Raw genomic sequence first — 112465 nt, 5'->3', positions numbered from 1 at the left:
CGCTGCAGCGATACAGCCAGCAGGTCGGCGCGCTGCGGTTGCTCTCGCGCGGCATCAACCCACAGGTAGCCGCGCCGCTGATGGTGACGCGCAAGGACCTGTCCACGCCGGAGGCGCGCGGCGCCACGCTGGCCGCGATGATGCTGCCCTACATGCTGATCCTGTTCGCCTTCCTGGGCAGCATGCAGCTGGTGGTGGACACCACCGCCGGCGAGCGCGAGCGGCAATCGCTCGAGCCGCTGCTGGCGACGCCGGCACGGCGCGGCGCGATCGTCAGCGGCAAGATCGCCGCGGCCTGCAGCGTCGGCGTGGTCGCGCTGCTGCTGACCCTGCTCGGCTTCAAGATCGGCGCCAACCTGGCCGGCGGCATCTCGCGGCAGATGGCGGTGGGCATGCCGGAGATCGGCATGATGCTGCTGATCCTGCTGCCGATGGTGTTCCTGGGCGGCACCCTGCTCACCTGCATCGCCGCCGGAGCCAAGTCGGTGAAGGAAGCGCAGAGCTACACCGGCGCGCTGGTGCTGCTGCCGATGATCCCGACGCTGATCCTGATGGTGAACCCGGTGAAGGACGCGCTGTGGATGTTCGCGGTGCCGTTCCTTGCGCAGAACCAGATGCTGGTGAAGGTGATCCGCGGCGAGGCGATCGCTGCGCAGCAGTGGGCCGTCTACGTGGGTGCGGGCCTGGCGATGGTCGCGGTGCTGTGGTTCGTCGCGGTGCGCCGCTACCACCAGGAGAAGCTGGCGGTCTCGGCCTGAGGCGGACCCGGCCGCGGAAAAGAAAAAGCCCGGCTCCGGCCGGGCTTTTTCGTTGCGTCGCCGCGCTCAGTTCGCGGGCTTGAACTCGATGGTGCGGCGGGTGGTGATCGGCGAGCCGATCGGCTCGAACCGCCAGCGGTCGACCGCCGACAGCGCGGCGCGGTCGAAGGTGCGCGGCGGCGAGGCGCTGACCACGCGCGAGGAGGTCACGGTGCCGTCGGTGCCAACGGTGAACTCCACCTCCACCGAACCGGCGATGCCGCGACGCTGCGCGACCCGCGGGTAGTCCGGCGGCGGCAGGCTGACCGGGCGCAGCGTGTTCGAGACGCGCGGTGCCGGCGGCGGCGCGGCCGGCTGTTCCGCGGGCTGCGGCGCGGGCTGGCTGGCCGCCGGCTGGGTGGTGGCCGTGGCCGGACGCTGCTGCGGGGTGGACGGCGGCGGCGCGGCTTCCTGCGCTGCACGCTCCTCCTCGAGGCGGCGGGCGGCTTCCTGCTGGGCACGCTGCTGGTCGGCCAGGCGCTGGCGCTCCATCTCGGCGCGGCGCTCGGCCTCTTCCTCGGCACGCAACTGCTCGCGCTGCTGGCGCTCGGCGAGCTCGGTGCGGCCGTCGGCGATCGCCTTCTGCAGGCGCGGCAGCGCGGGATGGCGCGGATCGGTCTTCTCGAGCAGCGCGTACAGGCGCTGGGCCTCGTCGAAGTCGTCGCGGCCGATGCTCTGCTCGGTCGCGATCAGGGCGTAGGGCTGCAGGTCGGTCAGCGCGCTCGCCACGGCCGGGTCGTTCGGCTGCTTGTCGCGCAGCGCCAGGTAGTACTCCATGGCGTTGCTGCCGCCCGGGGCGTACAGGCGCTGCTCGCGCAGCGCCGTGCCGGCGGCGTCGCGCAGCTCGTCGGCGCTCATGGCCTCGACCTCGCTGGCGACCGCGGGCTGCTCGGCGGCCTCCGTGGCCGGCGCGGCCTGCTCGGTCCCCGCGGCCGGGGTGTCTGTCTGGTCCTTCTTGCAGCCGGCGAAGGCGCAGGCGACGAGGACGATGGCGGACAGCCGGAACCAGGCCGGCCGCGAGGCATTGGCAGAAAACATCGAAAAGCTCCCCTAGCCGTGCGTGCGCACGTCCGCTTAGGACGCGACATGGCGCCCGATTTGTCAACACCCGACGCCCAGCGGCGGGCCTGGCCGTGGCCCGGTGGCGGGGTTCTGTGACGCAGTTCGCGTTCTCGAGGGCCGGCCCGGGAGCCGCCGGCGGGCGGGTCCTACTTGCCGATGCAGAAGGTGGAGAAGACGTGGCCCAGCAGCGCGTCGGGCAGCACCTTGCCGACCAGCTCCCCGAGCGCGTCGTGGGCCGCGCGCAGGGATTCCGCCGCCAGTTCGACGCTGGCCGGGGCCAGCGCGGCGTGGGCGGCGGCAAGGTCGCCGGCGGCCCGGCGCAGGCCGTCGACATGGCGCGCGCGCGCGCTGAAGGCGTCGTCGGCCCCTGCCCCGTCGCCCAGCACCAGCCCGCGCAGGCGCCGGTGCAGGTCCTCGATCCCTGCACCGGTGCGCGCCGAGACCAGCAGGCTGTCGGCGTCGCCGGGGCCGGGGGTGCCCGCCGGCAGCAGGTCGGCCTTGTTGTGCAGCCACAACACCCGCGGCACGCCGGCCACGGCATCGGCGACCGCGCGCCGGCCGGCGTCGGGGTCGCGCGCGTCGAGCACCACCACCGCGAGGTCGGCGCGCTCGAGCTCGGCGCGCGCGCGGCGCATGCCTTCGCGTTCGATCGCGTCGCCGCCCTCGCGCAGGCCGGCGGTGTCCACCAGGGTGAAGGCGACGCCGTCGCTGTGGATGGACTCGACCAGCAGGTCGCGGGTGGTGCCGGCGATGTCGGTGACGATAGCGCGGTCGCTGCCGGCCAGCGCGTTGAGCAGCGAACTCTTGCCGGCGTTGGGCGGGCCGACGATGACCGCGTGCAGGCCGTCGCGCAGGCGGCGGCCGCGCTCGGCGTCGGCGAGCAACGCATCGAGCTCGCGCGCGATCGCGTCGAGTTCGCCGGCGAGCCGGTCCAGGGCCATCGTCTCCAGCGGTTCGTCGGCGAAGTCGATCGAGGCCTCGAGCTGCACGCGCATCGCGAGCACCGCGTCGGCGATCGCGTCCACCCGCCGCGAGAACGCGCCGTCGAGCGAGCGGCGGGCGGCGCGCGCGGCCTGCGCGTCGCCGGCGGCGATCAGGTCCGCGACCGCCTCGGCCTGGGCCAGGTCGAGCTTGCCGTTGCGGAACGCGCGCTCGCTGAACTCGCCCGGCCGCGCCATGCGCGCACCGAGCGCGACGCAGCGCGCGAGCAGCTGCCGCAGCAGCACCGGGCTGCCGTGCGCCTGCAGTTCCACCACGTCCTCGCCGGTGAAGCTGGCCGGCGCGACGAAGCGAAGCACGAGGCCGTCGTCGATCGCCTCGCCTTCGGCGTCGAGGAAGCGCGCATGCACCGCCTGCCGCGGCGGCGGCGGCTCGCGACCGGTGAGCGCGGCGACGATGCCCGCGCTGCGCCCGCCCGACAGGCGGACGATGCCGACGCCGGCGGCGCCGGCCCCGGTGGCGATCGCGGCGATGGTGTCCGTGTCGTCCACCATCGCCCGGGCTCAGGCCTTCTTCGGCGCCTTGTCGCCGTACTTCTGCAGCATCCACCACTGCTGCACCAGGCCGAGCGCGCCGTTGGTCACCCAGTACAGCACCAGGCCGGCCGGGAAGAACGCGAACATCACGCCCATGGCCACCGGCATGTACTGCATCATCCGGCGCTGCATCGGGTCGGCGATCGGGGTGGGGGTCAGCTTCTGGGTCGCCCACATCACCGCGATGTTGATCGCCGGCAGGATGAAGTACGGGTCTGGCGCGGTCAGGTTCTGGATCCAGCCGATCCACGGCGCGTGGCGCAGTTCGACCGCTTCCAGCAGCGTCCAGTACAGGGCGAGGAACACCGGCATCTGCAGCAGCAGCGGGAGGCAGCCGCCGACCGGGTTGATCTTCTCCTTCTTGTACAGCTCCATCATCGCCATCTGGAACTTCTGCTTGTCGTCCCCGTAGCGTTCCTTGAGCTGTTCGATGCGCGGCTGGAACTTGCGCATCTTCGCCGCCGACTTGTACTGCGCCGCCGACAGCGGATACATCAGCGCCTTGATCAGCACGACCAGGCCGATGATCGCCCAGCCCCAGTTGCCAAAGATCCCGTGCAGGAACGACAGCACCGCGAACAGCAACTCGGCGATCCAGGCCATGACCGCGAAGCTGCTGAAGTCGACCGCGCGCTCCAGGCCCGGCACCTGCTGCGCCTCGATCTGGTCCACCAGCTTCGGCCCGACCCACAGCCGCGCCTCGACCTGGGCGCTTGCGCCGGGCGCGACCTGCACGCCGGGGCCGAGCTCGCGCACCAGTGCCTGCTGCTGGCCGCCGGCGCCGCGGGTGGTGGCCAGCGAGAACGTGCCGGTGTCGCCCGCGGCCGGGATCCAGGCGGTGAAGAAGTGGTGCTGGAGCATCGCGATCCAGCCGCCGGTGACCTGCTTGTTCAAGGGGCCGTCCTCGGCGAAGTCCTCGAACTTGCGCTTGTCGAACTTGTCCGTGGGGCTGTACCAGGCGGCGCCGTGGAAGCTGTACGACTCGGGCTTGGTGAAGCCGGTCTCGATCACCGGCGGCACCCGCACGAGCTGGCGGTAGACGTAGCCCTGCCAGGGCGCGCTGCCCTGGTTGACGACCTGGTCCACCACCTTCACCGCGTACTCGCCGCGGCCGAAGGTCCAGGTGCGGCGGATGGTGACGCCGTCCGGGCCGGTCCATTCGAACGGCACCGACAACGTGTCCTGGCCCTCGCGCAGCGCGTAGTTCCGCTCGCCGCCGACCGGCACGAATGCCGCTTCGTGCGTGGGCGCGGCGCCGGTGCTGCTGACCCAGCCGCTCTGCGCCTGGTAGAAGGTCGCCGCGTCCGCCGAGAACAGGCGGATCGGATCGCTGCCCGCCTCGGTGGTCTGCGGGTAGCCGAGCAGGTCGGCCTGGCGCACGGCGCCGCCGTCCAGCGCCACGCGCAGCACGTCGGTGGTGACGGTGACGGTCGGCGTGGCGGCGGCGGCATCGGCCGCCTGCTCCGTTGGCGTCGCCGACATCGTCGGCGCCGCGGCGGGGACGCTCGGCACCGCGCCCGGCACGAGTTCCGGCACGGCGCCATCGCCTGCGGCCTGCTGGCTGGCGGCGGCAGCCTCCGGGGACGGCGGCGGTGCCACCTGCTCGCGGCTCCAGGCCATGAACAGCAGGGTGGCCACGACGAGCCAGGCGAACAGCAGGAAGGTACGGGTCTGGTTCATTGCTCGGAACTGCTTGGTCAGCCGGCCATTGTGCCGGTCGGGTCAGGGGGCGGCAACGCGCCGGCACGGCGCAGCAATGCCTCGAAGGACGCGCGCAGGGCGGCGTTGTCCAGGGTGCGCGCGGGTGCGCGGGCGACCACCACGTAGGCGCCGGGCGCGAGGCCGGGCCGGAGCTGGCGGAAGCCTTCGCGCAGCTGGCGCTTGATGCGGTTGCGGCCGACGGCGGTCGGATCGACCTTGCGCGAGACCGCCAGGCCCAGGCGCGGCGGTGCGCCGTCGCGCAGCCAGTGCAGGCTCAGTTCGGGCGCGCTGGTCCGCCTGGCGCCGTCGAACACGCGCGCGAAATCCGCGCTCGCCCGGATCCGGGCGGCGCGGGGAAAGGTGTTTCGGGAAGGCATCGGCCGGCGACTGCGGCCGGCGCGGTCAGGCGCAGAGGCGCTTGCGGCCCTTGGCACGACGACGGGCCAGGATCTTGCGGCCGTCGGCGGTCGCCATGCGGGCACGGAAACCGTGGTCGCGCTTGCGCTTGAGGTTGCTGGGCTGGTAGGTGCGCTTGGTGGCCATGGCTGGATTCTGTATCGGGTAACCGACGGAAAAGACTCGGAATGATACGGGGTTCCTGGGATCCGGGTCAATGTGGGGCTGGCGTGCCGGGTCAGTTCGATTGGAGGGAGGGGCCGGGGCGCACCCGCCGTTCGGCGGGCACACCCCGGCCCCATGACCCCTGCGCGGGCGGCTCCCTGGCGCTGGGGAGTGGGGAACAAGCTCACGACCTCGGGGCGGTGGTCCCGGCTGCCGGCTCCACGCTCGCATGGAACATGGTGTTTTTTCACCATGTGCCATTCGAGCGATCTCCCTCCCCTCCTCCGGGACACCGCGAGGTCGTGAGCTGGTTCCCCCCGAAGCCAGCTGCAACGCAAGGGCCGACCAAGGGTCGATCGGGGTGGAGTGCTCCGCATGGAGCCTGCGGAATGCGGAGTGCTCCACCCCGCGACTCAAACGTTGCCGCCCCCGACTTGGGTTGCCATCCCAGTGGTACCCTGCTGCATCCCTTTCGCGCGTTCCGTGTTGCCTGCCAATGCGGGCCGCGCTTTCGTTGGTAGTGCGCCCCATACTGTGTCCATGGATGCCTGGCCCCGTTGTCTCGAACGCCTCGAAGCCGAGTTCCCGGCGGAGGACGTCCATACCTGGCTGAAGCCCCTGCAGGCCAGCCTCCGCGACGACGCCTTCGTCCTGTACGCCCCCAACGCGTTCGTCATGGAAGAAGTGCGCAGCCGCTACCTCGACCGCATCCGCGAACTGCTCTCGCACTTCGCCGGCAGCGACCAGGTGAGCCTCGAGATCGGATCGCTGCGCAAGAAGCCCGCGCCCGCGCCGGCCAGCGTGCCGCCCGCGCGCCCTGCAGCAACAGCCGAGACCTTCCAGGGCCACCTCGACAGCCACTACACCTTCGAGAATTTCGTCGAGGGCCGCAGCAACCAGCTCGGCCGCGCTGCGGCCTGGCAGGCCGCGCAGAAGCCCGGCGACCGCGCGCACAACCCGCTGCTGCTGTACGGCGGCACCGGCCTGGGCAAGACCCACCTGATGTTCGCCGCCGGCAACGCCATGCGCGCCAACAACCCCGGCATGCGCGTGATGTACATGCGCTCGGAGCAGTTCATGAGCGCCTTCACCAAGGCGCTGTACGACAAGACCAGCGGCGGCATGGAAGCGTTCAAGCGCCAGTTCCAGGGCATCGACGCGCTGCTGATCGACGACATCCAGTTCTTCGCCGGCAAGGACCGCACGCAGGAGGAGTTCTTCCACACCTTCAACGCGCTGTTCGACGGCAAGCAGCAGATCATCCTGACCTGCGACCGCTACCCGCGCGAGGTCGACGGCCTCGAGCCGCGGCTGAAGTCGCGCCTGGGCTGGGGCCTGTCGGTGGCGATCGATCCCCCCGACTTCGAGACCCGCGCGCAGATCGTGCTGTCCAAGGCGCGCGAGCGCGGCACCGTGATCCCGGAGGACGTGGCCTTCCTGATCGCCAAGAAGATGCGCTCCAACGTGCGCGACCTCGAGGGCGCGCTGAACACGCTGGCGGCGCGGGCCAACTTCACCGGGCGGGCGATCACCCAGGAGTTCGCCCAGGAGACGCTGCGCGACCTGCTGCGGGCGCAGCAGCACGCGATCGGCATCGCCAATATCCAAAAGGTCGTGGCAGACTACTACGGCCTGCAGATCAAGGACTTGTTGTCGAAACGGCGGACCCGTTCGCTGGCCCGGCCGCGCCAGGTCGCCATGGCGCTGGCCAAGGAGCTGACCGAGCACAGCCTGCCGGAGATCGGCGACGCGTTCGCCGGCCGCGACCACACGACCGTGCTGCATGCCTGCCGCCAGATCAAGCACCTGCTCGAGACGGACGGCAAGCTGCGTGAGGATTGGGACAAGCTGATCCGCAAGCTCAGCGAGTGACCGCTCGGGGGCCGGTGGAGCAGATGGGGGAAAGCTGTGGACAAGTCGCCGGCCGCGGGGCGCCACGAAAGTTGTCCACAACTTGTGCCGCGCTTGCCCGGCCCCGGACCCACAGCCTTACGCGCCAGAAAAGTTACGTTTAATCAACAAGTTATGTGAGTTGTCACCGGATTTCAGCGACACAAGCTCCACCACCGTCCTTGATTTATCCCTCTGTTCAAAGCCTGGGCACGCAAGTCAAACGCTAAGGGGTCCGCATGCGCTTCAGCCTGCAACGCGAAGTCTTCCTGAAACCGCTCGCTCAAGTGGTCAACGTGGTCGAGCGCCGGCAAACCCTGCCCGTGCTGGCCAACCTGCTGGTGCAGGTGCAGGGCGGGTTGCTGTCCCTGACGGGTACCGACCTGGAGGTGGAAATGGTCGCGCGCCAGGCGGTGGACGACGCCCAGGACGGCGAAACCACGATCCCGGCGCGCAAGCTGTTCGAGATCGTCCGTGCCCTGCCCGACGGCAGCAAGGTCACGGTGTCGCAGACCGGCGACAAGGTGACGGTGCAGGCGGGCCGCAGCCGCTTCACCCTGTCGAGCCTGCCCGCCAACGACTTCCCGTCGGTGGACGAGGTGGAGGCCACCGAGCGGGTGCGGGTGCCGGAAGCGGGCCTGAAGGAACTGATCGAGCGCACCGCGTTCGCGATGGCGCAGCAGGACGTCCGCTATTACCTCAACGGCCTGCTGTTCGACCTGCGCGAGGACAGCCTGCGCTGCGTGGCCACCGACGGCCACCGCCTGGCGCTCTGCGAAGCGGGCTTGGAGGCGGGAGCCAACGCCAAGCGCCAGATCATCGTGCCGCGCAAGGGCGTGACCGAGCTGCAGCGCCTGCTGGAAGGCGGCGACCGCGAGCTGGAGCTCGAGGTCGGGCGCAGCCACATCCGCATCAAGCGCGACGACGTCACTTTCACCAGCAAGCTGATCGACGGCCGCTTCCCCGATTACGAGGCGGTGATCCCGATCGGCGCCGACCGCGAGGTCCACGTGGATCGCGAGGTCCTGCGCGCCGCGCTGCAGCGCGCGGCGATCCTGTCCAACGAGAAGTACCGCGGGGTCCGCGTCGAGGTCTCCCCGGGCCAGCTCAAGATCAGCGCGCACAACCCGGAGCAGGAAGAGGCCCAGGAGGAGATCGAGGCCGACACCAAGGTGGACGGGCTCGCCATCGGCTTCAACGTCAACTACCTGCTGGATGCCCTGTCGGCGCTCCGGGAGGAGAACGTGATCCTGCAGCTGCGGGATGCCAACTCCTCCGCCCTCGTGCGGGAAGCGACCAGCGACAAGTGCCGCCACGTGGTGATGCCGCTGCGCCTGTGACCGGGCGAACCGCCACCGGGTTCCACGTGGAACGAGAGCGCCCGGCCTGGTCCGGGCGTTCTGCTTTTGCGGGAGCGCGCCGGTGCGGGTGACCCGCCTCGAATTCCGCAACCTGCGCCGCTTCGAAAGTGGCAGCCTCGCGCCTGCGTCCGGCCTGAACCTGCTCACGGGTGCCAACGGCAGCGGCAAGACCAGCGTGCTCGAGGCCCTGCACCTGATGTCCTACGGACGCAGCTTCCGGGGGCGGGTCCGCGACGGTCTGGTCCGCGCCGGAGCCGAAGCGGTCGAGGTCTTCGTCGAGTGGGAGGAGCACGCCGGCGGCAAGCGCACCCGCCGCGCCGGCCTGCGCCACTCCGGTGGGACCTGGGAAGGGCGGTTGGACGGTGCGGACCTCGGGCAGCTCGGAGATCTGTGCGCAGCCTTGGCGGTGGTGACCTTCGAGCCGGGCAGCCATGCGCTGGTCACGGGGGCCGCGGATCAGCGCCGCCGGTTCATGGACTGGGGCCTGTTCCACGTGGAACCGGAGTTCCTCGGCTGGTGGCGCCAGTACTCGCGGGCGCTCAAGCAACGCAACGCGCTCCTCAAGGCCCGCGGACAGGCGGGACAGCTCGACGCCTGGGAGCGGGAACTCGTGCGGGCCGGGGAACCCCTCACCGCCTACCGCGAGCGCTACCTGGAGCAGCTCGCCCCGTTCCTGCGCGCCGCCGGCGAGGCGTTGCTGCCGGAAGCCGGGAAGTGGAGCCTCCAGTTCCAGCCGGGCTGGCGTCGTGACGACCTGCCGCTGTCGGATGCGCTGTTGCTGGCCCGCGAGCGGGACCTGGCGGCCGGGTTCACGTCGGTCGGCCCGCATCGCGCCGACTGGCGCATCCAGCAATCCGGGATCCCGGGGCGCGACGCGCTGTCCCGCGGGCAGGGCAAGCTGACCGCGCTGGCCGCCCTGCTGGCGCAGGCCGAGTATCTGGCCGCCGCGCTCGGCGAATGGCCGGTGGTGGCGCTGGACGACCTGGCCTCGGAGCTGGACCGGGCCCACCAGGCCATGGTCCTGGAGCGGTTGGCGGGGTACGGAGCGCAGGTCGTGATCACCGGCACCGAACCGCCCCCGGGGCTCCCGGCCGGGCTGCCGGTGCAGATGTTCCACGTGGAACATGGGGCGGTCACGGCAGCTGAAGGAATGCCCTCGCCGCCTGCCTGAGCCGCTCCGTGCGCCGGCCCCGATTGGTATACTTGGAGCATCCATAGCTAATGTGTCCGTTACGCGCGCCCCGCAGGCGCGCGCAGCGCGTCCCGGGGAGCCCGCAAAAGCGCATGTCGCAAGCACACGAGACCGCCATCGAACCCATCGCCGAAGCCGGCAACGGCAACTACGACTCCAGCAGGATCACCGTCCTCCGCGGGCTCGAGGCGGTGCGCAAGCGCCCGGGCATGTACATCGGCGACGTGCACGACGGCACCGGCCTGCACCACATGGTGTTCGAGGTGGTGGACAACGCGATCGACGAAGCGCTCGCCGGCCACGCCGACGACATCGTGGTCAGCATCCACCAGGATGGTTCGGTCTCGGTCAGCGACAACGGCCGCGGCATCCCGGTGGACATCCACAAGGAAGAGGGCGTGTCCGCCGCGCAGGTCATCATGACCCAGCTGCACGCCGGCGGTAAGTTCGACGACAACAGCTACAAGGTCTCCGGCGGCCTGCACGGCGTCGGCGTGTCGGTGGTCAATGCACTCTCGAGCAAGCTCACGCTCGACATCTGGCGCGACGGCTTCCACCACCACCAGGAATACGCGCTGGGCGAGCCGGTGGCGCCGCTGGAGAAGCGCGAGGCTTCCGACAAGCGCGGCACGCTGGTCCGCTTCTGGCCGTCCGAGGAGACCTTCAGCGATACCGAGTTCCATTACGAAGTGCTCGCGCGCCGCCTGCGTGAACTGTCGTTCCTCAACTCCGGCGTGCGCATCACGCTGGTGGACGAGCGCGGCGACGGTCGCCGCGACGTGTTCCAGTACGAGGGCGGCATCGCGTCCTTCGTCGAGCACCTGGCGCAGATGAAGACCCCGCTGCACCCGAACGTGATCTCGGTGAGCGGCGAGGAGAACGGCATCACCGTGGAAGTCGCGATCCAGTGGACCGACTCCTACCAGGAAACGATGTTCTGCTTCACCAACAACATCCCGCAGAAGGATGGCGGCACCCACCTGATCGGGTTCCGCGCCGCACTCACCCGCACGCTCACCAACTACATCGAGCAGAACGGGATCGCGAAGCAGGCCAAGGTCAACCTGTCCGGCGACGACATGCGCGAGGGCATGATCGCGGTGCTGTCGGTGAAGGTGCCCGACCCGAGCTTCTCCAGCCAGACCAAGGAGAAGCTGGTCAGCTCCGAGGTCCGCCCCGTGGTCGAGCACACCTTCGGCGCGCGCCTGGAGGAGTTCCTGCAGGAGCACCCGAACGAAGCCAGGGCCATCACCGGCAAGATCATCGACGCCGCGCGTGCGCGCGAGGCCGCGCGCAAGGCCCGCGACCTGACCCGGCGCAAGGGCGCGCTCGACATCGCCGGCCTGCCCGGCAAGCTCGCCGACTGCCAGGAGAAGGACCCGGCGCTGAGCGAGCTGTTCATCGTCGAGGGCGACTCGGCCGGCGGCTCGGCCAAGCAGGGCCGCAACCGCAAGAACCAGGCGGTGCTGCCGCTGCGCGGCAAGATCCTCAACGTCGAGCGCGCGCGCTTCGACCGCATGCTGTCGTCGGCCGAGGTCGGCACCCTGATCACCGCGCTCGGCACCGGCATCGGCAAGGACGAGTACAACCCCGACAAGCTGCGCTACCACAAGATCATCATCATGACCGACGCGGACGTGGACGGCTCCCACATCCGCACGCTGCTGCTGACCTTCTTCTACCGGCAGATGCCGGAGCTGATCGAGCGCGGCCACGTCTACATCGGCCTGCCGCCGCTGTACAAGGTGAAGCAGGGCAAGAGCGAGCTGTACCTGAAGGACGATGCGGCGCTCAACGCCTACCTCGCCGGCAACGCCGTGGAGGGTGCCTCGCTCATCCCGGCCGAGGGCGAGCCGCCGATCGGCGGCGAGGCGCTGGAGAAGCTGCTGCTGGTCTACGCCAGCGCGCGCGAGGCCATCGCACGCAACGCCTACCGCTTCGACCCGCGCGTGCTCGAGGCGCTGATCGACTTCACCCCGCTGGACTCCGCGCACCTCGAGCAGAACGTGGACGAGCGCCACGAGCTCGACGCGCTGGAGAAGCGCCTCAACCGCGGCGGGCTCGGCAGCCCGCGCTACCGCCTCGAGCTCGAGGCGGCGACGGACACGCGCCCCGCCGCCCTGGTCATCCATCGCCTGCACATGGGCCAGGACATGGTCCAGGTGCTGCCCGTGGCGGCCTTCGAGGGCGGCGAACTGCGCGCGCTGCGCGAGGCCGCGCAGCACCTGCACGGCCTGGTCCGCGACGGCGCGGTGATCGTGCGCGGCAACCGCAGCCAGGAGATCGGCAGCTTCGCCGAGGCCCAGGCCTGGCTGCTCGAGGAAGCCAAGAAGGGTCGCCAGATCCAGCGCTTCAAGGGCCTGGGCGAGATGAACCCGGAGCAACTCTGGGAAACCACGGTCAATCCGGACACCCGCCGCCTGCTGCAGGTCCGGATTGAGGACGCGGTCGCCGCCGACCAGATCTTCAGCTGCCTGATGGGCGACGTGGTCGAACCCCGCCGCGAGTTCATCGAAGACAACGCCCTGAAAGTCGCCAACCTCGACATCTAGACCAGCCCGCGGCCGTCCCTTCTCCCCGCCCGCGGGGAGAAGGTGCCCCCGCAGGGGGCGGATGAGGGGCAAGCTTTACACCCCCTTCGCCCAAATCCCGGTACAAGGGCCTCCTGCCTGAATGGAGTCGGCCCCCCATGAAATCCCTCCTGCTCTCCGCCGCGATCGCACTCGCCCTCGGCGCCTGCGCCACCACCACTTCGCCCACCGGCCGCACCCAGTACGTCGGTGCCGTCTCGCAGGCCGAGCTCAACCAGCTCGGGGCGCAGGCCTACGCCGAACTCAAGGCGCAGAAGCCCCAGAGCCGCGATTCCCGCCAGAACGCCTACGTGCGCTGCGTGGTGAACGACCTGGTCGCCGCGCTGCCGGCCGACTGGCGCCAGCAGGGCTGGGAAACCACGCTGTTCGTGGACGACGACGCCAATGCCTTCGTGCTGCCCGGCGGCAAGGTCGGCGTGTACACCGGCCTGTTCAAGGTCGCGACCAACCAGGACCAGCTGGCCGCGGTCGTCGCGCACGAGATCGGCCACGTGCTCGCCCACCACCACAACGAGCGCATCACCCGCCAGGCCGGCGCCGCCGGCGTGGTGCAACTGCTCGGCGGCCTGCTCGGCTCGCGCTACGGCAGCGGCATCGCCAACGCGGCGGTGCAGGGCGGCAGCATCCTCGCCCAGACCGGTTTCCTGCTACCGGGCTCGCGCACCCAGGAGACCGAGGCCGACGTGGTCGGCCAGCAGCTCATGGCCCGCGCCGGCTTCGACCCGCGCGCCGCCGTGAACCTGTGGGAGAACATGATCGAGGCGGGCGGCAGCCGGCCCCCGGAATGGCTCTCCACGCACCCGGACCCGAACGCCCGGATCGGCGAATTGCGCAGCCGCGCGGCTGGCCTGGTGCCGGTCTACGAGCAGGCGAGGGCCAGCGGCAGCCGCCCGTCGTGTGGCTGAACGACCGTCGCGGAAGATGCGCGATGTAGGGTTTTTCTGATAGCGTGACCGGCTCGACCGGGGCTCGGGCCGCGGCCGGACTGCACATGAACGACGAGGTCGCGCAATGAACACCCCCCGCAAGAGCCTGTCCCTCCGTTGCATCCCGATGGCCCTGGTCGCGGTGATGATGCTCGCGACCGGCGTGCCGGACGCTTTCTCCCAGGACTACGGCGTCGGTCGCCAGAGCATGCGCGCCAAGCGCGATGCCGCCCGCGCCAAGGCCAACGCCGGCAAGGCCGAGCAGCAGGAGCAGCTGTATCCCAAGGCCACCCGCGAGGAGCCCGAGACCAAGGCGACCCGCAACGGGGTCAAGAAGCTGCGCCAGATCCAGGACGCGTTCGAGAAGGAAGACTACGCGACCACCATTTCGCTGGCCGAGAAAGTCGGCGCCGATCCCGACGCCAACGCCTACGAGAAGGCCTTCGCCTGGCTGCTCGCCGGCAACGCCGCCAGCTCCAACGACGACGACGCGAAGGCGGTGACCTTCTTCCAGAACGCGCTCGCCGCCAACGGCCTGGACAACAACAACCACTACACCGTGATGTTCAACCTGGCCGCGGTGCAGTACGGGCTCAACCAGTACGAGCAGGCGCTGGAGACCATCGACCGCTACATCGCCGAGACCGGCACCGACAAGGTCGAGGCGCGCACCCTGCGCGGCGGCCTGCTGATCCAGCTCGAGCGCTACGACGAGGCGGCCAAGCTCTACGAGGAGCAGCTCGCCGCGCACCCGGACGACAAGACCGTGATGATGAACGCCGTGGCCGCGTACCAGCAGGCCGGCCAGGACGACAAGGCGATGGCGCTGCTCGCCGACGCCCAGGCCCGCGGCATGTTCTCCACGCCCAACGAGTACCGCGCGCTGTACGTGAGCTACATCAACTCCGACCGCGACGCCGAGGCGCTCAAGGTGATCGACGACGGCCTGGCCAAGGGCGTCATCCAGCCGAACGCGCAGCTCGCCAAGGACTACATGGTCCTCGGCCAGAAGGCGTACTACGACGGCGACGACGCGCGCGCCATCGAGATGTACAAGCGCGCCGCCCCGATCGCCGACAACGGCGAAGCCGCCCTCAACCTCGCCAAGATCTATTACGAGGCGGGCCGGAAGGCCGAAGCGGCCGCCGCCGCCCAGCAGGCGCTCGACAAGGGCGTGCAGGAACCGGAGCAGGCCCGCAAGCTGCTCGGAGGCGGGTAGGGCGTCCCAGTTCCCGTGCCTGCAGGTTGGTATCGGCCTGAAGGATTGGTATAAGCTTAGAGGTTCCCGCGGCCGAAAACGGCCGCGGGCCGACTTTTCCCGCGGCGCAGGCGCGCCCGGCCACACCCGAGTTTCCCCCGCATGACGCAAGCCGAGCCGACGAGCGAACGCAACAACGATGGCGATGGCGGCCTGAACTGGCCCCGCATCGCCGGCTACACCCTGATGATTGCGGTCCACGCTGCGGCCCTGCTGCTGCTGCTGGCGCCGGTCTCGCCCCCGGGCCAGGAGAAGGCCGAAGAGGACGTCACCCGGGTGGTGATCATCGAGCCGCCGCCGCCGCCGCCCCCGCCGCCGCCGCCGCCGCCCGAGCCGCCGAAGCCGCAGGAGATCAAGCAGCTCGCCCCGCCGCAGCCGGCGCCGCCGATCCCGCCGCCGCCGGAACCGCCGGTGGTGTTCGACGATCCCTCGCCGATGGACACCGCGGCCCCGCCGCCGGCGCCCCCGGCGCCGCCCGCGCCGCAGCCGGACATCGGCGCGAGCCTCGACATCTCCTCGCGCAACATGAACCCCCCGGTCTACCCGCCGGCCGAGCGCCGCCGCGGCATCGAGGGACAGGTCGTGCTGATCATCACCGTGGACGCCAACGGCAACGCCACCGACGTCCAGGTGGAAAGCTCCAGCGGCAACCGCAACCTCGATCGCGCCGCGATCAAGGCGGCCCGCGGCTGGCGCTTCAATCCCGGCAGGACCGGAGGCCGCGCCGTCGGCGGCCGCGTCCGCGTCCCGGTGGACTTCGTCATCCAGTAACGACCGAAACCCATACGGGCGGCGACCTGGTCGCCCGCGTCACCGCTCCACCGCTGTAAACATCCCAAACCACAACATCCAAAGGTAAGCGTCATGCTGCAGGAAACCACTCAAGCCGCCGCTGCGACCGGGGGCAACGCCGCCTCCGCCCTGACGCAGATGGGCATGGACCATCTGCTCCAGGAAATGATGTCCGACCCGGGCGCCTTTGCGGTGTCCTGGGTGGTGCTTCTCACCCTCCTGGTCATGTCCGCGATGTCGGTCTACTGGATCGTCATCAACACGTTCAAGAACATCAGCCTGCGCCGCAGTGCCGACCGCGTGGTCAGCACGTTCTGGGAGACCCCGAACGCGCAGGACGCGATCCGCTACATGGAAGAGCAGCCGCGCAGCGAGCCGTTCTCCAAGATCGCGCTCGACGCCGCCCAGGCCGCCGCGCACCACCAGCGCCATGACGGTTCGCGCCTGGCCGAGTCGCTGAACCGCTCCGAGTTCGTCGACCGCGCCCTGCGCCAGGCCGTGACCCGCGAGTCCATGCGCCTGGAGTCGGGCCTGACCGTGCTGGCCACCGTCGGTTCGACCGCGCCGTTCGTCGGTCTGCTGGGTACGGTGTGGGGCATCTACGGCGCCCTGATCCGCATCGGCGCCACCGGCCAGGCCTCCATCGACGCCGTCGCCGGCCCGGTGGGCGAGGCGCTGATCATGACCGCCCTCGGTCTGTTCACCGCGATCCCGGCGGTGCTGGCGTACAACTTCTTCGTCCGCCTCAACCGCGTCACCTACAACCAGTTCGACACGTTCGCGCACGACCTGCACGACTTCTTCGCCACCGGCTCGCGCGTCGGCGAAGTGGCCAACAAGCGCTAATACGTCGAACAGCACCACGGAGTCAGGCCCATGGCCTTCAGTACCGGTAACGAAGCCGGCGCACCGATGTCGGAGATCAACGTCACGCCCCTCGTGGACGTGATGCTGGTCCTGCTGATCATCTTCATGATCACGGCGCCCCTGATGTCGCACAAGATCAAGGTCGAACTGCCCCAGGCGAACCTCGACCACCGCGACGAATCGGTGCCGCCCGCGCCGCCGATCACCATCACGGTGACCTCGAACGGCACGGTGTACTGGAACGACGTGCCGGTGCCGCCCAACCTGCTCGAGAGCCAGCTCTCGGTCGAGGCGCAGAAGGTCCCGCAGCCGGCGGTGAACATCCGCGGCGACGAGACCACCCGCTACGAGGCGATCAAGCAGGTGGTGGACACCGCGCAGGCCCAGGGCATCCGCAAGGTCGGCTTCGTGGCCACCAAAGTCCGGCCGCGCTGAGGAGTACGCACGATGGCCTTTTCCAGCAATTCCGGCGGTGCCAACTCGGCGATGTGCGACATCAACGTCACGCCCCTCGTGGACGTGATGCTGGTGCTGCTGATCATCTTCATGGTGACCGCGCCGATCCTGTCGTACCCCATCGACATCGACCTGCCGCAGAAGTCGCTCAATCCGCCGGAGAACCGGCGTGATCCGCCGGAGCCGATCGACCTGCGCATCGATTCCGTCGGCCAGGTCTACTGGAACCAGAGCCCGGTTCCGCTGTCGGCGCTGCGCAACATGATGGAAACCGAGGTCCAGCGCGATCCCGGCAACCAGCCGACGCTGCAGATCGACATGGACCTGCAGGCCGAGTACGGCATCCTTGCGCAGGTGCTGGCTTCGGCCCGCAACGCGCAGATGCAGAAGATCGGGTTCGTCAAGAAGTAAACCGCAAGACGCTTACCTACCTTTGTTGAGCCGCCCCTCGAGGGCGGCTTTTTTTTGCCTCACGCGGCGGCGAGGATCCGCAGGTAGGCGCGGACGGTGGCATCGAGGCCGGCGTAGAGCGCCTCGTCGATCACGGCGTGGCCGATGGACACCTCGAGCACCCCCGGGACCGCGGCCAGGAACGCGCCGAGGTTGGCCTGGCTGAGGTCGTGGCCGGCGTTGACCCCGAGCCCGGCGGCCTGGGCCAGGCGCGCGCTCTCGGCGCAGGCCGCGGCCGGGTCGGGCGCGCCGGCCGCGAAGGCCTCGGCGAAGGGCCCGGTGTAGAGCTCGACGCGGTCGGCGCCCACGGCCGCCGCTTCCGCCACGCCGGGGTCGCCCGGGTCCACGAACACGCTGACCCGGCAGCCGAGCGCCTTCAGCGCCGCCACGTGCGGGCGCAGGCGAGCCCCGTCGGCGGCGAAGTCGAAGCCGTGGTCGCTGGTGAGCTGGCCGTCGCCGTCGGGCACCAGGGTGGCCTGGGCCGGCAGGGCCTGCGCGCACAGCGCGTGGAAGCCGGGGTAGCCCTCGCGCGGCGGCGCGAACGGATTGCCCTCGAGGTTGAACTCGACCCCGTACTCGCGGCACAGCGCGGCCAGCGCCAGCACGTCGTCGGCGCGGATGTGGCGCGCGTCCGGACGCGGATGCACGGTGATGCCGTGGGCGCCCGCGTCGAGGCAGGTGCGCGCGGCGCGGACCACGTCCGGGGCCTGGCCGCCGCGCGAGTTGCGCAGCACCGCGACCTTGTTGACGTTGACGCTGAGCACGGTCATCGCGCGCAGTCTAGCGCGCCGCCCCGCGCCCCTACAGCACCGGCGACAGCAGCCGCGCCAGCGCCTCGGGCAGGCGCACCGACCACAGCGGCACCGGCCGGTCCGGGCGCACCCGTGGCGCCGACGCGAAGTCGCCGTTGAACAGCCGCTCCAGGTCGGCCGTCACGCCGGCGTCGCGGAACACCATCGAGACCTCGAAGTTGAGGCTGAAGCTGCGCGAGTCGAAGTTGGCGCTGCCGACGATCGCCAGGTCGTCGTCCACCAGCAGCGCCTTGGTGTGCAGCATGCGCGGCCCGTACTCGTACACGCGCACGCCGGCCGCCAGCAGCTCGTCGAAGTACGAGCGCGCCGCCCAGGTCACCAGCCGCGAGTCGCTGTTGCGCGGCACCAGCACGCGCACGTCGAGCCCGCCGAGCGCGGCCGAGGTCAACGCCATCATCGCCGCCTCGCCGGGCACGAAGTAGGGCGTCGCCAGCCACACGCGCCGGCTGGCGGCATGGATCGCACCGACGTGCAGCCGGTGGATCGCCTCCCAAGGCGAGTCCGGCCCCGAGCCGACCACCTGCGCGGAGATCGGACCCGGGCTTCGCGGCGGCATTGCCCGCACCACCGAGGCGATGAAGTCGCGCTGCCCGGTGGCGTAGGCCCAGTCCTCGACGAACAGCACCTGCAGGCCGCGCACCGCGTCGCCCTCCACGCGCACGTGCAGGTCGCGGTAGGCATCCGCGCGCAGGCGCTCGTTCTGCTCGTCGGTGATGTTGATGCCGCCGGTGAAGCCGACGCGGCCGTCCACCACCACGATCTTGCGGTGCGAGCGCAGGTTGATCCAGGTGCGTTGCCAGATGCGGCCGAACTGCATCGGGTGGAACCAGGCAACCTCGCCGCCCGCGTCGGTGAGCGGCGCGAAGAAATCGCGGGGGATCCCGGCCGACCCGACCGCGTCCAGCAGCAGCCGCACCGCGACCCCGGCACGCGCGCGCTCGGCCAGCGCGTCGCGCAGCGCGGTTCCGGTGCGGTCGGCGGCGTAGATGTAGTACTCCAGGTGCACGTGCTCGCGCGCCGACGCGATCGCCTCCAGCAGCGCGTCGTAGGTGGCACCGCCGTCCACCAGCAGGCGCACGTCGGTGCAGGTGCTGGCGGGCAGGCCGCTGGTCGCCTGCGCCAGCGTCGCCAGTTCGGCCTCGCCGGCGGCCTCGACCTGCTCGTTCGACAGGCTCACCCGCGACCGCCGGCGGCGCAGCCGGTGGCGCCGGATCCGCTGCGGCCCGAACACGATGTAGATGGCCACCCCCAGCACCGGGATCGCGGCCAGCCCGAACAGCCAGCTCAGGGTCGCGACCGGCGGCCGCTTCTGCAGCACGATCCAGCCGCCGAGGCCGACGACGTAGGCGATCCAGGCCACCGCCAGGTAGACCCCGAGGTGGGGAATCGCGACGAACCAGTGCCAGAGATCCTGCAGGGCGTCGAGCATGCGGTTCCGTGGACGCTTTTCCGTGAACGGGTCAGGCGCGGGTCGCGCGACCTGCGACGCCCCAAGGGTAGGCTGTGGCGATGGAAGATGCACCCGTGGACGCGCGCAAGCCGACCGCGCCGATCAAGGGTCGCGGCGCCGCCTCGCGCGTGGCCGGACGCTTCGAGAAGACCGTCGCCACCGGCGAGGACGACGGCTGGGGCTCGGTGTACGCGGACGCGTTCGACGACGACGGCGAACCGAAGGCGCCCCCGCGCACGGTGGTGCGCGAGGAACGCGCGCGCAGCATCATCAGCCGCAACCAGTCGCCGGACGTCGGCTTCAGCCAGTCCATCAATCCGTACCGCGGCTGCGAGCACGGCTGCGTGTACTGCTTCGCACGGCCGTCGCACGCCTACCTGGACCTGTCGCCGGGGCTCGACTTCGAGACCCGGCTCTACGCCAAGCCCAATGCTGCCGAGCGCCTGCGCCACGAGCTGGCCAGGCCGGGTTACGTGCCGAGCCCGATCGCGCTGGGCATCAACACCGACGCCTACCAGCCGATCGAGCGCAAGTACCGGATCACGCGACAGGTGCTGGAGGTGCTGGCGGAGTGCCGGCACCCGGTGCACTTCGTCACCAAGGGCGGCCTGATCGAGCGCGACCTGGACCTGCTGGCGCCGATGGCGCGCGATGGCCTGGTCGAGGTGCACTTCTCGATCACCACGCTCGACAACCACGTCGCCGCGCGCATGGAACCGCGCGCCACCGCGCCGCATGGCAAGCTGCGCGCGATGCGCGCGCTGGCCGACGCCGGGGTGCCGGTCGGGGTGATGGTGGCGCCGGTGGTGCCGATGGTCACCGACCACGAGATGGAACACATCCTCGAGGCCGCGCGCGAACACGGCGCGCGCTCGGCCGGCTACGTGCTGCTGCGCCTGCCGCACGAACTCAAGCAGATCTGGCGCGAGTGGCTGGAACTGCACTACCCCGAACGCGCCGCGCACGTGATGAGCCTGGTCCAGCAGATGCGCGGCGGCAAGGACTACGACAGCGCCTTCGGCACCCGCATGCGCGGCGAAGGCCCCTTCGCGCAACTGCTCAAGCAACGCTTCCGCAAGGCCCGCGCCCGCCTCGGCTACACCGGCCTCCCGCCCCTCGACACCACCAAGTTCGTACCCCCTCGCAAACCGTCCCCCCAACAAGAACTCTTTTAGCCACAGATCCCACAGATTGAAAAGGATTTAAAAGCAATGGTTTCGCAGTGATCGGCACGATCGCCACGAACCAAATCCTTTTTCATCTGTGAAATCTGTGGCGAAAGAAGATCAGCCGAAGGCAGGAAGGAGGGGGCCGCCGAGCCAGAGCCATTGGGAGAGCCAGGCGCTGACGAGGGCGATGACGGTGGTGAGGGGCAGGCCGATGCGCAGGAAGTCGATGAAGCGGTACTGGCCCGGGCCCAGGATCAGCAGGTTGCCGTGGTGCCCGATCGGCGTCAGGAACGCGACCACCGCGCCCAGCGCCGTGCACACCACGAACGGCGTCGGCGGTTGGCCCAGCGAGGCCGCCAGCGAGATCGCGATCGGCCCCAGCAGCACCGTCGTCGCCGAGTCGGACAGGATCTGCGTCAGCAGCGCCGCCGCCGAGAACAGCACCAGCAGCACCGCCAGCAGCGGCCAGCCCTCCACCACCGACAGCAGCCCGCGCGCCAGCAGCGCCGCGGTCCCGGTCTGCTCCATCGCGATGCCGAGCGGGATCACGCCGGCGATCATCACGAAGATGCGCACGTCGATGCCGCGGTAGGCGCGGCCGACGTCCACGCAACGCGTCACCACCATCGCCAGCGCGCCAGCCAGGAACGCCAGCGAGGCCGGCAGGAACTCGGTCACCGCGGCCAGCACGGTCAGGCCCAGGATGGTCAGCGCCAGCGGCGCGCGCACGCGGCTCTTGGCCTCGCCGCTGAACGGCACCAGCATCAGGAAGCCGTGGCTCTTGGCCATGTCGCTGAAGTGCTGCGGCTGGCCCCACAGCACCAGCGCGTCGCCCTCGCGCAGGCGCGCATCGGACAGGCGGTCGGCGACCGGTCCCTCGCGTCGCCACAAGCCCACGATCACCGCGTCGAACTGGCGCGAGAAGTCCAGTTCGCGGATCGAGCGCCCCAGGAATTCGGAGCCCGGCGCCACCACCGCCTGCACCAGCTGCGCGTTCTCGCTCTCCCCCAGCTTGTTGCCGTAGCGCGAGATCGCATTGAGGTCGAGCCCGGCGTCCTCGTGCAGCGACATCAGCTCGTCGGCGGCGGCCTCGACCAGCAGCACGTCGCCGGCCAGCAAGGGACTGTTCGGACCAAGGTCGTCGCGTCGGCGGCCCTCGCGCAGCCAGCCGCGCAGGCGGAAGCTGTCGCCCAGGGCCTTCTGCAGCTCCGCCAGCGGCCGCGTGCTCCAGCGCGAGCCCTCCACCACCAGCAACTCGGTGTGGTACCGCTCCAGGCGCAGGTAGTCCTCCTCGGCGCCGCTGCCGGAGTGGCGCGGGATCAGCCAGCGCGCGAGCTGCATGTAGATGATGCCGACCAGCACCAGCGCGATGCCGATCGGGGTGATCGAGAAGATCCCCAGGCCCTCGCTGCCGGTGCGCTCGATCATGTCGTCGGCCAGCAGGAACGCCGGCGCGCTGACCAGGGTCAGGGTGGTGCCGAGCGAGGCCGCCAGCGACATCGGCATCAGCAGGCGCGAGGCCGCCAGCTTCCGCTCGCGCGCGTAGCGCAGCAGGATCGGCAGCATCATCGCGGTGACCATGACGTGGTGGGTGAACGCCGACAGCGCCGCCACCGCCGGCATCACCACCGCGACCGCGCGCGCCTCGCTGTGGCCGGCGGCGCGCCCGATCCACTGGCCGATGCGCTCGGTGATGCCGGTCGCGGCCAGGCCACCGGAGATCACGAACACCGCCGCCACGATGATCGCCGGCTCGCTGGAGAAGCCGGACAACGCTTCGCCCGGATCCAGCACGCCGGTCACTACCATCGCCAGCAGCAACAGCATCGCGGTGACATCCACGCGCAGCCGTTCGCTGATGAACAGGTAGAGTCCGCCGGCAAGGATCAGCAGGAAGACGATTTGTTGGTAGGCCATCGGCGGCTCGGGGTCCCGGTGGTCATGAACGCGAGCATTGTGCGGCATCCGCCGTGGGCACGGGGAGCGGCCACCCTTCACCCGGCATGCACGAAAGCCGGCCCGCGAACGGGCATACTGCGCCGCAGCACCGCGGACCCCACACCTTGCCAGACGACCAGCGCCAGCAGGATCCCGCCGAGCGGCTCGAACAGTTGTTGCGCCAGCAGGACGTGTTCGCCTACGGGATTTCCCACGACCTGCGCGCGCCGTTGCGCGCGATCGAGACGTTTTCCGCGCTGCTCGCGCGGAACTCGGGCGATCGCCTGGACGAGACCGGCCGCGACCACCTGCAGCGCATCCGTGACGCGGCCGCGCGCATGGGCGGACTCATCGAGCTGCTGCTCGACCTGTCGCGCGTGGACCGCGCCGAGTTCGCGGACGAGCCGGTGGACCTGGGGCTGCTGTTCGGCCTGGCCGCGGCCGAACTGCAGGAGGCCGAGCCGGGGCGCTGCGCCCATGTGGAGATCGCGCCGGACCTGTGGGTGCGCGGCGACGAGCGTCTGCTGCGCCAGCTCGCCACCCAGCTGGTGCGCAACGCCTGGAATTTCTCCGAGGGCGACGTGCGCATCGTGGTGACGGGCGAGCGCGACGGTGGCATGCGCGAAGTGGTCGTGCGCGACCACGGCCGCGGTTTCGACATGCGCTATGCTCGCAAGCTGTTCGAGCCGTTCCAGCGCCTGCACGCGCCCGAGGAAGGCGCCGGCAGCGGCATCGGCCTCGCCATCGCCAGCCGCGTCGCCGAGCGCCACGGCGGCCGCATCCGCGCCGAGTCCGTGCCGGGCGAGGGCAGCACCTTCCGCGTCACCCTGCCGGCGGCCGACGCCCCTGACGAGCACGCAAGCTGATGCACAAGGAAATCCTGCTGGTAGAAGACAATCCGGACGACGTCGAGCTGACCCGGATCGCGTTCGAGGAGGCCAAGGTGGCCAACCGCCTGGTGGTCGCGCGCGATGGCGCCGAGGCGCTGGACTACCTGTTCGCGCGCGGCGAGCACGCCGGGCGCGACCCGAACGACCTGCCCTCGATCGTGCTGCTCGACCTCAACCTGCCCAAGGTGGACGGGCGCGAGGTGCTGCAGGCGATCCGCGAGAACCCGGCCACCCGCAGCCTGCCGGTGGTGGTGCTGACCACCAGCGCCGAGCCGTTCGACGTCGAGGCCAGCTACGCGCTCGGCGTCAACAGCTACATCCAGAAGCCGGTGGACTTCGAGCGCTTCGTCTGGGCGGTCAAGCAGGTCGGCCTCTACTGGCTGGTCCTCAACCACCCGCGCGACAACTAGCCCTCCGCGTGGTAGCGGACGGCTTCCTCGACCTCGCGCTTCGAGCCGAGGAAGACCGGGACGCGCTGGTGCAGGCCGGTGGGCTGGACCTCGAGCATGCGCTGGCGGCCGGTGCTGGCGGCGCCACCCGCCTGCTCGACCAGGAACGCCATCGGGTTGGCCTCGTACATCAGCCGTAGCTTGCCGCCCTTGGGCGCGCACTTGCTGTCCAGCGGATAGCTGAAGATGCCGCCGCGGGTCATGATCCGGTGCACGTCGGCAACCATGCTCGCGACCCAGCGCATGTTGAAGTCCTTGCCGCGCGGACCTTCCTTGCCGGCCAGCAGGTCGCCCACGTAGCGCTGCATCGGCGGTTCCCAGAAGCGCTGGTTCGACATGTTGACCGCGAACTCCTTCGTCTCCTCGGGAATGCGGATGCCGCGCGTGGTCAGGGTGAAGCTGCCGATCTCGCGGTCGAGGGTGAAGGCGTGGGTGCCGTGGCCGACGGTCAGCACCAGGGTGGTCTGCGGGCCGTACACGCAGTAGCCGGCGGCGACCTGCGCGGTGCCCGGCTGCAGGAAGTGCTCGTCGCCCGGCCTGTCCACGCCCTCGGGCGAGCGCAGCACCGAGAAGATGGTGCCGACCGAGACGTTGACGTCGATGTTGGAGGAACCGTCGAGCGGATCGAACAGCAGCAGGTAGTTGCCGCGCGGGTAGACGTCCGGGATCGGCTGCGAGTGGTCCATCTCCTCGGACGCGAGCGCGGCGAGGTGCCCGCCCCAGGCGTTGGCCTCGAGCAGGATCTCGTTGCTGAGCACGTCGAGCTTCTTCTGCGCCTCGCCCTGGATGTTGATGCTGGCGCCCTGGGCGCCGCCGGCATCGCCGAGCACGCCGCCGAGCGCGCCCTTGCCGACGGTGATCGAGATGCGCTTGCAGGCCCGCGCGACGACCTCGATCAGCAGGCGCAGGTCGGGGCCGATGCGACCGGCGCGCTGCTCCTCGATCAGGAAACGGGTCAAGGAGCAGGGCTTGCCGTCGTCGCTGGCGGTCATGGCGCATCCGGTGTGGAAGTGAATGCGCCAATTGTCGCCCACCGCAGGGCGCTTTGCAGCCTCAGGCGGCGGGGCGCAGGCGGCTTGCGGCGACCCGGCGCACCAGCGCCGAGAGGTTGTCGCGGCAGATGCGCAGCATCAGCAGCGGGGCCTGCGGGTCGGCGGCGTTCATCGCGCGCTCGGCGGCTTCCATCGCGTCGGCGACGACCGGAACGTGGTCGGGATCCAGCATCCCGCGCAGGCTGCGCAGGTGCGCGCCCAGCCGGCGTTCGAATTCGGGGTCGCATCCCTGCCCGGCACGGCGCGCCGCCTCGTCGAGGGTCAGTTCGATGCGTTCCAGTTCCAGCAACAGTTCATCGGCGGCGATGTCCATGGCAGTCACTCTGGTGCGCTTGGGTCGCACGGGCTGAGATGGTGGCCGGATGATGGGGCCCGCCGGGTGAAGGCCATGTAGGAGCGGCGCTCGCGCCGCGACCGTAGGAGCCGCCATGGCGGCGAGCTCTTCCCCGGTCGCGGCGCCAGCGCCGCTCCTACACGTCGCCGTCGCTGGCCCAGCCTTCGCCCGTACCGCGGTTGAACACGCGGTCGCCGTCGAGCACGGTGCCGGCCGGCAGCGACGGCTGCTCAGCGAGGCGCGCGTAGATCGGGGCGAAGTCGGGACGGGTCGCCTCGAACAGCTGCTCGAAGCTGTCGATCACGAAGTAGGTCTTCTGGTAGGTGTCGATGCGGTAGCGGGTGCGCATGATCCGCTCGAGGTCGAAGCCGATGCGGTTGGGGGCGTCGCTTTCCAGGCAGTGCACGCTCTCGCCGCTGGACGACACGATGCCGCTGCCGTAGATGCGCAGCCCGCCTTCCTCGCGGATCAGTCCGAACTCGACCGTGTACCAGTACAGCCGGGTGAGGAACTGCAGCGCGTCCGCGCCAATCCCGTGAGCCTTGACCCCGCCGCGCCCGTACGCCTCCATGTAGTCGGCGAACACCGGGTTCATCAGCAGCGGCACGTGGCCGAACAGGTCGTGGAACAGGTCCGGCTCCTCGATGTAGTCCACCTGGTCCGGGCGGCGGATCCACCAGGTCACCGGGAAGCGCCGGTTGGCGAGGTGGTCGAAGAAGTCGAGCTCGGGCAGCAGTCCCTCGACCCCGACCAGGGTCCAGCCGGTGGCCGAGGACAGCACCCGGTTGAGGTCCTCGAAGCGCGGGATCGCGTCCGGGGTCATGCCCATCGCGTCCTGGGCCTCGAGGAAGGCCCGGCTGGCCCGTCCCACCAGCAGTTCGCGCTGGCGGGCGTAGAGCAGGCGCCAGACCGCGTGGTCGTCGGCGGAGTAGCCGTCCCAGGGCTGTTCGACCACGCCGGTGGCGTAGACCGGGACCTTGCCCTTGTCGGTGTGCAGGTTCTCGACGCGTCTCGGCTGGTTCATGGCATTGCCTCCGGGGCCCTCCCCCGACTGTAGCGGCCCGGCGGCGCAACAGGATTGCAAAGTTGCGCGCCAGCCGGCGAATAGCGCAAGATCGTTGCATGAACACGCTGGACAAGACCGATCTGTTGCTCCTTGCAGAGCTCCAGCGCAACGGCCGCCTCACCAACACCGATCTGGCCGAGCGCGTGCACCTGTCGCCGTCGGCCTGCCTGCGCCGGGTGCAGCGGCTGGAGCGCGAGGGCGTGGTGACCGGCTACCGGGCCGAAGTGGATCCCGAGCGGGTCGGGCTGGGCCTGCAGGCGTTCGTGCGCGTGCAGCTGCGCCAGCACGACGCCGCCACGGTGGCGGCCTTCGCCAGCTTCGTGGACGCGTGGGACGAAGTCGTCGCCTGCCATGCGCTCACCGGCGACATGGACTACCTGCTGCACGTGGCGGTGCGCGACCTCGAGCACTTCTCACGCTTCCTGCTCGACCGCCTGCTGGGGCAGGCCGGGGTCGCCGACGTCAATTCCAGCTTCGTGCTGCGCACCGTCAAGGCGATGCGCGGGATGCCGTTGCCGCCGGCCTAGTCGGCCGCGCGCCGGTACACGACCTCGCCGCCCAGCATCGTGGCGTCCACCTCGACGTCGGCGATGCCTGCGGGGTCGATCGCGAAGATGTCCCGTGACAGCACCACGAGGTCGGCGAGCTTGCCGGGCTCGAGCGTGCCCTTGCGCGCTTCCTGGCCCTCGGCGTAGGCCGAGCCCGCGGTGAACGCGCGCACCGCCTCGGCGACGCTGATCTTCTGCTCGGGGACCCAGCCATCGGGATTGGCACCGTCCAGCGTGCGCCGGGTCACCGCTGCGTAGATGCCACGCAGCGGTTCCATCGGCGCCACGAACCAGTCGGAGCCGAAGGCCAGGGTGGCGCCGGCGTCGAGCAGCGAGCGGAAGGCGTAGGTGCCCCTGGCGCGCTCGGGGCCGATGCGCTTCTCGGCCCAGCGGCCGTCGTCGATCGCGTGGTAGGGCTGCATCGAGGCGACCACGCCCTGCGCCTTGAAGCGCGGGATGTCGATCGCGCGCAGGTGCTGCGCGTGCTCGATGCGCAGACGCCGGTCGCGCGGGCCGTTGCGGCGCGCGACGTCGTCGAACATGCCCAGCACCGCGGCATTGGCCTTGTCGCCGATGGCGTGGATGGCGAGCTGCAGGCCCGCGGCATCGGCACCGAGCATGTCGGCGAGCATCGCCGCTTCGTCCACCATCTCGTCGCTGGGCAGGCCGCTGGTCCCGGGCGCATCCAGGTAGGGCTCGAAGAACAGCGCGGTGGTGGAGCCGAGCGAGCCGTCGGCGAAACCCTTGAGGCCGCCGATGCGCAGCATGTCGTTGCCGAACCAGGCGCCGATCCCGGGAGCGGCCAGCCGTTCCCAGCGCGACAGCGGCTGGACCGCGTACACGCGCACGCGCAGGTCGCCGTCCGCGAGCAGCTGCCGGTAGGCGCGCAGCACTTCGGGCGAGGCCGACATGTCCTGCACGCTGGTGACGCCGTTGGCGTTGGCGTACCGAATCGCCGCCACCAGCGCACCGGAGATCTCCGCCGCGTCCGGTGCGGGGATCACCGCGTAGACCGCGTTCATCGCCGCATCCTTGAGCACGCCGGTCGGTTCGCCGTCGGCGTCGCGCACGATGCTGCCGCCGGGCGGGTCCGGGGTGTCGCGGGTGATGCCGGCCAGTTCCAGCGCCAGCGTGTTGGCCAGCGCCATGTGGCCGTCGAGGCGGTTGATGAACACCGGGTTGTCCGGCGTGACCGCGTCGATGAGCTGGCGCGTCGGCAGTTCGGCCGGGTCCCAGAGCTCGTGGTCCCAGTTGCCGTTCAACACCCAGCGGCCCTTGTCGAGCGTGGCGGCGTAGGCGCCGATGCGGTCGCGGAAGATCCCAGGCGAGCCGGCGTCGCGCAGCTGCACCGACGCGAGGCCCTGCCCGCCGTCGAAGAAGTGCACGTGGGCGTCGTTGAAGCCGGGGACGACGCGGCGTCCCTGCAGCTCCATCACCCGGGTGCCGGGGCCGGCCCAGCGGCGCACCTCGTCGTCGCTGCCGACCGCGACGATCTCGTCGCCGACGATCGCCAGCGCCTGCGCCTCGGGCTGTTCGGGGTTTCCGGTCCAGATGCGGCCGCCGACCAGCACGGTGTCGGCGCTGCGGGCGGTGGCGCCTGCCGCCTGCGCGGGCGCGGTCGAGGGAAGCAGCGCGGCGAGCAGGCCGGCCAGCGAGAGGGACAGCAGGGCGCGTGTATTCATGCGCCGAGGATAGCGCGATGCCTGCTAGTGCAGCCGGTCCCGCGGCGGACGGAACGGCAGCACGGTGCCGCGCTCCTCCTGCCCGGGCCGGTTCCAGAGCACCGGCACATCGCGCGGGGAGGGCGGCTCGAACTGCGCGGCATCGCGCGCCCGTTCCGCCGCCAGCTCGCGCTCCAGCTCCTCCTCGATCTCCCAGCTGTAGCGCTTGCGCGGCGGCGCCGGGTCGCTGCGCCGGAACAGCCAGGCCGCGAGCAGGCCGGCCAGCGCGCCGCCGAGGTGGGCCTGCCAGGAGATCCCGGGCTCGCGCGGCAGCACCGTCAGCAGCATGCCGCCGTAGAACATGAAGGCGATCATGCCGGCGGCCACCGCGGGGCGGTCGCGGCGCAGCAGGCCGAGCGCGAACACCAGGAAGCCGAGGCCGTGGGTGAGGCCGCTGGCGCCCAGGTGCAGGCTGCCCGGCTCGCCCAGCAGCCAGGCGCCGAGTCCCGAGCCCAGCCACAGCAACGGAAAGGCGCGAACGGTTGCGCGCGGGTAGACGATGCCCGCCAGCGTGCCCAGCATCAGCAGCGACACCGCGTTGGCGCCGATGTGCGCCGGCGAGCCGTGCAGCAGCGGAGCGCCGAGCAGGCCTTTCAGCCCGGCGAGGCTGAGCGGCGACACCGCCCATGGCCGCCAGTCGAAGGCGTGCTGGGCCGCGAACACCACCAGCAACAGCAACACGAAGGCCAGGCTGGCGTTGAACGCGCGCCAGGCGCGCGCGGCATCCGCGCGGCGCTGGCCGGCGGGGTCGGGCGGAGCGGCATGCGATGGCAGGTCCATGGTCACGACATGGGCGCGCTGTGGACACAAGGCAAGAGCGGCCAGGAGCGATAATGCCGGGATGGACCATCCCAATCCCGTCATCCGCCTCCGCAACCCCTGGCGCTCCGCGCATCCGTGGATCTTCCAGAAGCTGGTGGAGAAGCCGGCGCAGCGCCCGAAGCCCGGCAGCATCGTGGACATCGTCGGCGTGGACGGCGCGTGGGTGGGCCGCGGCTTCTACAACGGCCATTCGCGGATCGCGCTGCGGATCCTGGAGACCGATCCCGACGTGGCCGTGGACCAGTCCTGGTTCGCGCGCCGGATCGCCGCCGCCGTGGCGCTGCGCCGCGACCTGCTGCGCCTGGACGAGGTGAGCAACGCCTGGCGCGTGGTGCACTCGGAGGGCGACGGCCTGTCCGGGCTGGTGGTGGACCGCTACGACGACCTGCTGGTGCTGGAGTTCTTCAGCGCCGGCATGTTCCGCCATCGCGAATGGATCTACGAGGCGCTGCGCGAGCAGTTCCCCGGCTGCCGCTTCCACGCTTCCGCCGACGAGCACGTGCAGAAGCAGGAGTCGTTCGACTTCCGCGGCACCGAACCCGCGGAACCGGCGATCATCACCGAGCACGGCATCCGCTTCCGCGCCGATCCGGCCGGCGCGCACAAGACCGGTTTCTTCGCCGACCAGCGCGACAACCGCGAGTGGCTGTCGCGCCACGTCGCCGGCAAGCGCGTGCTCGACCTGTGCTGCAACACCGGCGGCTTCGGCGTCTACGCCGCGGCGCGCGGTGCGGCCGAGGTCACCGGCATCGACATCGACGAGGCGGTGCTGGAAATCGCGCGCGGCAACGCAAAACTCAATGCGGCGGCCGGCGGCGTCAAGCCGCGCTTCGTGCAGGCCGACATCTTCCCGTGGCTGCGCGACGCCGCCGCGCGCGGCGAGCAGTACGACGTGGTGGTCCTGGACCCGGCCAAGATGACCCGCGACCGCGACCAGGTGATCCCGGCGCTGAAGAAGTACCTCGACATGAACAAGCTCGCGCTCGGCGTGGCCGCGCCGGGCGCGCTGTTCGCCACCTTCTCGTGCACCGGGCTGGTGTCCGAGGACGAGTTCCTCGGAATGCTGCGCCGCGCCGCGTTCTATTCCGGGCGCGAGGTGCAGGTGCTGAAGGTGTCCGGCGCCGGTCCGGACCATCCGTTCCTGGCGCACGTGCCCGAGTCGCGCTACCTCAAGGCGGTGTTCTGCCGGGTGGCCTGAGTCCGGTCGAGCAGCCGCGCGGCGTCGCCGGCGTCCAGGCGCGCGCTGTAGCGCCGGCCCACGCGCCGGCTGATGTAGGTGGACAGGCCCTTGCCGTCGCGCGCCAGCGCCCGCATCCGGGCGACGTGGGCCGGGCCGGGGCAGTCGTGGTCGTAGAGGTAGACCGCGCCGTCCACGAAGCGCACCGCGATGCCGCTGCCTACCATCGCGTACGAGACCACGCCGGAACGGCCGTCGCGGTTGCCGTAGCGGCGGAACTGGGGCTGTGCCTGCTGGCGTGCCGTGGTGGCCATGGGCCTGATGCTAGGACGGCGAAAGTGGCGGTCCGATGATGGCGCGGGTGAATGCGGCGCCGCGATCTCAACCGGTGGGACCCGCGCCGCTACACTGGTCGCATGACTGCCACCGCGCTGCCCGCCGCCATCCTCTTCGCCCTGCTGGTCGTGATCGTGTTGCTGGCGTTGCTGCTGCGACGCCGCCCCGACGCGGCGGTGTCGGCACTGCGTGAACGGCTCGAGGAATCCCTGCGCGAGGAACAGCGGCAGGGACGCCTGGAACTGCACCAGCAGCTCGAAGCGCTGTCGGGCCGTACCGACCAGCGCCTCGACAAGTTGCGCGAGGCGGTGGCCGAGGACGCGCGCAAGGCGCGCCTGGAAGGCGCCGAGGGCCAGCAGCGTTTCGCCGACCAGCTCGGCCAGCGCCTCGCGGAGCTGACCCAGCGCAGCGAGCAGCGCCTCGGCGAGATGCGCACCACGCTCGAGCAGCGCCTGAAGGAACTGCAGGCCGGAAACGAGGCCAGGCTCGAGCAGATGCGCGCGACCGTGGACGAGAAGCTGCAGAGCACGCTGGAGACGCGGCTGGGCGAATCCTTCCGGCTGGTGTCCGAGCGACTCGAGCACGTGCAGCGCGGGCTCGGCGAGATGCAGCAGCTCGCGACCGGCGTCGGCGACCTCAAGCGCGTGCTCGGCAACGTCAAGTCGCGCGGCGTGTTCGGCGAGGTGCAGCTCGCGGGCCTGCTCGAGCAGGTGTTCGCGCCCGACCAGTACGAGTCCAACGTCGCCACCGTGCCCGGCAGCAACGAGCGGGTGGAGTTCGCGGTGCGCTTCCCGGGCTCGGAGGACGACAAGCCGGTGTGGCTGCCGATCGACGCCAAGTTCCCGATCGAGGACTACGAGCGCCTGCTGGCCGCCCAGGAGATCGCCGACCTCGACGCCGCGCGTTCCGCCGGCGACGCGCTGGAGCGGCGCGTCCGCCAGGAGGCGCGGCGCATCTGCGACAAGTACGTGGCCGCGCCGCACACCACCGAGTTCGCGATCCTGTTCCTGCCCACCGAGGGCCTGTACGCGGAAGTGCTGCGGCGCCCCGGGCTGGTGGACGGCCTGCAGCGCGACTGCCGCATCGCGGTGGCCGGCCCGACCACGCTGCTGGCGCTGATGACCAGCTTCCAGATGGGCTTCCGCACGCTTGCGATCCAGAAGCGCTCGAGCGAGGTCTGGCGCACGCTCGGCGCGGTCAAGACCGAGTTCGCCAAGTTCGGCGACGTGCTCGACTCGGTGCAGAAGAAGCTCACCGAGGCCAGCAACAAGATCGAGCAGACCGGGGTGCGCACCCGCGCGATCCAGCGCAAGCTGCGCGAGGTCGAATCACTGCCGGGCGAGGAAGCCGCGAACCTCTTGGGCAACGATTAGCCAGGCGACCTTGTGGGAGCGCGCCTTGCGCGCGATCGCGGCCAAGGGCCGCTCCCACAGGCTGGTCAGTTCCCGCTCGGCAGCACCGGCAGTGCGTCCACCGGGACCGTCGGGTTGTTGATGTCCTCGCGCAGGTAGTCCGGCAGGGACTCGTCCTCGGGCAGCTCGTCGCCGGCGATCTGGTAGTTGCGGCGCTGCAGCCAGGCATCGCGCACCAGCGCGTAGTCGTCGGCCGCGCCCTCGCGCATGCTGTCCACCGCGAACAGCTGGGTGCGCACGTCCACCAGCTGCAGGCCCTGCGCGAACACGCGCACGGTGTCCTCCTCGACCTGGCGCAGCGGCGACAGCGGCGCGTCGCCCATCAGGCCGAACACGTCGCGCACGGTGCGCGGCCCGAACAGCGGCAGCTCGACGTAGCGCGACTGGCGCCAGCCCCACTTGCCCAGGGTCTGGCCGAAGTCCTCGCTGCTGCGCGGCAGCTCGGCCGCGGTGGCCGGATCGAAGATGCCGCCGATGCCCAGCGTGGTGTTGAGCAGGAAGCGCGCGATCGCCTGTCCGGCTTCCTTCGGCTTGCCCTGCAGCAGCGAGTTCAGGGCGTTGACCGGCTGGCCGAGGTTGCTGAAGAAGTTGCGCACGCCCAGGCGCACCGGGCGCGGCACCGCCTCCACGTAGGCATGCGCCAGCGGGGAGGCCACGTAGCGGTCCACCGCGTTGTTGAAGCGGTGCACGCGGCGGTTGAGCGGCTCCCAGGGGTCGTAGCTTTCCGGCAGCTCGGCCGGCGGCGGCAGGCTGGGGTCGGCGACTGGGTCGTAGGGCTGGGTGCCGTAGATGGCGGCGTAGTCGAGTTCGGCCTGGGTGGGCTCGCTCGCCGCGGGCTCCCGCTCGTCGGCTGTCGGCTCGGGAGCGGCGGGCTCGGTCGGCGCCTCGACCGCCACCGAGGCATCGGCCTCCGCGCGCACGGCTTCGCCACCGGCGCAGGCGGCCAGCGACAGGCTCAGCAACAGCAGCGCGATGGCGTGGGGGACCCGTCGCATGGGGGACCAGTGTAAGGGGACGGGCGGGTTTACGCCGAAATCAGCCCGAAAAGGCCAGCGACGGGGCCAGGCGGTAGGCGCCGCGCAGTTCCGCGAGCCCCTCGGGCGCGCCCTCGACCACCGGCGTGCCGCCGGCACGGGCGCCGAGTTCGGCCAGCAACGCGACCCCGGCGCTGTCCACGCTGCTCACCCCGGAGAGGTCGATCCGCTCCACCCCCGCGACCTGCGGCGCGGCCTGCTTCCACAGGCCCGCGACCGCGTCGCGCAGCAACGCCCCCGAGAACCGCAGCACCGCGCCCTCGCGGGCGACGCTGGCCGCCTCAGCGGCCGGCATCGGCGCTGACCTTGCCGCTGGCCAGTTCCTGCGCCACCTGGCGGATGGACTTGTGGGTCAGCTCGTTGTCGAACTGGCGGCGGAAGGTCTGCACGAAGGACACGCCCTCGACCATCACGTCGAACACCTTCCAGGTGCCGCCGGACTTGCGCATCAGGTAGTCCACCGGGATCGGCTCGCCGCCGCGGCGCAGCAGCTCGCTCGAGACCTTGACGCCCAGCCCGCGCGGCAGCGCGGTCTCGGACTTGATGCGGACCTTGAGCTGGGTGTTGAAGTCGAGCAGCGAGGAGCCGTAGCGGCGCATCAGGCTGTCGGCGAGCGCGTCGGCGAACAGCTTGACGTCGGCGGCGGAGGCGCCGCGGCCGTGGCGGCCGAGCACCTGGCGCGCGGCGTAGTCGCGGTCGAAGGTGGCGTCGAACTCGCTGGCGATGAAGCTCTCCAGCGCCGAGCGGTCCTTGCGGAACTCGTCGCGGCGCGCTTCCAGCGTCGACAGGATGCGCTCGCTGTTCTCGAGCACCAGCTTGCTCGGGGTGGCTTCCTGCGCGCCGGCGAATGCCGGCAGCAGCAGCGCGGCCGCGAGCAGCAGCAGGATGGCGAAGGGCTTTCGGATGGTCATGGGGGTCTTCATGGGGGTCACTCTCCTGCGGGGGCGGGCGCGTCCTCGTCGTTGCCGCCGCCGCTGAACATGTACTTGCCGACCATCTGCATCAGGTCCACGGCCGGCGTGGTGTAGGCGATCTCGTCGCCCGGCTGCAGCGGCTCGATGTCACCGCCGGGCTGCAACCCGACGTAGCTTTCGCCGAGCAGGCCGCCGGTGAGGATGCTGGCCGAGGTATCGGACGGCAGGTCCGCGTAGCGGGCATCGATGGCGAGGGTCACGACGGCGTCGAGTTTGACCGGGTCAAGCTGAATGGATTCCACGCTGCCGATGGTCACCCCGCCGATCTTGACCGGGGCGTTCGGGCGCAGCTGGCCGAGGTTGGTGAAGCGCGCCTGCAGCGGGTAGCTGTCGGCGCCGAAGCCGAACTTGCCGTTGCTCGACGCCAGCGCCAGCACCAGCAGCGAGGCCAGCGCCAGCAGCAGGAAGGCACCGACCGCGAATTCAAGGCGTGGACCGCGAATACTCATGTGACGACCTCTTGTAGGAGCGGCGCTCGCGCCGCGACCCGGTTGTTCAGAACAGGAATGCCGAAAGCACGAAATTGAACATCAGCACCAGCAGCGAAGCGTTCACCACCGCGCGCGTCGTGGCCACCGAGGTGCCCTCGATGGTCGGCTCGGCGTGGTAGCCGACGTAACAGGCGACCAGCGCGGCGACGCCGCCGAACACCGCCGCCTTGATGAAGGCGATGACGAAGTCGCCGCGGAAGTCCACCGCGTCCTTCATCACCTGCCAGAAGGCGCCGTCGTCGATGCCGATCACGCGCACCGCCTCGAACCAGCTCGCGCTGATCGCCAGCGAGCAGAAGAACGCGGTCAGCATCGGCACGCAGATCAGTGCCGCCCAGAAGCGCGGCGCCACCGCCTTGGCCACCGGGTCGATCGCCATCAGGCCGAGCGCGTTGATCTGGTCGGTGGCGCGCATCAGGCCCAGCTCGGCCGCGATCGAGGAACCGGCGCGGCCGATGAACAGCAGCGCGGTCAGCACCGGCGCCAGCTCGCGGTACAGGCCGAGCCCGACCAGCGCGCTGATCTGGTTGGCGGCGCCGTAGGTCTGCAGCGCGCGGTAGCCGAGCAGGGTCACCGACAGGCCGACGAAGGCGCCGCCGACGGCGATGATCGGCAGCGAGCGCGCGCCGATCTTGTAGATCTCTCGCACCAGCTCGGCGAAGAAGTCGCGGGTCGGCTTCGACGCGCGCAGCACCGAGAGCGAGAACAGGCCGGCGCGGCCGAGCGAGCGGGTGGCGGCGACGAAGGGCATCAGGCGGCCTCCACGCGGCGGGCGGCGCTGTCGAACGGACGGCTGTCGAACGGAATGGGCCCGTCCGGCTGGCCGTCGAGGAACTGGCGGATCAGCGGGTCGCCGCTGGCCTGCAGCTCCGCCGGCGTGCCGGAGAACACGATGCGGCCGTTGGCGATCACCAGCGCGTGGTCGGCCACCGGCAGGGTCTCGTGCACGTGGTGGCTGACGATGATGCTGGTCATGCCGAGGCTGTCGTTGAGGCGCGAGACCAGGTTCATGATCACGCCGCTGGCGATCGGGTCGAGGCCGGTCAGCGGCTCGTCGTAGATCATCAGCGGCGGGTCCAGCGCCAGCGCGCGCGCCAGCGCCACGCGCCGCGCCATGCCGCCGGACAGCTCGCGCGGATACAGGTCGGCGGCGCTGCGCAGGCCCACGGCGTGCAGCTTCATCTCCACCAGGCGGCGGACCACCGGGTCCGGCAGCGTGGTGTGCGCGCGCAGCGGCAGCGCCACGTTCTCGGCCGCGGTGAGGTCGGTGAGCAGGCCGTTGCCCTGCAGCAGCACCCCGATCGACTTGCGCCGCTCCAGCAGCGCGCGCTGCTTCAGCGGCAGCGGCGCGCCGAGCACCTCGACGCTGCCCGCGGCCGGGCGCAGCTCGCCGGTCAGCGCCGCCAGCAGCGTGGACTTGCCGCTGCCCGACGGCCCCAGGATCGCGACCACGCTGCCGCGCGGCACCTCCAGGTCGATGCCGTCGAGGATCGTGCGGCCGCCGCGCTCCAGGCGCAGGCCGGACAGGCGGACGATGGGGGCGGTGGCGCTCATCCGTCCATTGTCGCAGGAACCGGGCGGGTCGCTGCGGATGCGACGGGGCTGCGGCAAGATGGCGTTAATGTCGCCCGTGAACGACTTCCGGCTCTACCATTCCAACGCGCTCGACGTGCTGGCCGGGCTGTTGGCGGAAGAACTGCGCAAGCCCGCGCCGGGCCAGCCGCTGCTGGCGCCGGACACGGTCCTGATCCCGCAGGTGGCGATGCGGCGTTGGCTGCAGGCCACCCTGGCCGAGCGTCACGGCATCGCCGCGAACCTCGAGTTCCTGGCCCCGGGCGAGTTCGTGGCCCGGGCGCTGGCGGCGAACCCGCCGCGGGACGAGGCGGCCGAGGGCGGCGAACTGGACGCCGCCAGCCTCAAGTGGCACCTCTACGCCGCGCTGCTGGATCCGGCGGTGCGCGCGCACCCGGCGATGGCCCAGCTCGCCGCCTACCTCGACGGCGACGACCCGCTGCGCGCCTGGTCGCTGGCCGGCGAGCTCGCGGCGGTGTTCGAGAAGTACCAGGCCTGGCGCCGCGACTGGCTGCTGCGCTGGGAGGCCGGCGCCGATCCGGACGACCCGCAGGCGATCCTGTGGCGGATCGTCGCTACCGGCCGCAGCCACCGCGCGCGCCGCATCCAGGACTACCTGGCGCGCTTCGGCGGCGAGGGCGACGCGGTCCCGGCCGGGCTGCCGTCGCGGATGTTCGCGTTCGCCACCCTCAACGTCTCGCCCGACGTGCTGCGGGTGATGGCGACGCAGGCCAGGGCCGGCACGCTGCACTTCTACCTGCCGACGCCGACCCGCGCCTACTGGGGCGACCTGCAGTCGCTCGGCGCGCGCCTGCAGGCGGGCGAGGACCCGTTCGGCGGCGAGGATGCGGAGAACCCGCTGCTGCGCGACTGGGGCGCGGCGGGGCGCGACTTCATGGCGTTGCTGGGCAGCTACGAGGTCGTGCATCCGTCGGGCGAGATCGCGGCCTATGCCGATCCGGAAGCCGCGAGCGACCAGCCCGACACGCTGTTGCGGCGGATGCAGGCCGACCTGTTCCACCGCCGCGCGCAGCCGTCGGGCACGCCGCGCAACGAGGTGGATGCGCGCGATCCGAGCCTGCAGTTCCACGCCTGCCACACCCGCCTGCGCGAATTGCAGGTGCTGCACGACCGCCTGCGCGCGCTGCTCGAGGACAATCGCTTCGATCCGCCGCTGCAGCCGCGCGAGATCGCGGTGCTGGCGCCGGACATCGATCCCTACGTGCCGTACCTGGAGTCGGTGTTCGGTGGCCGGGGACGCGGGGATTCGATCCCCTGGGCAATGGCCGACGCCAGCCCGCTCGCCGGCGAGCCGCTGGCCGCTGCCTTCCTGCGCCTGCTCGAGCTGCCGGTGTCGCGCTTCGGCCTCGACGAAATCCTCGAACTGCTCGCCAGCCCGCCGCTGGCCGAGGCCGCCGGGCTCGACGCCGGCGCGTTCGAGCGCCTGCACGGCTGGCTGCGCGAGGCCGGCGCGCGCTGGGGCCTGGATGCCGCGCACCGCGCTCGCCTGGGCGCGCCGGAGGACGACGCCTACACCTGGCAGTTCGCGCTCGACCGGCTGCTGCTCGGTCATGCCAGCGGCGACGAGGCGCTGGTCGCCGGCGACGGTCGCGTGGTCGCGCCGTGGACCGAACTCGAGGGCAGCGCGCTCGATGCGCTCGACACGCTGTTGCGCCTGTTGCGGGTGCTGGCCAGGCACCAGCGCACGCTTGGCGCGGCGCTGCCGCCGGCGCAGTGGCGCGAGCACCTGCTGGGTCTGCTCGATGCGCTGCTGCCGCGGCCGCCGTCGTCGCGCGGCGGCGAACGCGCGCTCGACCGCCTGCGCGCGCTGATCGATGCGTTCGCGAAGGAGGCGGAAGCCGCGGGCTACGAGGACGCGGTGCCCGCCGAGGTCGTGCGCGCGCACTTCGCGCAGGTGCTCGGCGAGGCCGACACGCGCGCGCCGCTACTCACCGGCGGCGTCAGCTTCGCGCGCATGGTGCCGATGCGGCTGCTGCCGTTCCGCGTGATCTGCCTGCTGGGCATGAACGACGGCGAGTTCCCGCGCCGCGACCCGGCGGCCGGACTCAACCGCCTGACTGCGGAGCTGGGCACCGACAAGCGCCGCCACGGCGACCGCTCGACCCGCGACGACGACCGCTACCTGTTCCTGCAGCTGTTCTCCTCGGCGCAGGACGTGTTCTACCTGAGCTGGACCGGTGCCGACCCGCGCGACGGCAGCGCACGCGAGCCCTCCGCCGTCGTCTCCGAACTGCTGTCCGCGGCGGCGGCGTACCACGAGGCGGGGGATGCCGACGCCCTGGTGCTGCGGCATGCGCTGCAGCCGTTTTCGCCGGCCGCCTTCGGCAGCGAGGACACCCGTCATTTCAGTTATGGCGCGCACTGGCATCCGGCCGCGGGGCGTCTGTCGGGCGCACGTTCGCTGCTGGGGCCATGGATCGCCGCGGGCACGAGCTTGCCGGCGCCGGAGGACGAGGCGAACGAACTGTCGCTGGACGTCTTGCGCCGCTTCCTGCTGGCGCCGGCCGAACAGTTCCTGCGCCATCGCCTCGGGCTGCGCCTGGTGGAGCCGGAAGAGGCGGGCGAGGACATCGAGCCGCTGGCCGCGCCGGGCCGCGGGCTGGCGCGCAACCGCCTGCAGCACGCGGTGTTCGAGGCGTTGCTGGCGGGCGAGGACCGCGACGCCATGCAGGCGCGGCTGCGCGCGCGCGGCATGCTGCCCTCGGGCCCGCTCGGCAGTCGCGCCCTGGCCGAGGTACTCGGCGAAGTGCAGCCGTACGCGTCGCGCTTCGCCGACTGGCGCGGCGCCGCGACCGCACCCGCCGATCCGCTGCGGCTGGACGTCGAGATCGACGGCCTGCGCCTGCACGGCCGCATCGGCGGCGTGTGGCCGCAGGGCATCGCGCGGCTGCGCTTCGGCAAGCCGAACGGTCCGTCGGTAATCCGCAACGGCCTCGACTGGCTGCTCGCCTGCGCCGCCGGGGAATCGCTGCCGGTCCATGAGTTCCACGAGGACGACAGCGGCAACATCGGCCCGCACCGGCGCGACGTGCTCGATCCCGCGCAGGCGAAGGACGCACTGCGCGCGCTGCTCGAGCTGCGCGCGAACGGCCTGCGCCAGCCGCTGGTGTTCGCGCCGCGCAGCGGCTGGTGCTACTACAGTGCGGAGAAGCCGGAGCGCGGCATCGAGGCGGCGCGCAAGCAGTGGCGCGGCAGCGACCGGCAGTGGGGCGAGGGCACGGAGCCGGCGTGGGAACTCGCATTGCGAGCGCGCGATCCGTTCGCCGACCGCGACGCCCTGCGCGAGTTCGTGCGCAACACCTGCGCGGTGTTCGCCGCCGTGGACAGCGGCATCGCGCTCGCCCCGCTGCCGGACGAGGACGAGGACGCGATCGCGCGCGCGACCCTGAGCGGGGACGACGACGCGTGAACGCCGAGACCGCCCGCAACCCCTACCTCGACCTGCCGCTGGACGGCGTGCGCCTGATCGAGGCCTCGGCCGGGACCGGCAAGACCTTCACCCTGGCCACGCTGGTCACGCGCCTGGTGGTCGAGCGCGGCCTGCGCGTCGGCCAGGTGCTCGCGGTCACCTTCACCGAGGCGGCCACGCAGGAACTGCGCAAGCGCATCCGCGAACGCCTGCTACTCGCGCTCGCACTGGTGGACGCACCCGACACGGAAGGCGAGGACGCCGAGGCCGCGCTGACCCGCCAGATCCTCCGGGCCCACCGCGAGCGCAGCGGCGAAAGCACCGAAGCGCTGCGCCGCCGCCTGCGCCAGGCCGCGCTCGAGATCGACCTCGCCGCGATCTTCACCATCCACGGCTTCTGCGCCCGCGCGCTGCGCGAGCACGCGCTGGAAAGCGGGCAGGGCTTCGACCCGCCGACGCTGCTAGCCAACGACCGCGAACTGCGCGAAGAACTCGCCGCCGACCTGTGGCGCGCGCACGGCCGCGACGCCGACGGCGCCGACGACCTCGCCGCGCTGTGGAGGGGCGGCCCGCCGGCGCTGGCCGAGGACCTGCGCGCCCTGCTGCGCGAACCGGTGCTGCTCCCGCCCGACGCACCGCTGCCCGACGACCCGATGCCGGCTGTGCTCGCCACCGGCCGCGCGCTCGCCGACGGCTTCCGCGCGCACGGCCCCGGGTTCCTCGCGGTGCTGCTCGATGCACTGGAACGCAAGGTCCTGCACGGCGGCAGCTACAAGGCCGACTGGATCCAGGCGCTGTGGAGCGAACTGGCGGGCTGGTGCGAAGGCGGCGACTACACCGCGCCGCTGGACGAGCGGCTGGGACGCTTCACCGCGCGCGCGATGCAGGAAAAGACCAACAAGGCGCACGCCGGCGGCACCCCGACGTCGCCGCTGTGCGAACTGATCGATGCCTACCTGCAGGCCGTGGCCGACTGCAAGGCCTACACCGCGCGCCGCCGCATCGCCCTGCTGCACCGGATCCGTGACGACGCCCGCGCCCGCCTGGCCTTGCTCAAGCGCCAGCGCCGGCTGCAGACCTACGACGACCTGATCGACGGCGTCGCCGACGCGCTCGACGGCGACCACGCCGAAGCCCTGGTGCGCGGCTTGCGCGCGCAGTACGCGGTGGCGCTGGTGGACGAGTTCCAGGACACCGACGCGCGCCAGTGGAAGATCTTCGAGCGCGTGTTCGGCGGCGGCAGCAGCGGCGACGGGCACGCGCCGGCGCTGTTCCTGATCGGCGACCCCAAGCAGGCGATCTACGGCTTCCGCGGCGGCGACGTCCACACCTACCTGGCCGCGCGCAAGTGCGCGGACGAGGCGCCGCCGCTGGGCCACAACTTCCGCTCGCGTCCCTGCGTGCTCGCGGCGATCGACGCGCTGTACGCGCAGGCGGGCGAGCACGCTTTCGTCGATCCGCGGATCGAATTCCGCAGCGTCGCGCCGGGCGGCAAGCGCCAGGACGGGGACTTCCTGCGCGACGCCGCGCCCGCACCGGCGCTGACGGTGTGGGTCGCGCCGCTGCCGGAGCCCAACGCCAAGGGCGAGATCAAGCCGTACAAGGCCGAGGCCTCGCGCGAGCACTGCACCCACGCCTGCGTGGCCGCGATCCATGCCGTGCTGCGCGAAGGCCGTGCCGGTACCGCCACCATCGAGGGCCGTCCGGTGCAGCCGGGCGACATCGCGGTGCTGGTGCGCACCCACCACGAGGCCACGCGCATCCAGCAGGCGCTGGCCGCCGTCGGCATCCCCGCGGTTGCCGCCGGCAAGCAGAGCCTCTACGCCACCCTCGAGGCGCGCGAACTGCACACGTTGCTGCTGGCGCTGCTGCAGAGCGGCGACGACGGCCGCCTGCGCGCCGCGCTGTCCACGGTGCTGGTCGGCGTGGACGCCGCCGGCATCGCCGCGCTCGACGACAGCGACCACGACTGGCAGGGCAGGGCGCTGGCCTGGCGCGAGCGCCTGCTGCACGGCGGCCTGCTGGCGCTGGTCGGCGACCTGTGCGCGGAGCACGCGCCGCGCCTGCTCGGCCTCACCGACGGCGAGCGCCGCGTCGGCAACTACCTGCAGCTCGCCGAAGCGCTGCAGGAAGCGCAAGCGACGGCACTCGGCCTGCACGGCCTGGTGGACTGGCTCGGCCAGCGCATTGCCGAGGCCGATCCCGACGACGAGACCCAGTTGCTGCGCCTCGAGTCCGACGCGCGCCGCGTGCAGATCGTCACCCTGCACAAGAGCAAGGGCCTCGAGTACCCGCTGGTGTTCCTGCCGTTCGCTGGCATCGGCCGCCCGAACCCCGTGCCCGGCCGGCTGTGCGTCGCGCACCACGAGGACAACCAGCGCCGGCTGCACTGGAAGACCGAGCTCGAAGAGGCCGAGTGGGACCATGCCAGCGAGGCGTGGAAGACCGAGCAATACGCCGAGGAGGCGCGGCTGCTGTACGTCGGCATGACCCGCGCGCGCGACGCGCTGTGGCTGGCCAGCGGCCTGTTCTACAACCACGACGCCACCGCGCTCGGGCCGATGCTGAAGTCGCTTGGAACGCTGGCGGCAATGCCCGGCATCCACGTGGACACGACCTTGCCGCCGCCCGTGCTGCCGCGGCTGCCGCCTGAATCCGACGCCGAGGTCCCGCCCGCCGCGCTCGCCACGCGCGTGCTCTCCGGCGACTGGTGGGTCCACAGCTTCAGCGGCCTGACGCGCACGGCGAGCGGCGACGAGGCCAGCACCGCCGCCACCCTGCCCGTACCCGGCGGCAGGGACGAACCGGTGGTGCCCGAGGACGCGCTGCCCGCGGCGCAGGCCTTCGACTCGCGCTTCGGCGGCACCCGCTTCGGCGTGGCCCTGCATGCCGCGCTGGAACGCGCCGACTTCGCCGCCTGGCGCGCGTGGCTGCCCGGCGACGCCGCGCCCGCCGGCGAGGCCGCGACCATCGCCGACGCACTGCGCGAACAGGGCTACGGCGACGACGTGCTCGACGACGGCATCGCGCTGGTCACCGACCTGGTCGGCCGCACCCTGCGGGTCGCGCTGCCGGAAGGCGTGCAACTCTGCAACGTGCCCGAAGATGCACGCCGCCCGGAAATGGAGTTCCAGTTCTCGCTGAAACCGACGCGCGTGGACGCGCTGCTGCAGCTGCTGCACGCGCACGGCGTGGTGCCCGGCCGCGGCGGCTTCGGCTTCCGCCAGCGGCTCGAGGGCCTGATGACCGGCCTGGTGGACCTGACCTACGTCCACGACGGCCGCTGGTACGTGCTCGACTACAAGTCCAACCGCCTGCCGCACTACGACGCCGAAGGCCTGCGCGAGGCGATGCTGCACAGCGAGTACGACCTGCAGGCGCTGGTCTACACGCTCGCCCTGCACCGCTGGCTGCGCTTCCGCCTGGGCGACGGCTACGACTACGCACGCGACTTCGGCGGCATCCGCTACGTGTTCTGCCGCGGCATCGAACTCGACGCGCGCGGCGACGAAGTTCCCGGCGTGTACCACGCCCGCTTCGCCCCCGACCTCGTCCACGCGCTGGATGCCCTGTTCGCCGGCGAACAAACCCCTCTCCCGCTCGCGGGAGAGGGACAGGTCCGCGCAGCGGACCAGGGTGAGGGCCCGCCATGACCCCGAGCCTCCTCGACTCCCTGGTCCGCGCCGGCACCCTCCGCACCATCGACCACGCGCTGGCCCAAAGCCTCCGCCGCCTCGACCCGGCCACCCCCGACAGCGTGCTCGCCGCCGCCGCGCTGGCCTCGCTCGCCGTCGCCCAGGGCCACGCCGGCTTCGATCCGTCCGCGCCACAGTTGCTGGTGGACGACGGCACCGATCACGACATCCCGTGGCCCGACCCCGACGCCTGGCGCCGCGAGCTCGCCGCGTCCCGCTGGGTGTCCATGCCCGGACCAGACGCCGCCGCCGAACCCACCGATCCCGCCCGCCCGCTGGTGCTCGAAGGCGCGCCCGGCAGCCCCGGCCTGCTCTACCTGCGCCGCTACCGCGAGTACGAGCGCCGCGTCGCCGTCGGCCTGCAGCGCCTGGCCGCGCAACACGTCGCCGGTGGCGGCGTCGACCTGGTCACCGGCGGCCCCGGCACCGGCAAGACCACCACCATCGCGAAGCTGCTCGTGCAGCTGGTCGAACAGGCGCGCGCCGAAGGCCGCCCCGACCCGCGCATCGCCCTGGCCGCGTCCACCGGCCGCGCCGCCGAACGCATGGCCGAGAGCGTGCGCAACGCGCTGCAGTCGCTGGCCGCCGGAGGCACCGACGCCGACGTGATCGAGGCGCTGCCGACCAGCGGCTCCACCCTGCACCGCCTGCTTGGCACCATCCCCGACAGCCCGCGCTTCCGCCACGACGCCGACAATCCGCTGCCGTTCGACGTGGTCGTGGTGGACGAGGCCTCGATGATCGACCTGCCGCTGATGGCCAAGCTGGTGGACGCCGTCCCCGACGGCACCCGCCTGGTCCTCATCGGCGATCCCGACCAGCTGCCCTCGGTCGAAGCCGGCGACGTCCTCAGCGGCATCATCGCCGGCGCAGGTGAGGGGCTCTTCCCAGCCCGCCGCACGCACCTCACCAAGTCCTGGCGCCAGCACGAAGCCCTCGATCTGGCCCCGCTCGCCGCCGCCGTTCGCGAAGGCGACAGCGCCCGTGCGCTCGAACTGCTACGCAGCGGCCAGCTCTCCGGCGTCCACTTCCGCGAAGACCTCGCCGACCCGCTGCAGACGCACCGCGACCACCTGCTCGCCCACTGGCGCGCGCTGGCCGAGGCCGACACCCCCGCGCAGGCGCTACGCCTCGCCTCGCGCCTGCGCCTGCTCACCGCCGTGCGCGATGGCCCGCAGGGCGCGCGCACGCTCAATGCCCGCATCGAAGCCATGCTCGGCGAGGCCGGCACGCACTTCCACGGCCGCCTGCTGCTGATCACCGAGAACAGCTACCGCCACCGCCTCTTCAACGGCGACATCGGCATCTGCCTGCGCGGCGACAACGGCGCGCTCATGGCCTGGTTCCCCGGCGACACGCCCGACACCCCACGCGCCTTCCACCCCGCTGGCCTGCCCCGCCACGACAGCGCGTTCGCCATGACAGTGCACAAGGCGCAGGGGTCGGAGTTCGACGAGGTCTGGCTGCTGCTGCCGCAACACGACAGCCGGGTGCTGTCGAGGGAGCTGATATATACAGGCATCACTCGCGCGCGAAGAAAGTTGCATTTCGCAGGATGGACTAGAGTGGTCAATGCGGCGCTGGGGAGGAACGTAAGTCGTTGCTCTGGATTGGAGCAAAGACTCAAACTCCAAGAGGCCCCACAAATGGTCAGCTAGTCGGAGTATTGGAAGGGGGCGCTCGATGAGTACACAGCGTTATCCGCGTGGATCGGAATGGCGCAAGTGGGATCTCCACGTGCACGCGCCAGGGACCAAGCTTGGCGACCAATACACGCCAAAGGACGGTCGTCCGGACCTTGCGCGCTTCTGTCAAATCATCCATGACTCAGATGTGTCCGTACTGGCCATCACCGACTACTTCTCTTTCGACAGCTACTTCGATGTCCTGGAGACCTACAGAAGAACATATGGGGAGGACGGCAAACTCTTACTCCCCAATTTGGAGGTCAGGCTTCCCGTCGCAGTCAACAGGGCTGACCAGGAAGTCAATCTGCACCTGATTTTTCCGCCTTGGTTAACACGTGATGTGGCCAACAAGTTTTTGGGTCGTCTGAAAACAGAGGAAACAACTGGTCACCGAACAAGAGTGACATGTGCAGACCTTAAGACCCAACAACAATTCCAAAGTGCGACTGTCTCACTGGATAGCATTGAAAGTGCGATCCAGGAGACGTTCGGCAGCCATGCCACGTCACGGGACGTGCGCTGCGAATATGTGCTTGTGGTTGCATCCGCGAAAGGCGACGGTATACGCGCGGGTGGTGCAGGCCTTCATCGAAAGAAGCTTCTGAGCGATGAAATCGACAAGTATGCCGACGCGATCTTTGCTAACGCTGGCTCTCGCCTCTATTTCCTTAACACGGCTCGCCTCGAATCCAGAGAGTCCGTCCCCGCTAAACCCGTCTTCGATGGGAGCGATGCCCATAGCTTCGAGGACCTTAGTGCTGGGCTTGGACAGCAAATCGCAACCGATAGCTGCGTCCGCAACATCACGTGGATCAAAGCCGATCCCACATACATGGGACTTCTCCAAACACTGGCTGAGCCGGCTTCACGTGTGGCGTTGCAAGCAACAAAGCCTGATCGCAAGGAGCCCTACAAGCTAATTTCGAGAGTTAAGTTCTCCGGAGCAGCTGACTTTCCCTCAGAGGTTTTATTCAATCCGAACCTCAATGCAATCATTGGTAGCCGCTCTTCAGGAAAGTCGGCTTTGCTAGCTTTTGTCGCACACGCAGTCGATCCCGACGAGACGATGCGAGTTCAGGCCGAAGCCGCAGGTGTTCACGAGAGTGAGACCGGGCCCGCAGCAGGATTCATATGGAACGATGTATCCCATATCGAGTGTGACGTTGAATGGGCGTCCGGAGACAACACTACAGGCAAGGTGATCTACATCCCCCAGAACGCGCTATACGCTCTTAGCGAACAGCCGGAGGAGATTACAAGGAAGATTACACCAGTGCTTTTCCGAGCCTACCCGGCTCTCAAAACAGCATATGAAAATGCAATCGCAGAAATTGCTTTCGCAAACCAGGCTATTGAGAACGGTGTTGGCACATGGTTCAAATTGGCGGATCGCATTGACATTAATTCGCAAGAGATTAGAGATCTTGGGGATATAAACGCCATTACGGCTGAGCGCGATCGGCTTGATGCTGAAATAGATGAGGTCAAGAGCCGCACGCTGCTTACTGATGAAGAAGTGACCAAGTATCAGGAGATCGCTACTCGCATCAATGATAAGGAGGCACGGGTCCAAGAACTCGCGAGACAGCTTATTCAGCTCACTTCGTACGTCTCTCTCTCCGAAGGAAATAAGGCTGTGCAAATCCTTCCGGGGAAGGTGCAAGCGAAGATCTCAGTCAGGCCTTCTCAGACAGATGTCCCTGATACAGTCTCAGTGCGCATCGATGAGATCAAAGCAGAGGCCCACCGGAAAGTTGTTTCCGAAGTCGAAGGGGTCTTGGTCAGTGTGGCCAGCGCTCTCGAGAATGAGCGCGCTTCGTTGGTCCAAGAGGTTGCCGAAATCCGCCGCATCAACGGCGACCTTATCAAGAGGCATGAGGCAAACGAAGAGCTTTCCGCCCTGGTTCGAAGTCGCAACAGGCAGTTGGCGGTCCTTGATGTAATCGCTAAGAAGGACAAGGAACGGCAGAAACTACTATGTGATCAGCAAATCGCAACTGACAAGATCTCCAGGCACATTCACGATCGCGATGCTGCTATCACTGCTTTGGAGACAGCCTTCAACGAGGAGGAGCGGACGCTAATTGGAATGAGTTTCGGCATTGAGGTGGAAGTGCCTGAAACAGCTGCCGAGCATGCTTCAATAGGAATCAACCAGCGGCACACTAACGAATACATAAGACATAAAGGTGAAAGCGTTTGCTACAAGGAGGCCCAGGCAGATCCGAAGAAGTTCTTGGACGCATTGCGGTCAGGGCATATTCGTCTCAACAAGAACTACGATGCAAATGCGGTAGCTGCGGACGTCTTGGCAGTAACTAAAGAAATTCGCTTCTTTGCAGAGATGGACTCGGATCGAATAGGAGGCTTCATTCGATCTTCTATGACACCTGGTAAGCAAGCTCTGTTCGCCCTTACGCTTATTTTGAACGAGACGGAGGAGCCGTGGCCCCTTCTCATAGACCAGCCAGAGGATGACCTCGACAGCAGATCGATCTACGCCACAATCGTTCCGTACTTGGTGGAGCGGAAGCAGGAACGTCAGATCATTATGGTTAGTCATGACGCAAACCTGGTGATCGGCGCGGACTCGGAAGAGGTCATAGTCGCAAATCGGCACGGGGACGACCGACCCAATAAGGACGAACGAACCTTTGAGTATCTAACTGGATCTTTGGAGTACTCTCAGGAACTCAACTTGAAGAGTCGGACAATTCTTGGCCGCTGCGGTATTCGTGAGCATGCGTGTGAAATCCTTGATGGCGGCGAAGACGCGTTCCGCAAGCGCCGCGAGAAGTACAAAATTTAATGGAACGTTTGTCTCGGGGTACTGTTGGCGTGGGGAAAGGCGAGACATTACCTAGTTGGACTGCGCACTCGCTTCGTGGCACACCACCCATGAATCATCCCCGCCTGGTGGAACCTGAGCGGCGCCTCGAACCCCGCATCCGCCACCAGCGCCGCGACCCGCTCCGGCGGCAGGATCGCCACGTCGCGCGCGTAGTTCCCTCGCATCCGCTCGATCGCTTCGTCGTCTAGCCCGGCGCCCGACATCGTCCGCATCCACAGGCGCAGCATGTCGGGATAATCTGGCGCGTTGGTGTCCCAGGCCAGGTCGGCCCAGGCGAGCATGCCGCCTTTGCGCAGGCGGCGGCCGATGGCGGCGAAGAACGCGGTGCGTTCGGCCGGGTCGAGGATGAACTGCGAGACCAGGAAGCAGGTGGCGCCGTCGAAGGCACCGGTGTCCGGGAGGGTTTCGAGCAGGCCGGCGTGGAACTCGCAACGGTCGGCGAAGCCTTCGCGCTCGGCGCGCTCGCGGCAGGCGGCGACCATGGCGGGCGCAGGGTCGAGCGCGAGGAAGCGCCAGCGCGGGAAGCGCTTGGCCAGGTGCGCGATCTCGGCGCCGGTTCCGGCGCCGACGCACAGCAGGCGGGCGTCTTCGGGCAGGTCGGCGAAGACGGTTTCCAGGAGGAAGTGCAGGCTTTCGCGGATCGGCGCCATGCGCGCCCATTGCGCGTCGTAGCCGGCGGCCTGCTGGTCGAAGAGCTTGTCGAGTTCGTGCTGTTCCATGGACGGATTGTGGCAGGGGAGCGGGCCGGGTCGCCCATCGCGGTAGATTTGCAGGATGACCAGATCAGCCACCCTCGCCTTCCGCTTCGCTCCAACACTCTGGGCCTCGCTCCTCCACCTGGCGTTGATGGCCGGCGCCTTCGTGCTGTTCCTCGGCCGCAAGCCCGGCCGGTTCCGCTCGCAGGCGATCATCGAAGCGATCCCGGGCTTCTACACCCACGTGTTCAACTTCTCGCTGTCCTACCTGCTGTACGCGGGCATCGGTTTCCTGTGGCTGATGATGGGCGTGCCGATGCGCTTCGTGGCCTGGGCCGGCGCCGCGCTGGTCGCGGCCAACGTCGGCTACGAGCTCCTGCTGCCGCTGTTGAACACGCGCGATCCGGTGGACGCCGCCTACGGCATCGCCGGCACGCTGCTGGGTTTCGCATGGCTGTGGATCGTGCGACGCTTCGGCCTCACGCCCATACCCGCACCCGCACGATGACGATCGAGTTCGAAGCCCGCCTCGCGCGCCCGGCGCAGCCGAAGAACGCGAGCTGGACGTTCCTGGTGCTGCCGGCCGAAGCGAGCGCCCAGCTGCCGACGCGCGCGATGGTCGCGGTCGAGGGCACGTTCGCGGGCCAGCCGTTCGAGGCGGTACTCGAGCCCGACGGCGAAGGCAGCCACTGGCTCAAGGTGCCGCGCGCGCTGTGCGAGGCCGCCGGCGCCGAACCCGGCGACACCGTGGCGCTCGCGATCGCACCCGCCGCGAAGGAGCCGGAGCCCAGGGTTCCGCCCGACCTGCGCGACGCACTCAAGGCCAACCCGGCGGCGAAGGCCACCTGGGACGCCACCACCACGGTCGCGCGCCGCGACTGGATCGCGTGGATGACCTCGGGCAAGAAGGCCGAGACGCGCGGCAAGCGCCTGCTGTCGGCGATCGACATGCTCGGCAACGGCAAGAAGCGCGTGTGCTGCTTCGACCGCTCCGGGATGTACGGCGGCAACTTCAGCGCGCCGGAGGCGGCGGACTGACTCAGGCCGACAGGCCGACGTCGCCCTCGACCACGGCCTGGCGCAGGCGCGGCCGCTCGCCCGGCGCCCACAGCGCCACCTCGTGGCGCACGCGGTAGCGCAGCGGTCCGCCGTCCACGCCGGGGCTGCGCGCGATCGGGCGCGGGATGCACACGAACTCGGTGCACATCGTGCTGCCGTCCACGCGCACGACGCCGTAGCCGTGCCCGCCCATGTCCACGAACGCCAGGTGCGGCGCCAGCTCCGGGTTGCTGGCCGCGTGCGCCCTGGCCAGGTCGCCGCTCTCCGCGTATTCGAGTGCCGAGCGCACGCCGTGGTTGAGCAGCAGATTCATGGTCGGCTCCATCCTGCCGTCGGCGCGGTCGGCGATGAACAGCCGCCGCAGCGGATGGTCCTTCCGCCCGTGCTCGTGCGCTTCCTGCATGCCCGGTGAGGTGATCGAGCCACATACGAAGCTGACGCCCATCGGTTCGAACGCGGCCGGCGGCAGCGCCTTCGCCGCGTAGCCGGCCCAGAAGCTGTGGCGGTCGCCCGAGAGCACCGCGAAGCCGGTGATGCCGGCGTCGCGCACGGTGTCCATGATCTCGCCGCGCTCGTGGTAGACGCCGCCCCAGTCGCCGTTGTTCATCACCGCGTAGCCGTCGGTCCACGCCGGCCACTCCGGCGGCAGCATGCCGGCAGGCAGGTGCTGCGGGTCCACGCGCCAGTCCGGCGTGCCGAGCGAACTGCCCCAGATCTTCCACGTCGCGGTGGCCTTGCGCAGGGTGTCCAGGAACCACGACTTCTGCTTCGCGCCGAGCATGGATTGCGGCGGCTGGTCGGCGCGGTAGTTCGGGATGGACCTGTCGCCGAACACGATCTTCTCCGGCGGGTGGCCATCGGCATGCGCGCGCCCGCTGTCCACCTGCATGGACAGCGCCTCGGGGAAGAACGGGTAGGGCACGTGTTCGAACAGCGGGCCGAGCGCGGGATCGTTCGACGGATCCTTGCCGCGGAAGCTGCGCTGGTCGGTGATGATCAGGTCGATGTGCCGGCCCCAGCGCAACGCGCGGTAGGCGATCAGGCTTTCGATCGCTGCGAGGTTGTTGGGCTCGAGGCCGAGGCCGTGGTCGTCGAACTCGGTCACGGGCACGTCGGTGACGGCGGGCGCGTCGAAGGCCGCGAGCTTGCCCGGCGCCACCACGCGCGCGGGCTGGAACTCGAACCAGGCCTGGTTCGCCGCGACCTTGAGCTGCTGCCCGGGCACCTGGCCGTCGCCGGGGAATTCCATCACCGACTGCCACGCCAGCCATGAGAACTCGTGGTTGTCCCAGATCGCCACGAACGGAAAGCGGGCGCGCGCGTCCTGCAGGTCGGGGTCCTGCAAATAGGCGTTGTAGAGCGCGCGGTAGCCGGCCAGCGTGGTCGGCACGGTGAAGCGGTCGCCGGCGACCGGGCGGCCGTGCTCGAACGCGACCGGGAAGGTGATGCGGCGGTCGTAGCGGTGTCCATCCTTGACCTGCCCGGGCGTCTGGATGACCTCGTAGATGAAGTCGCCGAGGTGCAGCACGAAACCGAGCCGCTCGTCGGGCGCCGCGCGCTCGTCCTCGAAGATCATCCTGCGGTACGCGTTCATCGCGCCCTCGGGCAGGCTCTGGCAGCTCACGAAGGCGAAGCGCGCGGGACGCGGGTCGTCGGGCGCCGGCGCCGTCAGCGTGCGGCCGATGCGGCTGCCGTTGCCGTCCTCGTCCACGAAGCGGTACCAGTACTCGCCAGCGGGAGGCAGGTCGCCGACCAGCACCCGGCAGGTCCAGTCGGCCGCGGCCAGCACCGGCGCCGCGGTTGTCGCGATGACCTGGTCGAACTCCGGATCCCGCGCCACCTCCACCAGCAGCGTGGCGCGATCGCGTCCGTCGGCGTAGGGGCGCCGCGTCCACAGCAGCACGCTGTGGTGGTCGGGGTCGCCCGAGGCGACGCCCTGCGGGAACAGGTCGCGGCGTTCGCGCCAGCCGCTGCTCGAGGGTCGCAGCGTCGAACAGCCCCAGGCCAGGGTGGCGCCCATCGCGGCGGCCAGCTTCAGGAACTGGCGGCGGTCCATCGTCGCATGCGGTTCCCCTCGCCGTGGTGGTCCGCGCAACGCTAGTCCCCGGAACAGAAGCCGAGGACGTGCCGGAAGTCCCCATGACCGCAGGCCTTCCGCGGCCGCGCGGCACCGCCGGCATGACCTTCGACCCGCGTCGAAGCCCATTCAGGCAATCACCATCGCCGCACCTGCAGTCGCACCTTCGACCACGCCTTGCCCACAGACGTTCGTTTCCCGTTTCCCGCGGTCGCATCGCCAGGCTGGGTGATCACCACGATGCTGCTGTTCATCGCGGCGTCGGGCGCCTGGCTGTTCTCCCCGTACTTCCCGCTGGAGCTGCTGCGGGCGCTGGACAGCGCTAGCGCCGGCTGGATCGCGCCGACCCTGGCCTTGGCCGTGGTGTTCGGCGCGGTCGAACTGTGGCTGCTGTTCGTCCCCGGGAAGCAGCGGCCCGCGATCCTCGGGTGGCGTGCAGACGCGTTGCCAGCGGCGCTCGCCGCAACGCTCGTGGCGTGGCTGGCGATGCAGGCCTCGGTCGTGCTCGCCTCGCGCCTCGGCGACACGCCGCTCGCCTGGAATCCGGGCTGGGCCGAGGGCGGCCTGCTGCCCGGCGCCTTGATCGCGCAGCTGTTCGGTACCGCACTGCTGGAGGAAACCGTGTTCCGCGCCTGGCTATGGCCGCAGCTCGCCTTGCGGATGGCGCGGCGCTGGCCCGCGCGCCGGGCATGGGCGGTGGCGCTGCTGGTGTCGCAGGGCGCGTTCGCGCTGCTGCACCTGCCAGCGCACATCGCGGCCGGGACGCCGTCGTCGGTGCTGGCTGGCGTGGTGTCCGGACTGTTCCTGACCGGGATCGTGCTCGCCCTGCTGTATGCCGCGACCCGCAACCTGTTCTTCGTGGTGGGCGTGCATGCACTTGGCAATGCGCCCACGCTACTGTTCGAACCGCAAGGGCCGCAGCCCACGCTGGTCCTGCTCGGAGCCTCGATCCTGGTCGCCGCCACGTGGTGGTGGTGGCGACGCTTGCCTGGGAAACAACGACATGCGTCTTGAGAACAAGGTAGCCCTCGTCACCGGCGCCGCGCGTGGAATCGGCGAGGCGATCGCCAGGGCGTTCGCGGCCGAAGGCGCGACGGTCCACGTCACCGACATCGACGAGGCCGGCGCCTCCGTCGTCGCGGCGTCGCTTGGCGATCCGGCGCGCGCCGTGCGCCTGGACGTGCGCGACGAGCAGGCATGGCGCGATGCCACGGAGTCGATCCTGCGCGCCCACGGCAGGCTGGACATCGTCGTCAACAATGCCGGCATCACCGGGTTCGAGGGCGAACCCGTGGCGCACGACCCGGAGAACGCCACGCTCGAGGCCTGGCGCGCGGTCCACGAGACCAACCTGGACGGCGTGTTCCTCGGCTGCAAGTACGCCATCCGCGCCATGCGGAAGACCGGCGCCGGCTCGATCATCAACATCTCCTCGCGCTCGGGCATCGTGGGGATTCCAACGGCGGCCGCCTACGCCTCGAGCAAGGCAGCCGTGCGCAATCACACCAAGAGCGTGGCGCTGTACTGCGCCGGGGAGGGCATGACGGTGCGCTGCAACTCCATCCACCCCGCGGCGGTGCTGACGCCGATGTGGGAGCCGATGCTGGGCACCGGGCCGGAGCGCGAGGCGAACATGGCGATGTTCGTGCAGGACACGCCGCTGCGCCGGTTCGGCACTCCGGAGGAAGTCGCGGCCATCGCCGTGCTGCTGGCCTCCGACGAATCGGCCTACATCACCGGTGCCGAATTCAACGTCGACGGCGGCATCCTGGCCGGTTCCGCGGGCGCCCCTTCGCAGTAGTTCAGTGCGTGCCGGTCCGCTGGCCGGCCGGCTCCGCGTGGCTTTCGGTGTGCGCCGCGCACTTCCACTCGCCGTCCAGCAGCACCCAGGTCGAGGAGTCGACCACGTCCTCCTCGATGACCTCGCCGTCGCGCTGGTACTTCTGGCGCGCGCGATAGGTCGCGATCGCCACGTCGTCGCGCGGCAGCAGCACCTCGAAGTCGGAGAAGGAGAAATCCAGGACGCGGTGCTTCGGGTTCGACGCCATCTTCTCGTAGGTCGGCGGGTCGAAAGACATCGCGCCGTGCGAGCTCGCCATCAGCGCGGTGTCGGTGAGCATCGCCGATGCGACCTGCGGCTTGTCGTCCACCAGCGACTGCCAGAAGGCGCGCTCCAGGCGCTCGATCTCGGCCTTGCGTGCGCTCGTCTTCATCGCGGAATCCTCTCTTCCGAAGGGACCACCGATGGTTCCGGCGCGCCGGTTATCCGCGGATGAATGTTTCCCGTGCGTGAGTGCTGAACAGGCGCCCGCTTCACCGTTCGCATACCGCGTCGTCGCGACGATGACTGCGCCAGCACGGGTGGCTGGCCCCCCACACCAGGAGAGCGCAGAAATGACCGATATCAAGAAGGACCACAGCATTGGCGAGGGCACCGGCGCGGTGGCCGGTGGCGTCACGGGTGCGGCGGTCGGCTCGGTGGCCGGGCCGGTCGGCACCGTCGTCGGCGCGGTGGTCGGCGGCGTGGTCGGCGCCAAGGCCGGCGACGCGATCGCCGAGGCCGTGAACCCGACCGAGTACAACGACTACTTCGAGGCCAACTACCGCAACGTGCCGTACTACTCGAGCGGGCGCGACTGGAGCGACTACCAGCCGGCCTACCAGTACGGCTACGACACCTACGGCACCTACCGCGGCCAGCGCTTCGACGACGTCGAGTCGCAGCTCGAGCGCGACTGGGATGCGAGCCGTGCGCGTTCGCGCCTGGAGTGGGCGGAAGCCCGCGATGCGGTGCGCGACGGCTGGCACCACATCGAGCGCAGGATGCCGGGCGACGCCGACCGCGACGGTCGCTGACCTTGCACGGGCGGCGCGCCTGCCGCCACGGGAGCCATCCATGACGGGCCATCTCAAGAAGGACCACATCCTCGGCGCCGGCAGCGCCGCGCTGGCCGGAGGCGCCGCGGGCGCCGCCATCGGTGCGGTGGTCGCCGGTCCCCCCGGCCTGACCGTCGGCACCGCCGCCGGCGTCGCGCTCGGCGCCGTGCTCGGCCATCGCGCCTCGGAACAGGCCGACCCACGCAGCGATCTCGGGCACTTCGAGCAGATCTACTGGAAGATGCCGTACTACGTGGACGGGCGGGACTGGCACGACTACGCGCCGGCCTACCGCTACGGCCTGCACACCTGGCAGCAGCACCGCGGCCGCGGCATCGCGGCGGTGGAGTCCGAGCTGCAGGGAGGATGGGAGTCCGCGCACCGGTATGGATCGCGGCTCGACTGGCGGCAGGCGCGCCCGGCGGTGGAACACGCCTGGCGGTCGATGGACGAGGCCGAGCGCGAAGGCTGAGCCGCGCGCACGGGTCGTTTGCACATGGAAAACAGGGGCCGAAGCCGGCCCCTGCGGTAGGATGCCGGCTCGCCCCACCGACGAGCCGCACGACATGAGCCAAGCCCCCGGCACCCCCGGCGTGACCCGCGAGCAGGCGGAGGAAGCCATCCGCACCCTGCTGCGCTGGGCCGGCGAGGATCCCGGGCGCGAGGGCCTGCTCGAAACCCCGGCGCGCGTCGCCCGGGCCTACGAGGACTGGTACAGCGGCTACAAGCTGGACCCGGACGACTACCTCGCGCGCACCTTCCAGGAGGTCGCCGGCTACGACGAGCTGATCGTGCTGCGCGACATCGAGTTCGAGTCGCACTGCGAGCACCACATGGCGCCGATCATCGGCAAGGCGCACGTCGGCTACCTGCCCGACGGCAAGGTCGTGGGCATCAGCAAGCTGGCGCGGGTCGTGGACGCGTACGCGCGCCGCTTCCAGGTGCAGGAGAAGATGACCGCGCAGATCGCCGGCTGCATCGAGCGCGTGCTGCAGCCGCGCGGCGTCGGCGTGGTCGTGGTCAGCAGCCACGAGTGCATGACCACCCGCGGCGTGCACAAGCGTGGCGTCAGCATGGTCACCTCGACCATGCTCGGCACCTTCCGCGAGGACGCGCGCACCCGCGCCGAGTTCCTGCAGTTCATCGACGTCGGCCCCGGCCGCTGAGGCATCACGTCCCCATGTCGACATCGCCGGCAAAGTCGCCGGGATGCCGAAGACCCATGACTGCCTGATCGTCGGCGCCGGCCCCGCGGGCCTGGTCGCCGCCACCTACCTCGCGCGCTTCCACCGCGACGTCGTGGTGGTGGATGCCGGCAACAGCCGCGCGCAGTGGATCCCCACGAGCCACAACTGCCCGGGCTTCCCGCTCGGCATCGGCGGCGAGTCGCTGCTGCAGCGGCTGCGCGCGCAGGCGGCGCAGTACGGGGTGGAGCCGGTGCAGGGCAAGGTCGAGAGCCTGCGACGCGACGGCGAAGGCGTCTTCTTGGCCAGCGACGGCGACGGCCGCGTCTGGCGCGCGCGCTGCGTGGTGCTGGCCACCGGCGTGGTGGACATGATGCCGGTGGTCGAGGGCGGCCAGCCGGTGCTCGAGCGCGCGGTCGAGTCGGGAGTGCTGCGCCTGTGCGCGGTGTGCGACGGCTACGAGGCCAGCGACGAATGCATCGGCGTGTTGGCGCCGCCGCAGGAGGCGCTGTCGCACGGCCTGTTCCTGCGCGGCTTCTCGCGCAAGGTCGACGCGATCAGTGCCGGGCCCGGCGAGACCGACGCCGACACCCGGCGCGCCGCGGACGCGGCCGGCGTGCCGCTGCTGCCGGTGCCGGCGCGGCTCGAGTGCGACACCGACGCCTGCACGGTCACCTTCGACGACGGCAGCACGCGCCGCTACGACACGCTGTACCCGGTGCTCGGCAGCGAGGCGCAGTCGCAGCTCGCGCGCGAGCTCGGTGCCGATGTGGACGAGGACGGTGCGCTGCGCACCGATGCCCACCAGCAGACCAGCGTGGACGGCCTGTACGCGATCGGCGACGTGGTCAGCGCGCTCGACCAGATCGCGGTGGCCGTGGGTCACGCCGCGATCGCCGCCACCGCCATCCACAACCGGCTCCCGCGCAGGCTGCGGATGTAGGAGCGGCGCTCGCGCCGCGACCGGGGACAAGAGCTCGCCGCCATGGCGGCTCCCACTGTCGCGGCGCCAGCGCCGCTCCTACACATCTGTCCGGGCATAATTCCGGGCATGCACGCATCCCATCCCGCATCCACCCGCTGCAGCGCCTTTGCCGGGCAGCGCCTGCTCGCCGCCGGCACCCTGCAGCACGTGGCGCTGGCCGCGCGCCAGGCGCTGGACTCCGATCCGGACGTCCAGATCCGCATCTTCGAGGACGCGGGCCAGCATCCGGTCGAGGTCAACCTGGGCGGGACCATGGCCGACCTCGTGCGGCGGCTCGCGGAACTGCCCGACACCATGGACGCGGTGCCGGACCCCGCGGTCGCCTCGGCCGAAGCAACGCCCTCCGACAAGCCGCGCGGGCGCGGCCGTCCAAGGCTCGGCGTGGTCGCGCGCGAGGTGACACTGCTGCCGCGCCACTGGCAATGGCTCAACGCGCAGCCGGGCGGCGCTTCGGTGGCGTTGCGCAAGCTGGTCGAGGCCGCGCGTCGCGACGCCGGCGAGGGCGACCGCCGCCGCGAGGGCCAGGAGGCGACCTACCGCTTCATCCTCGCGATGGCCGGCAATGCACCCGGCTTCGAGGAGGCGGCGCGCGCGCTGTTCGCGGGCGACATCACCCGTTTCGAGGATGCGATCGTCGCGTGGCCGCCGGACATCCGCGAGCACGCGACGATGCTGGCGGCGCGGGCGCTGCGCGATTGAGGTTGTGCGGGTTGTCGCGCTGCGTGGGTCGCGGCGCCAGCGCCGCTCCTACAGCCAGTTCTTCCAGCGCGCGACGACGATTCCGACTGCGGCTATCACGGCCATTCCGGCCACCGTCGCCCAGAAGCCGGCCGAGCCGCTCTCGAACAGCGGCGTGGTGAAGTTCATCCCGAGGGCGCCGACGATCACCGCCATCACCCCCGAGAGCACGGTGACGAAGGTCAGCACGCGCATGGTGGAATTGGTGCGCTGCGCGTTGCGGCTGGCGAACAGCTCGAAGCTGCCGACCACCAGGTCGCGCGCGTTCTCGACCGCGTCCATCGCCCGCTCGAAGCGCTTCTCGAGTGTGCGGAAGGCCGGGATCGGATCCTGCTCGTCGTCGTCGCTGCCGCCCGGGCGGAAGTCGGGACGCGCCAGCGCGCCGTAGACGTGCCGGTGCGGCGCCAGCATCCGCCGCAGCCGCGATGCCGCGCGGCGCAGGCGCGCGAGCTCCGGCAGGCACTCGTGGTACACGCGGCTCGACAGCACCGACACCTCGAGCCGGTCCACCGCCTCCTCGAAGTCCGATACCGCGTGCAGGTAGCTGTCCACCTGCCAGTCCAGCAGCGAGGCGGTGAAGTTCTCCGGGCGCAGGCTGCCCAGGCGGGTTTCGCCGTGCTCGCGCTGGTGCAGCTCGTCGAGGATCTTCAGCGGCCCGCGGTGCAGGCTGAGCACGAAGCGCCGACCGCAGGCGATCGCAAGGCCGCGCCCTTCGAAGCCGAGCTTGTCCTTGCCCTCGACCGCATTGACCGCGACCAGGAACCAGTCGCCGAAGTTGAGCAGTTGCGGCGTGCCGTTGAGCGCGTGCAGGGCGTCGCGGCCGTCCTGCAGGCCGAGCGCTTCGATCAGCCGCTCGAGGCAGGCCTCGGCCGCACCCTCGTCGGCATCCTCGTCCTGCAGGTCCACCCACAGCAGCTGGTGTTCTCCGAGCGCGCCGACGTCGATGTCGCCCTCGTCGAGGTCGCGGTCCTGCCCGTCGGCGTCGAACAGGGAGATGCGCAGCCAGGGCTGGCGGTCGGTGGGGGCTTGCTCGTCCATGCGCGTTCATCATGAACGGGAGCCGCGAAAGCCGGGTGAACCATGCATCGCGTTGACGCGCCGCTGCGGATGCTCCGCCGATGCCCAGCGATGCCGAGGCCACCGCCGCCCACGCCGGATTGCGCCACGTCACCGATGCCTCGCCGGGCATCCGGCGGCGGCGTGCCGGCAAGGGGTTCTCGTACCGCGACGACGCCGGCCGCGTGGTCCGCGACCGCGACACGCTCGCGCGCATCCGCGCGCTGGCGATCCCGCCCGCCTGGACCGACGTGTGGATCTGCGCCGACCCGCGCGGCCATCTGCAGGCCTGCGGGCGCGACGCGCGCGGCCGCAAGCAGTACCGCTACCACCCGCAGTGGAGCGCCGTGCGGGGCGACGGCAAGTTCAGCCGCGTGGTCGCGTTCGGCGAAGCGCTGCCGAAGCTGCGCCGGCGCATGCGCCAGGACCTCGCGTTGCCGGGTTTCCCGCGCGCCAAGGTGCTGGCGATCGTGGTCGCGCTGCTCGGCGAAACCCTGATCCGGGTCGGCAACCCGGAATACGCGCGCAGCAACCGGTCCTACGGTCTGACCACGCTGCGCAACCGCCACGTCGAGTTCGTGCGCGGCGGGCGTGCGCGCTTCCGCTTTCGCGGCAAGGCCGGCCAGACCCACGAGGTGGAACTCGACGACAAGCGCCTGGTGAAGCTGCTGCGCACCTGCCAGCAGCTCCCGGGGCAGTCGCTGTTCCAGTACCGCGACGACGACGGCACCCTGGTGCCGGTGGACTCGGGGGAGGTCAACGACTACCTGCGCGAGGCCACCGGCGACGCCTTCAGCGCCAAGGACTTCCGCACCTGGGGCGGCACGCTCGCGGCCTTCCAGCGGCTGGCGCGGACCACGCTGCCGTACCGCGCCGACGGCAGCCTCGCCGGCGAGCGCGCGCTGGCCGGGCTGGAGAAGGCGGTGGTCAAGGAGGTGGCTGCCGCGCTCGGCAACACGCCGACCGTCTGCCGCGGCTCCTACATCGACCCGGCGGTGTTCGCCGGCTGGCGCGACGGTTCGCTGCAGCGCGCGGCGGCGAAAGCGCGCGGCGAACGCCAGTGGGAAGCGGCGGCACTGCGCTTCCTGCGCAAGGCGCGGGCGCAGGCCAGGGCGAACGGCAAGACCAAGGCGCCTAGGCGGCGAACGGGTCGTCCACCAGCACCAGCGCCCAGAACGGCACGCGCTCGGCCTTCCAGCCCTCGGCAGCCTGCTCCAGGACTTCGAGCGTGATGTCGAAGCTCTCGCGGTCGGTGCGCCGCCAGGCATCGGTGCCGGTAAGCAGCAGCAGGTAACCGTCGGCCGGCATCCACGACAGGTCGGACAGGCAGTCGGCAAGCGCATCCCAGTTGTGGCCGAACCACTCCGGGAAGCGCAGCGCGCGCGCGAAGCGGCACAGCGCGTCGGCCTTGTCCTGGCACCCGGAGAAATCCACCGCCGCCGCGGCGAAGCCGAGCATCGCGGCGGCCTCGGCGTAGGCCTCCTGCTCGCGCTGGTCCACGAGGTAGGCGCCGGCCATCGCCGGATCGGCGAGCATCCCGCCCAGCGGCAGGCGCGCGCTCACGGCGCGCTCCATTCGAAGCGCCGGAAGCTGCGGTAGTGGTCGTCGGTGTAGAAGAACTCCGCCGGCGGGTCGCCGCCGGAGACGATCCGGCGCGCGCCGCGGTCGCGCGAGCCGGGCGTGTCGACCGTGTACTCGCGGTAGTAGCCGCGCGGGCGCTCGGGCAGCCGCCGCTCGCGGTTCTGGAACACGCCGCCATCCTGGCGGTACGGGTAGGGTCCGCCGGCGCGGATCAGCGCCAGCGTGTCGCGCGCTTCCGGCGGCAGCCAGGCGGGGGCGTGGTCGCGGATGGCCGCTGGCGCCTCGCTGGGCGCGGCAGGTCCGTGCACCGGTGCCGATGCCGGCGCCGGCTCGGGCGACTGCTGCCGGCTCCAGCCCCACGCGACCAGCACGGCGAGCAGCAGCGCCGTCCATGCCCCCTTGCCCATGCGTTGTCCCCTAGCCGCAGCTCACGCCGACGATGGCGTTGCGCTCGTTGACCTTGATGTTCACCCGGTCGCCACGATAGTCCATCGTGACCGCCTGGCCGGGATGGATCACGCGCACGGTATTGCTGCGGGTGTCTACGCGCACCTGCTCGACGACCTCGTCGGTGGGCGCGCGCCCGACCGCCCAGGCGCCGGCGCCGGCCACGCACTGGGTCTGGATCGGCACGTTCGGGGGCGGTGGCATCTGCGAGGCGCAGGCGGCGACGCCGAGGAACACGACGGCCACGAGCGCCGACTGACGAACGGTCCTGTCCATGGGAGTTCTCCGTGCGGAACAATGCGTTCCCGCGAGGATCGCGCGAAGCCCGTGTTCCGGCCGTTAAGGTGGCTGGATGAAGGAGCCTTCCATGACCCAGCGCATCCGCCATCCCGGGTTGGCCGGGAAGCTGGCCACCGCGGCCGGGGCCGCGGCCCACATCCGTCCCGGCGACACCGTGGCCATGAGCGGCTTCACCGGTGCCGGCTACCCCAAGGCGGTGCCGCAGGCGCTGGCCGAGCGCATGGAGCGGGCCCACGCCGCCGGCGATCCCTTCCGCGTGAAGGTGCTGACCGGCGCCTCCACCGCACCCGAGCTCGACGGCGCCCTGGCCAAGGTCGACGGCATGGAGCTGCGCATGCCCTACCAGTCGGACCCGGAGGTGCGCAGCCGGATCAACGCCGGCCGGCTCGAATACATCGACATCCACCTCAGCCACGTCGCCCAGCACACCTGGTTCGGCTTCTTCGGCGACATCGACGTCGCGCTGGTGGAAGTGTCCGCGATCAACGAGGACGGCACCCTGGTGCCGTCGTCCTCGGTCGGCAACAACAAGACCTGGCTGGAGCTCGCCGACCGCGTGATCCTGGAGGTCAACCGCTGGCAGCCGGACGCGCTCGACGGCATGCACGACATTTACTACGGCACCGCGCTGCCGCCGGATCGCCAGCCGATCCCGCTGGTGCGCGCCGACCAGCGCATCGGCGAGCCCTACCTGCGCGTGGACCCGGCCAAGGTCGTCGCCGTGGTCGAGACCGACGCACCCGACCGCAACAGCGCGTTCAGCGCGCCGGACGAAAGCTCGCGCAGGATCGCCGGGCACCTGCTCGAGTTCCTCGCGCACGAGCGCAGGAAGGGCCGCCTCGGCGACCGCCTGCTCCCACTGCAGTCGGGCGTCGGCAACATCGCCAACGCGGTGCTCGCGGGCCTGGCCGAGGGCGGCTACCGCGACCTCGAGGCCTATACCGAGGTGATCCAGGACGGCATGCTGCGCCTGCTGCGCGACGGCGTGCTGCGCATGGCCTCGGCGACCTCGTTCTCGCTCAGCCCGGACGGCATCGCCGAGTTCAACGACAACGTGGACTTCTACCGCGAGCGCATCCTGCTGCGCCCGCAGGAGATCTCCAACCATCCGGAACTGATCCGCCGGCTCGGCTGCATCGCCATGAACGGCATGATCGAGGCCGACCTGTACGGCAACGTCAACAGCACCCACGTCGCCGGCAGCCGGATCATGAACGGCATCGGCGGCAGCGGCGACTTCGCGCGCAACGGCTATCTGTCGGTGTTCCTGGCGCCGAGCCTGGCCAAGGGCGGCGCGATCTCGACCATCGTGCCGATGGCCAGCCACGTGGACCACACCGAGCACGACGTGATGGTGCTGGTCACCGACCAGGGCCTGGCCGACCTGCGCGGACTGTCGCCAAAGCAAAGGGCGCGGCAGGTCATCGCCCACTGCGCCCATCCGGATTACAGGCCGATGCTGCAGGACTACTTCGAACGCGCCAGCGCCGAAGGCTTCGGGCGGCACACGCCGCACCTGCTGGGCGAAGCGCTGTCCTGGCACCAGCGCTTCATCGAGACCGGCAGCATGCGCGGCTGAGGCCGCGCGCTGCGCACGGGCTTACTCCGCCAGCTCGGCGCGCAGCGCCGCGGCCTCGCGGCGCACCCACTCGGCCACCGCCGGGTGCGGCACCAGGCCGCGGCCGTCGGAGACGTAGTCGAGTCCGGCGAGCACCTTCTCGTAGGGGCCGAAGCCCTGCACCCGGAACGGGATCACGATGGCGCGGCCGCCGTCCCTGGCAGCCGCTTCGACGTAGGCGCGCACGCGCGCCTCGGCTTCCTTGCGCTTTTCCGGCCAGTCCTCGCGCAGGGTCTCGACCTGCACGTGGCGGAAGCCGAGCGCGCGCACCAGGTCCGCACGCTCGTCGAGCTGCGCCTTCCAGCGCGCGTCCTCGTCGTCGTCGGCCGGGCCGTGGGCGAGGATCAGCACGCTCTCGCTGGCCGGGTCGGTGGCCAGCGCCTCGGCACGGGTCGCCAGCACCTGGCCCATCTCCGGCGCGTCCATCAGTCCGTCCTTGCTGATCGCGAAGCTGGCGTCGGCGTCGAGTTGCCAGAACTCCATCGAATGCCCACCGTGGCTGCCGTTGCCGCCGCCATGGCCGTGGTGCCCGGCGTGCGGATCGGGCGCTGGTGGCGCCGGCGCGCCCGGCTCGAGCCCGAGGATCTGGCGGGTGCGGTCGTACCAGCTCTCGCCGCTCACGAACAGGCGGACGACGCCAATACGGTCGACGCCGCGCGCCTCCAGCTTGTCCACGGCGGCCTGCAGGCTGGCCGCATCGGCCATGCCCCAGGCGATCTCGAACGGCTGCTCGGCTTCCAGCGGCGCCAGCGCGGCGGCGACTTCCCGTTCCCAGTCGGGCTTGCCGCCGTGCGCCATCACCAGCACGCCGAAGTCGTTGCCGGTTGCCTCCGTGTCCGCGGGCGTCTCGGTGGCCTGCGCCGGCGCCACCAGCGCGGTGCTCGCGAGCAGTGCAAGCATGAGTGCCTTCATCTCGGGAATCTCCAGTTACCAGTCCAGGGTGATCGAGGCGGACAGCGCGCGCCCCGGTGCGGTGTAGCGGTCGATGGACGCGGTGCCGCTGCCCAGCGGGATGTCGCCGGCGGCCCAGTACTTACGGTCGGCCAGATTGGTGACCCCGACGTTCAGGCGCGCGCCCGGCGCCAGGCGCCAGTGTGCATACAGGTCGAGCACGCCGTAACCCGGGGCCCGGAACAGCGCCGGGTCCTCGAGCCGGTCGTTGCGCGCGGCGAAGCGCCCGGCCAGTTCCGCGCCCCAGCGCTCGCCGTCGTAAGCGAGGCCCAGGGAGGCGCTCGGCGGGTCGATCGATTCCAGCGGCGCGTCCGCGGTGCGATCCTCGCCGCGCGACCAGGCCGCGGCGCCGCGCAGGCGCCAGCCGTCGAGCGCCGTCGCCAGCTTGCCCAGGTCCACGCCGGCCTTGGCCTCGACACCGTGGATGCGGGCGTCGGCCACGTTCTGCGACTGGAACACCATCAGCCCCTGTTCGTTGAAGCCGGTGAACACGAACGACTCGATGAAGTCCTGGTAGCGGTTGTCGTAGGCGGCCACGCTGAAGTACGCGGCCGGCCCGGAGTAGCGCAGGCCGAGCTCGTAGCCGTCGCTGGTCTCGGGCTTGAGGTCGGGGTTGGCGATCGCGGTGTAGCCGAAGGCCAGGTTGGTCAGGCCGATGTTGACGTCGGCGTAGGGCGGCGCACGGAAGCCTCGCGCGTAGCCGCCGAACAGCGACCACTGCGGCGCGAAGTGCCACACCGCGCCGAGCTTGGGCGACACGCTGGTGCGCTTGAGCCCGGTGATCGCGATCCCGGGGTTGTCCCCTTCGAAGATCGCGTCCATCCGCGGCTCGAGCTCGTAGCGGTCCACGCGCACCGCCGGCACCAGCCGGAACCTGCCGTCGGCGAAGCCGATCTCGTCCTGCAGGTACGCGGCCGCGTTGGTGGTGCGGCTGAGCGGGAAGTCGCGCACCGGGAAGTCGTCCGGCGGCATGCTCGGGGTGCTCGCGCCGGTCAGCGGGAAGCTGCGCAGGCCGTCGCGGTACTGCTCGGTGGAGGTGCGCGCCAGGTCCAGGCCCCAGGCGAGGTCGTGGGTGATGGTGCCGCCCAGCGACTTGCGGAAGTTCGCCTGCAGGCCGGTCACGCGCTGGTCGAAGTGGAACCAGCGCTCGCGCACGTCGCTGAGCGTGGGCGCCGGCAGCGAGCGCTCCTCGAGCGTGTACTGGGTGGTGCGGCTGTCCTGCACGTAGGCCTGCCAGTCGATGGTGTCGACCAGGCCGCCGTCCAGGTCCAGCTCGTGCGAGAACGAGACCCGCGTGCGACGCTGCTCGTCGTGGGCGGCGACGCGCTCGTTGGTGGCGCCGGTCATCGGCTGCAGGCCGAGCGAGGTCAGCAGTTCGGTATCCGCGCGGTCCTCGGTGCCCTCGACGGTTAGCTTGAAGCGCTGGTGCCAGGACGGCTGGTGCACCAGCTTGGCGAGCACGCTGCGGCCGTCGTTGTCCTGCGGGTTGGGGCGGGTGCGCGCGCTGCCGGTGCCGCCGGCCTCGCCGCGGTTGTCGCGCTCGTGGCCCTGGCGGTAGCCGAGCGCCAGCAGGCCCGACCAGCGGTCGCCGCCGAAGGCGCCGGTGAAGCCGCCGAAACGGCCGTCGGATTCGCCGTCGTAGCCGAGCTTCAGCGCGTAGTGGCTGGTCTCGCCCGGATCCAGGTAGTCGGCCGGGTCCTTGGTCACGAACGACACCGTGCCGCCGAGCGCGTCGGAGCCGTACATCGAGCTGGTCGGGCCGCGCACCACCTCGACGCGCTTGAGCGTGTCCAGCTCCACGAAGTTGCGGTTGGCGTTGGAGAAGGCGCCGATCTCGAACGCGTCCGACACCGCGATGCCGTCGGTCTGGATGCGCACGCGGTTGCCGCCGAGGCCGCGGATGCGGATGTCGCCGATGCCGAAGCGGCCGAAGTTGTTGGTGACGGTGATGCCTGGCTCGTAGCGGAACAGGTCCTTGAGGTCCTGGACCAGCAGTTCGTCCATGCGCTCGCGGTCGATCTCGTCCACGGTGTTGGGGACGTCCACGATCGCGCGCGCGGTGCGGGTGGCGGTCACGACCACGCGGTCGAGCTGGCGCGTGTCGTCGGTGGGAGGGGTTTGTGCGGCGGCGGTGAACGCCGGGCAGGCGAGGGCGGCCAGCAGGGCCAGGGTCAGGGGGCGGGAAGTCATCGTGCGAATGATAATGATTATCATTCGAGGGTCAACAGTGCGGCATCCTTGGGGGCATGGGGACTCCGCGGCCGACCCAGACCGAAACCGCCGGACGCCGGCTGGCGCGGGCCTTTGCCGCCGCCGTCCTGGCGCTCGGGGCGCTTGCCGCCAGCGGCCTGCTGTTCAACGAGCACCTGGCGCCGCGCGCCAGCGGCCCGGTGTCGCGGGTGCTGCCGGTCGAGCGTGGCCAGACCGCGCTGGACCGGGAGCTGGAGCCGCTGCTGGCGCTGCGGCCCGGGCAGACCGGCGCGCTGCTGCTGGCGGACGGCCTCGATGCCTTCGCCGCGCGCGCCATGGCCGCGCAGAAGGCCGGCCGCAGCCTCGACCTGCAGTACTACATCTGGAAGGACGACCTCACCGGCCACCTGCTCGCGCGCGAGGCCTGGGCGGCGGCCGAGCGCGGCGTGCGCGTGCGCATCCTGCTCGACGACCTCAATGCCGCGGGCCTGGACCCGCAGTGGCTGGCGCTGGACGCGCATCCGCTGATCGAGCTGCGCCTGTACAACCCGTTCCGCAACCGCGAAGGCGCGTGGCGCATGCTCGAGCTGGTGCAGCGCGCCTTCAGCATCAACCACCGCATGCACAACAAGGCCTGGATCGCGGACGGACGGGTCGCGATCATCGGCGGCCGCAACATCGGCGAGGAGTACTTCTCGGCCGGCGCCGAGGTGAACTTCCGCGACCTCGACCTGCTGCTGTTCGGCCCGGCGGTGGCGCAGGCCGGCGAGATCTTCGACGCGTTCTGGAACAGCGCGGCCGCGGTGCCCATCGGCAACCTCGACGACACGCCCGGGGACGCCCTCGACCAGGTGATCGCGGCGTTCGAGGACGAGGCGCTGCAGGCGCGCGCGCAACCCTACCTGCAACGGGTGGCCGCCTCGCCCAACGTGCGCGACTACCTCGACCAGGCGCTCAGCCCGATCTGGACCGACCGGCTGGAGATCGTCTCCGACCCGCCGATGAAGCAGCACGACGACGCCCGCGAGGACTGGCTGGTCACGCGCCTGCTTGACACCCTGCGCGGCGCCCGCCACAAGGCGCTGCTGATCTCGCCCTACTTCGTGCCCGGCGTGGAGGGCACCGAGGGCCTCATCGGACTGGCGGCGGCCGGCGCGCAGGTGGGCGTGGTCACCAACTCGCTGGCGGCCAACGACGTGCCGGCGGTGCACAGCGGCTATGCCCGCTATCGCGAACCGCTGCTGCGCGGCGGCGTGCAGCTCCACGAGATGCGCGCGCGCGGCGCGGGCGGCATCGCCGGCGTGCTCGGCAGCAGCGGCGCCAGCCTGCATACCAAGGCCTTCGTGGTAGACGACGCGCGCGGCTTCGTCGGCTCGTTCAACCTCGACCCGCGCTCGGCCAACCTCAACACCGAGATGGGCGTGCTGTTCGACGACCCGGCCCTGGCCGCGGCGGTGCGCGACGAATACCTGCGGCTGGCGTCGCCGGAGCAGAGCTACTGGGTGTTCCTCGACCGCCAGGGCCGCGTGCGCTGGCTCGACCGCGCGCCGGCACCGCCGCGCGTGCTCGACACCGAGCCCGAGTCCGGCCCCGGCCGCCGCGCCCTCGCCCGCGTCCTGCAGGCCTTGCCGATCGAGTCGCAGCTCTAGCCGCGCACCGCGTCGCCGTCCTCCACCCGCGCGCCCGGATCGGCGACCGGCGCGGTGACGTGCGCGTGCACCTCGGCCGGGATCGCCACCTCGTCCGGGACGCTCGGCAGCATCCGCGCCTCGCGCCAGCGGCCCCAGCGGTAGTACGCCAGCGACAGCACCATGGACACGAATGCGCTGGCCGGGAAGCTCCACCAGATCGCGTCCACGCCCAGCGCCGGCTGCAGCCACTTCGCGAACGGCACCCGCACCGCCCACAGCGCGAAGCCGAGGATCAGTAGCGGCGGCACCACCGCGCCGGTCGAACGCACCACGCCGGCCACCACGAAGGTGACGCCGAAGAACAGGAACGACCACACCGCGATGTGGTTGAGGTGGCGCGCGGCCTCCAGCGCCGGGCTTGCCTCGGGCAGGAACCACGACAGCATGGTGCGGTCGAGCAGGACCAGCGGCGCGATCAGCGCGCCGGTGAGCAGGAAGTTGAACAGGATGCCGTGCCGGGTGGTGCCCTCGACCCGGTCCCACTGCCCCGCGCCGACGTTCTGCGCCGCCATCGACGAGCATGCCGCGCCGATCGCCATCGCCGGCATCTGCACGTAGGTCCACAACTGCAGCGCGGCGCCGTAAGCCGCGGTGGTATGGGTGCCGTACTGGTTGACCATCGCGATCATCGCGATCATCGCCAGCGAGATCAGCACCATCTGCAGGCCCATGGGCACGCCCTTGGCCACCATCGCGCGCACGATCGTCCAGTCGGGCCGGTACAGGTGGCGCTCGTGGCGGCTGATCCACAGCGGGTGCCTGCGCTGCCACAGCCACCACAGCATCGCCGGCAGCGCGATCGCGTTGGCCAGCAGCGTGGCCAGCGCGCTGCCGGCCACGCCCAGGCGCGGGAACGGCCCGAGCCCGAGCATCAGGATCGGCACCAGCGCGATGTCCAGCACCACCGCCACCAGCAGGAACACGAACGGCGTGCGGGTGTCGCCGGCGCCGCGCAGGATCGCCGACAGGAACGCGAACGCGTACAGCAGCGGCAACGCCGCGAAGATGATCTTCAGGTAGGCATCGGCCAGCGGCAGCGCGGCCGGCGGCGTCGCCATCCATTGCAGCACGCGGTGCGATACCAGCAGGCCGACGACCGCCAGCACCACCGACAGGGTGAAGAAGAACGTCGCCGCGCTGCCGATCACCTTGCGCGCGCCGGCGAGGTCGCGCCGCCCCATCGCCTGTCCGACCAGGATGGTCGAGGCCATGCCGAAGCCGAAGATCCCGCCGAGCAGGAAGAACATGATGTTGTTGGCGTTGGCGATCCCGGCCAGCGCCTCCTCGCCCAGGTAGCTGCCGACCCACATCGCGTTGATCGATCCGTTGAGCGACTGCAGCACGTTGCCGCCGAGGATCGGCAGCGCGAACACGAACAGGGTCGAGGCGATCGGCCCCGTGGTGAGGTCGCGCTGCTTCATCGCCGCAGCTTAACGGGCACTCCCGTCGCCGCCATGTCTTTTGGCAGGGGCAGGCCCGGGCGTGCCCGCTAGGATGGGGTGTTGCCTACATACCGGGGAGTTGCCGATGCCGCGTCGCCTGATCCTTGCCGCCCTCGCGCTGGCCGTGGCCGGCAGCCTGCACGCCGAAGTGCCGGCGCCGCGCGACGTGCCCTACGCCGCGGGCACGATCAAGCTGGAAGTGGACGCGACCAACCTGCCGCAGCGCATCTTCCGGGTGAAGCAGACCATCCCGGTGCAGCCGGGCCAGCTCCAGGGGGGCCAGCTGACCCTGCTGTACCCGATGTGGATCCCGGGCGGGCACACCCCGCGCGGCGACATCGACAAGATCGCCGGCATCGTGTTCACCGGCAACGGCCAGCGGCTGGAGTGGACGCGCGACACCGTCGAGGTCGCCGCGTTCCACGTCACCGTGCCCGAGGGCGTGTCCGAGATCACCGCGGAGTTCGACTACCTGACCCCGACCGACCGCTCGCAGGGGCGGATCGTGATGACGCCGGAGATGCTCAACCTGCAGTTCATCTCGACCGTGCTGTACCCGGCCGGCCACTACGCCAGCCAGGTCACCTTCGACCCGGTCGTGACCTACCCGGCGGGCTGGACCGCGTTCACCGCGCTGCACGTCGAAAGCAGCAGCGGCAACACCGTGGACTACGAGGACGTGCCGCTGGACATCCTCGCCGATTCGCCGGTGTTCGCCGGCCGCCACGCGAAGCAGATCGACCTGACCCCGAAGGGCAGCAAGGTCCCGGTGCGCCTGGGCGTGGTCGCGGACGCGGCGAAGTACCTGGAGGCGAAGCCGGAGCAGGTACGGCAACATCGGAAGATGGTCGAGCAGGCGCTGAAGCTGTTCGGCGCGCAGCACTACGACCACTACCAGTTCCTGTTCTCGCTGTCCGGGAAGATGAGCGGCATCGGCCTGGAGCACCAGCGCTCCAGCGAGAACGGGGTCGGCACCGGCTACTTCACCGACTGGAAGGAGAAGGCCGGCTTCACCGACCTGCTGGCGCACGAGTTCACCCACTCCTGGAACGGCAAGTACCGCCGCCCGGCCGACCTGTGGACCCCGAACTACAACGTGCCGATGCAGGACAGCCTGCTGTGGGTGTACGAGGGCCAGACCCAGTACTGGGGCAACGTGCTCGCGGCGCGCAGTGGCATGCGTCCGCAGCAGGCCTCGCTGGACGCGCTGGCGCTGGTCGCGGCGACCTACGCCGACAACCGCCCGGGCCTGTCCTGGCGCAACGTGCAGGACACCACCAACGATCCGATCATCGCCGCGCGCGCGCCGCGTGCGTACCGCAACTACCAGATGAGCGAGGACTACTACCGCGCCGGCCAGCTGGTGTGGCTGGAGGTGGACGCGCTGATCCGCGCGAAGACCAGCGACCGCAAGTCGCTCGACGATTTCGCCAGGGCGTTCTTCGGCATCAACGACGGCGAGTGGAAGGTGCAGCGCACCTACACCTTCGAGGACGTGGTCGCCACGCTCGACGGCATCGTCGCGCACGACTGGGCCGGTTTCCTGCGCGAGCGCCTCGACGGCAAGGTCGGCCTGACCGGCGGCCTGGAGGCGGCCGGCTGGCGCCTGGTCTACAAGGACGAGCCGAACGCCTACGCCAAGGCCAACGGCGGCTCCGGCGGCGACTTCGTGTACTCGCTGGGGCTCTCGCTGGGCTCGGGCGGCGCGGTCAACGACGTGCGCTGGGACAGCCCGGCGTTCAATGCCGGCATCGGCACCGGCGCGACCATCGTCGCGGTCAACGGGCAGGCCTACGGCAAGGACGTGCTGGAGGATGCGGTCAAGGCGGCAAAGGGCGGCAACCAACCGATCGAACTGCTGGTGAAGTCCTTCGACCGCTACCGCACGGTGCCGGTGCACTGGCACGACGGGCTGCGCTATCCGCACCTGGAACGCATCCCCGGCACCCCCGACCGCCTCGCGAAGATCTTCACCCCCCTGTAGGACGGCGCTCCCCCTGTAGGAGCGGCGCTCGCGCCGCGACACGTTCAGCCCCCGTAGCGCTCCCGTTAATCGCGCGGAAGGATGTCTGCAGCGGCAGTGAAATCCGAACGCAATTTTTCGCTCTCCTGCGCGCCGGATTCACCTGCGCGCCAGTGAGTTCAAACGGGTCGTGATGCGCGTTCGCGTAGCGTCCGGTCCATGGACAGCAAACACGAAAAGCGCGGCAAGAACGACCGCAACAGGACCGCCCTCGCGATTGCATGTGCCGCCGCCATCCCGGCGCTCGGCACCTTGTTCGTCGCCTCGGCGGAAGGCCAACATCGCGAGGTCGCCGGACCGCCGGCAACGTCGCCCGCGACGGTCGAACCGGTCGCGGCCGAACCGCTGGTGCTCGTGCCCGACGACGGCGCCGGCACCGACGCCCCCGACGGCGCGCAGCGCTTCGAACTCCCGCTCAAGCCGGGCGAGTTCGAGTGGCATCCGGAAGCCTCGCCCGCCGGCGACGTGGTGATGCTGGTGAGCCTGCCGATGCAGGAGATCCATGTGTACAGGGGCGACGTGCGCATCGGCCGCGCCAGCATCAGCTCGGGCAAGGCTGGCCACGACACCCCGGTCGGCGCGTTCCCGATCCTGCAGAAGCGCAAGGTCCACCATTCCTCGCTGTACGACGACGCGCCGATGCCGTTCATGCAACGGCTGACCTGGGACGGCATCGCGCTGCACGCCGGCAAGAACCCGGGGTACCCGGCCTCGCACGGCTGCATCCGCCTGCCGCACGAGTTCGCGAAACTGCTGTTCGACGCCACCGACCACGGCCAGGTGGTGGTGGTCGCCGACTACACGATGTTCGGCGACGACGTGCTCTCGCCCGGACCGGTGGCGCCGCCGAAACTGCTCGCCGTCGCGCGCTCCGCGCTCGAGCCCGACGAGCACGCCGAGAGCCTCGCCAGCACCGGCGGTTAACGGCTTTTTTGCATGAACCTGAGCGTCGGCCAACACATGGCCGACGCGCGTCACGCTTGCCTCCGCGCGGCCGCCATGTTCAGTCACATGATGGACATGTGTCGGTATCGTGGAGGCCATGCGAAACCTTCACCTTGCCGTCACCGCCGCCCTCGCCCTCGCCGTGGGCGGATGCCATACCCCGGGCGACAGCCCCGAGGCCGCCAGCGTCGCCGCTTCGGTGGCCGAGGCCGTCGTGCCCGCCGCCCGGGCTGCCGCCCTGGACCCTCAGCCGCTGGCAACGCCCGCGCCCGGTCCGGTGCAGTCGCAGCTCGCGCTGCTGCGCGACCTCGCGCCCGGGGCCGATCCCGGCGTGCTCGCGCTGGCGCTGGAGGCGCGGCAGTGCGCGCTCGACCACGGCGACGTGTCCGCCGAGTCGCGCCTGGCCGTGATCGACTACAGCATGCCCTCCACCGAGCGCCGCATGTGGGTGTTCGACCTGGCCGACGCCGGCCAGCCCGACCTGCTGTACACCGAGTACGTCGCGCACGGCCAGGGCAGCGGCGGCAACATGGCCACCCGCTTCTCCAACCAGGAAGGCACGCACGCGACCAGCCTCGGCCTGTTCGTCACCGCCGAGACCTACTATGGCAGCAACGGCTACTCGCTGCGCATGGACGGCAAGGACCCGGGCTTCAACGACAATGCCCGCCGCCGCGCGATCGTGATCCACGGCGCCGACTACGTGAACCCTTCCGCGATCCCGGCGATGGGCCGCCTCGGCCGCAGCTGGGGCTGCCCGGCGCTGCGCCAGGACGTGGCGCGCGAGATGATCGACGTGCTCAAGGACGGCAACCTGGTGTTCTCGTACGCCGACGACGCGCGCTGGCTGGAGCAGGGCCGTTCGTTCGCCTGCGACGGCCGCGACGCCCGCCAGATCCTGGCCGCCGCGCGCGCGCCGGAGGGCAACCTGGTCGCCGCCGCGCCCTGACCCGCCCGCTCTGACCAGCATGTGCCGCCTGTGGTATACGCTGCAATGACAGCGGCGCATCGGGGGAGATGCGATGGGGCAGGCGCTGAACGTCGGGGAGCTCAAGGTCCTCGTGGTCGAGGACCACGGATTCCAGCGCAGGATGGCGCTGCGCATGCTGGCGGAACTGGGCGTCGAGCAGGTCTGGGAAGCGGCTGACGGCGCCGCCGCGCTGGGCGTGCTGCACGGCATGCCGGCGCTTCCTGACCTCGTGCTGGTGGACCTCGACATGCCGGGCATGGACGGGGTCGAATTCATCGGGCACATCGCCGAGCGGCACCTGGCCAAGGGGGTCGCGCTGGTCAGCGCGATGGACCAGGGACTGCTCAACGCGGTGCAGTCCATGGCCCGCGCCCACGGCCTGCGCGTGCTGGGGAGCATCGAGAAGCCGCTGAGCCTCGCCAAGCTGCGCAACCTGTTCGACGCGCTCGGCGAGCGCCATCCGGGCAGCGAGGACGAAGTCCCGGTGGACGTCAGCCGCGAGGAGATGCGCGAAGCGCTGCTGCACGACCAGCTGGTGGCGTGGTTCCAGCCGCAGGCGGAATGCACCAACGGCAAGGTGGTCGCGGTCGAGGCGCTGGTGCGCTGGCGCCGGCCCGACGGCCACGTCGTGCGCCCCGGCAACTTCATCCACCTGCTCGAGCGCGACGGCCACGGCCAGCGCCTGACCGACACCATGCTCGCGCAGGCCTGCCGCTGGAAGCGGCGCTGGGAAGACGACCACGGCCTGCGCCTGCAGGTGTCGGTCAACGTCAGCGCCGCGGCGCTGGCCGAGCCGGGCGCCGCCGACCACTACCACGCGCTGGTACGCGACCTCGGGGTGGAGCCGGCGGACCTGGTGCTGGAGATCACAGAAGGCTCGCTGGTGAGCGATGCCGCGCGCGGCCTGGGCGTGCTCGCGCGCCTGCGCCTGAAGGGCTTCGGCCTCGCCATCGACGACTTCGGCACCGGCTACTCCTCGCTCGCGCAGCTCTCGCAGATCCCCTTCACCGAGCTCAAGATCGACCAGGACTTCGTGTCGGGCGCGGGCAACGATCCGCGCAAGCGCGCGGTGATCGAGGCCAGCCTCGACCTGGCGCGCAAGCTGCAGCTGGAAGTGGTCGCCGAAGGCGTGGAGAGCCCGGAGGACTGGCAGCTGCTGGCCGAGCTCGGCTGCGGTTTCGCCCAGGGCTACCTGATCGGCGCGGCGGTGCCCGGCGAGGACCTGCCGGGCGCGATCTCGCGCTGGCGCCGGCCGGCCGCCTGACGCCGGCGTGGGCGAGGGACTGCCGAAACACAGCCTGCGCCGCCACATCCTGGCGCTGTTCGCGATGCTGCTGCTGGCCGGAACCACCGTGCTGGTGGTGGACGAATACGCCCAGTACCGCGCGCGCCAGTCGCTCGAGGCCCTCAACGCGCACTCGCTGGGGCGCCTGCGCGCGCTGAAGGCGGTCTCCGACGGCTACAACCTCGGCGTGGTCAACACCACCTTCAAGGTGCGCAACTACCTGATCGGCTGGGAGGAAGGCATCGCGGCGCTGGACGACGCGCAGCGCCGAATCGATCGCAACTGGCAGGAACTGCGCGAGATGCCGCACGTGCCGATGCAGCAGCCGCTGTTCGAGGCGACCGCCCTCGCCCGCGTCCGCGCCGACATCGCCGCCGCGCGCCTGCGCGCCATCCTCGAGCAGCAGGACATCGGCGCGCTGGGCCGCTTCGCCGACACCGAGCTGTATCCCGCGGTGGACCCGGTCGTCGCCGGACTGCAGCGCCTGAGCGACCAGGCCATGGTGCAGGCCGAAGACGTGGTCCAGGCCGACGTCCGCCGCGGTTGGACGACCAGCGTGCTGCGCATCGGCCTGTCCGCGCTGGCCTTCCTGGTCGCGGTGGTCGCGGGCTGGCGCGTCCTGCGCAACGCCCAGCGCCACGACGAGGCGCTGCGCGAGAGCGAGGCGCGCGCGCACGAGGCCAGCCGCGCCAAGAGTGCGTTCCTGGCGACCATGAGCCACGAGATCCGCACGCCGATGATCGGCGTCACCGGCATGATCGAGGTGCTCTCGCACACGCGCCTGGACGCGGAGCAGCGGCGTGCGCTGAACGTGATCGAATCCTCGGCCCAGGCCCTGCTGCACATCATCGGCGACATCCTCGACTTCTCGAAGATCGAGGCCGGGCGGCTGGAGCTGCGTCCGGAGCCGCTGCGCCTGGACCGGCTGCTGCGCGGCACCGTGGCCGGCTTCGCCGGTTCCGCCGCGAGCAAGGGGCTGGAGCTGGTGTGCAAGGTGGACGAGCGGATCGCGCCCGCCTACCAGGCCGATCCCGTGCGCCTGCGCCAGGTGCTGTCCAACTTCATCTCCAACGCGGTCAAGTTCACCGAGAGCGGCGGCGTGCGCGTGGCGCTGGAATGGCTCGGGCCTGCCGCCGGCGGCAGCAGCGACCTGCTGCGCTTCGAGGTCGCCGACACCGGCATCGGCATCGACCCGGATGCGCAGGCGCGACTGTTCCAGCCGTTCGAGCAGGCCGACGAGGACACCACCCGGCGCTTCGGCGGGACCGGGCTGGGGCTGGCGATCAGCCGCCGGCTCGCGCGGCTGATGGGCGGCGAGGTGACCCTGGACAGCCGGCCGGGGATCGGCACGACGTTGCGCATGGAGCTGGCACTGTCGCGCGCGCCGCTGTCCGCGGTCGCGCACGACCCGGCTGCCGCGGCACGCACTGCCGGGTTCGTCCCGCGCAGCCTGCCCAGCGTGGAGGAGGCCGAGCGCGAGCGCAGCCTGGTGCTGCTGGTGGACGACCATCCGACCAACCGCCTGGTGATCGCGCGCCAGCTTGCGCTGGCCGGCTTCGCCAGCGAAGCCGCGGCCGACGGCGAGCAGGGCCTGGCGCAGTGGCGCAGCGGCCGCTTCGCGCTGGTGCTCTCGGACGTGCACATGCCGGGCCTGGACGGGTACGCGCTGGCGCGGCGGATCCGCGACGAGGAACGGGACCGCGGCCTGCCGCGCACCCCGATCGTGGCGCTCACGGCCTCGGCGCTGAAGGGCGAGTCCGAGCGGTGCCTGGCCGCCGGCATGGACGACTACCTCGCCAAGCCGGTGTCCATCTCCGCGCTGGCCACGGCGCTGCAGCGCTGGCTGCCGCACGTGCCCGCCGCGGCCCCGGTGGAACCCGCGCAGCCCCTGCCGCAGCTCGAGCGCCCGCCGCCGCTGGACCCGGCCACGCTCGACGCGCTCACCGGCGGCAGCAAGGCCGAGGCGCGGCTGCTGCTGGACGACTTCCTGGCCAGCACCGCCCAGGACCTGGCCGCGCTGGAGGCGGCGCGCGGCGACGGCGAGCTCGGCGCGCTGGCGCGCGAGGCGCACAAGCTCAAGGGCGCGGCGCGCATGATCGGCGCGCTGGAGCTGGCCCAGGTCGCGGACGGGCTCGAGGCCGCCGCGCGCGCCGGCGACTGGCCCGGCGTCTCCGCGCTGGGCGCCGGCGTGGCCACCGCCGCCGAGCGCCTGCGCCTGCACGTGGAGCGACATTTCCCCGCTTGAATGGGGAGCCCGCCGGTGATGGTAGGCTTCGGCTTCGTGTCCATCGGCGGAGTAGCGGATGAAGACGATCCTCGTGGCCAGTTCCAAGGGCGGTGTCGGCAAGTCCACCATCGCAACACACCTGGCCGCGAACGCGGCCCTCGCCGGCCAGCGCACGGTGCTGGTGGACGCGGACCCGCAGCGCTCCGCCACCCGCTGGGCCGAGAAGCGCGCCGGCCTCGACAGCGCGGTGCTGCCGATGGACGGCAGCAAGGCCGCCCGCGGCTGGCAGCGCGAACTCCCCGAAGACACCCAGTACGTGGTGGTGGACGCCGCCGCCGGCGCCATGGCGCACGAGCTGATGCCGTTCCTGGAGCGCGCCGACGCCGTGGTGGTGCCGGTGCTGCCCTCGACCCTCGACATCGAGGCCACGGTGCCGTTCCTCGACACCCTGGCGAAGCTGGCGCGGGTGCGCCGCGGCGAGCTCCCGATCGGTCTGGTCGGCAACAAGCTGCGGCCCTGGACCAACGCCTCCCAGGGTTCGATCGACCTGTGGAAGCAGTGGCCCTACCCGCTGGTGGCGACCCTGCGCGACACCCAGGCCTATTCGGTCCTGACCGGGCTCGGCAAGAGCCTGTTCGACTACCAGTCGGCGCAGGTGCGCAATCACCAGGAGGACTGGCAGCCGCTGCTACGCTGGTTGCGCAAGGCCTGAGCCGCAGGCCGTCGGGACGCCGTCCATGCGTGAACCCAATGCGTGAATTGATCCTGCTGCGCCACGCCCACGCCGAGGCCGCGAGCGCCGGCCAGGCCGACCTCGACCGGCCGCTGTCGCCGGAAGGGCTGGCCGAAGCCGAGGCCGCGGGCCGCTGGCTGCTCGAGCACGGGCTGGTGCCCGACTGCGTGCTGTGCTCGCCGGCGCGGCGCACGCGCGAGACCTTGGAAGCGGTGCTCGATGTGATCGGCTACGTCGAGCAACGCCTCGAGCCGGCGATCTACGAGGCCACGCCGGGCGACCTGCTGGCGCTGGCCGAAGCGCAGGACGAGGCCGAACGGCTGCTGCTGGTCGGCCACAACCCCGGGCTGGAGCGCTTGCTGGCGCTCATGCACAGCGGCCAGTCCGGCGATTACCGCGGCATGCCGCCGGGAGCGATCGCGGTGCTGTCGCTGCCCGGGGACACGCCGTTCGAACCGGGCATCGCGAGCCTCGCCTCCTTCTGGTGGCCATGAACCCCCGCCGGCACGGTGTCGCCTGGCTGGCCGGGGCGGCGCTGCTTGCCGCGGCAGGGTGGGTGCTGGCGACCGACATCGACGCGCAGGCCTCGCGCGTGGGCTTCGAGCTGCGCACCCGCTGGGGCCAGGTGCTGCACGGCCGCTTCAGCGCCGTCGAAGGGCGCATCGAGACCCTGCCCGACGGTCGCCGCCGGGTCCACATGGCACTGGAGACCGCCGGCGTCGAGATCGCCGACCATCCCGGCTACACGCGCTTCGCGCGCGGCAGCGGCTTCTTCGACGTCGCCCACTGGCCGACGGTCGAATTCGTGTCGGAGCCGTATCCGCCGTCGCTGCTGAAGGAGGGTGGCGAGCTCGACGGCACGTTGACCATCCGCGGCATCTCCCGGCGCGAGACCTTCTTCGTGTCGCCGTCCGACTGCGCCCGCCCGGGCATCGACTGCGACGTGTTCGCCGGCGGGGCGGTCGACCGCAACCGCTACGACATGGGCCGCTGGCGCATCGCGATCCGCGACGAGGTGAACTTCTTCCTGCGCATCCGGCTGGCAGGGGGGTCGGCATGAAGCCCGGCATGACCCTGGCCGCGCGCGCGCTGCTGGTGCTGGCGCTGCTGGCGGGGACCGCCTGCGCCACGCTGTCGCCGGAGGAACGCGCGCGCAGCGCGGCGCTGGTCGAAGCCGCGCGCAGCACCGAGCTGGACTGCGACCGCCCGGACGCCTGCGCGCGTCCGTCGGCGCTGCACCAGCTCGCCGCGCGCGCCTTCGTCGAGAGCGCGCCGGGGGCGCCGCGCCACTACGCGCTGCTGCTCGACAGCGGCCAGGACGCGATGGTCGCGCGCCTGGACCTGATCCGCAGCGCGACCACAGCGATCGACCTGCAGACCTACATCTTCGACGAGGACGATGCCGGCCAGCTGTTCCTCGACGAACTGCTGCGGGCTGCCCGCCGCGGCGTGCGCGTGCGCGTGCTGGTGGACCAGCTCTCGGCGCTCAAGCGGGTGGACACGCTGGCCGGGCTGGCCGGTGCGCACGCCAACTTCTCGATCCGCATCTACAACCCGGTGCTCGACCGCGCGCGCCTGAGCTACCCGATGTACGTGCTGGCGGCAGCCTGCTGCTGGAACCGCCTCAACCGCCGCATGCACAGCAAGCTGCTGCTGGTGGACGGCGCGATCGGGATCACCGGCGGGCGCAACTACCAGGACGACTATTACGACTGGGATCCCGAGTACAACTTCCGCGACCGCGACATCCTGGTGGCCGGGCCGGTGGCGCGCGAGATGGGCGCCAACTTCGAGGCCTTCTGGCAGGACCCGCGCAGCGTGCCGCCCTCGCAGCTGGTGGACGTGGGCGGGCAGCTGCTCGAAAAGGGCGTGCCGCCGCCGCCGAAGCCGGAGTTCGCGCTGCCGCAGCGGGTGATGCAGGTGCGCAGCGAAGCCGGCGACCCGGCGCGCATCGAGGCCCTGGCGCAGGCCGCGCTGCCGGTGGCCGGCGTCGGCTACATCGCCGACCTGCCGGAGAAGCACGACGGCGGGCAGGCCGGGCACGGCGAGGCCACCACGGTGCTGCGCGGGCTGATCGAGTCGGCCGAGGACGTGGTCCTGCTGCAGACGCCGTACCTGGTGCTGTCCGGGCCGGCGCAGGACATGTTCCGCACCCTGCACCGGCGCGAGGACGCGCCGCGCGTGGTCGTGTCCACCAACTCGCTCGCCGCGACCGATTCGTTCATCACCTACGCGCTCTCGCACAAGTACAAGCGCCGCTACCTGCGCGACTTCGGCTTCGAGATCCACGAGTTCAAGCCGTTCCCGGCGAGCGCGCCGATCGACCTCTCGGCGACCGGCGCGACGCTGCCGCCGGTGCCGACTGCCGAGGAAGTGGAGCGGGTGCGGCAGGAGCTGGTCGAAGCGCGGCGCATGCGCGGTGCACGCGCCGAGCGCTACCGGCGCCCGCTGCAGGCCGAGTACGCGGCGCTGCGCTATGCGCGCCGGAGCGCCAACGAGCGCGTGCCGCTGGAACGCGCCGGCGTGCGCGTCGGCCTGCATGCCAAGTCGTTGGTGGTGGACGGGCGCGTCGGCGTGGTCGGCACCCACAACTTCGACCCGCGCGGCGACCACTACAACACCGAGAGCGCGGTGGTGATCGAGGACCCGGCGTTCGCGCGAGCGCTCGCGGCCAGCATCCGCCGCGACATCGCCCCGGAGAACGCGTGGACGATCGCGCGCCGGCCCGATCCGCCGCTGTTCTCCGGCCTGGAGTACACGCTGGCCAAGCTCTCGGAGCGGATGCCGATCTTCGACCTGTGGCCGGTACGCTACGCGACCAGCTACGAGTTCGAGCCCGGCCCGGACTGCCCGCGGCCCTTGTCGCCGTTCGACCCCGGCTTCCAGGACTGCTACCGCCCGGTTGGTGACTTCCCCGAGGTGGCGCTGGGCTTCCGCCCGCTGATGACCCGCATCGTCATCGCCTTCGGCGCCGGCCTCGCCCCCATCCTGTAGGAGCGGCGCCACCACCCCTGTAGGAGCGGCGCTTGCGCCGCGACAACAGGAGCCGCCCAGGCGGCCCTTTTCCCTGAACCTCCGGCAACAGCCCCCGCACGGGTGACCTCCGGCACATGGACGCCTTGGGATGGTGTTATAGGCTACCAGCACACCAATTCACCAAGACGGTCCCCGGAGGACCATTGCCATGAAGACCCGCAGTTCGAACCTCCCCTCCAGCGAGCCCCGCTCCATCGGCAGCGAGGCCGTGCGCCCCGGCCGCCGCGCGGTGTACCGCGAGCGGGCCTTCGGTGTCGGCTACGGCAACTCCAGCGGCTACGCCAGCCCGCGGCGCTACGCCAGCGGCTGGACCGGCCTCGAGCGCTTCCGCTGCGGCTGAAACCCCTCCCCGGCCCCGCGCCGGCGCGACGGCCCTCCCCCACGTCGCGCCGGCCGCGGTGCCCCCGCCCGGCTATGCTGTCCCGATGTCGCTTTTCCGCCGCCGCGCCACCGTCGAACAACTCAACGCCCTGTCCGAGGGCACCGCGATGCGCCCGCTCGGGATCGTCTTCACCGAGGTCGGCGACGACTTCGTGCGCGGCACCATGCCGGTGGACGAACGCACTCGCCAGCCGTACGGGCTGTTGCACGGCGGCGCCTCGGTGCTGCTCGCCGAGACCCTGGGCAGCACCGCCGGCGGCATGTGCGTGGACGAAGGCCAGGGCGTGGTCGGCATCGAGATCAACGCCAACCACCTGGCCGGGGTGCGCGAGGGCACGGTCACCGGCACCGCGCGGCCGCTGCACGTGGGCCGCAGCACCCAGGTCTGGGAGATCCGCATCGAGGACGACCACGGCCGGCTCGCCTGCGTGTCCAGGCTGACGCTGGCGGTGGTCGCGCGCCGCTGAACATTTGCTAGGCTTGTCGTCTCCGCCACGACTACCGCACACGGACGCCCGCCATGTCGATCTCGCTCAACTTCGAACTCAACGACCGCGACCTTGAACACTTCCGGTCGGCCATGGCATCGGCGGCGAAGGCGGCCGAGGGCAAGCCGGACGCCGAGATCGTGGACTGCGCAGCCAAGCTGCTGACCGAGGCGCAGGGCCGCGAACTGCCGGACTTCATCATGCAGCGGCTGCTGCGGGTGGACGACATGATCGCGATGGTCCGCGACGAAGCCTGGGCGCTGGACGGCGACGACCGCCAGCGCGTGCTCGCGGCGCTGGCCTACTTCTGCGACCCGGACGACGTCATTCCCGACCACGCCCCGGTGCTTGGCTACCTCGACGACGCGATCATGATCGAGCTGTCGGTGCGCGAGCTGCAGCACGAGCTCGACGCCTACGACGAGTTCTGCGAGTTCCGCGAGGGCCAGGCCGAGATCCGCGGCCTCGAGGCCGACAAGGTCGGCCGCACCGAGTGGCTCGCCGCGCGCCGCGACGAACTGGTCGAGCGCATGCACCGCCGCCGCGAGCGCACCATGGGCGCCGGCTACGGCTCCAGCAGCGGTTACGCCGGCGGACGCCGGAGCTATGCGCGGTCCTGGCGGCCGGGCATGTTCCGGTTCACCTGATACGACACCTGAGGCATCGGTGCCGGCCCCGGGCCGGCGAGCGGAGGCCTGGCCCGTGCGCTGGTTGCGCTACCTCTATCGCGTGCCGCTGCTTGTGTGGCACCTGGTCATCGACCTGCCCATCGCACTGCTGTGGATGCTCGGCGGCGAGCGCACCAAGCAGCGCGCGGTGCGCTGGTGGTCGGCCTGGCTGATGCGCATCTTCGGCTTCCGCCTGCGCCGGCGCGGGCTGCCGCTGGAGGGCGCGGTGATGTTCGTCGCCAACCACGTGAGCTGGGTGGACATCGTGATCCTGCACAGCCAGAAGATGATGGGCTTCGTGGCCAAGAAGGAGATCGAGGGGTGGCCGCTGGTCGGCTGGATGGCCGCCCGCGCGGAGACGATCTTCCACACCCGCGGCAACAGCGAGTCGCTGGGCGGGGTGATGCACGAGATGCTGGCGCGCCTGCACGGCGGACGCGCGGTGGCGGTGTTCCCCGAGGGACGCACGCGCCCCGGCGACGAGGTCGGCCCGTTCCACGCGCGCATCTTCACTCCCGCGGTCGAGGCGGGCGTGCCGGTGCAGCCGGTGGCGTTGCGCTACGGCGAGCGCGGCAACGCGCAGTCGCTGGTCGCGTTCCGCGGCAACGAGGGCTTCCTCGGCAACTTCCTGCGCCTGCTCGGCGAACCGCCGCGGCTGGCCGAGGCCTGGTTCCTGGACCCGATCGCGCCGGGCAGCGAACAGGGGCGCAGGCGGCTGGCGGAACTGGCGCGCGAGCGGATCGTGGCGGCGATGGAGGCCGCCTGACATTCCACTGCACGCCGCCGACTACCGCCCGCCGTGGTGGCTGCGCAACGGCCACCTGCAGACCATGCTCGGCTCGAGCCCGTGGCGGCGCAAGCGCGGCGCGCAGGCCCTGGCCGCGACCGGCGCGACCACCGAGGAGTTCCTGGTGGACGGCGGCCCCGGCGTCCGCCTGCAGGGCTTCCTGAGCACCATTCCCGGGGTCGAGCCACGTGGCCTGGCACTGCTGCTGCACGGCTGGGAAGGCAGCGCCGAATCGAGCTACATGCGGCAGACCGCGGCGCAGTTCCTGCTGCGCGGCTTCGCCACCTTCCGCCTGAACTTCCGCGACCACGGCGACAGCCACCACCTCAACCAGGCGCTGTTCCACTCCAACCGCATCGACGAGGTGGTGCTGGCGGCGCGCGACATCGCGCGACGCTTCTGGCCGCAGGCCTCGCCAGGCCGGCCGCTGGTGGCGGCCGGACATTCGCTGGGCGGCAACTTCGCGTTGCGGCTGGCGCTGCGCGCGCCGGCGGCGGGCGTGCCGCTGGCCGGCGTCGCCGCGGTGTGCCCGGTGATCGACCCGAAGGAGACCATGGCGCAGATGGAGCGGGGCTGGCGCGTGTACCTGCGCTACTTCGAGCACAAGTGGCGGCAATCGCTGCTGCGCAAGCGCGCGCTGTTCCCGGCCGTGCACGACTTCGACGACCGCACCCTGCGCCTGGGCATGCGTGAGCTGACCGAATGGCTGGTGGTCCGGCACACCGACTTCGGCACCCTCGACGACTATTTCGACGGCTACTCGATCGCCGGCGACCGCCTGGCCTCGCTGCAGGTGCCCGCACGCATCCTGATGGCGGTCGACGACCCGGTGATCCCGGTGGCCGAGTTCCACGCGCTGCAATTGCCCGACAGCGCGGTGCTCGAGATCGCGGAGCAGGGCGGCCACTGCGGCTTCCTGCTGGGCGCGAACATGGACGGCTTCTCCGAAGCCTGGGTGGCCGAGAATCTCACCTGCCTGCCCCTACAATCGGAAGCCGGTTCCTGACGGAGGCTTCCCATGCGCCTGCACAGCGACAGCTTCGAAAACCGCGGCCCGATCCCGCCCGAGTTCGCGCTCGGCGCGCCCGGCGGCTTCGGCGGCAACCGCAACCCGCACCTGGCGTGGGTGGACCCGCCGCCGGGCACGCGCTCGTTCGCGCTGCTGTGCATCGACAGCGATGCCCCGACCGACGCGTCCATGGCCGGCCGCGACGACGTCGAGATCCCGGTGGAGCAGCCGCGCACCGACTTCGTGCACTGGGCGATGGTGGACATTCCCGCGGACGTGCGCGAGATCGCCGCCGGCAGCTGCAGCGACGGCGTGAGCAAGGGCGGCAAGCGCGCGCCGCACGGCCCCGACGGCAGCCGCCAGGGCCTCAACGACTACACCGGCTGGTTCGCCGGCGACACCGGCGGCATGAAGGGCGACTACTACGGCTACGACGGCCCCTACCCGCCGCCGAACGACCTGCGCACCCACCGCTACTTCTTCCGCCTGTTCGCGCTCGGCACCGACCGCCTCCCGCTCGAAGCCGGTTTCACCGCCGCCGACGTCTTCCGCGCCATGCACGGCCACGTCCTCGCCGAAACCGCCATCCACGGCACCTACTCCCTCCACCCCTCCAACCTGTAGGAGCGGCGCTGGCGCCGCGACCGCCGCCGCCCCTACACGAAGGCGAGCAACGCAGCCCCAAGAACGAACCGGTACACCGCGAACCAGGTGAACCGGTGCGACTGGATATACCGCAGCAGCCACTTCACCGACACGAACGCCGTGATCGCCGAAGCCACGAACGCCACCGCCAGCGCGCTCCAGTCCTCCCCGTGGATGCCCGACTCCACCACCAGCTCGGCGAACTCGTAGCCGCTGGCCGCGAACATCGTCGGGATCCCGACCAGGAACGCGAACTCGGTGGCGGCCGCGCGGTTGGTGACCCCGAACAGCAGCGCCACGAAGATCGTCGCCGCCGAACGCGAGGTGCCCGGGAACACGCCGGCCACCACCTGCGCCACGCCGACCAGCACCGCGACCGTCCAGGTGATGGTGCTGCGCTCGCCCAGCGCCTCCGCGCGCCTCGCGGCGAAGTGCTCGGCCAGCAGCATCCACGCGCCGCCGAGCACCAACGCCCACGCAATCGGCGCCACCGCGTTGTCGAGTTCCCAGCCCAGCGCCTTGACCACGATGCCGAGCACCGAGGTCACGGCGAACGCCAGCAGCAGCTTCCACGCGTAGTCGCGCGGGGCCTGCCCGAACACGGCGGATTCGCCGGGGCGCAGGAAGCTCATCGCCAGCCCGGTGAGGCGCTCCCGGTAGATCAGCACCACCGCCAGGATCGCGCCGGCCTGGATGGTGATGTTGAAGAGGTCGCTGCGGTGCCCCAGCCAGCGCTCCGCGACCAGCAGGTGGCCGGTGCTGGAGATGGGCAGGAACTCGGTGACGCCTTCGATGATGCCGAGGAGGAGGGCGGCGAGGAGATTGTCCAAAGGCGGCAACGGCGGCAGGGGCGGGCCTGTAGGGTAGCGTGAATCCGTGGCTGCGCTGCTTTGGTGCATACGTGCTCGGCGCGCACCAGAATGGTGCAGACACGAGGCCGGCCGGACCCGGAAACCGCGCCATTCCGCCACCCCGTCCTTGGCACGCCGCTTGCGTACCAGCACGCATTCCTTCCTGCCGCCTCCGGAGCCGCCCATGTCCAGCTACGAAAACGTCGAGAAACTCATCCGTGACCACAAGGTCGAGTGGATCGACCTGCGCTTCGCCGACATGCGCGGCGTGCAGCACCACGTGACCTTCCCCAAGTCGATCGTGGACGAGGCGCTGTTCGAGGACGGCAAGATGTTCGACGGCTCCTCGATCACCGGCTGGCGCGGCATCCATCAGTCCGACATGGTGCTGCTGCCCGATCCCGAGACCGCGTTCCTGGATCCGTTCACCGCCGACCCGACCCTGGTGATCGGCTGCGACATCCTCGACCCGACCACCATGCAGGCCTACACCCGCGACCCGCGCGGCGTGGCCAAGCGCGCCGAGGCCTACCTCAAGTCCAGCGGCATCGCCGATTCGGCCTTCTTCGGCCCCGAGCCGGAGTTCTTCATCTTCGACTCGGTGCGCTACGGCAACGAGATGGGCCACACCTTCTTCCACGTGGATTCGGAGGAGGCGGCGTGGAACTCCTCGCGCGAGTACGCGCGCGGCAACAGCGGCTACCGCCCGGGCGTGAAGGGCGGCTACTTCCCGGTGGCGCCGCTGGATTCGCTGCACGACCTGCGCTCGGAGATGTGCAAGACCCTCGAGCAGGTCGGGATCGAGGTCGAGGTGCACCACCACGAGGTGGCGAACGCCGGCCAGTGCGAGATCGGCACCCGCTTCAACACCCTGGTGCGCAAGGCCGACGAACTGCTGACGATGAAGTACATCGTCAAGAACGTCGCCTTCCGCCACGGCAAGACCGCCACCTTCATGCCCAAGCCGATCGTCGGCGACAACGGCAGCGGCATGCACGTGCACCAGTCGCTGGCCAAGGGCGGGCAGAACCTGTTCTCCGGCGACGGCTACGGCGGCCTGTCGCAGACCGCGCTGTGGTACATCGGTGGCATCTTCAAGCACGCGCGCGCGATCAACGCGTTCGCCAACTCCACCACCAACTCGTACAAGCGCCTGGTGCCGGGCTTCGAGGCGCCGGTGATGCTGGCGTACTCGGCCTCCAATCGCTCGGCGAGCTGCCGCATCCCGTACGTGGCCAACCCCAAGGCGCGCCGCATCGAGATCCGCTTCCCCGACCCAATGCAGTCCGGCTACCTCATCTTCGCCGCGCTGATGATGGCCGGCCTCGACGGCATCCGGAACCAGATCGACCCGGGCGCGCCGTCGGACAAGGACCTGTACGACCTGCCGCCGGAAGAGGAGAAGAACATCCCGACCGTGTGCGCCTCGCTCGACCAGGCGCTCGATGCGCTCGACAAGGACCGCGAGTTCCTCAAGGCCGGCGGCGTGTTCACCGACGACCTGATCGACGCCTACATCGGGGTCAAGATGAAGGAGGTCACCGCGTTTCGCGCCGCGACGCACCCGCTCGAGTACCAGATGTACTACGCGGTCTGACCTGGCCGTCCGGGGGCCGTCAGTCGGTGGCCCCCGGCTTGCCGGCAAGGTGCGTGGCGAGGAACGCCAGCAGGCGGCGGTAGTAGTCGAGCCGGTCTTCGTCGCGAGCGATCGAATGGCCGGCGTTGCGGTACTCCACAAGTTCCGGGGACAGGCCGGCCTTGCGCATGCTCCTGGCGATCAGCCTTGCGTGCTTCACGTCCACGCGCGCATCGAGCTTGCCGTGCCCGAGCAGCACCGGCACTCCGATCTCCGAGACCCGCTGCGCGGGCGACAGCGACGCGAGTTCCTCCTTGTCGGTGCCCAGCACGCGCTCCAGGTAGCGCCTGCCCAGGTTGCTGCGCCGGATGCTCCCCCACTTGTACAGCTTGGAAAGATCGGTCGGTCCCGCGAAGCTCGCGGCGCAACGATAGACGCCCGGGGCCCGCACCGGGGCCATGAGCGCCGCATAGCCGCCATAGCTTGCGCCGGCGATGCATACCCGCGAGGGGTCGGCGACGCCGCTGTCGATGGCCCAGCGGGTCGCGTCGGTGACATCATCCTGCATCTTCCGCCCCCATTGCCGGACCCCCTGTTCGGTGAACGCGCGGCCACGACCGCCCGAACCCCGGAAGTTGACCCGGAGGACCGCGTAGCCGTTCTCGGCGAGCAGGCTGGCTTCGGGGTCGTAACCCCACGCATCGAAGACGCCGTAGGGCCCTCCGTGCGGGACCACCACCATCGGCAGGCGCTGGTCGCCGGCGTCCGCGGGCCGCGTGAGCAGGCCCTCGATCACGACGCCGTCGCGCGCGGTGAAGCGGAACTGGCTCGTCTCCGGCAGCTGCAGCGAATCCAGCCATGGCTTGCGCTGCGCGAGCAGCGATGCCTGCTTCGATGCCAGGTCGAACAGGTAGAACGATCCCGGATCGACATCGCTGGCGACCTCGACGACGGCGAGGGTGCCGTCGTTCGTCGCGCTGGTGACATTCACCAGCTTGCCCGGAAATGTATTGAGGATCTGGAGCAGGGCGGGGACGTCCGGGTGGTCCGGGTTCCAGATGACTGGCTGCGGCCGCGTGGCGCCGTAGTACGCGCCCAGCGGCACGATGCCGTTGAACGAGTAGATGGTGCGCAGCGGATCGGAGTTCGCATGGCGGTAGACCTCCGATCGGCTGCCGCTTGCGATGTCGAAGCGCTCGACGACGTCGGGGCCCTCCGGGCGCTCGGACACGATGAAGGCGCTGGCGCCGTCGAGGTCGATACCGAGCGGCCAGGCGTGCAGCCCCGAGGAGGCGCTGTCGTTGACCAGCGACCACGGTTCTTCGCCATCCCGGTGGACCCAGAGCTTGCTCTGGTCCTCGTCGTCGAAGGCGAGCGCGAAACGGATGTTGCCGCGCTGGTCGGGCCACAAGGTCGCGTCCGCGTTGGGGGCGGTGACGATGGGATCGCCGAGCCGTTTGAGGTGGCCGATCTCCGCGCGATGGACGCGAACGACGCAGCCCTTGTCCCAGTGGCAGCTGCTGACGAGCAGGTGGTCGGGCTCGCCGTCGATGGTGGCGACGAAGTTGGCGGGAAGCCGGTACTTGGAGCTTCCGTCCCGGTGGACGATGTAGAGGCCTGGCGCGGTCAGTGGCAGGTTGTAGATCGCATTGGTCCGGGCGGCCGCGATGAGTACGCGATCGCTGTCCAGCCACTCGAGCTTCCCGACTTCGCCGCGCTTGCCCGGATTGATCGTGGACAGTGCCTGGAGCGTATTCGCGTCGCGAATACTGACGATCGTTCCTTCCTCGGTACGTTCCGCGACGGCCAGGTGCCTGCCGTCGGGGGAGATTTCCATGTCTTCGACGGCGTCGCGACGGAGGAATCCCTCCCAGTCGGCCGGAGGACCGGCAAATGCCGGAGGCAGCGACAGGAGCGCGAGCCCCAGCCCCAGCAGCGCTGCACTGGCAACGGTGTTCTTCCGCATCGACCTTGCTCCCCGGATCAAGCGGATGATGCGTCGCGCGTCCGGGGCTTGCAATCGCAGGTCCCCGCCGTTGCAATGCCGACATGAACTTCAAGCCGCTCATCGCCCTCGCCGCCACCCTCCTGCTCGCCGCCTGCGCCAGCGCGCCACAGCAGCGCAGCCCGCTCGCCGAGTGGGTGCCGTCGCCGAACTTCGAGCCGCGGCGCCCGGTGATCATCGTGCTGCACGCCACCGAAGAGCAGTCGGCGGAGCAGAGCCTGGTCACGCTGCGCACCGCCAACAGCGGCGGCCCGGTGAGCTCGCACTACCTGGTCGGCGACGACGGCCGCATCTACCAGCTCGTCGACGACCTCGACCGCGCGTGGCACGCCGGGCCCGGGCGCTGGGGCACGATCACCGACCTCAACAACGCCTCGATCGGCATCGAGATCGACAACGACGGCAGCGAGCCGTTCACCGACGCGCAGATCGACGCGCTGATCCGCCTGCTCGGCGACCTGACCGAGCGCCTGCGCATCCCGCCGACCCAGGTGATCGCGCATGCCGACCTCGCGCCGATGCGCAAGCGCGACCCGGGCGCGCACTTCCCGTGGAAGCGCCTGCACGACGCCGGCTTCGGCATCTGGCCCGAGGCGCCGCTGGCCGATCCGCCGGAAGGCTTCGACCCGTGGCTGGCGCTGCGCCTGGTCGGCTACCCGCTGGAACTCGATCCCAGCCCCGGCCATCCCGCCATCGTCCGCGCCTTCCACCGCCGCTTCCGCGGCATCGAGACCGACGTGCTGGACGAGGAGGACCTGCGGATCCTGCACGCGCTGACGACGCAGTCCCCGTAGCACCGCACATGCGCCCTGCTGGAACCCGGAACGCAATGCTGCGGACATTGCTGGGATTCTGCTGCCTCGCGCTCATCGGATGCGCGCATCAGTCGTCCATCGCGAACCGCGATGGGCACGATGACGTTGTGGGAATCGACGAGAGCCTGGCCGGACTGCTTGAATCCCTTGCAGCCGGGAACGAAGACTTCGGCGCGAATCCGGTCATCGGGCGGCTGGAAGGATTCGTCGGTGTCCGGCAGCGGCTCCGGACGTCAGACGGGTTCGTGCTCAAGAACCCGCAGTTCCATTACCGCAAGAAGACCGGGAAGGCACACCAGTTCAACTTCTACGTGGAAGAGGCGCCTTGCTTCTCCTGGCGGCGCGCGATCGAGTTGTCCGGGGCAACGCCCTCGAGGCCCAGCAGCCATCCAGCACCCAGGCAGGCGTCGGCAAGGCACAACGACCAAGGCTTCAGCCTGGTCAGCCACGATCCGTACGGGCGCTGCCTCGCGGCAGTCATCATCAAGGATCTCTTCATACCCGCTGTTCCCGTGTCACTGGGCGCAGTGCTCTCCTCGGCGAGCTCGCCCGGGGAGGAAGTGGTCGGAGAACACCCGATCGCCGTGCTAGTCGACGCCGCGCAACCGGATGGGCAGTTCCGCACAGAGGATGGCTACCTTCTGACGACGCCGAGGATCGGTTGGTCTGCCGGCGACCGGCTCCGCGGGATCGCCATGGCGGTGTTCACACGGCCCTGCTTTTCGTTCGAGCAGGCCGTGAGGCTTGTCGGCGCGACCTCCTTCGACAGTGCCGGCGAAAAGCGACACGGTTCCGTGGCCGTGGCGCGTTCGCGGGGAGTCGAGGTGACGATCAAGAGTCGCCCGAGGTCGCCTGGATGCCTGTCTGGACTGCTTGTCGAGTATCCGCCCGGCCAACCGGCGGCCGAGCCAGCGTCGCGGGATGCGGTGACGCTGGAACATGTATTGAGTTCGACGGCCGACCCCGATGGCGTCCTTCCGGATCAACCGCCGTTCTCCTCGCTGTTGACCACGGAACGTAGTTCGGCGTGGACCACCCAGGATGGCTACGTGGTCGAAGGACCGGTGGTCTATCGAACGAATGGGCGGCTCTGGCAAATCTCCCTGTCCGTAAGGGAATCGCCTTGTTTTTCGTGGGACCGGGCGGTGCGTCTCACCGGTACCACGCAGGCGAAAAGAGTCGGCCCCCACGCGTTGAGCTATTACGCCTCTGCGGAACGCAGCGACGTACGCACGTCGATCACCAGCCACACTCCTTTCAGGAAGTGCCTGAAGGACATCATGGTGAGTTATTGAGTCGGGCAGGGCCTCGCTGCTTGCCAGCCTGACCTAGCGCTGCAGCGCGTGGCGCGTTTGCCCCATACTGGTGCAATGGACCCTGCGGGCCAGCTCGATGCCTTGACCACGCCGGTCGCCTGGACCGGCGCCGACGGCTGTCTGGCTGGCGCCAACACGGCCTTCGCGCGCTGGCTGGGGGTCGGCGTCCGGCGCCTGCCCGGCCTGCCGCTGGCGGCGCTGGAGGCCGATGGCGAACGGCTGGCCGGCTGGCTCGCGGAGGCGGGGGACGAGGCGGTCCGCCTGCGGCGCGTGCCCGTGGCCTTCCCCGGCGGCGCGGCCCCTGCCGCGTTCGCGGACTTGGCGCTGTCGCCGCGCGAGGGCGGTGGCTGGTGGCTGGAGGCGCACCCGGTGGACGAGTTCCCGGGCGAGGACCCGGCGCAGGCCCTGCCGCTGGCGCTGTCCGCGGCGCTCAAGGGCCTGGCGCACGAGCTGCGCAATCCGCTGGCGGGGTTGAAGGGCGCGGCGCAGTTGCTTGCGCGGCGCGCCGAGCGCCGGCTCGACAACGACGAGGAACGCGAACTGACCGCGTTGATAGGCGCCGAGGTCGATCGCCTGTCGGCGCTGCTCGACCGGCTGCTGTCGCCGGCGCCGCCGGAGCCGCACGCACCGCTCAACATCCATGCCGTGCTCGAGCGGGTGCTGCGCCTGTCGGAGAGCGACGCGGGCTGGGCGGTGCGCCTGCTGCGCGACTACGACCCGAGCCTGCCCGAGCTGGAGGGCGACGAGGACCGGCTGGTGCAGGCGGTCTGGAACCTGGTGCGCAACGCGATCGAGGCCGGCGCCGGCAACGTCACCCTGCGCACGCGCGCCGAGCATGGCGTGCGCATCGGCGAGGCCACGCATGCGCTGGCGCTGCGCCTGGAGATCGCGGACGACGGCCGCGGCGTGCCCGAGGAGCTGGCCGAGCAGGTGTTCCTGCCGCTGGTCAGCGGACGCGCCGAGGGCAGCGGGCTCGGTCTGGCGCTGGCGCAGCAGGTGGCGCGCGAGCACCGCGGTTCGCTGGCGTTCCGCTCGCGGCCGGGCCATACCGTGTTCACCCTGCTGCTGCCGCTGCCGGAGACGAAGGAGGACGCCAATGGCTGAGCCGGCGAAGGGCGGGGCGCGCGTGTGGGTGGTGGACGACGATCGCGCGGTGCGCTTCGTGCTGGCGACCGCGCTGCGCGAGGCCGGCCACGAGGTCACCGCGTTCGATTCCGCGCAAGCCGCGCTCGATGCACTGCGCCACAACGTGCCGGCGCTGATCTTCACCGACGTGCGCATGCCCGGTGGCGACGGCATCGAGCTGCTGCGCAAGCTCAAGGCGACCCATCCGGACCTGCCGGTGATCGTGATGTCCGCCTACACCGACGTCGCCAGCACCGCCGGCGCGTTCCGCGGCGGCGCCTGGGAATTCCTGTCCAAGCCGTTCGACATCGACCATGCGGTGGAACTGGCCGAGCGCGCGTTGCCGGCCGGCGGCGCGGCGCCGCGCCAGCCGGTGCGGGAGCCGGAGCCTGGGTCGGGCGGGCACGCGCTGCTCGGGAACTCGCCCGCGATGCGCGCGCTGTTCCGCAGCATCGGCCGGCTGGCGCAGGCGCCGCTGTCGGTGCTCGTCACCGGCGAGACCGGCACCGGCAAGGAACTGGTGGCGCGCGCGCTGCACCGCGAGTCGCCGCGCGCACACAAGCCCTTCGTCGCGCTCAACACCGCGGCGATCCCGGCCGAGCTGCTGGAATCGGAACTGTTCGGCCACGAGGCCGGCGCGTTCACCGGCGCCAACCGCCGCCACGTCGGGCGCTTCGAGCAGGCCGACGGCGGCACGCTGTTCCTCGACGAGATCGGCGACATGCCGCTGCCGCTGCAGGTGCGGCTCCTGCGCGTGCTCGCCGAGAACGAGTTCTTCCGCGTCGGCGGGCGCGAACTCATCCGCGTGGACGTGCGCGTGATCGCGGCCACCCACCAGCCGCTGCAGCGCCTGGTGGACGAGGGCCGTTTCCGCGCCGACCTGCTGCACCGGCTCGACGTGGTGCGGCTGGAGCTGCCGCCGCTGCGCGAACGGCGCGAGGACGTCCCGGTGCTGGCCGAGCGCTTCCTCGCCGACGCCGCGCGCAAGCTCGGGATCCCGCCCCGGTGGCTCGCCGCCGACGCCGCGCGCGCGCTGCAGGCACGCGAATGGCCGGGCAACGTGCGCGAGCTGGAGAACCTGTGCTGGCGGCTGGCCGCGCTCGCGCCCGACGACACCATCACCGCCGCCGACCTCGGCGAGCCACCGATGCGCGGCGGCACGGGTCGCCAAGCCGCGGGCGGCGCGCCCGCAGGCTGGGAGGATGCGCTCGCCGCCTGGGCGCGCGAGCGCCTCGACGCCGGTGCCGACGACCTCCACGCCGAGGCCCGCGAGCGCATGGAACAGGTGCTGTTCGAGGCGGCGCTGGAACACACCGGCGGCCACCGCGGCGAGGCCGCGGCGAAGCTGGGCCTCGGCCGCAACACCCTGACCCGCAAGCTCGGATCGCGCCGCAAGCGGCCCTGACCGTAGGAGCCGCCATGGCGGCGAGCTTTTCCCCGGTCGCGGCGCAAGCGCCGCTCCTACACCGGCGAGGGTGCACAATGGGCGGCGTTTCCCCACAAGGAGCAACGCCATGCGCATCGCCAGGACCGTCCCTTCCCTCGTCGCCGCCTGCGTGGTGGCCGGGCTCGCCGCCTGCACCACCACGCCCGCACCGGCGCCCGAACCGGCACCGCCGGTCGCGCAGGACCACAATGCCGTGGTGAACCTCGCGTCCGCCTCCGGCAGCCTGGTCAGCGGCAGGTTGCAGGTGATGACCATGGGCGCCAACGCCGTGCACATCGCCGGCGAGGTCGGCGGCCTGGCGCCGAACAGCGCGCACGGCTTCCACGTGCACGAGACCGGCGACTGCAGCGCGGCCGACGCGTCCAGCGCGGGCGGGCACTTCAACCCGGCGGGCACCCCGCACGGACGCATGGACCACGGCGCGCACCACGCCGGCGACATGGACAACATCGTCGCCGACGCCGAGGGCGTCGCGCGCGTGAACATGCACGTGCCCGGCCTGACCCTGGGTGGCGGCGGCGCGACCGACATCGCCGGGCGCGCGATCATCGTCCACGCCGATCCGGACGATTACGCCAGCCAGCCCTCCGGCAACGCCGGCGCGCGTTTGGCCTGCGGGATCATCACCATCGTCGACTGACGGAAGGCAGGGCTTGTGGGAGCGCGCCTTGCGCGCGATCGCGGCCAAGGGCCGCTCCCACAGTGTGAAGCCTACAGGTCCAGGGGTTCCCCGGCGCCGCAGTGGGCGAAGGTGACCGGCACGCCGTGCGCGCCGAGCACCGCGGCGAACTGGCGCTGGCGCGCCTGGAAGTGCGCGAAGCCGCGTTCCAGGCGCGCGTCGTCCTGGTCGGCCTCGGCGGCATAGCGTTCGCGCCAGGCCGCCGGCGAGAACAGCGCGATGCGCGCCTCGCCGTCGGCGAAGTGCGCCAGCGGCTCGGGCGGTGCGTCGAGCCACTCCTCGTGCGTCGGCGCCAGCAGCGCCGCCTCGAGTAGCGGCCACAACGGCGCCAGCCCGGCGTGCTCGTACTGCAGCGCGGTCATCGCCAGCAGGTCGGCGAGCGTGAGGTAGCGGGCGTGCTCGACCTGGAGGCCGAACAGTTCCTGGGCGAGCAGCGCGGTGTCGGCGCCGGCCATGCCGGTTTCGACCAGGTCGCGCTCGAACGCCTCCCCGACCGTATCGAGCACCGCGGCGTCGCCGAGCAGTACGAAAGGCAGCAGCCGCAGCGGGCCGCCGGCGAAATCGGGGGAAGGCGCCAGCACGCCGGGGAGCCTGCCCTCGTGGGCGCCGAAAGCGATGACCCGGCCGTTGTCGCCGGAGCCGCCGCGCGGTGCGCGCGCCGCGAGCTGGTCGAGCTCGTGGTGCAGCGGCCAGCCCGGGCGCAGCAGTTCCACCGGGTCGTAGTGCGCGCCCACCAGCACCAGCTCCAGCGCGGCCGCGGCCGGTTGCAGCTTGGCCAGGTCGCGGGCGACCAGCGCCGCGACGCGGCCGGCGTCGGCCTGCGCGATGGCGTCCCGCGCCACCGGGGCGCCCGGCGCCAGTTCCAGCGCGAGGGCGCCGAGCACCCGGTCGCCGGTGGCCGGCGCACTCGTGGCCGGGATGCTGGAACTGTGCGATCCGTGATTGGTCATCCACGTCGGCCGGGCTAGACTGCGATGCATTATGCCCGCGCCGGCGCGCGGGCCGCGAGGCAACGATGCTGCAAGGTCGACCCGTCGCCGTGCTAGGCGGCGTCCGCATTCCCTTCTGTCGCCGCAACACGGCCTATGCCGACGTCGGCAACCTCGGGATGTCGGTGCGCACGCTCGGCGCGCTGGTCGAGCGCTTCGGGCTGCAAGGGCGGCAGCTCGGCGAAGTCGCCATGGGCGCGGTGATCAAGCATTCCTCGGACTGGAACCTGGGCCGCGAGGCGACCCTCTCGTCCGGGCTGTCGCCGCTGACCCCCGGCATCACCATGCAGCGCGCCTGCGGCACCTCGCTGGACACGATCGTGGCGATCGGCAACAAGATCGCCACCGGGCAGATCGAGTCGGGCATCGGCGGCGGCAGCGACACCACCTCCGACGTGCCGATCGTGTACGGGCTCTCGTTCCGCCGCCGGCTGCTCGAGGCCTCGCGCGGCAAGACCTTCATGGATCGCGCGCGGGCGTTCAAGGGCTTCCATCCACGCGAACTGAAGCCCGAGTTCCCGGGCGTGGCCGAACCGCGCACCGGCAAGTCCATGGGCGACCACTGCGAGGCGATGGCGCGGCACTGGAAGATCCCGCGCGAGGCCCAGGACGCCTGGGCCGCGAGTTCGCACCACAAGCTCGCCGCCGCCTACGAGCGAGGCTTCTTCGACGGACTGGTGGTGCCGTTCCGCGGCGTGTCGCGCGACAACGTGCTGCGCCCGGACACCTCGATCGAGAAGCTGGCGACGTTGAAGCCGGCGTTCGACCGCAGCTCCGGCCACGGCACCCTGACCGCGGGCAACTCGACGCCGCTGACCGACGGCGCCTCCGCCTGCCTGCTGTCGAGCGACGAATGGGCCGCCGAGAACGGGCACGAGGTGCTGTGCCACATCCGCGACGCGCACGTCGCCGCGGTGGACTTCGTGCACGGCGAAGGACTGCTGATGGCGCCGACCATCGCGGTGCCGGAGATGCTGGCGCGCAACGGCCTGTCGCTGCAGGACTTCGACTTCTACGAGATCCACGAGGCGTTCGCGGCGCAGGTGCTGTGCACGCTGAAGGCCTGGGAGAGCGCGGACTACTGCCGCGAACGGCTCGGGCTGGACGCCCCGCTGGGCAGCATCGACCCGGCGAAGATCAACCCGAACGGTTCGTCGCTGGCCACCGGGCATCCGTTCGCCGCCACCGGGGCGCGCATCGTCGCCAGCGCCGCGAAGGAACTGAAGGCGCGCGGCGGCGGCCGCTGCCTGGTCTCCATCTGCACCGCCGGCGGCATGGGCGTCGTCGCCATCCTCGAGCGGTGATGTAGGAGCGGCGCTCGCGCCGCGACCTGGAAAAGGCTCGCCGCCATGGCGGCTCCTACTGTCGCGGCGCCAGCGCCGCTCCTACCGCAGGCGCGGGAAGCCGTGCTCGTTGCGCTCCTCGATCGCGGCGCTGTCGCCGATCTGCTGGCGCAGGTCGCGCCCGGGGAGTGCGACCGCCGGCTCCCCGCGGCTCGCGCGCAAGGCATTCGCATAGGCCTGGCGCGCGAGCGCCTCGTCGCCATGCTCGGCAAAGCCGTGGCCGAGTTCCTCCCAGGCCTCGCTGCCCGCGCCCTGCGCGATCGCACGGTGCAGGTAGTTCTCCGCCTGCGGCCACTGGCCTTCCGCGCGCGCCAGCCGCGCCAGCGTGAGCAGCAGCGCCGGGCTCGCGGGATGGGTCGGCAACCAGCGTTCGGCGGCCGCGCGCCGTTCCGCGATACGGCCCACCGCCAGGCTGCCGTAGCGTTCGGCGAGGCCTTCGTCCCAGCGCGCGTCCAGCGCCTGCTCCAGGGAACGCGTCGCCGCTTCCTCCCAGCGCAGCGCGGCCGCGCGTTCGGCGTAGGCGCCGACCACGCCTGGCTCGGTGCGCAGCGATTTCGGCATGGACTCCCAGCGTTCGGCGAGCACGTTGGCATCGGCGGCTTCGCGCAACGCGGCCTCGGCCCACTGCTCCTGCAGCTCGTCCAGGCGCGTGGCCGGCAATGCCTGCTGCTGGCGCAGGGTGCCGAGCAGCCCATAGGCCTGGGCGGCCTGGCCGTTGGCGGCGAGTGCTTGCGCGCGCAGCGCCAGGCCGCGCGGCGGCAGTGGCTGCGCCGCGGGTGCGTCCAGCGCGACCAGCGCGTCGGTCGGCCGGTGTTCCTCGAGCGCCAGTTCGGCCAGCGCGATCGCGCGCAGCGCGGCGTGGCGCTCGTCGATCGCGGCGAGCTGGGTGCGCGCCGCGGCATGGTCGCCGCGCGCGATCGCCGCGCGCGCCGCCGCCAGCCGGGCCCCTGCGGCGATTTCCTCTTCCGTGGAGGCCTCGGCCAGCAGCTTCTCGGCGCGCTCGTAGTGGCCGCGGTGGTAGGCGTCGAGGCCCTCGCCCAGGCGCGCGCGGGCGCGGCGGTCGCGGTGCGCGCGCAGGCTGCGGAACGGCAGGGTCAGCAGCTTCCACAGCAGCCACAGCGCGGCCAGCGCGACCACGCCGACCAGCACCACCGCCGCCACCGTGGTTTCGTAGTCGTAGCCGCGGAAGCGGACCAGCACGTAGCCCGGGTCGGCCAGCAGCAATTGCGCGACCAGCGCGCCAAGCAGCGCCAGCACGATCCAGAACAGCAGGTTTCGGAACAGGCTCATCGCACGTCCTCGGGCCTGGGGAAAGGGTCCATCCCACCCTATACAGGCACATGTCGGCGCCGTGTAGGGACCCCCAATAGTGCCTGAATGCGGTGGATCAGCGCGCTGCGCGGCCTGCGCGCAGCAGCGCCAGCGTGGTGCCGAGGGTCGGCAGCGACGGCGCCAGCGGCAGTCCCCGCAACGCCTTCAGTTCATCGCGTTGCCCCTCGCGCAGCGGCGACCCCGGCCACAGCCGTTGCAGCAGCGCGTCGGCGCGGGCGAGGGCGGCCTGCCATGCCGCGACGTCGCGGCGTTCGGCGGCGCTGCGCGCCAGGCTCAGTTCCAGTTGCAGCGCGGCGTGCCTCGCGGCGCGCTCGCCGGGCGCCACGCTGAGGTCGCGATCGGAGGGCTGCACCTGCACGATGCGCGAGAAGGCGCGCTCGTACCACGGCGCATCCGCGTCCGCGCCGGTATCGCGCCGCGCGTCCGGATCGGGCAGCGCGGCCGCGAAGCCATCGAGCCGGCGCAGCGCCAGCACTTTCGGATCCTCCTCCAGCGCGTCCAGTTCGGCGCGCTCCTGCTGCAGGGCCTGGCGCAGGTCCAGCAGCGCCGGATCGTCGATCGAGTCGAGCACGCCGGCGGCCATCGCATAGGCGCGCTTGGCGGCGGCCAGGTCGCCGGCCAGCAGCAAGCGGCCTTCGCCGAGCGAGAGCAGCAGCTCCACCTCGTCCAATCGCAAGGCCGCGCTGCCGCGCTGCAGCGGCTCGGCCAGCTTGTCCACGCTGTCCTCGAGCAACGCGGCGCGCTGGCCGATGCCGAGCACTTCGTCGCGCAACACGCGGTTGGTGGCGTCGGCCTGCGCGATGCGCTGCGCCTGCGCGCGGTGGTCGCTACGCAGACGGTCCACGCGCGCCTCGAGGTCGCGCCAGTGCGCGTCGTCGGCCAGCGCCGCCGCCGCGCGCTCGCGCTGCAGCCCCTGCCAGTGCTGCCAGCCCCACCAGCCAAGCAGCGCCAGCAACAGCAGCGCGAGCAACCAGGGGAACGCGTTGCCGCGGCGTGGCGTCGGGGAAGGGGTGGCGTCGGTCACGGCTGGCCTGCGCGGGCGGGTGCGGAAGGGCGGCTCATGCTAATGGATGCGCGGCCGCCGCCGCGGCGACCAGGTCCCGCGGGCGCGCGCTGGCGGCGACCACCGCGCGCCGGAATCCCGCCTCGCGGGCGATCGCCGCCAGCCGCTCGCTGGCCGCGGCCACGTCCGCACGCAGCAGCGCCGCGCGCGCATCCCCGGGCAGCGCGGCGAGCACGGTGGCGAGCGCCTCGCCGCTGCTCAGCGCCAGCCAGGCCGGGCCGCGCAGGCGCCGCAGCGCCGCGACCGCGCGCGGCGACGGCGCCACCGGCACCCGTGCGTACACGTCCGCGCGCAGCACGCGCGCCCCGCGCCGCACCAGTTCCGGCGCGAGCTCGCCGCGTCCGCCGGGCGCGGTCACCAGGCCGATGTCGAGGCCGTCGACCTCCGACAGTTGCCGCAGCCCGAGCAACCCTTCGGTGTCCATGCGCTCCGGCGCCAGCGCTTCCGCGCCCGTGCGGCGCAGGGCCTGGCGGGTTCCGCTGCCCACCGCCAGCCACTGCGCACCGGGCGGCACCCGCAAGGGCTGGAGGCGCGCCGCGTGCGCGACCGCCGCCGGGCTGGTGAACACGACCACTGGCGCGGCCAGCGCCCGCGACAGCGCCTCGGCGGTGCCGGGGGCGTCGCGGGGGGCGAGCCGCCACGGCGACAACGCCAGCAGGCGCGCGCCCTCGGCGGCGGCGGCACGGCGCAACGGCGCATGCCCGCCCACCGGCCGCAGCGACAGCACCGTGCACCCGGCCAGACGCGTTCCCATGCACGCAGGTTACGATGCGGCCGCACCCGCACGCGACCGAGGCCCATGACCAGGATCCCGACCACCGCCCCCGCCAGGCTGGCGCTGCCCTTGCTGGCGACGCTGCTGGCCGCGCTGTTTGCGCTGGCCGGTTGCGCCAGCACCCCCGACCGCGCCGACACCCTGCGCCAGGTGCAGTACGACTGGTCGGCGGCGATCCGCTGGGGCGACTTCGAGGGCGCGTGGACGCTGGTGGACCCGGCATACCGCGAGGCCCATCCCATGACCGCGCTCGAGTTCTCGCGCTACGAACAGGTCCGGATCTCCGGCTACCACGAGAGCGGCGCCATGGTCAGCGGCGACACCGCCAGCCGCCGCGTCGAGCTGGGCGTGGTCAACCGCAACACCCAGGTCCAGCGACAGGTCCAGTACGTGGAGCAGTGGCGCTACGACCCCGAGGCCGGGCGCTGGTGGGTGAGCAGCGGGCTGCCGGACCTGTGGCAGGACTGAGCCTTCTGCCACAATGGCCGGCCCAGTAGCACCGAGCCACCGCGTTGAGCCTGCCCGAACTGATCGAATTCCTCGGCCGCCACCCGATCCTGTCGCTGGCGCTGGCCGGCATCACCCTGGCGCTGGTGTTCACCGAGGTCGCGCGCCTGTTCCGCGGCTACAAGGCGGTGCAGCCGGCCGGGCTCACCGCGCTGGTCAACCGCGACAACGCCCTGGTGGTGGACCTGCGCCCGATCGGCGACTTCGAGAAGGGCCACATCCCGGGCTCGAAGAACGTGCAGATGAGCCAGTTCGACCCCGAAGCGAAGCAGCTGGCCGCGGCCAAGGCCCTGCCGGTGGTGCTGGTCTGCAAGGCCGGACAGACCTCCGGCGATGCCGCGAAGCGGCTGCACAAGGCCGGTTTCGAGCGCGTCTACGTGCTCGATGGCGGCATCGGCGGCTGGCAGCAGGCCGGCCTGCCGCTGGCCAAGGGGCGGGCCTGAAGCCCGTCCGCATGCGATAATTCCCCCTTTTCCGCGAGATGCGCTGACGCGCTGGAGCTAGATGATGTCCGAGCAAGACGCCAACAACGGCGCCGCCACCCCGGCTGCGGGGACCGACAACGCCGCCGCCAATGGTCCGGTGTTCACGGTCGAGAAGATCTACCTGAAGGACGTGTCCTTCGAGGCGCCGGGCGCGCCGCAGGTGTTCAACGAGCAGGGCCAGCCCCAGCTGCAGATGAACCTCAACCAGAAGGTGCAGCGCCTCGGCGACACCGCGTTCGAGGTCGCGCTGGGCGTGACCCTGACCTGCACCATCGGCGAGAAGACTGCCTACCTGGCTGAAGTGCAGCAGGCCGGCGTGTTCCAGCTCGCGGGCTTCAGCGACCAGCAGCTCGACGTGATGCTCGGCACCCACTGCCCGACCGTGCTGTACCCGTACGCGCGCCAGGTGATCGGCGACCTGATCCAGTCCGGCGGCTTCCCGCCGTTCCTGCTGCAGCCGCTGAACTTCGAGGCGCTGTACGCGGAAGGCCTGCGCCAGCGTGCGCAGCAGCAGGCGGGCCAGCAGCAGGGCGGCAACGACCTGGCCGACGCGGAAACCGCGGGCAACGCCTGATCGCGATGGCGCTTCGACGCGTCGCCGTCCTCGGGGCCGGCTCCTGGGGCACCGCGCTGGCGGCACTGATCGCGCGCCACGGGCACGACACCGTGCTCTGGGGCCGCGATGCGGCGACCATCGAGGCCGTCGACCGCCGGCACGAGAACCCGCGCTACCTGCCGGGCATCCCGTTGCCGGACCCGCTGCGGGCCACCACCGACCTCGGCGCCGCCCTCGGCGACGCCGACCTCGTGCTGGTGGTGGTGCCTTCGCACGCGTTCACCGACACCCTGCACGCGCTGGCGCCGTTGCGCCCGGCCGGGGCAGGCGTGGCCTGGGCGACCAAGGGCTTCGAACCCGGGTCCGGCCGCTTCCTGCACGAGGTCGCGGCGGAAACGCTGGGCCCCGGGGTGCCGCTCGCCGTGGTCACCGGCCCGTCGTTCGCGAAGGAAGTCGCGCAGGGCCTGCCGACCGCGGTGACGGTGCAGGGCGAGGACGCGGACTTCGTGCAGCAGGTCGCCGACGTGCTGCACGGCCCCGAATTCCGCGCCTACACCGGCGACGACATGCGCGGCGCCGAACTCGGCGGCGCGATGAAGAACGTGCTCGCGGTGGCCACCGGCGCCGCCGACGGCATGCAGCTCGGGCTCAACGCGCGTACCGGCCTCATCACCCGCGGCCTCAACGAGATGCTGCGCCTCAACGCGGCAATCGGCGGGCGCGCCGAAACCCTGATGGGCCTGGCGGGCCTCGGCGACCTGGTGCTGACCTGCACCGGCGACCTGTCGCGCAACCGCCGGCTGGGCCTGGCCCTGGGCCGCGGGCAGTCGCTGCAGGACGCGGTGCGCGAGATCGGCCAGGTGGTCGAGTCGGTGCAGACCGCCGACGAGGTCATGCGCCTGGCCGAGCGCCACGGCCTGGAGCTCCCGATCGCCGAGGCGGTGCGTGACGTACTGCACGGCGACATCACCCCGCGCGACGCGCTGCAGCGCCTGCTGGCGCGCGAACAGAAGCCCGAGTGGTCGTAGCCGCCCCGCGCCCTCAGTAGGGGACCGGACTCAGGCCCAGCCGTTGCCTTGCGGTATTGGCCGGCGCGGCGACATGGCGGCTGGGGTCGAATGGGCGCTTGGCTGCGTCCGGCGGAGGTTCGCCCGTGTTCCCGCGCAGCGCGTCGGCAGCGGCCTGCCAGGCCGCCTTGACCCGGTTGAAGTGTTCCAGGAGCCACTCCCCGCGACCCTTGAAGTCGCCCGGGTCGGTCGCCGACTCCAGGCCCTCCCTGTAGTGCTCCAGGTCGCCCAGGTCTCCCTTGGGCGGGCCGCCGAGGAACACCTGCAGCATCGCCATCTGCGGCACCAGCGGGCCGCCCCCCGGGAGCGACGCGAACACGTGGCCGCGGTCGCGGAATGTCCTGGTGCGTCCGTCCGGGTGGCGGAAGGTGACCTCGGTGAAACGCCAGGCCGGGCGGCCATCGACCGTCGATGGGGTATCGCCGGCGGCGTAGCGCGTGTCGATGATGTAGCCGTCGGAATCGAAACGGGTGATGCGGCCCAGCGCATCGCGGGTGATGTCGGCGGTGCCGGTGCGGAAGATCTCCAGGGTCGTGCGGGTGTAGCCCTTGGGAAACGTCCGCAGGTAGAAGCCGTTGCCGACGTAGGCCCAGTTGCCCGGGCCGACGTCCTTGCGGCTGCCCTTGCCCCACGGCACGTCGCCGTTGAGCACCCCGGCGCGCTCCAGTTCCTCGAACGGCAGGTCGGGGCTGGTCAGCCGGCGCTGCCATTCGCTGGCTTCGGCCAGGACTTCCTTCGCGCGGCCGGGAATGAGCCTGCCGAGGCCGGCCCTGAGCTTGCCGGCCACCTCCCGGCGGACCGGGTCGGTACCGAGCCGGCGGATGTCCTGTTCCGTCAACAGCGGCCGGACACGCTGCCTGAATGCTGCGTCGTAGTCGTTCCAGCTGGTGCCGCTCTCGACGGCCCAGACCAGGCGCTGGACCACGCTCCGTTCGATCTCCGGATGCTGCGCCGAGCGGGCGAGGATGCCGCTGATGATGTCCGCATGGCTGCCCTTCAGCGGTGCGACGAGGTAGCCGTCGCCGCTGGTGGGCCCGTAGGTGCCGGCATGCAGGCAGTAGGAGCGGACGTCCCCGCGGTAATAGCCCGGCCCGAACTCGAAGCTGGCCGGCAGCGGCAGCGGGGTCAGGCCGTCGATGCCCTCCAGGTGGGTGGCCACCGGCAACGCGTCGTCGATGCTGGTGGTGATCGTGTCCTTGTCGCCTGCGAGCGGCACCGGGAGGGCGAGCCTGCCTTGCGCCTGCAGCGGACATGCCGCCACGGCGGCCAGGGCAAGCACGAAAAGGATCGAACGCATGGCTGCTCTCCGGGTAGGTCCAATCCACCCACGCGAAAGCGGCCGCGGAACTGACAACAAAAAAGCCCGGCCGTTGCCGGCCGGGCTCCGATCGCGACTGTCAGGGGAGGGAACCGTCGCGATCCTTGCGCTGGGTTACCAGGTCAGGCGCGGACCCACGAACCACTGGGTGTCGCCGTCCGCCACCTTGACGTCGGCGTTGAGGCCCCAGTTCCGGTTGAACTTCCACTGCGCGCCGAAGCGGCCGTAGAAGTCGCCGTCGAACTCGTCGCCGTCCTCGTAGCCGGCCAGGGCATAGCCCTCGAGCGCCGGCAGCATCGCGCCGCGCACGCCGGCCTCGACGCTGTAGCCGTCGGAATCGATGCCGCTGCCGGCGTCGAACTTCTCGTAGGCCACGCGGGTCAGCAGGTCGGCGTTCTGCGAGATCTGGTGGTTGTAGCCGACGCCCACCCGCCACTGGTCGAAGTCGACGTCGGTGTCGTCGATCTCCTGGTTGGCGAAGTCGCCGAACACGTGGAAGTTCGGGTGGAACGCGGCCGAACCGGACACGCCCCAGCCCTGGGCGTCGCCGGAATCGGTGTTGGTGGCGACGTAGCCACCCTGGACGTAGGTGTAGGAGACGCCATCGGCGGCCACGGCCGCGAACGACAGCGATGACAACAGGGCAATGGCAAGCAGCGAACGCTTCATAGTGGAGCTCCGGTCTTTTTATGGGCCGGATCGCCGACGTCTCTGGGGGAGGGAGCGGCATCCGGTGGCCCGGATTCTGCGCACCGCACTGCAACCTCCGCTGAAGCGGACATTTTCGTGAACAGGAACTTTTCGCCCGCGGCTCAGTCGGGGCGGCCTACCAGGGCAGCGTTTGGCCCTGCCAGTCGCGGAAGCCGCCGCTGTCGCCGGGGCCCGCGGCAGCCACCACGCGCAGCATCCCGGAGACCGAGTCGGCCACCGGCACGGTGGCGTTGCCGCCGCCCATGTCGGTCTGCGCCCAGCCCGGATGGAGCGCCAGCACCACGATGTCGCGCTCCGCGAGCGCCTTGGCCAGCAGCGCGGTGGCCATGTTTTGCGCGGCCTTGCTGATGTCGTAGCTCGGCGTACCGAAGCGCCCGAGCGATGCGATCGAGCCGAGGATGGAACTCAGGTTGGCCACCCTGGCGCCGTCCGCCAGCATCGGCGCGAGTGCCTCGGTGAGCAGCAGCGGGCCCATCGCGTTGACCCGGAAGCTGTCCTCCAGCACCGCCGGATCGAGCTTCCCGAAGCGCTCGCCCGAATGCAGCACCCCGGCGCAGTTGACCAGCAGGTCGAAGGGCGTCGCGTCGCCGGCCAGCGGCAGTTCCCGCGCCAGCGCGGCGATGGCCGCGGGCCTGGCCACATCGAGCGGGAGCACGCGCAGGCGCCCGGGGTGGTCCGCGGCCAGCGCGTTGAGCGCTGTCGCGCGTCCCGGCTCGCGCGCGGTGGCGACCACGCTGGCGCCGCCGTCGAGCAACTGGCGCGCGAACTCGAGCCCCAGCCCGCGGTTCGCGCCGGTGACCAGGCAGTTCCGGAACCCGTCCATGGCCCGAGTATGCAGGACGTTTGGGCTACGCCGCGGCAAGGACGCGAGGGTAGGATGGGAGCGATGCCGTCCGCCCGCCATGGGCGGACTCCTACCTTGCACAGGAGTGCCGCATGTCCTTCGCGACCACCCGTTCCGCCCGTCCCGCCCGCCTGCTGCGCACCGGAGCGCTGGCGCTCGCCCTGGCCACCTCGCTCGGGGCCGCCTTCTACCTGCCGGCGGCGCACGCCGACAGCCCGGCCCCGGTCGTCAGCATCCCGTACCAGCAGTTCACCCTGCCCAACGGCCTGACCGTGATCGTGCACGAGGACCACAAGGCCCCGATCGTGGCGGTCAACATCTGGTACGGCGTGGGCAGCAAGAACGAGCCGGCCGGGCGCAGCGGCTTCGCGCACCTGTTCGAGCACCTGATGTTCAACGGTTCCGAGAACTACCCGGGCGAGTACTTCGAGCCGTTCGAGCAGGCCGGCGCGACCGACATGAACGGCACCACCAACACCGACCGCACCAACTACTTCCAGAACGTGCCGACCACCGCGCTGGACATGGCGCTGTGGATGGAGTCCGACCGCATGGGCCACCTGCTCGGCGCGATCGACCAGAAGGTGCTCGACGAGCAGCGCGGCGTGGTCCAGAACGAGAAGCGCCAGGGCGAGAACCAGCCTTACGGCCAGCTCCGCCAGGTGGTCGCGCAGACCATGTACCCGAAGGGCCACCCGTACCACCACACCACCATCGGTTCGATGAACGACCTCAACGCGGCCTCGCTCGAGGACGTGAAGCAGTGGTTCCGCACCTGGTACGGCCCGAACAACGCGGTGCTGGTGCTGGCCGGCGACATCGACCTGGAGACCGCGAAGCAGAAGGTCGCGAAGTACTTCGGCCACATTCCCGCCGGCCCGACGATGGAGCAGCCGGACGTGGCGATCGCGCCGCTGGCCGAATCCGGCCGCACCGTGCTCGAGGACAAGGTCCCGCAGGTGATGGTCCGCCGCATCTGGAACGTGCCCGAGTACGGCAGCACCGAATCCACCATGCTCGACCTGTTCTCGCAGGTGCTCGGCGGCAGCGCCACCTCGCGCCTGGACAAGCGCCTGGTGCACCAGGACCAGCTGGTGGACAGCGTCGGCACCGCCAACTGGTCCTCGCAGCTCGGCGGCAGCTTCTTCGTCAACGCCATGGTCAAGCAGGGCGTGGACGAGCAGAAGGTCGAAGCGATCATCGACGAGGAACTGCAGCGCCTGCTGGCCGAAGGCCCCACCGCCGAGGAGCTGGCGCAGGCCAAGACCATGTTCCGCGCCGGCTTCATCCGCGGCATCGAGCGCATCGGCGGCTTCGGCGGCAAGGCCGACGTGCTCGCAGCGTGCGAGACCTACACCGACGACCCGGGCTGCTACCGCGACATGCTGCGCGACATCGACGCCGCCACCCCGGAACAGGTGGTCGCCGTCGCCCGCGAGTGGCTGCGCAAGCCGAGCCACACCTTCGTGGTCGAGCCGGGCGAGCGCACCCCGCTGGTGGAGGCCCCGGCCGCCAAGCCGGCACCGTTTACCCCGCCGCCGGTCGACGCGAAGTACGGCACCACGCCGAGCACCGTGGACCGCAGCAAGGGCGTGCCGTCCGTGGACAGCTTCCCGGAGCTGGACTTCCCCGACCTGCAGCACGCCACGCTGGCCAACGGCAGCAAGCTGATCCTGGCCGAGCGCCACGAGATCCCGGTGGTGCAGGTGCGCTACCTGTTCGACGGCGGCTACGCCTCGGACGAGGACGGCAAGCTCGGCCTGGCCGGCTTCGCCATGGGCATGCTCGACGAGGGCGCCGGCGCGCTGGGCTCGCTGGAGTTCGCGGCCGCCGCCGAGAACCTCGGCGCGCAGCTCTACGCCGACGCGTCGCTCGACGGCAGCAGCGCCGGCCTGTCCGCGCTGAAGGAGAACCTGGACGCGTCGGTCGGCCTGTTTGCCGACATGCTGCGCGCGCCGCGCTTCGACCAGGCCGAGATCGACCGGGTCAAGGCGCAGTGGATCGCCGGCATCGCGCAGGAGAAGGCGCGCCCGAACAGCGCCGCGCTGCGGGTGCTGCCGCCGCTGCTGTTCGGCGACGACCATCCCTACGGCATCCCGTTCACCGGCAGCGGCACCGAGGCCGGCGTCGCCGCGCTGACCCGCGACGACCTGGTCGCCTACCAGCAGCGCTGGCTGCGTCCGGAGAACGCCACCGTGGTCGTGGTCGGCGACACCACCCTGGCCGAGATCGTGCCGGTGCTCGACCGCCACTTCGGCGACTGGCGCGGCGCCGGCGAAGCGCCGGCGGCGACCCCGGTCCCGGCGGTGCAGCGTCCGGCCGAGTCGCGCGTGTTCCTGATCGACCAGCCGGGTGCGGTGCAGGCGAACATCTTCGCCGGCAAGGTCGCCCCGTCCACCCGCGACGAGGGCGCCGTGCTGCTGGAGATGGCCAACGAAGTGATCGGCGGCAGCTTCACCGCGCGCCTGAACATGAACCTGCGCGAGGACAAGCACTGGTCGTACGGCGCGCGCACGCTGCTCGCCGACGCCGAGGGCCAGCGTCCGTGGCTGGCGTTCGCGCCGGTGCAGATCGACAAGACGGTCGAGTCGCTGGCCGAGATCCAGCGCGAGATCGGCAGCTACGTGAGTGGCCAGGCCCCGGCCACGGCCGAGGAGGTCGAGAAGATCGTCGCCAACGACCTGCGCAGCCAGCCGGGCGCCTACGAGACCGCCGGCCGTGTGCTCGGCACCATCGCCAACATCGTGCGCTACGACCGCCCGGACGATTGGGTGAAGCAGCGCAACGCGCAGGTCCGCGCGCTGACCCCGGCGCAGGTGAACGCCGCGGCGGCGACGCTGGCACCGGGCGCGATGACCTGGGTGGTGGTCGGCGACCTGTCGAAGATCGAACAGCCGATTCGCGACATGGGCCTCGGCAAGGTCACGGTGATCGACGCCGACGGCAACCCGGTCAGGTAAGCGAGAACAAGGCGAACAGGAGACCCCGCATGCGACTGATCACACTGGCCGCTTCCACCCTCCTGTTCGCCTCCGGCTGCACCTGGGTGCACATGGCGCCCGGCGCCAAGGCGGTGCGCGTGGTCACCGGGACGCCGACCGGCTGCGAGCAGCGCGGCGAGGTCGAGGTCTCGGTGAAGGAGAGCATCGCCTTCTACGACCGCAACCCGCTGCGGGTGCGCGACGAGCTGGAAACGCTGGCCCGCAACGAGGCCCCGGGCCTCGGCGGCGACACCGTGCAGCCGCTCGACGGCTACGAGGACGGCAACCAGCGCTTCGCAGTCTGGCGCTGCGGCGGCTGAATCGGGCGCGCCCGGCCCGGGGCGATGCGGGCCCGGTAACCGCTTCCATGCGGTATGCTGGCTTGTTTTTCGCTACCTGGTGTCACTGACCATGTTGTTCCAGCATGTCGCGATCGCGGGCCTGGCCCACATCGACGCCCCTCGCCGGCTGAGCACGGACGAGATCAACGCCCGCCTCCGGCCCACCCTCGACCGCCTCGGAATCAAGGCCGACGTCCTCAAGGACATCGCCGGGATCGAGGCGCGCCATCTTTGGGACGAAGGCGTGCAGGCTTCCGACGCGGCCACCCTGGCCGGGGTCAAGGCGCTCGCCGACGCCGGCATCGATCCCGACAAGGTCGGCCTGCTGGTCAACACCTCGGTCAGCCGCGACTACCTCGAGCCGTCCACCGCCTCGATCGTCAGCGGCAACCTCGGGCTGCCCGACACCTGCCAGAACTTCGACGTCGCCAACGCCTGCCTCGCGTTCCTCAACGGCATGGACATCGCCAGCCGCATGATCGAGCGCGGCGAGATCGACTACGCGCTGGTGGTGGACGGCGAGACCGCCAACCTCGCCTACGAGAAGACCATCGAGCGCATCACCCGCGCCGACTCGACCGAAGAGGACTTCAAGCGCGAGATGGCGACCCTGACCCTGGGCTCGGGCGCCGCCGCGATGGTGATGGCGCGCGCCGAGCTGGCCCCGGGCGCACCGCGCTACAAGGGCGGCGTCACCCGCGCCGCGACCGAGTGGAACAAGCTGTGCCGCGGCAACCTGGACGGCATGATCACCGACACCCGGATGCTGCTGGTCGAGGGCATCAAGCTGGCGCAGAAGACCTTCGAGGTCGCGCGCCAGAAGCTGGGCTGGGCGGCCGGCGAGCTCGACGAGTTCGTGGTCCACCAGGTCAGCAAGGTGCACACCGCGGCCTTCACCAAGGCCATGGGCATCGACCCGAAGAAGGTCCTGACCATCTTCGGCGAGCACGGCAACATCGGCCCGGCCTCGGTGCCGATCGTGCTGAGCAAGCTGCGCGAGATGGGCCGGCTGAAGAAGGGCAGCCGCATCGCGCTGCTGGGCATCGGCTCGGGCCTGAACTGCTCGATGGCCGAGGTGGTCTGGTAGCAGCGGTGTTCCCCGGTTACCCGTTCGAGCCGCGGCGCATCGAGGTGCGCCCCGGCATCGCGATGTCGTGCCTGGACGAAGGCCCGCGCGACGGCGAAGTGGTGCTGATGCTGCACGGCAATCCGTCGTGGAGCTACTACTGGCGCCATCTCGTGCTCGGGTTGCGCGACCCGGCTTCTGGAAAGGCCTACCGCTGCATCGTGCCCGACCACGTCGGCATGGGGCTGTCGGACAAGCCGGACGACGGCGGTGGCGTGCGACCGCCGGTGGATCCGGCGTCGGCGCGTTACGACTACACACTGCAATCGCGGGTGGAGGATCTGGAAACGCTGCTCGACAAGCTCGGCGTCACCGGCCCGGTCACGCTGGCGGTGCACGACTGGGGCGGGATGGTCGGGTTCGGCTGGGCGCTGTCACGGATGGAGCGCGTGCGAAGGCTGGTGGTGCTCAACACCGCCGCGTTCCCGCTGCCGGCGGCCAAGCCGATGCCGTGGCAGCTCTCGCTGGGGCGCGATTCCACGCTCGGTGGCTGGCTGATCCGGCGCTTCAACCTGTTCGCGCGCGGCGCGGCCTGGCTGGGCACCGAACGCAGGCTGCCGGCCGCGGTGCGCGAGGCCTACATCGCGCCGTACCGCGGCTGGGATGCAGCGATCTCGACGCTGCGCTTCATGCAGGACATCCCTTTGCGCGAAGGCGACCGCGCCTGGGCGCTGGTCGCCGAGAGCGGTCGCCGGCTGCACGAATACGGCGACCGGCCCGCCTTCATCGGCTGGGGCCTGCGCGACTTCGTGTTCGACAGGCACTTCCTCGAAGGCTTCCGGCGCGCACTGCCGCGGGCCGAGGTGCACGCGTTCGAAGACGCGGGGCACTACGTGCTCGAGGACCGGCACGAAGTGCTGGTGCCGGCGATCCGCGACTTCCTCGACCGCAACCCGATCGCCTGATCCTCAGGCCGCGATCGGCGGCGGCAGCGCCGGCGGGGCGTGCCCGCCGTCGTTCGGATTGTCGCTGCCGTCGAAGTTGTCGTCGTCGTTGGCCGGCGTGTCCCAGCTCCAGTCCGCCGGCGTGAGCAGCGGCAGGCCGTATGCCAGCCGCGCCTTGTCGCACTGCTGGCTCGGCGCGCCGAACTCCCACGATGCCGGCACCGCCGCGCACACGCTCGGGCGCAGCGGGTGGATGCTGCAGCGCGAGCGCACGCCGATCTCGGCATCGAGCGCGATGCAGCGGGGCGCGCGTTGCGACGTGCCCTTCATCACGCGCTCGTGCCGGCGCAGCGGCTCGGTCAGGTCGGGGGGCACCGTCCCGCCGAGCGCGGGCTCGGCCTCGGACCAGTGGAAGCTGACGCGGAAGTGGGCGCAGCAGGCGCCGCAGGTCAGGCAGGGATGGCTCACGGGGGCGCGTCGGGCAGGGGGGCGGTCGCGGATTTTTCCGGCAGCGCGGGGCCGCGCGCAAGAGGGGCGATGCGACAATGAGGCCATGCCCGGACCCTGCAACATCGCCGCCGCCCTCGGGGTGCTGGCCGGCCGCCAGCCGGACGCGGTCGCGATGCGCGTGCCCGGTCGCGACGGGCGCTACCGGGAGGCCCTGACCTACGCCCGGCTCGACGCCCGCAGCGACGCGATCGCCGCGGGCCTGGCCACGCACGGTATCGCCCGGGGCACCCGCACCGTGGTGATGGTGCGGCCCACGCCCGAGTTCTTCCTGCTGATGTATGCGCTGTTCAAGGCCGGCGCGGTGCCGGTGCTGGTGGACCCGGGCATCGACAAGCGGGCGCTGCGGCAATGCCTGGACGAGGCCGCCGCCGAGGCCTTCATCGGCGTGCCGCTGGCGATGCTGGCGCGCAAGCTGCTGGGCTGGGCTTCGGCGACCCGGGTCGCGGTCACGACCGGCGAGCGGCCGTGGTTCGCGGACACGACGCTCGCCGCGGTCGAGGCCGCGGGCGCCGGCGCCGGCCCGCAGTTGCAGGCGACCGATGGCGACGACGTCGCCGCGATCCTGTTCACCTCCGGCTCCACCGGCGTGCCCAAGGGCGTGGTCTACCGGCACCGGCATTTCGCCGCCCAGGTGGAACTGCTGCGCGATGCCCTCGGCATCGAGGCGGGCGGCGTGGACCTGCCGACGTTTCCGCCGTTCGCGCTGTTCGACCCGGCACTGGGGCTGACCTCGATCATCCCCGACATGGACCCGACCCGGCCGGCGAACGCCGACCCGCGCAAGCTGCACCGTGCGATCGCGCGCTTCGGCGTCACCCAGCTGTTCGGCTCGCCGGCGCTGATGCGGGTGCTGGCCGAGCATGGCGAGCCGTTGCCGACGGTTCGGCGGGTGACCTCCGCCGGCGCACCGGTGCCGGCGAGCGTGGTGGCGCGGATGCGTGCGCTGCTGCCGGCCGACGCGCGTTTCTGGACGCCTTACGGCGCGACCGAGTGCCTGCCGGTGGCATTGATCGAAGGCCGCGAACTGGAAGGGACCCGTGCCGCCACCGAATCGGGCGCCGGTACCTGCGTCGGGCGGCCGGTGCCGCCGAACGAGGTGCGGATCATCGCCATCGACGACCGGCCGATCGCCGAGTGGAGCGGCGTGCGCCAGTTGCCGCCCGGCGAAGTCGGCGAGATCACGGTCGCCGGGCCGACCGCCACCGACAGCTACTTCCATCGCCCGCGCGAGACCGCACAGGCCAAGATCCGCGAGCGCCTTGCCGATGGCGGCGAACGCATCGTGCACCGCATGGGCGACCTCGGCTGGTTCGACCAACAGGGGCGCCTGTGGTTCTGCGGCCGCAAGGGCCAGCGGGTCGAGGCCGCCTCCGGCCCGCTC

The 112465-nt window shown here is 70.9% G+C and carries 103 protein-coding genes and 1 pseudogene (2 of these 104 only partly in view); 64 read left to right on the top strand and 40 right to left on the bottom strand.

The annotated features are described in order from the left end of the window. On the top strand, positions 1 to 758 hold the 3' portion of the coding sequence (locus tag E4F25_RS08160; protein ID WP_140909661.1) for an ABC transporter permease. The gene continues 412 nt to the left of window position 1, outside the view; the window shows 758 of its 1170 coding nt (coding positions 413-1170); its start codon lies beyond the left edge, outside the window; its stop codon occupies positions 756 to 758. A gap of 66 nt (positions 759 to 824) precedes the next feature. Here the strand turns inward: E4F25_RS08160 and E4F25_RS08155 are convergent, their stop codons facing one another. From E4F25_RS08155 to rpmH, 5 genes are all read right to left on the bottom strand, one after another. Continuing rightward, complete coding sequence (locus E4F25_RS08155) at positions 825 to 1835, bottom strand: energy transducer TonB (protein ID WP_140909660.1); 1011 nt, start codon at positions 1833 to 1835, stop codon at positions 825 to 827. Between the two features lie 170 nt (positions 1836 to 2005). Next, positions 2006 to 3352: a tRNA uridine-5-carboxymethylaminomethyl(34) synthesis GTPase MnmE gene (mnmE, locus tag E4F25_RS08150; RefSeq protein WP_140909659.1), complete on the bottom strand. Its 1347-nt coding sequence runs from the start codon at positions 3350 to 3352 to the stop codon at positions 2006 to 2008. A 9-nt stretch (positions 3353 to 3361) separates the two neighbouring features. Further along, positions 3362 to 5074 (bottom strand): membrane protein insertase YidC, encoded by a 1713-nt coding sequence (gene yidC, locus E4F25_RS08145; protein ID WP_140909658.1) that lies wholly within the window; start codon positions 5072 to 5074, stop codon positions 3362 to 3364. Between the two features lie 17 nt (positions 5075 to 5091). After that, a complete protein-coding gene (gene rnpA / locus E4F25_RS08140) occupies positions 5092 to 5472 on the bottom strand; it encodes a ribonuclease P protein component (protein WP_140909657.1) in 381 nt (126 codons plus the stop codon). Between the two features lie 25 nt (positions 5473 to 5497). Continuing rightward, complete coding sequence (rpmH, locus tag E4F25_RS08135) at positions 5498 to 5638, bottom strand: 50S ribosomal protein L34 (protein ID WP_031374044.1); 141 nt, start codon at positions 5636 to 5638, stop codon at positions 5498 to 5500. Between the two features lie 558 nt (positions 5639 to 6196). On the opposite strand from rpmH, the gene dnaA reads away from it, so the two are divergent. From dnaA to E4F25_RS08085, 10 genes are all read left to right on the top strand, one after another. After that, on the top strand, positions 6197 to 7528 hold the full coding sequence (gene dnaA / locus E4F25_RS08130; protein ID WP_140909656.1) for a chromosomal replication initiator protein DnaA: 1332 nt from the start codon (positions 6197 to 6199) through the stop codon (positions 7526 to 7528). A 257-nt stretch (positions 7529 to 7785) separates the two neighbouring features. Next, complete coding sequence (gene dnaN, locus E4F25_RS08125) at positions 7786 to 8886, top strand: DNA polymerase III subunit beta (RefSeq protein ID WP_140909655.1); 1101 nt, start codon at positions 7786 to 7788, stop codon at positions 8884 to 8886. A gap of 82 nt (positions 8887 to 8968) precedes the next feature. Beyond that, entirely contained in the window at positions 8969 to 10078 is a 1110-nt protein-coding gene (gene recF, locus E4F25_RS08120) for a DNA replication/repair protein RecF (RefSeq protein WP_140909654.1), read from the top strand. Positions 10079 to 10191: 113 nt separating this feature from the next. Then, the gene (gene gyrB / locus E4F25_RS08115) at positions 10192 to 12651 is read left to right on the top strand and encodes a DNA topoisomerase (ATP-hydrolyzing) subunit B (RefSeq protein ID WP_140909653.1); all 2460 of its coding nucleotides are present in this window, start codon (positions 10192 to 10194) and stop codon (positions 12649 to 12651) included. A 137-nt stretch (positions 12652 to 12788) separates the two neighbouring features. Next, entirely contained in the window at positions 12789 to 13595 is an 807-nt protein-coding gene (locus tag E4F25_RS08110; protein ID WP_140909652.1) for a M48 family metallopeptidase, read from the top strand. Between the two features lie 106 nt (positions 13596 to 13701). Next, entirely contained in the window at positions 13702 to 14835 is a 1134-nt protein-coding gene (locus E4F25_RS08105; protein WP_140909651.1) for a tetratricopeptide repeat protein, read from the top strand. A 141-nt stretch (positions 14836 to 14976) separates the two neighbouring features. After that, the gene (locus tag E4F25_RS08100) at positions 14977 to 15645 is read left to right on the top strand and encodes an energy transducer TonB (protein ID WP_140909650.1); all 669 of its coding nucleotides are present in this window, start codon (positions 14977 to 14979) and stop codon (positions 15643 to 15645) included. Positions 15646 to 15738: 93 nt separating this feature from the next. Next, entirely contained in the window at positions 15739 to 16512 is a 774-nt protein-coding gene (locus E4F25_RS08095) for a MotA/TolQ/ExbB proton channel family protein (RefSeq protein WP_140909649.1), read from the top strand. Between the two features lie 30 nt (positions 16513 to 16542). After that, positions 16543 to 16968, top strand: a complete 426-nt coding sequence (locus E4F25_RS08090; protein WP_140909648.1) for an ExbD/TolR family protein — start codon at positions 16543 to 16545, stop codon at positions 16966 to 16968. 12 nt (positions 16969 to 16980) lie between these two features. Next, positions 16981 to 17400 (top strand): ExbD/TolR family protein, encoded by a 420-nt coding sequence (locus tag E4F25_RS08085; protein WP_140909647.1) that lies wholly within the window; start codon positions 16981 to 16983, stop codon positions 17398 to 17400. Between the two features lie 59 nt (positions 17401 to 17459). Here E4F25_RS08085 and E4F25_RS08080 read toward each other — a convergent pair whose 3' ends face one another. Together E4F25_RS08080 and cls are read right to left on the bottom strand one after the other, a co-directional pair. Beyond that, a complete protein-coding gene (locus tag E4F25_RS08080) occupies positions 17460 to 18209 on the bottom strand; it encodes a pyridoxine 5'-phosphate synthase (protein WP_140909646.1) in 750 nt (249 codons plus the stop codon). A 31-nt stretch (positions 18210 to 18240) separates the two neighbouring features. Next, positions 18241 to 19680, bottom strand: a complete 1440-nt coding sequence (cls, locus tag E4F25_RS08075) for a cardiolipin synthase (RefSeq protein ID WP_140909645.1) — start codon at positions 19678 to 19680, stop codon at positions 18241 to 18243. Between the two features lie 80 nt (positions 19681 to 19760). On the opposite strand from cls, the gene E4F25_RS08070 reads away from it, so the two are divergent. Then, on the top strand, positions 19761 to 20876 hold the full coding sequence (locus E4F25_RS08070; protein WP_140909644.1) for a PA0069 family radical SAM protein: 1116 nt from the start codon (positions 19761 to 19763) through the stop codon (positions 20874 to 20876). 111 nt (positions 20877 to 20987) lie between these two features. On the opposite strand, the gene E4F25_RS08065 is transcribed toward E4F25_RS08070, so the two are convergent. Next, positions 20988 to 22787 (bottom strand): SLC13 family permease, encoded by a 1800-nt coding sequence (locus E4F25_RS08065; RefSeq protein WP_140909643.1) that lies wholly within the window; start codon positions 22785 to 22787, stop codon positions 20988 to 20990. Between the two features lie 146 nt (positions 22788 to 22933). Here E4F25_RS08065 and E4F25_RS08060 point away from each other — a divergent pair, with 146 nt between their 5' ends. Beyond that, a complete protein-coding gene (locus E4F25_RS08060) occupies positions 22934 to 23674 on the top strand; it encodes a sensor histidine kinase (RefSeq protein ID WP_181168243.1) in 741 nt (246 codons plus the stop codon). Further along, entirely contained in the window at positions 23674 to 24108 is a 435-nt protein-coding gene (locus E4F25_RS08055; RefSeq protein ID WP_140909641.1) for a response regulator, read from the top strand. Before E4F25_RS08060 ends, E4F25_RS08055 begins: the two co-directional genes overlap by 1 nt. Here the strand turns inward: E4F25_RS08055 and E4F25_RS08050 are convergent. From E4F25_RS08050 to phhA, 3 genes are all read right to left on the bottom strand, one after another. Further along, positions 24105 to 25139 carry a class 1 fructose-bisphosphatase gene (locus tag E4F25_RS08050; protein ID WP_140909640.1) on the bottom strand — a complete coding sequence of 345 codons (1035 nt, stop codon included), beginning with the start codon at positions 25137 to 25139 and terminating at the stop codon, positions 24105 to 24107. The genes E4F25_RS08055 and E4F25_RS08050 overlap by 4 nt on opposite strands. 61 nt (positions 25140 to 25200) lie before the next feature. Then, positions 25201 to 25512, bottom strand: a complete 312-nt coding sequence (locus E4F25_RS08045) for a hypothetical protein (RefSeq protein WP_140909639.1) — start codon at positions 25510 to 25512, stop codon at positions 25201 to 25203. 157 nt (positions 25513 to 25669) lie between these two features. Next, positions 25670 to 26557, bottom strand: coding sequence for a phenylalanine 4-monooxygenase (phhA, locus tag E4F25_RS08040; RefSeq protein WP_140909638.1), 888 nt, complete (start codon positions 26555 to 26557; stop codon positions 25670 to 25672). Positions 26558 to 26655: 98 nt separating this feature from the next. Between phhA and E4F25_RS08035 the strand changes: the two genes are divergently transcribed. Continuing rightward, on the top strand, positions 26656 to 27126 hold the full coding sequence (locus E4F25_RS08035; protein WP_140909637.1) for an Lrp/AsnC family transcriptional regulator: 471 nt from the start codon (positions 26656 to 26658) through the stop codon (positions 27124 to 27126). On the opposite strand, the gene E4F25_RS08030 is transcribed toward E4F25_RS08035, so the two are convergent. Both E4F25_RS08030 and E4F25_RS08025 read right to left on the bottom strand, forming a co-directional pair. Further along, positions 27123 to 28829 (bottom strand): amidohydrolase, encoded by a 1707-nt coding sequence (locus tag E4F25_RS08030; protein WP_140909636.1) that lies wholly within the window; start codon positions 28827 to 28829, stop codon positions 27123 to 27125. The two genes, E4F25_RS08035 and E4F25_RS08030, sit on opposite strands and share 4 nt — an antisense overlap. A gap of 24 nt (positions 28830 to 28853) precedes the next feature. Next, positions 28854 to 29648 carry a rhomboid family intramembrane serine protease gene (locus E4F25_RS08025; RefSeq protein ID WP_140909635.1) on the bottom strand — a complete coding sequence of 265 codons (795 nt, stop codon included), beginning with the start codon at positions 29646 to 29648 and terminating at the stop codon, positions 28854 to 28856. Between the two features lie 61 nt (positions 29649 to 29709). Between E4F25_RS08025 and E4F25_RS08020 the strand changes: the two genes are divergently transcribed. Next, complete coding sequence (locus E4F25_RS08020; RefSeq protein WP_140909634.1) at positions 29710 to 30888, top strand: class I SAM-dependent rRNA methyltransferase; 1179 nt, start codon at positions 29710 to 29712, stop codon at positions 30886 to 30888. A gap of 38 nt (positions 30889 to 30926) precedes the next feature. Here the strand turns inward: E4F25_RS08020 and E4F25_RS08015 are convergent. Next, positions 30927 to 31181: pseudogene (locus E4F25_RS08015) on the bottom strand (hypothetical protein); the annotation flags it as partial. Between the two features lie 102 nt (positions 31182 to 31283). Here E4F25_RS08015 and rmuC point away from each other — a divergent pair. Then, the gene (rmuC, locus tag E4F25_RS08010; protein ID WP_140909633.1) at positions 31284 to 32576 is read left to right on the top strand and encodes a DNA recombination protein RmuC; all 1293 of its coding nucleotides are present in this window, start codon (positions 31284 to 31286) and stop codon (positions 32574 to 32576) included. Positions 32577 to 32641: 65 nt separating this feature from the next. Here rmuC and E4F25_RS08005 read toward each other — a convergent pair whose 3' ends face one another. Genes E4F25_RS08005 through E4F25_RS07980 form a run of 6 tightly spaced genes read right to left on the bottom strand, consistent with a single transcriptional unit; the run spans position 32642 to position 36668 of the window. Continuing rightward, positions 32642 to 33610, bottom strand: coding sequence for an MlaA family lipoprotein (locus tag E4F25_RS08005; protein WP_140909632.1), 969 nt, complete (start codon positions 33608 to 33610; stop codon positions 32642 to 32644). 40 nt (positions 33611 to 33650) lie between these two features. After that, positions 33651 to 33944, bottom strand: a complete 294-nt coding sequence (locus tag E4F25_RS08000) for an STAS domain-containing protein (protein WP_140909631.1) — start codon at positions 33942 to 33944, stop codon at positions 33651 to 33653. Next, positions 33931 to 34572: an MlaC/ttg2D family ABC transporter substrate-binding protein gene (locus E4F25_RS07995; RefSeq protein WP_181168241.1), complete on the bottom strand. Its 642-nt coding sequence runs from the start codon at positions 34570 to 34572 to the stop codon at positions 33931 to 33933. The genes E4F25_RS08000 and E4F25_RS07995 overlap by 14 nt, the downstream gene beginning before the upstream one ends. Positions 34573 to 34577: 5 nt before the next feature. Next, positions 34578 to 35072, bottom strand: coding sequence for an outer membrane lipid asymmetry maintenance protein MlaD (gene mlaD / locus E4F25_RS07990; RefSeq protein ID WP_140909630.1), 495 nt, complete (start codon positions 35070 to 35072; stop codon positions 34578 to 34580). 46 nt (positions 35073 to 35118) lie between these two features. After that, on the bottom strand, positions 35119 to 35865 hold the full coding sequence (locus tag E4F25_RS07985; RefSeq protein WP_140909629.1) for an MlaE family lipid ABC transporter permease subunit: 747 nt from the start codon (positions 35863 to 35865) through the stop codon (positions 35119 to 35121). Further along, positions 35865 to 36668: an ABC transporter ATP-binding protein gene (locus E4F25_RS07980; RefSeq protein WP_140909628.1), complete on the bottom strand. Its 804-nt coding sequence runs from the start codon at positions 36666 to 36668 to the stop codon at positions 35865 to 35867. The genes E4F25_RS07985 and E4F25_RS07980 overlap by 1 nt, the downstream gene beginning before the upstream one ends. 58 nt (positions 36669 to 36726) lie before the next feature. Between E4F25_RS07980 and recC the strand changes: the two genes are divergently transcribed. From recC to E4F25_RS07960, 4 genes are read left to right on the top strand one after another with little or no spacing between them, the layout of a single operon-like run. Next, positions 36727 to 40116, top strand: a complete 3390-nt coding sequence (gene recC / locus E4F25_RS07975; protein WP_140909627.1) for an exodeoxyribonuclease V subunit gamma — start codon at positions 36727 to 36729, stop codon at positions 40114 to 40116. Then, on the top strand, positions 40113 to 43769 hold the full coding sequence (locus E4F25_RS07970) for a UvrD-helicase domain-containing protein (protein ID WP_140909626.1): 3657 nt from the start codon (positions 40113 to 40115) through the stop codon (positions 43767 to 43769). The genes recC and E4F25_RS07970 overlap by 4 nt, the downstream gene beginning before the upstream one ends. Continuing rightward, complete coding sequence (gene recD / locus E4F25_RS07965) at positions 43766 to 45469, top strand: exodeoxyribonuclease V subunit alpha (protein WP_140909625.1); 1704 nt, start codon at positions 43766 to 43768, stop codon at positions 45467 to 45469. The genes E4F25_RS07970 and recD overlap by 4 nt, the downstream gene beginning before the upstream one ends. A 25-nt stretch (positions 45470 to 45494) precedes the next feature. Further along, positions 45495 to 48308 (top strand): TrlF family AAA-like ATPase, encoded by a 2814-nt coding sequence (locus E4F25_RS07960; protein ID WP_140909624.1) that lies wholly within the window; start codon positions 45495 to 45497, stop codon positions 48306 to 48308. Between the two features lie 47 nt (positions 48309 to 48355). Here E4F25_RS07960 and E4F25_RS07955 read toward each other — a convergent pair whose 3' ends face one another. Continuing rightward, positions 48356 to 49069, bottom strand: a complete 714-nt coding sequence (locus tag E4F25_RS07955; RefSeq protein ID WP_140909623.1) for a class I SAM-dependent methyltransferase — start codon at positions 49067 to 49069, stop codon at positions 48356 to 48358. A gap of 55 nt (positions 49070 to 49124) precedes the next feature. Here E4F25_RS07955 and E4F25_RS07950 point away from each other — a divergent pair, with 55 nt between their 5' ends. Together E4F25_RS07950 and E4F25_RS07945 are read left to right on the top strand one after the other, a co-directional pair. Next, positions 49125 to 49553 (top strand): hypothetical protein, encoded by a 429-nt coding sequence (locus E4F25_RS07950; protein WP_140909622.1) that lies wholly within the window; start codon positions 49125 to 49127, stop codon positions 49551 to 49553. Beyond that, positions 49550 to 50083, top strand: a complete 534-nt coding sequence (locus E4F25_RS07945; protein WP_140909621.1) for a YdeI/OmpD-associated family protein — start codon at positions 49550 to 49552, stop codon at positions 50081 to 50083. The genes E4F25_RS07950 and E4F25_RS07945 overlap by 4 nt, the downstream gene beginning before the upstream one ends. 1 nt (position 50084) lies before the next feature. On the opposite strand, the gene E4F25_RS07940 is transcribed toward E4F25_RS07945, so the two are convergent. Then, positions 50085 to 52160: an alkaline phosphatase D family protein gene (locus tag E4F25_RS07940; RefSeq protein WP_140909620.1), complete on the bottom strand. Its 2076-nt coding sequence runs from the start codon at positions 52158 to 52160 to the stop codon at positions 50085 to 50087. A gap of 198 nt (positions 52161 to 52358) precedes the next feature. On the opposite strand from E4F25_RS07940, the gene E4F25_RS07935 reads away from it, so the two are divergent. Continuing rightward, positions 52359 to 53195 carry a CPBP family intramembrane glutamic endopeptidase gene (locus tag E4F25_RS07935; protein WP_220433200.1) on the top strand — a complete coding sequence of 279 codons (837 nt, stop codon included), beginning with the start codon at positions 52359 to 52361 and terminating at the stop codon, positions 53193 to 53195. Beyond that, the gene (locus tag E4F25_RS07930) at positions 53185 to 53982 is read left to right on the top strand and encodes a glucose 1-dehydrogenase (RefSeq protein WP_140909618.1); all 798 of its coding nucleotides are present in this window, start codon (positions 53185 to 53187) and stop codon (positions 53980 to 53982) included. The genes E4F25_RS07935 and E4F25_RS07930 overlap by 11 nt, the downstream gene beginning before the upstream one ends. A gap of 1 nt (position 53983) precedes the next feature. Here E4F25_RS07930 and E4F25_RS11480 read toward each other — a convergent pair whose 3' ends face one another. Continuing rightward, positions 53984 to 54394 carry a nuclear transport factor 2 family protein gene (locus tag E4F25_RS11480; RefSeq protein WP_181168240.1) on the bottom strand — a complete coding sequence of 137 codons (411 nt, stop codon included), beginning with the start codon at positions 54392 to 54394 and terminating at the stop codon, positions 53984 to 53986. A 181-nt stretch (positions 54395 to 54575) separates the two neighbouring features. Between E4F25_RS11480 and E4F25_RS07920 the strand changes: the two genes are divergently transcribed. From E4F25_RS07920 to E4F25_RS07900, 5 genes are all read left to right on the top strand, one after another. Continuing rightward, positions 54576 to 55037: a glycine zipper domain-containing protein gene (locus E4F25_RS07920; protein ID WP_181168239.1), complete on the top strand. Its 462-nt coding sequence runs from the start codon at positions 54576 to 54578 to the stop codon at positions 55035 to 55037. Positions 55038 to 55077: 40 nt separating this feature from the next. Beyond that, positions 55078 to 55530 carry a hypothetical protein gene (locus tag E4F25_RS07915; protein WP_140909615.1) on the top strand — a complete coding sequence of 151 codons (453 nt, stop codon included), beginning with the start codon at positions 55078 to 55080 and terminating at the stop codon, positions 55528 to 55530. A gap of 94 nt (positions 55531 to 55624) precedes the next feature. Next, on the top strand, positions 55625 to 56224 hold the full coding sequence (gene folE / locus E4F25_RS07910) for a GTP cyclohydrolase I FolE (RefSeq protein ID WP_140909614.1): 600 nt from the start codon (positions 55625 to 55627) through the stop codon (positions 56222 to 56224). Positions 56225 to 56267: 43 nt separating this feature from the next. Further along, entirely contained in the window at positions 56268 to 57185 is a 918-nt protein-coding gene (locus tag E4F25_RS07905) for an NAD(P)/FAD-dependent oxidoreductase (protein ID WP_140909613.1), read from the top strand. 108 nt (positions 57186 to 57293) lie between these two features. Further along, positions 57294 to 57926, top strand: a complete 633-nt coding sequence (locus E4F25_RS07900) for a DUF2239 family protein (protein WP_140909612.1) — start codon at positions 57294 to 57296, stop codon at positions 57924 to 57926. Between the two features lie 48 nt (positions 57927 to 57974). Here the strand turns inward: E4F25_RS07900 and E4F25_RS07895 are convergent, their stop codons facing one another. Next, entirely contained in the window at positions 57975 to 59003 is a 1029-nt protein-coding gene (locus E4F25_RS07895) for a CorA family divalent cation transporter (RefSeq protein ID WP_140909611.1), read from the bottom strand. 80 nt (positions 59004 to 59083) lie between these two features. On the opposite strand from E4F25_RS07895, the gene E4F25_RS07890 reads away from it, so the two are divergent. Further along, positions 59084 to 60253 carry a DNA topoisomerase IB gene (locus E4F25_RS07890; RefSeq protein ID WP_140909610.1) on the top strand — a complete coding sequence of 390 codons (1170 nt, stop codon included), beginning with the start codon at positions 59084 to 59086 and terminating at the stop codon, positions 60251 to 60253. On the opposite strand, the gene E4F25_RS07885 is transcribed toward E4F25_RS07890, so the two are convergent. Genes E4F25_RS07885 through E4F25_RS07875 form a run of 3 tightly spaced genes read right to left on the bottom strand, consistent with a single transcriptional unit; the run spans position 60156 to position 61325 of the window. Continuing rightward, positions 60156 to 60584 (bottom strand): barstar family protein, encoded by a 429-nt coding sequence (locus E4F25_RS07885; protein ID WP_220433199.1) that lies wholly within the window; start codon positions 60582 to 60584, stop codon positions 60156 to 60158. The genes E4F25_RS07890 and E4F25_RS07885 overlap by 98 nt on opposite strands. Next, a complete protein-coding gene (locus E4F25_RS07880) occupies positions 60581 to 61009 on the bottom strand; it encodes a guanyl-specific ribonuclease (protein WP_140909609.1) in 429 nt (142 codons plus the stop codon). The genes E4F25_RS07885 and E4F25_RS07880 overlap by 4 nt, the downstream gene beginning before the upstream one ends. A 10-nt stretch (positions 61010 to 61019) precedes the next feature. Continuing rightward, positions 61020 to 61325, bottom strand: coding sequence for an I78 family peptidase inhibitor (locus E4F25_RS07875; protein WP_140909608.1), 306 nt, complete (start codon positions 61323 to 61325; stop codon positions 61020 to 61022). A gap of 91 nt (positions 61326 to 61416) precedes the next feature. On the opposite strand from E4F25_RS07875, the gene E4F25_RS07870 reads away from it, so the two are divergent. Beyond that, positions 61417 to 62928 carry an acetyl-CoA hydrolase/transferase family protein gene (locus tag E4F25_RS07870; RefSeq protein WP_140909607.1) on the top strand — a complete coding sequence of 504 codons (1512 nt, stop codon included), beginning with the start codon at positions 61417 to 61419 and terminating at the stop codon, positions 62926 to 62928. Between the two features lie 21 nt (positions 62929 to 62949). Here the strand turns inward: E4F25_RS07870 and E4F25_RS07865 are convergent, their stop codons facing one another. Together E4F25_RS07865 and E4F25_RS07860 are read right to left on the bottom strand one after the other, a co-directional pair. Beyond that, positions 62950 to 63879, bottom strand: coding sequence for a hypothetical protein (locus E4F25_RS07865; RefSeq protein WP_140909606.1), 930 nt, complete (start codon positions 63877 to 63879; stop codon positions 62950 to 62952). Positions 63880 to 63894: 15 nt separating this feature from the next. Then, entirely contained in the window at positions 63895 to 66108 is a 2214-nt protein-coding gene (locus E4F25_RS07860; RefSeq protein WP_140909605.1) for a TonB-dependent hemoglobin/transferrin/lactoferrin family receptor, read from the bottom strand. A 56-nt stretch (positions 66109 to 66164) separates the two neighbouring features. Between E4F25_RS07860 and E4F25_RS07855 the strand changes: the two genes are divergently transcribed. After that, entirely contained in the window at positions 66165 to 67757 is a 1593-nt protein-coding gene (locus E4F25_RS07855) for a phospholipase D family protein (protein ID WP_140909604.1), read from the top strand. Here the strand turns inward: E4F25_RS07855 and E4F25_RS07850 are convergent. Beyond that, positions 67754 to 69220 carry an MATE family efflux transporter gene (locus E4F25_RS07850; RefSeq protein ID WP_140909603.1) on the bottom strand — a complete coding sequence of 489 codons (1467 nt, stop codon included), beginning with the start codon at positions 69218 to 69220 and terminating at the stop codon, positions 67754 to 67756. The genes E4F25_RS07855 and E4F25_RS07850 overlap by 4 nt on opposite strands. Before the next feature lie 106 nt (positions 69221 to 69326). On the opposite strand from E4F25_RS07850, the gene E4F25_RS07845 reads away from it, so the two are divergent. The 15 genes from E4F25_RS07845 to E4F25_RS07775 all read left to right on the top strand — a co-directional run bounded on the left by E4F25_RS07845 (position 69327) and on the right by E4F25_RS07775 (position 84417). Beyond that, positions 69327 to 71225: a M61 family metallopeptidase gene (locus E4F25_RS07845; RefSeq protein ID WP_140909602.1), complete on the top strand. Its 1899-nt coding sequence runs from the start codon at positions 69327 to 69329 to the stop codon at positions 71223 to 71225. Between the two features lie 198 nt (positions 71226 to 71423). Then, positions 71424 to 72188, top strand: coding sequence for a L,D-transpeptidase family protein (locus E4F25_RS07840; protein ID WP_140909601.1), 765 nt, complete (start codon positions 71424 to 71426; stop codon positions 72186 to 72188). Between the two features lie 118 nt (positions 72189 to 72306). Next, positions 72307 to 73158 (top strand): murein L,D-transpeptidase catalytic domain family protein, encoded by an 852-nt coding sequence (locus E4F25_RS07835; protein WP_220433198.1) that lies wholly within the window; start codon positions 72307 to 72309, stop codon positions 73156 to 73158. Between the two features lie 73 nt (positions 73159 to 73231). Beyond that, a complete protein-coding gene (locus E4F25_RS07830; protein WP_140909600.1) occupies positions 73232 to 74443 on the top strand; it encodes an EAL domain-containing response regulator in 1212 nt (403 codons plus the stop codon). Positions 74444 to 74450: 7 nt separating this feature from the next. Further along, positions 74451 to 76709: an ATP-binding protein gene (locus E4F25_RS07825; protein ID WP_140909599.1), complete on the top strand. Its 2259-nt coding sequence runs from the start codon at positions 74451 to 74453 to the stop codon at positions 76707 to 76709. Positions 76710 to 76767: 58 nt separating this feature from the next. Continuing rightward, positions 76768 to 77403: a ParA family protein gene (locus tag E4F25_RS07820; RefSeq protein WP_140909598.1), complete on the top strand. Its 636-nt coding sequence runs from the start codon at positions 76768 to 76770 to the stop codon at positions 77401 to 77403. Between the two features lie 38 nt (positions 77404 to 77441). Further along, the gene (locus E4F25_RS07815; protein ID WP_140909597.1) at positions 77442 to 77918 is read left to right on the top strand and encodes a SixA phosphatase family protein; all 477 of its coding nucleotides are present in this window, start codon (positions 77442 to 77444) and stop codon (positions 77916 to 77918) included. After that, positions 77915 to 78484: a YceI family protein gene (locus tag E4F25_RS07810; protein ID WP_220433197.1), complete on the top strand. Its 570-nt coding sequence runs from the start codon at positions 77915 to 77917 to the stop codon at positions 78482 to 78484. The genes E4F25_RS07815 and E4F25_RS07810 overlap by 4 nt, the downstream gene beginning before the upstream one ends. 8 nt (positions 78485 to 78492) lie before the next feature. After that, positions 78493 to 80418 carry a phospholipase D family protein gene (locus tag E4F25_RS07805; protein WP_140910383.1) on the top strand — a complete coding sequence of 642 codons (1926 nt, stop codon included), beginning with the start codon at positions 78493 to 78495 and terminating at the stop codon, positions 80416 to 80418. 190 nt (positions 80419 to 80608) lie between these two features. After that, positions 80609 to 80800 carry a hypothetical protein gene (locus tag E4F25_RS07800; protein ID WP_140909595.1) on the top strand — a complete coding sequence of 64 codons (192 nt, stop codon included), beginning with the start codon at positions 80609 to 80611 and terminating at the stop codon, positions 80798 to 80800. Positions 80801 to 80885: 85 nt separating this feature from the next. Beyond that, entirely contained in the window at positions 80886 to 81308 is a 423-nt protein-coding gene (locus tag E4F25_RS07795) for a hotdog fold thioesterase (protein ID WP_140909594.1), read from the top strand. Positions 81309 to 81361: 53 nt separating this feature from the next. Continuing rightward, positions 81362 to 81976, top strand: coding sequence for a YkvA family protein (locus tag E4F25_RS11615; RefSeq protein ID WP_140909593.1), 615 nt, complete (start codon positions 81362 to 81364; stop codon positions 81974 to 81976). Continuing rightward, positions 81936 to 82763 (top strand): lysophospholipid acyltransferase family protein, encoded by an 828-nt coding sequence (locus E4F25_RS07785; protein WP_140909592.1) that lies wholly within the window; start codon positions 81936 to 81938, stop codon positions 82761 to 82763. The genes E4F25_RS11615 and E4F25_RS07785 overlap by 41 nt, the downstream gene beginning before the upstream one ends. A 7-nt stretch (positions 82764 to 82770) precedes the next feature. Next, positions 82771 to 83790: a YheT family hydrolase gene (locus tag E4F25_RS07780; RefSeq protein ID WP_181168286.1), complete on the top strand. Its 1020-nt coding sequence runs from the start codon at positions 82771 to 82773 to the stop codon at positions 83788 to 83790. Positions 83791 to 83802: 12 nt separating this feature from the next. Continuing rightward, positions 83803 to 84417 carry a YbhB/YbcL family Raf kinase inhibitor-like protein gene (locus E4F25_RS07775; protein WP_140909590.1) on the top strand — a complete coding sequence of 205 codons (615 nt, stop codon included), beginning with the start codon at positions 83803 to 83805 and terminating at the stop codon, positions 84415 to 84417. A gap of 32 nt (positions 84418 to 84449) precedes the next feature. Here E4F25_RS07775 and E4F25_RS07770 read toward each other — a convergent pair whose 3' ends face one another. Beyond that, positions 84450 to 85268: an undecaprenyl-diphosphate phosphatase gene (locus E4F25_RS07770; protein WP_140909589.1), complete on the bottom strand. Its 819-nt coding sequence runs from the start codon at positions 85266 to 85268 to the stop codon at positions 84450 to 84452. Between the two features lie 205 nt (positions 85269 to 85473). On the opposite strand from E4F25_RS07770, the gene glnA reads away from it, so the two are divergent. Next, positions 85474 to 86886 (top strand): type I glutamate--ammonia ligase, encoded by a 1413-nt coding sequence (glnA, locus tag E4F25_RS07765; protein ID WP_140909588.1) that lies wholly within the window; start codon positions 85474 to 85476, stop codon positions 86884 to 86886. A gap of 19 nt (positions 86887 to 86905) precedes the next feature. Here glnA and E4F25_RS07760 read toward each other — a convergent pair whose 3' ends face one another. Then, positions 86906 to 88831: a S9 family peptidase gene (locus tag E4F25_RS07760; protein ID WP_140909587.1), complete on the bottom strand. Its 1926-nt coding sequence runs from the start codon at positions 88829 to 88831 to the stop codon at positions 86906 to 86908. Positions 88832 to 88914: 83 nt separating this feature from the next. On the opposite strand from E4F25_RS07760, the gene E4F25_RS07755 reads away from it, so the two are divergent. The 5 genes from E4F25_RS07755 (at position 88915) to E4F25_RS07735 (ending at position 94213) form a co-directional block, all read left to right on the top strand. Next, positions 88915 to 89664 (top strand): N-acetylmuramoyl-L-alanine amidase, encoded by a 750-nt coding sequence (locus E4F25_RS07755; protein ID WP_140909586.1) that lies wholly within the window; start codon positions 88915 to 88917, stop codon positions 89662 to 89664. Positions 89665 to 89699: 35 nt separating this feature from the next. After that, positions 89700 to 90980 (top strand): hypothetical protein, encoded by a 1281-nt coding sequence (locus E4F25_RS07750; protein ID WP_140909585.1) that lies wholly within the window; start codon positions 89700 to 89702, stop codon positions 90978 to 90980. A 75-nt stretch (positions 90981 to 91055) separates the two neighbouring features. Beyond that, positions 91056 to 92105: a two-component system sensor histidine kinase NtrB gene (locus E4F25_RS07745; RefSeq protein WP_140909584.1), complete on the top strand. Its 1050-nt coding sequence runs from the start codon at positions 91056 to 91058 to the stop codon at positions 92103 to 92105. Further along, positions 92098 to 93531, top strand: a complete 1434-nt coding sequence (gene ntrC / locus E4F25_RS07740) for a nitrogen regulation protein NR(I) (RefSeq protein WP_140909583.1) — start codon at positions 92098 to 92100, stop codon at positions 93529 to 93531. Before E4F25_RS07745 ends, ntrC begins: the two co-directional genes overlap by 8 nt. A gap of 109 nt (positions 93532 to 93640) precedes the next feature. Then, positions 93641 to 94213: a superoxide dismutase family protein gene (locus E4F25_RS07735; protein WP_140909582.1), complete on the top strand. Its 573-nt coding sequence runs from the start codon at positions 93641 to 93643 to the stop codon at positions 94211 to 94213. Positions 94214 to 94284: 71 nt separating this feature from the next. Here E4F25_RS07735 and E4F25_RS07730 read toward each other — a convergent pair whose 3' ends face one another. Then, on the bottom strand, positions 94285 to 95202 hold the full coding sequence (locus E4F25_RS07730; protein ID WP_246069821.1) for a hypothetical protein: 918 nt from the start codon (positions 95200 to 95202) through the stop codon (positions 94285 to 94287). Between the two features lie 65 nt (positions 95203 to 95267). On the opposite strand from E4F25_RS07730, the gene E4F25_RS07725 reads away from it, so the two are divergent. Beyond that, positions 95268 to 96545, top strand: coding sequence for an acetyl-CoA C-acetyltransferase (locus tag E4F25_RS07725; RefSeq protein WP_140909581.1), 1278 nt, complete (start codon positions 95268 to 95270; stop codon positions 96543 to 96545). A gap of 81 nt (positions 96546 to 96626) precedes the next feature. Here the strand turns inward: E4F25_RS07725 and E4F25_RS07720 are convergent, their stop codons facing one another. The 3 genes from E4F25_RS07720 to E4F25_RS07710 all read right to left on the bottom strand — a co-directional run bounded on the left by E4F25_RS07720 (position 96627) and on the right by E4F25_RS07710 (position 99733). Further along, entirely contained in the window at positions 96627 to 97874 is a 1248-nt protein-coding gene (locus E4F25_RS07720) for a heme biosynthesis protein HemY (RefSeq protein ID WP_140909580.1), read from the bottom strand. A gap of 97 nt (positions 97875 to 97971) precedes the next feature. Continuing rightward, a complete protein-coding gene (locus tag E4F25_RS07715) occupies positions 97972 to 98940 on the bottom strand; it encodes a coiled-coil domain-containing protein (RefSeq protein WP_140909579.1) in 969 nt (322 codons plus the stop codon). 34 nt (positions 98941 to 98974) lie between these two features. Beyond that, positions 98975 to 99733 (bottom strand): uroporphyrinogen-III synthase, encoded by a 759-nt coding sequence (locus E4F25_RS07710; protein ID WP_140909578.1) that lies wholly within the window; start codon positions 99731 to 99733, stop codon positions 98975 to 98977. Positions 99734 to 99778: 45 nt separating this feature from the next. On the opposite strand from E4F25_RS07710, the gene E4F25_RS07705 reads away from it, so the two are divergent. The 4 genes from E4F25_RS07705 (at position 99779) to E4F25_RS07690 (ending at position 102330) form a co-directional block, all read left to right on the top strand. Beyond that, positions 99779 to 100222: a hypothetical protein gene (locus tag E4F25_RS07705; protein WP_140909577.1), complete on the top strand. Its 444-nt coding sequence runs from the start codon at positions 99779 to 99781 to the stop codon at positions 100220 to 100222. A 44-nt stretch (positions 100223 to 100266) separates the two neighbouring features. Next, positions 100267 to 100704 (top strand): rhodanese-like domain-containing protein, encoded by a 438-nt coding sequence (locus tag E4F25_RS07700; protein ID WP_140909576.1) that lies wholly within the window; start codon positions 100267 to 100269, stop codon positions 100702 to 100704. A 64-nt stretch (positions 100705 to 100768) separates the two neighbouring features. Continuing rightward, complete coding sequence (secB, locus tag E4F25_RS07695; protein WP_140909575.1) at positions 100769 to 101320, top strand: protein-export chaperone SecB; 552 nt, start codon at positions 100769 to 100771, stop codon at positions 101318 to 101320. A 5-nt stretch (positions 101321 to 101325) separates the two neighbouring features. Further along, positions 101326 to 102330: an NAD(P)H-dependent glycerol-3-phosphate dehydrogenase gene (locus tag E4F25_RS07690; RefSeq protein ID WP_407062811.1), complete on the top strand. Its 1005-nt coding sequence runs from the start codon at positions 101326 to 101328 to the stop codon at positions 102328 to 102330. Positions 102331 to 102343: 13 nt separating this feature from the next. On the opposite strand, the gene E4F25_RS07685 is transcribed toward E4F25_RS07690, so the two are convergent. The 3 genes from E4F25_RS07685 to E4F25_RS07675 form a co-directional block, all read right to left on the bottom strand. Next, the gene (locus E4F25_RS07685; protein WP_140909573.1) at positions 102344 to 103666 is read right to left on the bottom strand and encodes a hypothetical protein; all 1323 of its coding nucleotides are present in this window, start codon (positions 103664 to 103666) and stop codon (positions 102344 to 102346) included. A 135-nt stretch (positions 103667 to 103801) separates the two neighbouring features. Continuing rightward, entirely contained in the window at positions 103802 to 104356 is a 555-nt protein-coding gene (locus E4F25_RS07680) for an OmpO family porin (protein ID WP_140909572.1), read from the bottom strand. Between the two features lie 157 nt (positions 104357 to 104513). Next, complete coding sequence (locus E4F25_RS07675) at positions 104514 to 105221, bottom strand: SDR family oxidoreductase (RefSeq protein WP_140909571.1); 708 nt, start codon at positions 105219 to 105221, stop codon at positions 104514 to 104516. A 113-nt stretch (positions 105222 to 105334) separates the two neighbouring features. Here E4F25_RS07675 and E4F25_RS07670 point away from each other — a divergent pair, with 113 nt between their 5' ends. The 4 genes from E4F25_RS07670 (at position 105335) to E4F25_RS07655 (ending at position 110595) form a co-directional block, all read left to right on the top strand. Further along, positions 105335 to 108202 carry a M16 family metallopeptidase gene (locus E4F25_RS07670; RefSeq protein ID WP_140909570.1) on the top strand — a complete coding sequence of 956 codons (2868 nt, stop codon included), beginning with the start codon at positions 105335 to 105337 and terminating at the stop codon, positions 108200 to 108202. A gap of 29 nt (positions 108203 to 108231) precedes the next feature. Continuing rightward, positions 108232 to 108543, top strand: coding sequence for a DUF4156 domain-containing protein (locus E4F25_RS07665; RefSeq protein WP_140909569.1), 312 nt, complete (start codon positions 108232 to 108234; stop codon positions 108541 to 108543). A 91-nt stretch (positions 108544 to 108634) separates the two neighbouring features. Next, complete coding sequence (locus E4F25_RS07660) at positions 108635 to 109651, top strand: 3-oxoacyl-ACP synthase III (protein ID WP_140909568.1); 1017 nt, start codon at positions 108635 to 108637, stop codon at positions 109649 to 109651. A 62-nt stretch (positions 109652 to 109713) separates the two neighbouring features. Then, positions 109714 to 110595 carry an alpha/beta fold hydrolase gene (locus E4F25_RS07655; RefSeq protein ID WP_140910381.1) on the top strand — a complete coding sequence of 294 codons (882 nt, stop codon included), beginning with the start codon at positions 109714 to 109716 and terminating at the stop codon, positions 110593 to 110595. Between the two features lie 3 nt (positions 110596 to 110598). Here E4F25_RS07655 and E4F25_RS07650 read toward each other — a convergent pair whose 3' ends face one another. Beyond that, positions 110599 to 111042, bottom strand: coding sequence for a YkgJ family cysteine cluster protein (locus tag E4F25_RS07650; RefSeq protein WP_140909567.1), 444 nt, complete (start codon positions 111040 to 111042; stop codon positions 110599 to 110601). A gap of 85 nt (positions 111043 to 111127) precedes the next feature. Between E4F25_RS07650 and oleC the strand changes: the two genes are divergently transcribed. Further along, positions 111128 to 112465 carry the 5' portion of an olefin beta-lactone synthetase gene (oleC, locus tag E4F25_RS07645; protein ID WP_140909566.1) on the top strand. It continues 312 nt past the right edge of the window, so 1338 of the gene's 1650 nt are visible here — the first part of the coding sequence; it begins with the start codon at positions 111128 to 111130; its stop codon lies beyond the right edge, outside the window.

The sequence above is a fragment of the Cognatiluteimonas lumbrici genome (genome assembly GCF_006476065.1).
In the GTDB taxonomy this organism is placed as follows: domain Bacteria; phylum Pseudomonadota; class Gammaproteobacteria; order Xanthomonadales; family Xanthomonadaceae; genus Cognatiluteimonas; species Cognatiluteimonas lumbrici.
The sequence above is the reverse complement of the archived record's forward strand: the minus strand, read 5'-3'. Positions and strand labels throughout refer to the sequence as shown.

Coding starts and splice junctions, on each gene's coding strand:
- E4F25_RS08005 (WP_140909632.1), bottom strand. CDS start 33,610: ATGCGACGGGTCCCCCACGCCATCGCGCTGCTGTTGCTGAGCCTGTCG.
- E4F25_RS08090 (WP_140909648.1), top strand. CDS start 16,543: ATGGCCTTCAGTACCGGTAACGAAGCCGGCGCACCGATGTCGGAGATC.
- E4F25_RS07850 (WP_140909603.1), bottom strand. CDS start 69,220: ATGAAGCAGCGCGACCTCACCACGGGGCCGATCGCCTCGACCCTGTTC.
- E4F25_RS07830 (WP_140909600.1), top strand. CDS start 73,232: ATGGGGCAGGCGCTGAACGTCGGGGAGCTCAAGGTCCTCGTGGTCGAG.
- yidC (WP_140909658.1), bottom strand. CDS start 5,074: ATGAACCAGACCCGTACCTTCCTGCTGTTCGCCTGGCTCGTCGTGGCC.
- E4F25_RS07960 (WP_140909624.1), top strand. CDS start 45,495: ATGAGTACACAGCGTTATCCGCGTGGATCGGAATGGCGCAAGTGGGAT.
- phhA (WP_140909638.1), bottom strand. CDS start 26,557: ATGAACCAGCCGAGACGCGTCGAGAACCTGCACACCGACAAGGGCAAG.
- E4F25_RS07760 (WP_140909587.1), bottom strand. CDS start 88,831: ATGCGGAAGAACACCGTTGCCAGTGCAGCGCTGCTGGGGCTGGGGCTC.
- E4F25_RS07845 (WP_140909602.1), top strand. CDS start 69,327: ATGCCGCGTCGCCTGATCCTTGCCGCCCTCGCGCTGGCCGTGGCCGGC.
- E4F25_RS07860 (WP_140909605.1), bottom strand. CDS start 66,108: ATGACTTCCCGCCCCCTGACCCTGGCCCTGCTGGCCGCCCTCGCCTGC.
- E4F25_RS07955 (WP_140909623.1), bottom strand. CDS start 49,069: ATGGAACAGCACGAACTCGACAAGCTCTTCGACCAGCAGGCCGCCGGC.
- recD (WP_140909625.1), top strand. CDS start 43,766: ATGACCCCGAGCCTCCTCGACTCCCTGGTCCGCGCCGGCACCCTCCGC.
- E4F25_RS08095 (WP_140909649.1), top strand. CDS start 15,739: ATGCTGCAGGAAACCACTCAAGCCGCCGCTGCGACCGGGGGCAACGCC.
- E4F25_RS07800 (WP_140909595.1), top strand. CDS start 80,609: ATGAAGACCCGCAGTTCGAACCTCCCCTCCAGCGAGCCCCGCTCCATC.
- E4F25_RS07670 (WP_140909570.1), top strand. CDS start 105,335: ATGTCCTTCGCGACCACCCGTTCCGCCCGTCCCGCCCGCCTGCTGCGC.
- E4F25_RS08110 (WP_140909652.1), top strand. CDS start 12,789: ATGAAATCCCTCCTGCTCTCCGCCGCGATCGCACTCGCCCTCGGCGCC.
- E4F25_RS07775 (WP_140909590.1), top strand. CDS start 83,803: ATGCGCCTGCACAGCGACAGCTTCGAAAACCGCGGCCCGATCCCGCCC.
- E4F25_RS08045 (WP_140909639.1), bottom strand. CDS start 25,512: ATGGACATCGCCGCCGATGAACTGTTGCTGGAACTGGAACGCATCGAA.
- E4F25_RS07690 (WP_407062811.1), top strand. CDS start 101,326: ATGGCGCTTCGACGCGTCGCCGTCCTCGGGGCCGGCTCCTGGGGCACC.
- E4F25_RS08025 (WP_140909635.1), bottom strand. CDS start 29,648: ATGGACCTGCCATCGCATGCCGCTCCGCCCGACCCCGCCGGCCAGCGC.
- E4F25_RS07870 (WP_140909607.1), top strand. CDS start 61,417: ATGACCCAGCGCATCCGCCATCCCGGGTTGGCCGGGAAGCTGGCCACC.
- rmuC (WP_140909633.1), top strand. CDS start 31,284: ATGACTGCCACCGCGCTGCCCGCCGCCATCCTCTTCGCCCTGCTGGTC.
- E4F25_RS08100 (WP_140909650.1), top strand. CDS start 14,977: ATGACGCAAGCCGAGCCGACGAGCGAACGCAACAACGATGGCGATGGC.
- E4F25_RS07805 (WP_140910383.1), top strand. CDS start 78,493: ATGACCCTGGCCGCGCGCGCGCTGCTGGTGCTGGCGCTGCTGGCGGGG.
- E4F25_RS07930 (WP_140909618.1), top strand. CDS start 53,185: ATGCGTCTTGAGAACAAGGTAGCCCTCGTCACCGGCGCCGCGCGTGGA.
- E4F25_RS08070 (WP_140909644.1), top strand. CDS start 19,761: ATGGAAGATGCACCCGTGGACGCGCGCAAGCCGACCGCGCCGATCAAG.
- E4F25_RS07680 (WP_140909572.1), bottom strand. CDS start 104,356: ATGAAGCGTTCGCTGCTTGCCATTGCCCTGTTGTCATCGCTGTCGTTC.
- E4F25_RS07730 (WP_246069821.1), bottom strand. CDS start 95,202: ATGACCAATCACGGATCGCACAGTTCCAGCATCCCGGCCACGAGTGCG.
- mnmE (WP_140909659.1), bottom strand. CDS start 3,352: ATGGTGGACGACACGGACACCATCGCCGCGATCGCCACCGGGGCCGGC.
- E4F25_RS08155 (WP_140909660.1), bottom strand. CDS start 1,835: ATGTTTTCTGCCAATGCCTCGCGGCCGGCCTGGTTCCGGCTGTCCGCC.
- E4F25_RS07905 (WP_140909613.1), top strand. CDS start 56,268: ATGCCGAAGACCCATGACTGCCTGATCGTCGGCGCCGGCCCCGCGGGC.
- secB (WP_140909575.1), top strand. CDS start 100,769: ATGTCCGAGCAAGACGCCAACAACGGCGCCGCCACCCCGGCTGCGGGG.
- E4F25_RS07840 (WP_140909601.1), top strand. CDS start 71,424: ATGGACAGCAAACACGAAAAGCGCGGCAAGAACGACCGCAACAGGACC.
- E4F25_RS07950 (WP_140909622.1), top strand. CDS start 49,125: ATGACCAGATCAGCCACCCTCGCCTTCCGCTTCGCTCCAACACTCTGG.
- E4F25_RS07665 (WP_140909569.1), top strand. CDS start 108,232: ATGCGACTGATCACACTGGCCGCTTCCACCCTCCTGTTCGCCTCCGGC.
- ntrC (WP_140909583.1), top strand. CDS start 92,098: ATGGCTGAGCCGGCGAAGGGCGGGGCGCGCGTGTGGGTGGTGGACGAC.
- E4F25_RS07820 (WP_140909598.1), top strand. CDS start 76,768: ATGAAGACGATCCTCGTGGCCAGTTCCAAGGGCGGTGTCGGCAAGTCC.
- E4F25_RS07725 (WP_140909581.1), top strand. CDS start 95,268: ATGCTGCAAGGTCGACCCGTCGCCGTGCTAGGCGGCGTCCGCATTCCC.
- E4F25_RS07735 (WP_140909582.1), top strand. CDS start 93,641: ATGCGCATCGCCAGGACCGTCCCTTCCCTCGTCGCCGCCTGCGTGGTG.
- E4F25_RS08055 (WP_140909641.1), top strand. CDS start 23,674: ATGCACAAGGAAATCCTGCTGGTAGAAGACAATCCGGACGACGTCGAG.
- E4F25_RS07815 (WP_140909597.1), top strand. CDS start 77,442: ATGCGTGAATTGATCCTGCTGCGCCACGCCCACGCCGAGGCCGCGAGC.
- E4F25_RS08080 (WP_140909646.1), bottom strand. CDS start 18,209: ATGACCGTGCTCAGCGTCAACGTCAACAAGGTCGCGGTGCTGCGCAAC.
- E4F25_RS07855 (WP_140909604.1), top strand. CDS start 66,165: ATGGGGACTCCGCGGCCGACCCAGACCGAAACCGCCGGACGCCGGCTG.
- E4F25_RS08105 (WP_140909651.1), top strand. CDS start 13,702: ATGAACACCCCCCGCAAGAGCCTGTCCCTCCGTTGCATCCCGATGGCC.
- E4F25_RS07745 (WP_140909584.1), top strand. CDS start 91,056: ATGGACCCTGCGGGCCAGCTCGATGCCTTGACCACGCCGGTCGCCTGG.
- E4F25_RS07835 (WP_220433198.1), top strand. CDS start 72,307: ATGCGAAACCTTCACCTTGCCGTCACCGCCGCCCTCGCCCTCGCCGTG.
- rnpA (WP_140909657.1), bottom strand. CDS start 5,472: ATGCCTTCCCGAAACACCTTTCCCCGCGCCGCCCGGATCCGGGCGAGC.
- gyrB (WP_140909653.1), top strand. CDS start 10,192: ATGTCGCAAGCACACGAGACCGCCATCGAACCCATCGCCGAAGCCGGC.
- E4F25_RS07920 (WP_181168239.1), top strand. CDS start 54,576: ATGACCGATATCAAGAAGGACCACAGCATTGGCGAGGGCACCGGCGCG.
- E4F25_RS07890 (WP_140909610.1), top strand. CDS start 59,084: ATGCCCAGCGATGCCGAGGCCACCGCCGCCCACGCCGGATTGCGCCAC.
- E4F25_RS07865 (WP_140909606.1), bottom strand. CDS start 63,879: ATGAAGGCACTCATGCTTGCACTGCTCGCGAGCACCGCGCTGGTGGCG.
- E4F25_RS08020 (WP_140909634.1), top strand. CDS start 29,710: ATGGACCATCCCAATCCCGTCATCCGCCTCCGCAACCCCTGGCGCTCC.
- cls (WP_140909645.1), bottom strand. CDS start 19,680: ATGCTCGACGCCCTGCAGGATCTCTGGCACTGGTTCGTCGCGATTCCC.
- E4F25_RS08085 (WP_140909647.1), top strand. CDS start 16,981: ATGGCCTTTTCCAGCAATTCCGGCGGTGCCAACTCGGCGATGTGCGAC.
- E4F25_RS07895 (WP_140909611.1), bottom strand. CDS start 59,003: ATGGACGAGCAAGCCCCCACCGACCGCCAGCCCTGGCTGCGCATCTCC.
- E4F25_RS07900 (WP_140909612.1), top strand. CDS start 57,294: ATGCACGCATCCCATCCCGCATCCACCCGCTGCAGCGCCTTTGCCGGG.
- glnA (WP_140909588.1), top strand. CDS start 85,474: ATGTCCAGCTACGAAAACGTCGAGAAACTCATCCGTGACCACAAGGTC.
- E4F25_RS08035 (WP_140909637.1), top strand. CDS start 26,656: ATGAACACGCTGGACAAGACCGATCTGTTGCTCCTTGCAGAGCTCCAG.
- E4F25_RS07940 (WP_140909620.1), bottom strand. CDS start 52,160: ATGGACCGCCGCCAGTTCCTGAAGCTGGCCGCCGCGATGGGCGCCACC.
- E4F25_RS07785 (WP_140909592.1), top strand. CDS start 81,936: ATGCGCGGTCCTGGCGGCCGGGCATGTTCCGGTTCACCTGATACGACA.
- E4F25_RS07750 (WP_140909585.1), top strand. CDS start 89,700: ATGCTGCGGACATTGCTGGGATTCTGCTGCCTCGCGCTCATCGGATGC.
- E4F25_RS07675 (WP_140909571.1), bottom strand. CDS start 105,221: ATGGACGGGTTCCGGAACTGCCTGGTCACCGGCGCGAACCGCGGGCTG.
- E4F25_RS07980 (WP_140909628.1), bottom strand. CDS start 36,668: ATGAGCGCCACCGCCCCCATCGTCCGCCTGTCCGGCCTGCGCCTGGAG.
- E4F25_RS07685 (WP_140909573.1), bottom strand. CDS start 103,666: ATGCGTTCGATCCTTTTCGTGCTTGCCCTGGCCGCCGTGGCGGCATGT.
- dnaN (WP_140909655.1), top strand. CDS start 7,786: ATGCGCTTCAGCCTGCAACGCGAAGTCTTCCTGAAACCGCTCGCTCAA.
- E4F25_RS07945 (WP_140909621.1), top strand. CDS start 49,550: ATGACGATCGAGTTCGAAGCCCGCCTCGCGCGCCCGGCGCAGCCGAAG.
- dnaA (WP_140909656.1), top strand. CDS start 6,197: ATGGATGCCTGGCCCCGTTGTCTCGAACGCCTCGAAGCCGAGTTCCCG.
- E4F25_RS07795 (WP_140909594.1), top strand. CDS start 80,886: ATGTCGCTTTTCCGCCGCCGCGCCACCGTCGAACAACTCAACGCCCTG.
- rpmH (WP_031374044.1), bottom strand. CDS start 5,638: ATGGCCACCAAGCGCACCTACCAGCCCAGCAACCTCAAGCGCAAGCGC.
- E4F25_RS08050 (WP_140909640.1), bottom strand. CDS start 25,139: ATGACCGCCAGCGACGACGGCAAGCCCTGCTCCTTGACCCGTTTCCTG.
- E4F25_RS07720 (WP_140909580.1), bottom strand. CDS start 97,874: ATGAGCCTGTTCCGAAACCTGCTGTTCTGGATCGTGCTGGCGCTGCTT.
- E4F25_RS08000 (WP_140909631.1), bottom strand. CDS start 33,944: ATGCCGGCCGCTGAGGCGGCCAGCGTCGCCCGCGAGGGCGCGGTGCTG.
- E4F25_RS07915 (WP_140909615.1), top strand. CDS start 55,078: ATGACGGGCCATCTCAAGAAGGACCACATCCTCGGCGCCGGCAGCGCC.
- E4F25_RS07655 (WP_140910381.1), top strand. CDS start 109,714: ATGTCGTGCCTGGACGAAGGCCCGCGCGACGGCGAAGTGGTGCTGATG.
- E4F25_RS08065 (WP_140909643.1), bottom strand. CDS start 22,787: ATGGCCTACCAACAAATCGTCTTCCTGCTGATCCTTGCCGGCGGACTC.
- E4F25_RS07705 (WP_140909577.1), top strand. CDS start 99,779: ATGACCAGGATCCCGACCACCGCCCCCGCCAGGCTGGCGCTGCCCTTG.
- recC (WP_140909627.1), top strand. CDS start 36,727: ATGGCGTTAATGTCGCCCGTGAACGACTTCCGGCTCTACCATTCCAAC.
- folE (WP_140909614.1), top strand. CDS start 55,625: ATGAGCCAAGCCCCCGGCACCCCCGGCGTGACCCGCGAGCAGGCGGAG.
- E4F25_RS11615 (WP_140909593.1), top strand. CDS start 81,362: ATGTCGATCTCGCTCAACTTCGAACTCAACGACCGCGACCTTGAACAC.
- E4F25_RS11480 (WP_181168240.1), bottom strand. CDS start 54,394: ATGAAGACGAGCGCACGCAAGGCCGAGATCGAGCGCCTGGAGCGCGCC.
- E4F25_RS07985 (WP_140909629.1), bottom strand. CDS start 35,865: ATGCCCTTCGTCGCCGCCACCCGCTCGCTCGGCCGCGCCGGCCTGTTC.
- E4F25_RS07995 (WP_181168241.1), bottom strand. CDS start 34,572: ATGAAGACCCCCATGACCATCCGAAAGCCCTTCGCCATCCTGCTGCTG.
- E4F25_RS08030 (WP_140909636.1), bottom strand. CDS start 28,829: ATGAATACACGCGCCCTGCTGTCCCTCTCGCTGGCCGGCCTGCTCGCC.
- E4F25_RS07810 (WP_220433197.1), top strand. CDS start 77,915: ATGAACCCCCGCCGGCACGGTGTCGCCTGGCTGGCCGGGGCGGCGCTG.
- E4F25_RS07660 (WP_140909568.1), top strand. CDS start 108,635: ATGTTGTTCCAGCATGTCGCGATCGCGGGCCTGGCCCACATCGACGCC.
- E4F25_RS07755 (WP_140909586.1), top strand. CDS start 88,915: ATGAACTTCAAGCCGCTCATCGCCCTCGCCGCCACCCTCCTGCTCGCC.
- E4F25_RS07710 (WP_140909578.1), bottom strand. CDS start 99,733: ATGGGAACGCGTCTGGCCGGGTGCACGGTGCTGTCGCTGCGGCCGGTG.
- E4F25_RS07880 (WP_140909609.1), bottom strand. CDS start 61,009: ATGGGCAAGGGGGCATGGACGGCGCTGCTGCTCGCCGTGCTGGTCGCG.
- mlaD (WP_140909630.1), bottom strand. CDS start 35,072: ATGAGTATTCGCGGTCCACGCCTTGAATTCGCGGTCGGTGCCTTCCTG.
- E4F25_RS07875 (WP_140909608.1), bottom strand. CDS start 61,325: ATGGACAGGACCGTTCGTCAGTCGGCGCTCGTGGCCGTCGTGTTCCTC.